Raw genomic sequence first — 113,911 nt, forward strand, 5'->3', positions numbered from 1 at the left:
CCGCGCTCGGCCGCACCGCCCGACGGCTGTGTTTGCTGCGCGGGCTGCGCGCCGGCGCCGCCGCTCTCGCGGTTCATGGTGCCCTGTGCGTTCGCCAGTCCGGTGCCGGCGACGAGTGCAAGCGCGGCAACAGAGATCATAAAGCGGTTCAACATTTAGATTCTCCTCACGTGTTTATTTGCGTCATTGCCCGCGCCAACAACGAAAGGAGATATCGGTTGTTCCGGAACATCGGCGGTTCCGCGGCATTTGTTTGTTGAACGCCGGATGAATGATTGTGCCGGATCGCGCCATTGTTTGGCGCAGCAAAAAGGCCGGCTTTTCAGCCGGCCTCGTTGCGTGCGTGAGTTGTGAAGCGCGTGATCAGCAGGTTGCCTTGCCGCAGCGGGCAACGCCGATCTTCTCCTTGAGGCCTTCGAGACCGATGGCGCCAATCACGATCTGCTTGCCGATCACGTAGCTCGGCGTGCCGTTCATGCCCATCGCCTCGGCGAGCTTGAAGTTCTCCTCGATGGTGGCGCGCACCTCGGGGCTGGCGAGATCCTTCTCGATTTTCGCGGTGTCGAGTCCGGCCTCCTTGGCCGCCTGCAGCGCGCGTGCCTTGTCGGCCGCGCCGCGGCCGCCGAGCAGCTTCTGGTGGAAGTCGAGATATTTCTTGCCGGTGGGATCCTGCATGCGCACGGCGACGGCGACCTGGGCGGCCTCGACGGAGCCCTGGCTCAGCACGGGAAACTCCTTCAGTACGACCTTCAGCTTCGGATCGCTCTTCATGAGATCGAGCATGTCGCCCATCGCGCGTTTGCAGTAGCCGCAATTGTAGTCGAAGAACTCGACGAAGGTGACGTCGCCCTCCTTGTTGCCGAGCACGACCTGGCGCGGCGAGTTGAAGATCGCGTCCGCGTTCTGCGCGATGCTGGCCTCGTGCTTCTGGGTTTCCGCCGCGGCCTGGCGCTTGCTGAGCTCGGTCATCGCCTCCTCGAGCACCTCGGGATGGGTGACGAGGTAGTTCTTGATGATCGCCTCGATGTCGGTGCGCTGGGCATCGGAGAAGCTGTCGGCCGACGCGGGCGCGGCTGCGCCGAACATGGCGAGCGCAAACAGCGCGGGAGCAAGCAGACGCAGCGAAGGCATAGGCAAATCCTCTTATCCAAAGCAGGTTTCGGAAAACGTCCCGGCGGGCTCAAGGCTCGGTGTCGTGACGTCGTGGTGTCTGGCGTCGTTCTGGCTAGTTGCGCGGCGGCTTGGCTGCCACGATGTCGTCGGCCTTGACCCATCCGGGCGTGCCGACGGCGAAACGGGTTTTCGCGCGCGTGGCGAGCTCGCGGGCGGTCTTGTTGTCGCCGCGCAAGTAGGCGGCCTGCGCCGACGCGAGATCCGCCTCGGCATAATCTCCCTTCCGGCCATAGGCCATCGCGAGCTGGGTATAGCCGAGCGGCGCCTCGGGCTCCCGCGCCACCGCGGCGCGGAGAATCCGAACGGCATCGTCGGTGTAGGCCTTATTATCGGTTCCAACCAGAGCCTGCCCAAGTAACATCTCGATGAGGGGCGAGTTGCTCGATAGCGCGACGGCCTTGCGCAGGGCAGGGATCGCCTCGGCCGGCTTGCCGCTCTCGAGCAGGGCCTGGCCGCGCACCTCGTAGAAGTACGGGTTGTTCGGCTGGACCTGGATCAGTGCGTCGATCTGGGCGAGCGCGCTGCGTAGATCGCCGTGCAGATAGGTGCTGATGGCGCGGGCATAGCGTGCCGGCAAGCTGTCGTTGGTCTGGGGATAGCGACGGTACACCGTCTCCGGCCGCTCCATGAAGGCGGAGATCTTGGCGCGCACCATATCGTGGCGGAGCTGGAGTGCGGGATCGTCCTTCTTGTCCCAATAGGGGCTGGAGCTGGCGAACTCCTGGAGCGAGGCGACGCGTTCGGCGGGCATCGGGTGCGACTGGAGATAGGGATCGGCGCCGCGCGCTGCGAACAGGCTCTCGCTGGTGAAGCGCTTGAACGTCTCGTACATGCCCTTCGGCGACTGCTGGGTCGCGGTCAGGAATTTCACGCCGGCGCGGTCGGCGTTCTCCTCCTGCTGGCGCTGATAGGACAACAGCGTGCGGCGGATCATCTCCTGCGGTCCGGCGATCGCGGCCGCGCCGGCATTGGCGAGGCCGTTGTTGCCGGCGTTGCCGCCGCGGGCGCTGCCTGCGGCGATCGCGCCGGCGCCGAGCAGCATCGCGATGATCATCTGGGTCTGGGCGCTGGCGAGCTGCTCGCGCAGCTTGGACAGATGGCCGCCGGCCAGATGCCCGGTCTCGTGCGCGAGCACGCCGATGATCTGGTTCGGCGTTTCCGATTGGAGGATCGCGCCGTAATTGACGAAGATGCGGCGGCCGTCCGCGACGAACGCGTTGAACGAGCCGTCGTTGATGATCACCATCTGGATGTTCTGCTTCTCCAGACCGGCGGCGCGCAGGATCGGGCGGGTATATTCGCGCAGCAACTGCTCGGTCTCGGTGTCGCGCAGGACCGGCGGGCCCTTCTGCTGTGCCTGCGCCGCCGGGAGCGGCAGCAAAGCGATCGCCGCGGCGGTGACGACGGCGGTGAGGGCGGAGGCCTTTTTGCGCAATGCGATCTGGAGCAACATCAAGCGGTCTTGGTCAAGCGGTCTTGGCAAGAGATCTTGGCAAGCAGTTTCGTGATTGGTTTTGGCGATTGGCGGCGGACCGGATACGCGATATGGCCTATGAGCCTTACCCCTTATGAGCCGTACAATGCGGCCAGTCTGGGGCGCAAGCGCCCCGTTTCCCGGACCGGACGGGCCGGTCCGCCAGCGAAATAGCAGAAATCGATGCACGATGCGACATTGAGGAACCGGTTGGGGCAGTGGCTCGAGCCCTCCCGCCGTAGCGATGTTCCCCCGTTCATGGTCATGGACGTGATGGCCGCGGCGGCCCGAATCGAGGCCGCCGGGGGCCATGTCATCCATATGGAGGTCGGCCAGCCCGCGGCCGGCGCGCCGAAGACCGCGATTGCGGCCGCTCACGCGGCGCTCGAGGCGGGACGGATCGATTATACCTCCGCGCTCGGCATCCCCAGCCTGCGCGAGCGCATCGCGCGGCACTATCGCGATGCCCATGGCTGTGACGTCAGCGCCGAGCGGATCGTGGTGACGACGGGCTCCTCGGGCGGCTTCATCCTCGCCTTCCTGTCGATGTTCGAGCCTGGCGACCGCGTCGCCGTGACGGTGCCGGGCTATCCGCCGTACCGCCACATCCTCACCGCGCTCGGCTGCGAGCCGGTGCTGATCGAGACCACGAACGAGACGCGTCACGCGCTCACCGGCGAGGCGCTGCTTGCCGCCCATCGCAAGGCGCCGCTGAAGGGTGTGCTGGTCGGCAGCCCCGCCAATCCGACGGGAACGATGATGTCCCGCGAGGCGCTGTCCGGCCTGATCGCGGCGGCCGAAGACGCCAAGATCCGCTTCATCTCGGACGAGATCTATCACGGGCTCGACTATGCGTTTCCGGCGGTGACGGCGGCGGCGCTGTCGGACCACGCACTCGTGATCAACTCGTTCTCGAAGTATTTTTGCATGACGGGCTGGCGCGTCGGCTGGATGGTCGTGCCGGAGATCCTGGTGCGGCCGATCGAGCGGCTGCAGCAGAACCTGTCGATTTCGGTGCCGTCGCTGTCGCAGATCGCGGCCGAGGCCGCCTTCGACGGCGCGGCCGAAATGGAGGAGATCAAGCACGGCTATCAGGAAAACCGGCGCATCCTGATCGAGGGATTGCCCAAGGCCGGCCTCACCAGGTTCCTGCCGGCCGACGGCGCCTTCTATCTCTATGCCGATGTCTCGGACTTCACCTCCGACAGTTTCGAGTTCGCCAAGCAGATGCTGGAACAGGCCCATGTCGCGGCAACGCCGGGCCTCGATTTCGATCCCATCCATGGCCGCTCGTTCATCCGGTTCTCTTATGCGCGTTCGGCGGCGGAGATGCGGGAGGCAGTTGACCGGATCGCTCACTGGCTTAAATAGCCGCCAGTTTTCGCCCACCTCCGGAGTTCATCTTGACTGACCGATCCGTCCCGTCCGCTGCTGCACCGCATTCTCCTCTCGCCGCATTGATGTGGCCAACCCGGCCGGGTGAAACCGTGGGTGCACTGCGCGCCTTCGTACTGGTCGCACTCGGCACGGCGCTGCTGGCGCTGTCGGCCAAGGTGAACCTGCCGCTGCCTTACGTGCCCATGACATTGCAGACGCTGGTGGTGCTGATGATCGGTGCCGCCTATGGCTGGCGCCTTGGCAGCGCAACCATGATCGCCTACCTCGCCGAGGGCGCGCTAGGCCTGCCGGTATTCGCAGGTCCCGTGGGTGGAATTGCGCCGCTGGTCGGCCCGACCGCCGGCTATCTGTTCGGCTTCATCGCTGCGGCCTTCGTGACCGGCTGGCTCGCCGAGCGCGGCTGGGATCGCAGCGTGGTGCTGCTGTTTGCCGCGATGGCCGTCGGCCATATCGTCATTCTGGCCGCCGGGTTCGGCTGGCTGGCCTTTGGCCTCGGCCTTGGCGCGTCCAAGGCCTGGCAGGTCGGCCTGGCGCCGTTCATCGCGGCCTCGCTGGTCAAGAACGCGCTGGGCGCGACGCTGATGCCGGCGGCTCGCCGGATTGTCGATCGCCGCGGGTAAAGCGCGCAAGTACGAGCAGTTCCAATTGACAGGGCCGGCCAAGTTGATCTTGGCTGGCCCGGCGTTTCGAGGGGGAGTGAAACAATGACAACGACAACGATGGCGGGGACGCCGGTCGCGCCGGCCGCTGCCAAGCCGTGGTACAAGGTTCTTTACGTCCAAGTGCTGATCGCCATCGTGCTCGGCGCCATCGTCGGCTGGCTCTGGCCGACGGTTGCCACCAACGACTGGATCAAGGCGCTCGGCGACGGCTTCATCAAGCTGATCAAGATGGTGATCGCCCCGATCATCTTCTGCACCGTTGTCTCGGGCATCGCCCACATCCAGGACGCCAAGAAGGTCGGACGCATCGGCGTCAAGGCGCTGGTCTATTTCGAGGTCGTCTCGACCTTCGCCCTGGTGATCGGACTCATTATCGGCAACCTGGTGAGGCCGGGCGCGGGCTTCGGCAATGCGGCGGCAAACGAGGCGGCCGTTGCGACCTACGCCAAGCAGGCAGCCGGCCAGAAGTCCGTCGACTTCGTGCTGCACATCATTCCGGACACCGTGGTCGGCGCCTTTGCCCAAGGCGAGATCCTCCAGGTGCTGCTGTTCTCGGTGCTGTTCGGCTTCGCGATCATGAGCCTCGGTGAGCGCGGCCACACGATCCGCTCGTTCATCGACGATGCCGCGCACGCGGTGTTCGGCGTCATCTCCATCGTGATGCGCGCGGCGCCGATCGGTGCGTTCGGCGCGATGGCCTACACCATCGGCAAGTTCGGCACCGGTGCGATCCTCAATTTGATCGGGCTGATCGCGACCTTCTACGTCACGGCCGCGCTGTTCGTGTTCGTCGTGCTCGGCATCATCGCGCGCCTGGCCGGCTTCTCGATCTTCAAGTTCCTGGCCTACATCAAGGACGAGCTCCTGATCGTGCTCGGCACCTCGTCGTCGGAAAGCGCGCTGCCATCCTTGATGGAGAAGCTGGAACGGCTCGGCTGCTCCAAGTCGGTGGTCGGCCTCGTGGTGCCCACGGGCTACTCGTTCAATCTGGACGGTACCAACATCTACATGACGCTGGCGACGCTGTTCATCGCGCAGGCACTCGGTTTCGATCTCTCCTTCGGTCAGCAGCTCACGATCCTGGTCGTGGCGATGCTGACGTCGAAGGGCGCCTCCGGCATCACCGGCGCGGGCTTCATCACGCTGGCCGCGACGCTTGCCGTGGTCGACCCGCGCCTCGTGCCGGGCATGGCGATCGTGCTCGGCATCGACAAGTTCATGAGCGAATGCCGCGCGCTGACCAATCTCTGCGGCAACGGCGTGGCCTGCGTGATCGTCGCCTGGTGGGAGGGTGAGCTCGACCGCGACAAGCTCAACGCGGGGCTGAGCCGGCAGATCGATCCGACCGACATGGAAACGGCGATCACGACGGACTGATCCGCAGGCTGCCGACGGCGGCGCTGAGCGCCGTCAGGCCTGGAAATAATAGGGCTGGTCGAGATCCTCGATCAGCCCTTTTTCTTGCGGCGCCCAGCCGAGCAGGGCGCGCGTCTTCGCGCTCGAGGCCGGAACGTCGATGGCGGCAAATCGCGCGAACCAGCCGAAATGCTGCTCGGCTTCATCAGTGGATTTCGAGACCACGGGCACGCCGAGCCGTTTGCCGATCACCTCCGCGATCACCTTGAACGGCACGCCGTCCTCGGCGATCGCGTGATAGCGGCGAGCGGATGCACCGTGCTCCAGCGCGAGCCGATAGACGCGTGCGGCGTCGACGCGATGGGCGGCTGGCCAACGGTTCATGCCGTCGCCGATATAGGCTGCGACTCCTTTCTCGCGGGCGATCGCGATCAGGTGCGGCACAAAACCGTGATCACCCTCGCCATGGGTCGTGGGCGGCAACCGCACGATGCCGGCGCGGACGCCGCGTTCCCTGAGATCCTCGGCGGTCGCTTCCGAGACGCGCGGAAAGTGGCGGGCCGCCGCATCGTCCTCGGTCGCGAGCCGCCCGGGCGCAAGCAATGCCACGCCCGACGTGACGATGAGCGGACGCTCGGAGCCCTTCAGCGCCTCGCCGAGCGCGAGGATCGCGCGGCGGTCGAGCTCGCAATTGTCTGCGAATTTCGAGAAGTCGTGGTTGAAGGCGAGGTGGAGCACGCCATCGGAGGCGGCCGCACCGCTGCGCAGGGAGGTGTGGTCCTCCAGCGAGCCGCGATGGACCTCGGCTCCCAATGCGGTGACGGCGGCCGCTCCTTCATCCGTCCGGGCAAGACCGGTGACGCTGTGGCCGGCGGCGATCAGGTCCCGAACGACGGCGGAGCCGACGAAGCCGGTGGCGCCAGTGACGAATACACGCATGAGCAGTCTCCAGGGATCGGAAGAGGGTTGGTGGAGAGGACCATCTACGCTAGGATTATCCGGGTAAAGTAGTGACCTTATCGGGGTATAATAGCTAACAGGATGAGCGAAACCGCTTCGGCCGAAAACCTGCTCGGGGCCTATCTGAAGGATCGCCGCACTCGGCTGGATGCGGCCGCGTTCGGCCTCAGCGGCAGCCGCAGGCGCACGCCCGGGCTGCGGCGTGAGGAGGTGGCGCAGCGCGCCAATATCAGTCCGACCTGGTACACTTGGCTGGAGCAGGGTCGGGGCGGGGCCCCATCGGCCGACGTGCTCGACCGCATCTCCCGCGCCCTGATGCTGACTGATGTCGAGCGCGAGCATCTGTTCCTGATCGGCCTCGGCCGCCCGCCCGAGGTGCGCTACCAGGCGAGCGAAGGCGTCTCACCGCGGCTGCAGCGCGTGCTGGATGCACTCGCATTCAGCCCGGCGCTGGTGCGGACCGCGACCTGGGATGTCGTCGCCTGGAATCGCGCCGCGACCGCCGTGCTGACGGACTATGGCGCGATCCCGCCGGGACAGCGCAATATCCTGCGCTTCATCTTCTGCGATCCGCGCGTGCGTGCCGCGCAGTACGATTGGGACAGTGTGGCCCGCTTCGTGGTGGCGGCGTTTCGGGCGGACGCCGCCCGCGCGGGCGCGGTCTCGCATGTCGCCGATTTCGTCGACGAGCTCTGCCGCACCAGTCCCGAGTTCGCGGCGCTCTGGCGCGACAACGACGTGCGCCATCATGGCGATGGCACCAAGCGGCTGCGGCATCCCGTTCACGGCACCATGTCGTTCGAATATTCGAGCTTCAATGTCGAGGGCCGCTCCGATCTCAGCATGATCGTCTACAATCCGGCGACGCCTGAGGATGCCGACCGCATCAGGACGCTGCTGGCCGAGCGCGCCGACTGATGGAATTGCCGCCTCGCGCGTTGCATCTGGCCGCTGCCGCGCATCTCAGTCGCGCTCGCCCTGCGCGCCGCGACGCCGGCAGCTAGAACCGCTCCGGCCGGTACGGCGTCGGATCGATTGCCGGCGTCTCGCCGCTCATCATCTCGGCGAGCAGGCGCCCGGTCGCAGGGCCCAGCGTAAAGCCCTGGTGGCCGTGGCCGAAATTCATCCAGAGGCCGGGGTGAAGCGGGGCGCGGCCGAGCACCGGCAGCATGTCGGGCGTGCAGGGGCGGGTGCCGAACCACGGATCGGGCTCGACGCGTTTGCCGAGGTCGATCAGCTCCCGCGCAGAGGCTTCGGCGCTGGCGAGCTGCACCGGCGTTGCAAGCGCGTCGGGGCTCGTGAGCTCCGCGCCCGTGGTGATGCGGATGCCCTTGGCCATCGGCCCCATGGCGTAGCCACCGGCCTTGTCGATCAGCGGCAGGTCGAGCGAAGCGCCGCCGCTGTAGTGCATGTGGTAGCCGCGCTTGCGCACCAGCGGAATGCGATAGCCGAATTTGTACAACAGATCGGGCGACCACGGCCCGAGTGTCACGACGGCCGTCGCGGCATCGATGCGTCCCTGATCGGTATTGACCGACCAGCCGGCTGCAGTCTGCTGCAGCGACTGCGCATCACCGAGCACGATCCTGCCGCCGAGACGCTCGAACAGCTCGGCATAGGCTGTGACCAGCGCGCCGGGATCGGACACGGTCCAGGTGTCGAGCCAATGGATCGCGCCCGGAAGATCGTCGCGCAGGACCGGCTCGGCCTTGGCGAGCTCGCTGCCCGAGAGCACACGAAAGTTCACGCCGAACTCGTGCTGGTCTTCTTCGGCTGCCTTGATCGAGAGATCCAATGCAGCGGCGTCGCGATACAGCGCCCGGTAGCCGGCGCGGCGAATGAGATTGTCGGCGTGGGCCTCGCGAATGAGAATGTCGTGCTCTGCCGTCGCATAGGCGATCAGCCTGGCCCAGGCGTCGATCGCCTCACGATGCCGCTTCGGCGCCGAATGCCACCAGTAGCGGAGCAGGGGCTCGATATGGAGATGCAGCGACGACAGGCTGTAGCGCACGTCGTTGGTGCGGCCGGTCGCGATCTTCAGGAGCGAGGCGAGGTCGCGCGGCATCGGATAGGGGCGGACGGCTTCCGCCTGGATCATCCCGGCATTGCCGTAGCTGGTCTCGCGGCCCGGCTCCCTGCGGTCGACGAGCGTGACGGTCCAGCCGCGCTGCCGCAGGTGCAGCGCCGCGCTCACGCCGATCATGCCGCCGCCGAGAACGATCGCGCTTTGCATGGGCAGAATGCTCCTGTCAGGCCGGTTGTGGTACGAGCTTCGGCTGCGTGCTGATGGTTGCCGCGACCACGACCGACAACGCCGTCATCGCCACCAGGAAGCCGAAGGCGGCATCGAACGATCCGGTTCCGGTCACGATGAAGCCGATCGCGACGGGGGCGACGAAGCCCGCGCTCTGGCCGCCGAGATTGACCATGCCGACGCCCGATCCGATCTGGTCGTCGCGGAGCAGTTTGGTCGGAAGCGCAATCACCGAGGCCAGCACGAAGGATTTGAAGAAGTAGACCAGCGACTGGAACGCGATCAGCATCGTGATCGTCTCCGACTTGTACATGGCGTAGAGGAAGATGCCGGTCAATGCGGAGCTGCCGATCAGCAGGTATTTTTCGCGCTCGGAGAAGAACGTCGTCATCACCCAGCCGCCCATCGCGGTCGCGATCGTCGCCATCACGAACGGGATCGGCGCCAGGACGCCGACGGTCTTGAGGTCGAGCCCGCGCTGTTGGAGCAGGTAGAGCGGCATCCAGGAATCCAGGCCCTTGTTGACGCAGCTGAGACCAAACCACACCACCATCAACTGCCACAGCAACGGCTTCTTCATGAGCTCGCGCATCGGCGCGCGGCTTTCGGCCTTCACTGGCGCGCCTGCATCAGCCTTGCCCGGGCGTCCCAGATAGGGGACGAAGACGAAATAAACTACCGCGAAGACGATGCCCGCGATGCCGATGGCGTTGAAGGCATGGCGCCAGCCGAGCCAGAGGATCAGCGGCGCCATGATCAGCGGCGCGACCATGCTGCCGGCGTAGTTGGACGACAGCAGCAGTCCCGACATCTTCGGCCGGCTATCCTTCTTGAACACTTCCGCGACGGCGCGGATGCTCGCCGGCGGAAAGCCGCCCTCGGCGATGCCGAAGATGAAGCGGATCGCGATCAGCGAGGTCAGCGACCAGGCAAGGCTCGTGAACGCCGTGAACAGCGACCACATCACGATGGTGACGATCACCACATATTTCGAGCCGAAGCGGTCGGAGAGCCATCCGCCCGGCACCTGCATCGCGGCATAACCGAGGAAGAATGCGCTGATGACGATGCCGAGATCGGCGGCCTGCAGATTGAAGTCCTTGCCGATCTGCGCCAGCGCCAGCGAGATCGCCGCGCGGTCGATGTAGGAGATGCAGTAGGCGATGTAGAGCAGGACGAAGGCAATGACGCTGGTTTTCCTCGGCAGTTCCGTCATGCTCGTCTCCGTTGCGCCGGCGGTGCATCCAGGGCTGGTGTCGGGTTATTCCCAGGTGAGGAAACCGGGCGCGGCCGACAGCGGCGGCGCTGCGGCGAGCCGCGCCAGGTCGGGCACCGGCCGGCACAATTGCGCATCGCCCGCGAACGCGGCCTCGATGCTCGCGGCGACCGAAAGCACGATGGCGTCGCCGCCGCGCGGGCCGACGATCTGGAGACCGAACGGCAGGCCGGCTTCATCGAGGCCGAGCGGAATGCTGATCGCGGGGTGGCCGGGAAGCGTCACGGCGTAAGCGAGCGCGAGCCAGTGGAAATAGGATTTGGTCGGCACGCCGTCGATCTCGGCGGGATAGAGCTCCGACCAGGGGCGCGGGCTCAGCGTAATGGTCGGACTGATCAGCACATCGCAAGTTTCAAAGAAGGTCTGGTAGGCGCGATAGATCCGCGTCTGCGTCGTGGCGGCGCGCCCATGATCCTCGAGCGTGTAGCTCAGGCCTTCCTCGACATTGGCGCGGACATTCGGGCCGAGCATCTCGGGGCGCTCTTTGTAGTTCTTGCCGTGCATCGCCAGAAACAGGCCGGCGCGCAGAACCGCGAACGCGTCGTCGGCGCCGGAGCAATCCGGCGTCGCCTCGCGGCAGTCGGCGAACAGCGGCGCAAGCCTCGCCACACGATCGCGGAATACGCGACGGATGGCCTGCTCGGTCGGGGCGAAGCCAAAGTCCTCCGTGAAGGCGAGGCGCAGCTTGCCAAGGTCCGCGGGACGCGGTGCGGCCCAGCGTTCGGCGCGACTGCGCACCGGCTCGCCGGGCAGCGTATAGGCCAGGGGATCGCGGACATCGTCGCTCGCCATCACCGACAGCATCAGCGCGGTGTCGGCGACATTGCGCGCCATCGGTCCGTCGGTCGACAGGTTCGACCAGCCGAAGGCGCGCTTCTCGCTGGCCACGAGACCGTAGGACGGGCGCATGCCGACGATGCCGGAGAAGCCGGCCGGATTGCGCAAGGAGCCGCCGGTGTCCGAGCCCGAGGCGAGCGGCGCCATGCCACAGGCGAGCGCCACCGCCGAGCCACCGGAGGAGCCGGCTGCCGAGCGCATGGGATCGAAGGGATTGCCGGTTGCGCCGAACACCGGATTGCGGGTGTTGCCGCCGGCCGCCCATTCCGGCGTGTTGGTCTTGCCGAAGATGATGGCGCCGGCTGCGCGCAGCCGCGCGACCGAGCCCTGGTCGGCGACCGGTACATTGTCGCGCAACAGGGGGCTGCCATAGGTGGAGCGCAGCCCGGCAGTGTCCTGGGTGTCCTTGATCAGCACCGGAAGGCCGTGCAGTGCGCCGCGATCCTCGCCGCGCAGGATGGCGGCTTCGGCCTTTTTCGCGGCGGTACGTGCGCCCGGCTCGTCCAGCGTCACGACGGCATTCACGGCAGGATTGATGGTGGCGATGCGCGACAGGCAGGCCTCCAGCAGCTCGACGGGCGAGATCGCCCGCGCGGCCAGCAGGCGGCGCAGCTCAACGGCGCTGGAATCGCAAAGTCCGGACAATGCCAATCCCCTTTCAAATTATGAAAACAATTTAGCATATCGGAAAGTGAAGGCGACGCACCAATAATCGTCAAAGCGGGGCATTTCGTGCCAAAATGCTGGCGCTGCTGCCCAACGGGTCGTCAAATGGGCCCCTCAAGGGGCGTCTTGGCCGAAAAGATTAGACGGATAGGCCAACAATATTTCCATCGCCGTGGTAGGATTGCTGCATGAGCGAGATAACGACGCCCGAAGGTGCCAATTCCCAGCTCGGCCAATGCCTCAAGGCGGCCCGTCAGGCTCGTGGCCTGACGCTCAAGCAGGTCGCGGAGCGCACCGGCATGGCGCTGTCGACCCTGTCCAAGGTCGAGAACGGCCTGATGTCGCTGACCTACGACAAGCTGCTCCAGCTCACCTCCGGCCTGAAGATGGAGATCGCCGAGCTGTTCAATCCAGCCGTCGCGGCGCCTGTGCAGGGCCGGCCGGTCACCGCGCGGCGGAGCATCAGCCGGGCCGGGCAGGGGCAGGTGATCACCACGAAATTCTACACCTACACCTATCAATGCACCGATCTGATCGGCAAACGCATGGTGCCGATCGTGGCCGAGGTTCGCGCGCGCTCGCTGGAGGAGTTCGGCCCGCTGTTGCGCCATGGCGGCGAGGAGTATTTCCTGGTGACGAGCGGACGCGTCGCCGTCCACACCGAGTTTTACGCGCCTGAGATCCTCGGTGAGGGCGACGGCATCTATCTCGACAGCACCATGGGCCACGCCTACCTCAACGCCGGCGAGGCAGCTTCCGCAAAAGGCGTTTGCCTCTGCACCAGCGAGGCGCCCGATCTCTACGACCAGCTCCGCCAGATCGCCTCGCGCGATGTGGCGCCGCTCGGTAATGACGAGCTGCCCCCATAGCGGATTGGCTAGCGGTGCAACGAAAAACGCCCGGCTTGGCCGGGCGTTTTTTATTCTATGTCCGACTTTATTCGCCGCCGCCGAAACGGCGGGACCACCAGCCGGCGCGGCGTGGGGCGGCCGGCGTTTCGCTTGCCGCTTCCGGTGCGGGCGCAGGTGCCGGCGCGGGCGGCGCGACCGGCTCGCTCGCCTGCGCAACAGGCGCTGCGGGCTCGCTTGGGCTGCTCGACAGGAAGCTCACCTTTTCCCGGACGGTGGAGCGCCGCCGCGCGGCCTTCTCGTCAGCGGGCTCTTCTTCCGCCGTTACGACAGCAGGAGCTGGCTCCGGCTGAGCCGGCACCTCGGCCTGCACTTCGGCACGCGGCTCAGGCGGCGCGATTTGCGGCTCGGCGGTGTGCTCGGCCTGCGCGATCGAAGGCGCAGCCTCGCCGCCAAAGCCGTCGAAATCGGCCACCGCTTCGGTAGCTTCCGATGGTGATTGGGTGCCGAGCTCGTCGCCGATGGAGCCGGCAAGACCTTCCTCGCTGCCCCCACGCCGACGGCGTCCGCCTCTGCGACCACGCCGGCGTCGGCGCTCACCGCCGCCCTGCTGCTCGCCACGGGCTGCCTGTTCCTCGCCTTCCTCGCCGTCCTGCTCGGACTCGGCGTCTTCTTCGGACTCGCCAGCGACCATTGCCGGCTCGGGAAGCGTGGGCGCGCTATCCTCGCGCAACTCGCCGTCGCGCTGGCCACCGCGGCCGCGCCGACGACGGCGGCGCTTGCGGCGCTGACCGTCCTGCTCGGGGGCCGCCTCGCCGGCAGCCTGCTCTTCAGTGAGACCTTCGGTCTCCTCGGACTCGATCTCGGATTCCAGCTCCGGATCGAACTCCTCGTCGTCATAGGCCTCTTCAACCACCGGGGGCGGGCTTGCCGCGGCCTGCGCCGCGAGCAGCGCCTTGGCGGCTTCGAGCGTATGCACCTGCTCGCCGCGATCGATGAGGTAGGCCTGCGGTCCGCTGACGCTCGGGTCGGCGATGACCGCCAGGGTGACCTTGAAGCCGTTTTCGAGGTCGCGCAGATGGCCGCGCTTGTGGTTCAGCACGTAGAGCGCGACGTCGGTGCGGGTACGGACCACGAGATTGTGGGTCGCGCCCTTCATCAGGATCTCTTCGAGGCCGCGCAGCAGCTGGAGCGCAACCGAGGACACCGAGCGGACATGGCCGGTGCCGCCGCAATGCGGGCAGGGATCGGTCGAGGATTCCAGCACGCTGGCACGAATGCGCTGGCGCGACATCTCGAGCAGGCCGAAATGCGAGATGCGTCCGACCTGGATGCGTGCGCGGTCCTGCCTGAGGCAATCGGACAGCTTGCGCTCGACCGCCCGGTTGTTGCGCTTCTCGTCCATGTCGATGAAGTCGATGACGATCAGGCCGGCGAGGTCGCGCAGGCGGAGCTGGCGGGCGACCTCTTCGGCCGCTTCCAGATTGGTCTTGAGCGCGGTGTCCTCGATATGGTGCTCGCGCGTCGATCGCCCGGAGTTGACGTCGATCGAGACCAGCGCCTCGGTCTGGTTGATCACGATGTAGCCGCCGGAGCGCAGCTGCACGGTCGGCGAGAACATCGCGTCCAACTGGCTTTCGACGCCCATGCGCGAGAATAGCGGCTGGCCGTCGCGATACTGCTTCACCGCGCTGACGTTGGCGGGCATCAGCATCTTCATGAAGTCGCGCGCTTCGCGGTAGCCGGATTCGCCGGCAACCGAGATCTCGTCGATCTCCTTGTTGTAGAGGTCGCGCAGCGAGCGCTTGATCAGCGAGCCTTCCTCATAGACGAGGGTCGGGGCCTGCGACTTCAGCGTCAGGTCGCGCACCGTCTCCCACATCCGGATCAGGTATTCGAAGTCGCGCTTGATCTCGGGCTTGGTGCGGGCGGCGCCGGCTGTGCGCAGGATGATGCCCATGCCCTCGGGCACGTCGAGATCCTGCACCACTTCCTTCAGACGCGAGCGGTCCTGGGCGCTGGTGATCTTGCGGCTGATGCCGCCGCCGCGCGCGGTGTTCGGCATCAGCACGGCGTAGCGGCCGGCGAGCGACAGATAGGTCGTCAGCGCCGCGCCCTTGTTGCCGCGCTCTTCCTTGACGACCTGCACCAGCATCACCTGGCGGCGCTTGATGACTTCCTGGATCTTGTACTGGCGGCGCGGACGGAAGGTGCGCTCCGGCACTTCCTCCATCACGTCGTCGCCGCCGACGGATTCGACGACTTCCTCTTCGGCTTCCTCGCCGTCGTCATCCTCGTCGTCGTCGTCCTCGGCCGCCGCGTCAGCGTCGTGATGCGGAGCTTCGGTGCTTTCGCCGGCAGCGTACACGGCATCAGCCGGTTCAGCGGCGGCGGTTACGGCTTCGGCCAGAGCCTCTGCGTGCGCTTCGGAGGTCGCCTCCTGCGGTTCGGCAACGGCCTCGGTCGCGACCACCGGTTCGGCGCCAAAGGCCGCGACAGGCGCGGGCGTCTCGTCGGCATGATCGTGGTCGTGATGATCGTGCCCGCCGTCATGACCATGGTCGTCATGATCGTGAGCGTGATCGGGATGATGGTCGTCGTGCGCGTGTTCATGGTGATCATGATCGTGGTGATCATGTTCGTGGTGATCATGGGCATCGTGCTCGCCGTGATGCTCCGCGTCGGCGTGCAGATGCTCGCCCTCTTGCGGAGCGCCCTCGGCGTGCTCAGGCAGGATCTGGCCCTCGACCGGCTGCGCCGCGGGATCGGCGCCGGCGTCGAGGCCTTCGACGATGTCGCTGCGGACGCGTTCGCCGTGACCGCGGCGGCGGGCGTTGCGGTGACGCGAGCGGCGGCGGCCGTGCGAGCGGTTCTCGCTCTCTTCCTCGGCTTCGCGATGGGCCTGTTCCTCGGCCTCGATCAGCGCCTGCCGGTCGGCAACCGGGATCTGGTAGTAGTCGGGATGGATTTCGCTGAAGGCGAGGAAGCCGTGGCGGTTGCCGCCATATTCGACGAACGCGGCCTGGAGCGAGGGTTCGACCCTGGTGACCTTGGCGAGGTAGATATTCCCGCGCAGTTGCTTGCGTTGCGCGGTCTCGAAATCAAACTCTTCGACGCGATTGCCGCGGACCACGACGACCCGGGTCTCCTCCGGGTGGGTGGCATCGATCAACATCTTGTTGGGCATGTCTTAACTCTTGACGGCGGCGGGCGCGATTCACCGTGGGCGCGTATCGCGCCGCCGGGAGACGCGACGGTCCACCTGATTCGGGGGTGAGGGGAAGGCCGAAACGCCGTCTCTCGCGCCTTGCCGGACCGGAAGCCTCAGGGCCGTGGCGGCGCGCGGGATTATCACTCCGCAGCGTCGCGAATGGTCCTTCAGAATTCGTCGGCACAGTCTGGCGCATCAAGCGTCGGCCCGTATGAAACATTGGGCGGCGGGGCCGCCCCTCAATCAGTTGCTGCTGGCCAGGCATGGCGCGAGCGCGCTCGCCTTGGGGATCACGAACCGCTCCCTTGGGATCAAGGGACCGGGTAATGGGTTACGTCGCTGTCCGAACCGTCCCGGAAAAGTGGTGCCCGGGAACCGTCCGCCGCCGGGGCTTGGCCCGCTCCACCTCGCTGCCGCGCACCGCGCTGGTCTTAGAGGAGAACGGAAAACGCTGGAATTCCCAAACCTTGAGAGTTCCGGCGCTGCACCGGGAGGCTGAATGCGACACAACCGAAAATATCGGCCGTCAGCATTCCGTACATACGAGGAATGGGCCATCCGTGCAAGGGAGCGTCGCACGGCGGTCACAGTCAGCGAGTTTCGCGCGCCTGTCATTAAGGATCGATTAACCCTGTGGTTCTATTGCGTTAAACAAGCTGCTCGGAGGCACGAAATCGGTGGCGAGCCGCGCAAAACAAAGAGTCCTGCTGGGATGGGTGCTTCTGTGCGCCGCGGCATTGCCATATGCTGATTCCTCCCGCCTGAGCGCCGCGGAAAGCCAGCCGCAACCCTCTGTTGCGGTAGCGAATTTTCCAATCGCCTCGGCCGCCCGGCTGGCTGGCGACGGCAAGCAGACCCGCTTCATCCTCGACATCGACCGGACCGTCAGCTTCCGCGCCGTCACGCTCGCCGACCCGTACCGGGTGGTGGTGGACGTGCCCCAGGTCAATTTTCAGCTGCCCGCGGGGACCGGGTCCGGCGGGCGGGGACTGGTCAAGGCCTTCCGCTACGGGCTCGTCATGCCCGGCGGCTCGCGAATCGTGTTCGACCTGACGGGGCCGGCCAAGATCGCCAATTCCTACGTATTGGAGGCGGCCAACGGCCAGCCGGCCCGGCTCGTGCTCGAGCTAGAGGAGGTCGACCGCGCCGCCTTCGTGCAATCGCTCGCCCCGGAAAACCGCCCCGAGCTGCGGCCCGCGATCGCCGATGCGCCGCCCGCCACGGTCCCCGCGACGGCGGGCCCGGAAACGGCGCAGCAGAAGGCCGATGGCCGGCCGATCGTGGTGATCGATCCCGGCCATGGCGGCATCGACAACGGCACGCAGTCGAGCGGCGAGAGCGAGAAGAACCTGGTGCTGGCCTTTGGCCTGGCGCTGCGCGACCGGCTGGAAAAGGCCGGCAAATACCGTGTCGTGATGACGCGCAACGACGACACGTTCATCCCGCTCAATGACCGGGTCAAAGTCGCCCGCAACATCAAGGCGGCGCTGTTCGTCTCGATTCATGCCGATGCGCTGCCGCGCGCCGAGGGGGATGCCCAGGGCGCCACCATCTATACGCTGTCCGACAAGGCGTCCGACGCCGAGGCCCAGCGTCTGGCGGACGCGGAAAACCGCGCGGACGCGATCGCCGGCTTCAATCTCGCGGAGGAGCCCACCGACGTCGCGGACATCCTGATCGATCTGACGCAGCGGGAAACCCGCACGTTTTCAAACCGTTTTGCGCATGTGCTGATGGGCGAAATGAAGTCGACTGTGCGGATGCACAAGCATCCGCTGAAATCGGCCGGTTTCCGGGTGCTGAAGGCACCCGACGTGCCGTCGGTGCTGGTCGAGATCGGTTATGTCTCCAATAAGGGCGATCTCGAGCATCTGGTCTCCGAGGGATGGCGATCCCGTGCCGTGGGCGCGATGGCGCAAGCCATCGACGGGTTCCTGGCCAAGCGGCTGGCGACCGCCGGATCGTCGAATTGACGACCGGGGGGCGTCGAATTGAGAGAATTGACAAAGGGTTTTTCCGTCCCGCCGCAAAAGCCCTAGTTTGGCCACAGCGGGCGATTTATAAAAACGCCGCAGGGGGTTCCGGAATCGGCGAGAATCCCGTTCGGCGAGCGTCTTAGGTCCGGCCCTGACGTAATTGAGTAGGCCGGTGAATGCGCGACGTGAGGTTGGCGCCTGTTTTTGAGCGCCAAGGGGCTGATACTGGGCTGATCCAGAGTTTGAACGGATAAACAGATAATGCGCTTGCTGGTGCGGTTCATGGGCTTCCTGTTCGCCGCGGGAACGGTGGTGTTCCTTGTCGGTGTCGGGGCCGTGGCAGGCCTGATCTGGCATTTCTCCAAGGACTTGCCGGACTACTCTCAGCTTCAGGATTACGAGCCGCCGGTGATGACGCGTGTGCACGCGGTCGACGGGTCGCTGCTCGGCGAGTACGCCAAGGAGCGACGGCTGTATCTGCCGATCCAGGCCGTGCCCAAGCTCGTGATCAACGCGTTCCTCGCGGCCGAGGACAAGAATTTCTATGAGCACGGCGGCATCGACTACACCGGCATGGCGCGCGCAGGTCTGGTCTATATCCAGAACTACGGCTCCAACCGGCGTCCGCAGGGCGCCTCCACCATCACCCAGCAGGTCGCCAAGAACTTCCTTCTGACCAACGAGGTCTCCTTCGCCCGCAAGATCAAGGAAGCCTTGCTGGCGATGCGGATCGAGAAGACCTACTCGAAGGACAAGATCCTCGAGCTGTATCTGAACGAGATCTATCTGGGCCTCGGTGCCTACGGCATCGCGGCCGCCTCGCTGGTCTATTTCGACAAGTCGGTGAACGAGCTGACGGTGGCGGAGGCCTCCTATCTGGCCGCGCTGCCGAAGATGCCGGCGACCCTGCATCCGGTGCGTAACCGCGACCGCGCCATCGAGCGCCGCAACTATGTGATCGACCGCCTCCAGGAGAACGGCTGGATCAAGCAGGCCGACGCCGACAAGGCGCGCAAGGAGCCGCTGGCCGTCACCAACCGGTCCAACGGCGCCCACACCTTCGCCGGCGAATATTTCGCCGAGGAAGTCCGCCGCGACATCTTCGAGCGCTACGGCGAGAAGAAGCTTTACGAGGGCGGTCTGTCTGTCCGCACCACGCTCGATCCGAAGATCCAGGTGATGGCGCGCAAGACCATGGTCGCCGGCCTCGTCAACTATGACGAGCAGCAGGGCTATCGCGGCGCCATGAGCAAGCTCGATATTTCGGGCGATTGGGGCGTGAAGCTCGCCGAGATCAAGTCGCTCTCCGACATCTCGCCGTGGCGCATGGCGGTGGTGCTGGAGACCAGCGACCAGTCGGCGCGCATCGGATTCCAGCCGAGCCGCGAGCTCGGCGGCGCCGTCAGCAAGCAGCGCGAAACCGGCCTGATCACGCTCGACGGCATCAAATGGGCAAGGGCGGCGACCGGCCCTGCGAAGGGCAGGGCGGCAACGGCGGTGTCGCAGGTGCTCCAGCCCGGCGACGTGATCTACGCCGATCCGCTCTACAAGGACGGCAACCCGGTCGAGGGACAGTACCGGCTGCGCCAGATCCCCGAAGTGTCGGGCGCGATGGTGGTGATGGACCCCTGGACCGGCCGCGTGCTCGCGATGGTCGGCGGCTTCTCGTTCGACCAGAGCCAGTTCAACCGCGCCACCCAGGCCTACCGGCAGCCGGGCTCGTCGTTCAAGCCGATCGTCTATTCGGCCGCGCTGGACAACGGCTATACGCCCTCGACCGTGGTGCTCGACGCGCCGATCGAAATCGACCAGGGCCAGGGCGCCGGCGTATGGCGGCCGGAAAACTTCTCCTCGGGCAAGTTCCAGGGGCCGGTGACGCTGCGCAACGCGCTGCGGCAGTCGCTCAACACCGTGACGGTGCGCCTCGCGCAGGACATCGGCATGCCGCTGATCGGCGAATATGCCCGCCGCTTCGGCGTCTATGACGAGCTGCCGAACTATCTCTCCTACGCGCTCGGCGCCGGCGAGACGACAGCGATGCGCATGGTCACGGCGTACTCGATGCTCGCCAATGGCGGTCGCCGAGTGAAGCCGACGCTGATCGACCGTATCCAGGATCGCTACGGCCGCACCATCTTCAAGCACGACCAGCGCGAATGTCGCGGCTGCGACGCGCCGGGCGGCTGGAAGAACCAGAACGAGCCGCAGCTGATCGACCGCCGCGAGCAGGTGCTGGATTCCATGACCGCCTACCAGATCACCGAGCTGATGGAGGGCGTCGTCCAGGCCGGTACCGCGACCGTGGTCAAGGAGGTCGGCAAGCCGATCGCCGGCAAGACCGGTACGACCAACGAGGCCAAGGACGCCTGGTTCGTCGGCTTCTCGCCCGACGTCGCCGTCGCCATCTATATGGGCTACGACAAGCCGCGTGCGCTCGGCAAAGGCAACGCTGCGACCGGCGGCCATCTGGCTGCTCCCATCGCGCGCGATTTCCTCAAGCTCGCGCTCGCCGACAAGCCGGCGGTGCCGTTCAAGGTGCCGGCCGGCATCAAGCTCGTGCGCGTCGTCGCCAAGACCGGCATGCGCGCCGGCCCGGGTGAGACCGGCGGCACCATCCTCGAAGCCTTCAAGCCGGGCACGGCGCCGCCGGACAATTATTCGGTCATCGGCGTTGCCGACGCCGACGGACGCGGCGGCGTGCCGGCGTCGCAGCAGCAGCAGCCGGATTCCGGCTTCTTCATGCGGCCGGGCACCGGCGGGCTGTACTAAGGCTTAGGACAAGGCAGACGTTTGTCGCGGCGGCGGTTGCGCTTTGCAGCCGTCGCCGCTACATCCCGATCTTGAATTGCACGCGGAACCAATTCCGCGAGACACGAGAACGACATGCGCGCCGAAATCGAACGGTTGGTAGAAGAGATCAAGCAGTCAGTCGGGCTGCTGAGGAGGCATCTTTGACGTCGAGAAATCGACGGCGCGCCTCGCTGAGCTGAACAAGCTCGCAGAAGATCCCAACCTCTGGAACGATCCCCAGAAGGCCCAGAAGCTGATGCAGGAGCGGACCTCGCTGGAGGATTCGCTGTCGGGCATCGGCAAGGTCGAGCAGGAGCTCGAAGACGACATCGGCATGATCGAGCTCGGCGAAGCCGAGGGCGATGACGGCGTCGTCGCCGAAGCCGAAGCTGCGCTGAAGGCTCTGAAGAAGGAAGTCGCGCGGCGCGAGCTCGAGGCGCTGCTGTCGGGCGAAGCCGACCGCTTCGATTCCTATCTCGAGGTCCACGCCGGCGCCGGCGGCACCGAAAGCCAGGACTGGGCGCAGATGCTGCTGCGCATGTACACGCGCTGGGCGGAGACGCACGGCTTCAAGGTCGAGTATCTCGAAGAGTCCGAGGGCGAAGAAGCCGGCATCAAGTCGGCGACGATCCAGGTCTCGGGCCACAATGCCTATGGCTGGCTGAAGACCGAGGCGGGCGTGCATCGTCTGGTGCGCATCTCGCCGTTCGATTCCAACGCGCGGCGGCACACGTCGTTCTCCAGCGTGCAGGTGTTCCCGGTCATCGACGACAGCATCAAGATCGACATCAAGGAATCCGACGTCCGCGTCGATACCATGCGGTCGGGCGGCGCCGGCGGCCAGCACGTCAACAAGACCGAATCCGCGGTGCGCCTGACGCATATCCCGACCGGTGTCGCGGTGGTCTGCCAGGCCGGCCGCTCGCAGCACAAGAACCGGGCGCAGGCCTGGGACATGCTGCGCGCGCGGTTGTACGAAATGGAGTTGAAGAAGCGCGAGGAGAAGGCCGCCGCCGACCAGGCCGCCAAGACCGATATCGGCTGGGGCCACCAGATCCGCTCCTACGTGCTGCAGCCCTATCAGATGGTGAAGGATCTGCGCACGGGCGTGCAGACCTCCGACACCTCGGGCGTGCTCAACGGCGAACTCGACGACTTCATGGCCGCGACGCTGGCGCAGCGCGCCTTCGGAACCACCGGCGCTGACATCGAGGATGTGGACTAGCCATGCCCCGCGTCGCCTTCATCGGGCTTGGACGGATGGGCCATGGCATGGCCGGCCGCTATCTCGATGCCGGCTTCACGGTGACGCTGTGGAATCGCAGCAAGACAAAAGCGGAAGACCTGATCGCGCGCGGCGCGCATTGGGCGACCTCGCCTGAGGATGCCGCGATCGATGCCGATGCGGTCGTGACCATGGTCGCCGACGACGAGGCCTCGCGCGCGGTCTGGCTGGGGCCGAAGGGCGCGGCCAAGACGGCGAAGGCCGGCACCATCGCGATCGAATGCTCCACCGTCTCCTATGACCACGCGCGCGAGATGGGCCGCGAACTCAACGCGCGCGGGCTGATCTACATCGATTGTCCCGTGACGGGATTGCCGGATGCCGCGGCCGCCGGAAAGCTGACCTTGCTGGTCGGGGCTGATGCCGCCGACCTCGAACGCGCGCGGCCCTATCTCGAACCGATCGGCTCGACCATCCGCCATTTCGGCGCGGTCGGCTCCGGCACGGTCTACAAGCTCATCAACAATCTGATGGGCGCGATCCAGATTGCCGGACTCGCCGAAGGGCTCGCGATCGCCGAGCAGGCCGGGCTCGACATGACCCTGGTGCTGGAATCGATTCAGGCCGGCGTTGCTGCGAGCCCGCAGGTCCAGCGTCATTCCAAGCGCATGGTCGCCCGCGACTTCAGCGGCGCGACCTTCACCTCGGCGCTGCGGCACAAGGATGCCGCCTACGCCGTGAAGCTCGCCGAGAGCCTGCTCGCCGACAAGCCGCTGGTGGCGCGCGCGGCGGTCGAATCCTATGCGCGGGCGAAAGCTGCGATGCCTGATGACGACGAAGGCAAGATGATCGAGCTGGTGTCGCGGCCGAAGAAGCCGTCTTAGCCGGCCGCATCAATATGGGGCAGCCTCGTTCAGAACGCGGTCTCGGCATTGCCCTCGTCATCGCCGCTGCGATTGCCTGGAGCACCGCGCCGTTCTTCACCCGGCTGCTGCCGTTCGATCCCTGGACCATTCTGTTCTGGCGCGGTGTGTTCGCAGGCAGTCTGATCAGCGTGTTTCTCGTCGCGATGCAGGGCCGCGCCGCCCTGTGGCAATTGGTCGTGCCGGGGAGGGGCAGCCTGCTCGTCGCGTCACTGTCTGCGCTCGGCATGATCTCGTTCATTCCCGCTCTTCAGATGACCAACGTCATGAACGTCGCGGTGCTGATCGCAACCCAGCCCTTCGTCGCCGCCGCGCTGGCATGGCTTTGGCTCGGCGAAGCCGCGACGTGGCGCACGCTGATTGCGAGCCTGATTGCCTTCGCCGGAGTCGTCATCACGGTCGGCGGCGTGCAGGCCGGTGCCGATCTCGGTGGTCTTGCACTGAGTTGCCTCATGGTGCTCGCAATCTCCTCCATGACAGTTGTGATCCGACGTCATCGCCAGACATCGATGGTGGCGGCGGCAGCATTGTCGAATTTCATGGGCAGTCTTGTCAGCCTCCCGTTCGCCCATGACATCGCCCACGTCGGCGGCAACAACCTCGCAATCCTCGCAATGTTCGGCTGCCTTCAGGTCGCGCTCGGCCTGACGTTCTACATGCTCGGCTCGCGCCTGCTGCCGTCGGGGCAGGCCTCCCTGATCGCGACGCTGGAAACGCCGCTGATGCCGTTCTGGATCTGGGTGGCTTTCCGGGAGGTGCCCGCCGTGCATGCGCTCATTGGCGGCGCCCTGGTGATCGGGGCGGTGGTTGCCGATATCGCGGGGGATGCACGCAAACGCCGATCCTCCTGAGCGGCGTCTACTCGGAAATCGGGTGGCAAAGCGCGTCGCGCCATACTAGGCGGAGGTCAACTGCCGATGTGAGACGCCATGCCCCCGAACGACAACCGGATCGATGCGCGAGACTGGTCGCTGCTCGCCGTGCTCTCGATCCTCTGGGGCGGCTCGTTCTTCTTCAACGGCGCGGGCTTGCGGGAATTGCCGCCGCTCACCCTGGTGTTCCTGCGCGTCGCGCTGGGTGCGGCCGTTCTTTTGCCGCTGCTCCATGTTCAAGGCATCAGCTTTCCCAAGGGCACGTTGGGCTGGAAGCCGTTCTTCGTGATCGGGCTGCTCAACAACGTCATCCCGTTCTCGCTGATCGTGATCGGCCAGACCATCATTCCCAGCGGGCTGGCCTCCATCCTGAATGCCACCACGCCGCTGTTCACGGTGACCGTCATGGCGATGGCGGGCGAGGAAGCCCTGCAGATGCGGCGGGTCGCCGGCGTGGTTCTGGGCGTCGTCGGCGTGGTCATCCTGCGCGGATGGGGCATCGAGACGCGGCCGGGGCAGGGGTTCGGCATTCTGCTCTGCCTCGGTGGCGCGTGCAGCTATGGCTTTGCGGCGCTGGCGGCGCGGCGGTTGTTGAAGGACTCAGCTCCGCTGGGAACGGCGACTTTTCAACTGATGGCGTCCACGGTGATGATGGCGGTCGTCGCCGCCGTCATGGAACAGCCATGGCATCTGCCGGCGCCGGGCCTTACAACCTGGCTCGCGGTGCTTGGACTTGCCGGCTTGTCGACGGCGCTCGCCTACATCGTCTTCTTTCAGATCCTGCGCCGCTCGGGCGCGACCAATGTCATGCTGGTGACGCTGCTCATTCCCGTCACCGCCATTCTGCTAGGATGGCTGGTGCTGGGCGAGCCGATCTCCATGCGCGAGATCGCGGGCGCCATCGTCATTGGCAGCGCGTTGCTCGTGATCGACGGGCGCGCTCTAAGGATGTTGCAGCGCGTCGCGTAAGTTCCTGCTCTACCGTTTCACCTCGCGGAAAATCGCGGCGCTTGCCAGCGGCAAGCCACCTTGCGACACTCTCCGCAAAACAAGACTACAAAATACAGGGGAGAGAACGATGCCGGGTCGTCGCAAGAGCCTTGCTGCCCTCGCCATGCTTGCTGCCGGAGTGCTGGCCACGACACCGGCCTCGGCGCAGAAGAAATACGACCCCGGCGCCAGCGACACCGACATCAAGATCGGCAACATCATGCCCTATAGCGGGCCGGCGTCCTCCTATGGCGTGATCGGCAAGACCGAGGCCGCGTTCTTCAGGATGATCAACGACCAGGGCGGCATCAACGGCCGCAAGATCAACTTCATCAGCTATGACGACGCCTATTCGCCGCCGAAGGCGATCGAGCAGGCGCGCAAGCTGGTCGAGAGCGACGAGGTTTTGTTGATCTTCCAGCCGCTCGGCACACCCTCGAACTCCGCGATCATGAAATATATGAACGCCAAGAAGGTGCCGCAGCTCTTCGTCGCGTCCGGCGGCACCAAGTTCGGCGATCCCAGGAACTTTCCCTGGACGATGGGCTTCCAGCCGAATTACCAGAGCGAGGGCCGGATCTACGCCAAATAGATCCGCGATAACTTTCCGAACGGCAAGATCGCGGTGTTCTGGCAGAACGACGACGCCGACAAGGACCAGTTCAAGGGTCTGAAGGACGGGCTCGGCGACAAGGCCGGCATGATCATCGCCGACAAGTCCTATGAGGTCAGCGATCCCTCGATCGACTCGCAGATCGTCGCGCTGCATGATTCCGGCGCGGATATCTTCTTCTCGTGGGCGGCGCCGAAAGGGTCGGCGCAGGCGATCCGCAAGGTCGGCGAGCTCGGCTGGAAGCCAAAATTCTTCCTGGCCAACACCGCGACCTCGGTTGCCTCAGTGCTCAAGCCCGCCGGGCTCGACTATTCCAAGGATATCATCTCGACCGTCTATCTGAAGGACCCGACCGATCCGACCTGGGACAAGGACCCGGCGGTGGTGAAGTGGCGCGAATTCATGGACAAATATTATCCCGATGGCGACAAGGCCAACTCCAACAACATCTACGGCTACGTGCAGGCCGAGGCGATGGCGCAGGTCCTGAAGCAGTGCGGCGACAATCTCACCCGCGAGAACGTCATGAAGCAGGCCGCGAACCTGAAGGATTTCCACACCGACCTGATGCTGCTGGGCATCATGGTCAACACCTCGCCCGATGATTTCCCGATCGAGCAGATGCAGTTGATGCGCTTCAACGGGCAGGCCTGGGAGCTGTTCGGCGACGTCATCACCGGCGAAGTCGGCCACGAGCGCAGCCCATAGTCACGGCCGGCTGCGGGCCTGAACCTTTAGGACCATGCCCCCGGCCACGCCGACGCCCAGCACATACATCCATCCCTCGTGGAAATCGAACAGATGCGAGTTCAATAGCGAGCTCGCGATGTTCTGCGCGACGACCGCAAGGCCGATCCAGGCGGCAAGCCCTTCGCCCAGGAACAGGCGAAGCTGCGCGATCCACATCGCGTAGAGCAGGACGACGCCCAAGAGGCCCCATTGCACCGCGACGTTGAGGGTCTGGTTGTGCGGATTGCTGACGATCTCCGCGTCGAGGCTGCTCTCGCCCGTGGCGGCGCGTTCGAACTGACGCTTGATCGCGCCGGTGCCATGGCCGATCAGAGGGGCTTCGGTAAAGGCATGAAGTGACTTGCGCCAATAGGTCAGCCGCTGGGCGGTCGAGGCGCGGCTGATGTCCTCATGGCCGTGGCGATATTCGACGGCGATGTCGGTAATGCGCTGGCGCAGATAGGACGAGGTCGTCCAGGCGAGCGCGCTCGCGGCGACCGCGCCCGCGAGCAGGACCAGCGCTGCCCGCCGGCTCAGATGCTTCCAGGCGAACAGGGCCAGCAGCACCGGGATGTAGAGCAGCGCCGTGCGGGCCGAGGCCACGAACACCATGTTGGTCGCGAACAGCAGGATCAATGCGAGGCAGGCGGTCGCCGCGATCGCGCGCCCGCTGCGCCAGAACGTGAGCGCGGGCAGTGCAAGTGCCAAGGCGCAGAGCGTGAATTCCTGGCTCTGGTCGATGTAGTTCTTGACGGGAACGCCTGCCGACGCCGTCGCGGCGATCTTCCAGGCCGGATTGAGCAGCGCGACCCAGGAGAATGCCGCCAGCAGCGCGCAGGAGGCGAGAAAAGCAAGGCAAACCTGGAAGCCGCGCTCGGACCGGCTGAAATGGTAGAGCAGCGGCGGAATCAGCACGAGCTTTGCGACCGGCTTGATCGCATGCAGCCGGGCGGGCCAGGCGCCGTCCGACCACAGCACGCCGAGGAGTGCGAGCAGCAGGAGTGCGAACGGCAGGGCAAACGGCGGCCGGGTGAGCTCGCGCGCATAGTCGTGCCAGTTGACGGTCGGGGTGACCGCCAGCAGCCACAGCCCGACGAAGATCGAAGGTGCAGTTGTGGACCACGGCAGCGATGCCGCGATCAGGATGACGAGCACATCTGCCGCCCGGAGCAGCGCGGCCGAGTTGCGCCAGCTCTGCCATCCTTTCTGGCCGCCTTGCCGATCGGCAGGCCCGGACCACGCAGCGGATTCGGCCGTCATCCGTACGATGCGAGCGGTGTGGCGACGAGGCTTTCCGTGCGCATCTCGCGCCCGAGGAAATCGCGGGCCTGGGTCTCATAGCCAAAGCGTTCGGCAAGCTCGTGGCGCCTCGCGCGGATCTTGCCGCGCCACTCCTCCTGCCGCGTCAGCACGCGGGTGACGGAGGCGGCGATCGAGTCGGTCGAGAACGGGTCGAAATAATCGGCGAGCTCGCCCGCGACTTCGCGGAACACTGCGATATCCGAGCACAGCACCGGCGTGTTCGCGGCCAGCGCCTCGATGATCGGCACGCCAAAGCCTTCGGCAAGGCTCGGCATGATCAGGCCATGCGCCTCCGCGATCAGGGCGGCCTTCTCGTGCTCGTCGACATAGCCGGCGAAGCGGACGTTCGGCGGGAGGTTGCGCATCCGGCTGATCTCGCCGGCATAGCCGATCACGACGAGATCGGCCTGGGGCACACCACGGAAGGCACGGATGACGGCGGCGACGTTCTTGCGCGGCTCGTTCGAGACGATGACGACGAAGCTCGGCCGCCCCGGACGCCCCGACGGGGCTGGGAGGTGCAGGACATCCGGGGCGTCGAACCGGGTGCGGGGATACACGACCCGCGCCGGTAGGTGCGCAAATTGCGGCAACAGTTCCCTGAACCGCATCATGCTGTAGTTCGAAACGAAGGCGAGCTCGTCGGCCTGGCGCAGGCTGGTGCGGATTCGCGCCAGGAACTGCCGCGTGGCGATGTCGCTGAGCTTGAGATCGGTGAGCGGCAACAGGTCGTGGACGACGCAGATCACCTTGGCGTCCGGCCTGCGCTTGATCGTCACGCGGGTCGGGGTGTCCACGACGATCACGTCGTAGTCGCGCGCATCTATCCGCGGCGGCGGCAGCAGGAAGAAGGCCGAGGAATCCTGATAGTTGAAGAATCCGGGCTCGAGCTGAAAGTCGCCGAACAGTTCGAGGTGGCTCAGATCCGGCGGAATGTATTCGAGCGCGGCGGGCCGGTTCTCGATCAGTCGCGCGTTCAGGCTGCGCAGGCCGATCGCGCGCAGGAGGCAGAGCATATTGTCCCGCGACAGCAACATGCCGCCCCTTTGGCGGAGCCAGTCGAATTTGCGGCGCGTGCCGCTGAGCGTCACCGGCCCGCTCACGTTGATCTCGTCAAGGAAGCGATAAAGCGCCAGCAGCTCGATGTTGCGCGCCTGCGCCGCGAACAGCTTTGTGCGTCGCTCGCGCCGGCACAGTTTGCGGTAGCGCTTCGAGGTCTCGACCAACAGCGTGAGTTCGTGGCCCTCCGAGGCGAGCGAACGCACCAACTCCCGGGTGAAATGGAAGATGCCGCGCTTGTGGTTTGGTTGTCCGAGCGACTCGGAGACGACCAGGATGTTCTGTTTCATGCGCGTTTCTCGCGGAGCTCGAAAGAGTGCGTTGCCGGCGGCTCGACCGTGACGGTCGAGGCGATGCGGCCGTGATCGAGGTTGATGATGCTGGTGCAGGTGCGGCGCAGCAGCGGCTGGTCGTGCGAGGCGATGATTACGATCGCCGCCTGCGACACCATGTGCAGCAGCCGCTCCTGTGCTTTCTCCGCAAAGTGCTCGTCGACCACGCTGAGCCATTCGTCGAGCAGCAGGATGTCGGCCGGAAAGGCCGTCGCGGTCGCAAACAACACCCGCATCAGCATTCCCGAGGAGAACATCCGCAGCGGCAGCCGCTGCATGCGCGCCTCGAGCTCGGTGAAAGCCCAGATATCGTCGATCACGGCGCGGGTCGGCTTGCGGCCGCTGATCCGCAGCAGCAGCGCGATGTTGTCCTCGGCCACGAAATCCAGGTTGACCCCGGCGTTGAGGCCGAGCAGGGGCACGACGTTGCCCTGGAGCGAGACGCTGCCGCTGCTCGGCGGATAGACGCCGGCGATCAGTCGCAGGAGCGTCGACTTGCCGGAGCCGTTGGGACCGGCAAGCCCGATGCGGCTGCCTGCTTCGGCCTTGATCGTGACATTGTCGACGGCGCGGATGATCCGCATCTCGCCCGGCTCGCGGATGATGTGCCCGAGCAGCCGCCGCTTCAGTGAGAAGTCGTAGGCGCCGTAGAGCGGATAGTCGAGACTGACGTTGCGAAGGTTGATCGAGACCATGCGTCAGATCCAGAATGCGGCTTTGCGCAGGTGGACCAGCGTCAGCACGCTCGCAAAGACCAGGAGCGCCAGCGCGACGAGGACGTAGACGATGCTGACCGGATCGACAGCGCCGCCCGCCAGCGGCTCGCGCCACACCGCGAACAGATGCGTCAGCGGATTGAGCCGCATCACCGTCGAGCGGTGGTTGATCATGTCCGACGACCAGATCACGGGCGAAGCGAGAAAGGCGAGCATCAGGGTGGATTCGATGATCGGCTTGAGGTCGCGATAGCGCGTCGCCATGGCGCCGAGAACGAGGCTCAGGGCGAAGGTGCAGGCCACGAACAGCATCAGACCGGGCAGTGCCGCCAGCGCGTGAGAGAGGTCGTGGGACGAGAGGAGGAGCCACAGCACCAGCGGAACACAGGCGTTGTGGAGTGCGAACAGCGCCTGGCGGAAGGTGCATTGCAGGAGGAAGATGACGGGCGGCAGCGCGCGGTCGCGGATCAGGCTCGCGGAGTTCTGGAGCGCCGTAGTCGCATCGAGTACCACGCCGTTAAGGAAGGTCCAGGCCGTCATCGACAGCGCCAGCATCGGCAGGCGTGTCATCATGTTGCCATTCGACATCTGGCCGATCACCGAGCCGAGCACGGCGACCACGATCGCCATCTGCAGTGACATCCAGAACGGGCCGAGCAGCGAGCGGACGTAGCGGTGCCGCATGTCGGACCAGGCCAGCGCCGCCGCGATCCGGACCGTGTCCAGCCAGCCGGTCGCTTGCGGCGGCTCGGAGATTGCCGATCGCTCCTCGCTCGGGGCGGCGACAGCGTCGCGGTAGACAGTCTCCATGCGCTGCTTGAAGGCCGTGGCCGAATAGCGGGTGAGGGCGCGCGTGCGCGCCGCAAGTCCCATGCTGCGGCGGCGCTCGGGGTTGCGGATCAGGGTGTCGATCGCCTCACCCAGTTTCTCGGCATCGCCGGGCGGAACGGTGATCGCCTCCATGCCGTGGCGGGCGACGTGCGGCACCGCCGTGTCGAGCGCCGTGTTCACGACCGGCCGGCCGGCGGCCATGGCCTCGAGCTGGACAAGGCCGAAGGTCTCGGCATTGGTCACCGACGGCATCACGAAGACGTCGGCCAGGCACATCAGCTTGATGCGTTCGCAATCGTCCACCGAGCCGAGCAGGCGGACGCGGTCACCGAGGCCGAGCTCCTGGATCAGTTGCTCGAGCCGCGGCCGTTCGACACCTTCACCGATGATCCAGGTCTCGAAATTGTGCGCCGCCGCGGCGCGGATCAGCACGTCGAAGCCCTTGTAGGGCACCAGCCGGCCGCAGGCGAGCACAAGCCGGCCGCGATCATTGACATGGTGCGGCTCGATCTTCGGCCAGTCGTAACCCGTGATGTCGATGCCGAACGGCACGACATGGCATTTGTCCTCGAATTCGCGCAGCAGCGGCGTGTTGTCGACCAGCACGTGGTCCGAGACGATGATCGCCTTGGCGCGACGCAGCGTTCGCCGCATCAGGGGTTCGATGAACCAGCGCAGGCCGGCATGGGTGACGATGTCGGCGTGCCAATGCACCACCAGCGGCCGCTTGGCGCCAAATCCGAAGGCGAAGACGAGGTCGGCGAGCGGGAAGGGGGCGTGAAGCGCGAGCAGGTCGTGCTCGGCGATCTTGCGCCATAGCCGCCAGGGATAGGTGGGAGCCGCGGGCAGCGACAGCACGTTGCCGAACGAGCGGACGCGCTCGACCGGAATGTCGTTGACGACGATCTCGCGCCGCTCGGCCGATTGCGAACAGACCAGCACGGCGGAGGCGAAAGCGTCCTTCAGGCTGGCGCAGATGTCGCGGATCACCGTGAGCGTGCCGCCGAACAGGTCGGGATAGTAGATCTTGAAGATGTGCAGCACCGACGGACGGCGCGGGGACTCGCTGATGTGATGCATGGCAGCGGTCAGCCTGCGAGTAGCGCGGCAACGAACGGTGCGGCCAGCACCGAGATGAAGATGACGCCGCGCAGAAGCGCCGGCAGCATCGGTTCGATGACGCCGCGCCCCCGATCGGGGGCCGGCATAGCACGCAGCGAAATGAAATTGCGGACCAAGCGGTCAGCCATGGGTGTGAGTCCCTTTACGTCGCGCCCTCAGTGGCGTCTCGTATATGTGGGAAAATTTACCACGTCAATTGGAGAGTGGAAAAAAGTGGGATTGTATCCCACGTGATGCATCGGTACAATTCAGACATGAATGCCAAGTCCGGGTCCAAGGCGGCTGACAAGTCGAGCGCGCCACAGCCGAATGCTGCGGGGAAGCTGCACGCTCCGCTGGCGCGGCTGCTGCGCCCGCTCGTGCGGCTGTGCATCCGCAGCGGCATGACCTTTCCGGCGCTGGCGCAATTGCTTCGCGAGCTTTTCGTCAACGTCGCCGAGCACGATTTCGCGCTGGAAGGAAAAGAGCAGACCGACAGCCGCGTCAGCCTGCTCACCGGCATTCACCGCAAGGAGGTGGCGCGGCTGCGCGGCGCCGGCACGCCCGTGCACGAGGCGCCGGCGGCCGTGTCGCTGACGAGCGCCGTGATCGCGCGCTGGCTCGCCGCGCCGGAGTTCACCGACGCGAAAGGCGAGCCGCTCGCGCTGCCGCGTACGGCCGAGGGCGATGCGCCGTCGTTCGAGCAGCTCGTCGCCTCCGTCACCAAGGACGTGCGCCCGCGTGCGGTGCTCGACGAATGGGTCGACCGCAAGCTCGTCACCATCAACGAGGCTGACGAGATCGAGCTGGTCGAGGCCGCCTTCGTTCCGAGCGGCGAGGACGACAGCAAATGGCACTATCTCGGCCGCAACCTGCACGACCACATCGCGGCCGCCGCGCAGAACGTCTCAGGCGCCGCGCCGCGCTTCCTCGAACGCGCAGTGCACTACAACAACATCTCGCCGAAGCTGGCGCGGCGCCTCGAGGCGCGCTCGCGCGAACTCGCCATGGACGCGCTGAAGACCGCCAACCGCGAAGCCAACCGCGCGCTCGCCAAGGACAAGGGCGGCGACGCCCGCTGGAATTTCGGCATCTACATCTATTGCGAGGACGCCGACGAAGAGGGCGAGGCCAAGGAAAACGCTAAGGAAAGCGCCAAGGATAGCGGCAAAGAAGGCGGTTCTTCATGAGCCGGGCGCCGCTCATCTCCCGCCGTCTGCTGCTGACGGGATTCTGGCTCGCCGGCACGGCCATTGCCCACGCGCAGGTCAGGCGCGGCACCGATCAGGGCATCGGCGGCACCGGGATCACGCGAGGCGATGATCACGGCATCGGCGGCACCGGCATCGTCGGCGTGATCCAGCGCTTCGGCAGTATCTACGTCAATGGCGAGCGCATCACCTATGCGAGCGACGTTCCGGTCCGAATCGACGGCGAGGCGGCCAGCGCCAATTCGCTGCGCATCGGCCAGCTTGCGCGCGTGGTCGCGACCCGTCGGGCCGACGGCACGCTGGTCACGCGCAGCATCGCGATCGCGAGCGAGGTCTCGGGTCCGATCGAACAGGTGAAGGGCAACGAGCTGACGGTGCTCGGTCAGAAGATCGTCACCAGCGGCAAGGAGAGCAAGCTCCATGCGGGCGCGCAGGTCGCGGTCTACGGCTTGCGCCGTACCGACGGCGTCATCGTCGCAAGCCTGGTCGAGCCGCGACGCGATGCGGCTGCGCGCGTCACGGGCCTGGTCGAGCGCGGCCCTCATGGTCTGCATATCGGCGGGCTGAGGCTGAACGGTGTCGATCCCTTGCTCGTCGGCCACCGCGTCCAGATCGAAGGCAGCGCAAACCAGGGCGCGATGCAGGCCGCGCGCACCCGTATCGATGATTTTTCGGATCTCGTCGGCGCAAGCCGCCTGTCGATCGAGGCCTATGTGCAGCGGATGGGCGCAAACCTCCAGCTCGGCTCCGGGCTCGTCGCCCGTGACGGCTCGCGTTTCGGGCCCGCGGCCGGCGAAGCCCGCATGGTGGTCAACGGCGCGTTCGATCGCGCGCGCGGCCTTCAGGTCGACTCCGCACAGGCTGTCGGCCAATTCCCGAGATCGCCGCCGCAGGGGCCGGGTGGTGCCGGCAATCCCAACCGGTCGCCCGGCGGCTCTATCATGCATCCGGATCGCGGCGCCGTGACTCCGGGCGGCGGCCAGCCCGGCGCCCCCGGTGCGCCTGCGCCGGGATCGAGCCCCGGTCCGGCGCCCGGCTCTGCACCGACAGGACCGAGCGGTCCGTCAGGCCCCGGCGGTCTTGGCTCGCCCACTGGTCCCATGGGCCCCGGCGGGTCCATGGGACCTGGCGGTGGAACGGGTGGTGGCGGTTTTGGTGGTCCCGGAGGCGGGATGGGCGGTGGCCGGCGCTAAAGGAACCCAGGTGGAGCGCATGGTGCGGCGAGCCGTGCTTCATCATAGGGCGGCGCGCGGCTCGCCGTTCGTTCCGAGTCCGGCCGCATCGAGTTTCACCGCGTCGTCGCCCGTCGCCGCGGAATGGTCGGCCGCAAGCAGAATGTAGAACGCCGGCACCACGAACAGGGTGAACAACGTTCCAATCGAAAGTCCCGAGGCGATGACCAGCCCCATGTTGAAGCGTGAGGCTGCGCCCGCACCGGTAGCGGTGATCAATGGCATCACGCCGATCACCATGGCCGCTGTCGTCATCAGGATCGGGCGCAGCCGGATCGCGGTTGCTTCGATGACCGCATCGCGCTTGGAGCGGCCGGCATGCTGCAGCTCGTTGGCGAACTCGACGATGAGAATGCCGTGCTTGCTGATCAGCCCCATCAGCGTCACGAGGCCGACCTCGGTGTAGATATTGAGGCTCGCGCCCTTGATTCCCAGCATGATGAAGATCAGCGCGCCCGCGATCGACATCGGTACCGAGACCAGGATGATCAGGGGATCACGGAAACTCTCGAACTGCGCCGACAGCGCCAGGAAGATGATGATCAGGGCAAACCCGAAGGTGGCGGCGAATCCGGATGATTCCTGGATGAACTGCCGTGACTGACCGCCATAGTCGATGGTGTAGCCCTTGGGCAGGGTCCGGTCCGCGATCTCCTTCAGCGTCGCGAGCGCTTCGCCGGTGATCACACCGGGCATGGCCACGCCGGAAATGGTGGCGGCATTGACCTGCTGGAAATGGTTCAACGATTGCGGAACGGTGGTCGTCTTGAGCGACGCCACCGTCGACAGCGGAACAGACGTGCCGTCCGAGGTCTTGATGTAGTAGTTCAGCACCTGATCGGCGTTCAGTCGCTGGCGCTGCTCGACCTGGGGAATGACCTTGTAGGAGCGGCCGTCCAGGCCGAAATAGTTGACATACCCGCCGCCCAGCATGTTGCCGAGCGCACCGCCGACGTCACTGAGCTTCAACCCGAGCTGAGCGGTCTTTTCGCGATCGATCAGCACCGTGGTTTGCGGCTGGTCCACCTTCAGGTCGTTGTCGAGGAAGATGAACTTGCCGCTCTTCAGGGCCTCGGCGGTGAACGCTTTCGCGACGCCGTCGAGCCGGTCGAACGGGTCCGTGGTCTGGATCACGAACTGGATCGGAAGGCCGCTCGCCCCGGGCAGCGGCGGCAGCTGGAACGCCACGATCTTGGCGCCGGCAACCCCCGCCATCTCCTGCTGAAGCACCGGCTGCAGTTCCGCCGCAGTCTTGTCGCGTTTGTCCCAGGGTTTCAGGACCCATCCCGCGATCGAGCTGCCGGTGAGATCGAGCTGAAACACGCCCGCCGTTTCGGCATAGGCGGAAATGCGCCGGTAGACCTCGGCGGAATACAGCAGCTTCTGCTGAAGTGTTGCGTTCGGTGCCAGCGTTGACTGCATCAGGATCGCGCCCTGGTCCTCCTCCGGCGCTAACTCGTTCTTTGAGTTCGAATAAAGCCAGTAGATGCTGCTCAAGACCAGGGCAGCGAATACGACCGTGACCGGAATTGTTGTCAGGCTGCCGGCAAGTAGGCGCCGATATCGATGCTGCAACGTCTCCATGCGTGCATCGATGAAGCCGACGATGCGGTCGTTGAGCGTCGGCTTGCCGGTGTTCGCCGGCTTCAGGATGAAGGCGCAGCACATCGGCGTCAGCGTCAACGCAATGACGGCCGACACGGCAACGGCACCGGCAAGGGTGAAGGCGAACTCGGTGAACAGCGCACCGGTCAAGCCGCCCTGGAAGCCGATCGGCACGTAGACCGCGATCAGCACGATGGTCATGGCCACGATCGGACCCGCAAGCTCGCGCGCGGCCATGATCGCCGCCTGCAACGGCTTCGTACCCTCGGCCAGATGCCGGTTGACGTTCTCGACGACGATGATGGCGTCGTCGACCACGAGGCCGATCGCGAGCACCAGCGCCAGCAGCGTCAGGAGGTTGATCGAGAAGCCTAGCGCCAGCAGCATCGTGAAGGTGCCGACCAGCGACAGCGGTATGGCGATCACCGGAATCAGCACCGAACGCCACGATCCGAGAAACAGGAAGACGACCACGGTGACGATCAGAAGCGCTTCGAGCAGGGTATGGATCACCTCGTCGATCGAGCTGTTCACGAAATCGGTGGAGTCGTAGATGATCTCGGAGTTCAGCCCCTCCGGCTGCTGCGCCTTGATGTCGGGATAGACGGCACGGACGCCTTTGATGACGTCGAGAAGGTTGGCGTTTGGCGCCACCTGGATGCCGATATAGACCGCGCGCTTGCCGTTGAAGCCGACCGACGAGTCGTAATCCTCGGAGCCCAGCGTAACGTTCGCCACGTCGGACAGCTTGACGTTGGAAGCGCCGGCCTGCTTGACGACGAGGTCGCGAAACTCCTGCAACGACTTCAGGTTGGTCGCGGCCGTCAAATTGACCTGCACCATCTGGCCCTTGGTGGTGCCGAGCCCGGCGATGTAGTCGTTGCTGGACAGCGCGGTCGATACGTCGGATGCGGTCAGCCCGTAGGCGGCAAGCTTGATCGGATCGAGCCAGGCGCGCAGCGCGAAGGTCTTGTTGCCGAGCAGCTCCGCGGTCTGCACGCCGGATACGGCCTGCAGCTTGGGCTGCACCACGCGGATCAGGTAGTCGGTGATCTGGTTCGGCGCCAGCACGTCGCTGCTGAAGCCGAGATACATGGCGTCGATGGTCTGGCCGACCTTGACCGTCAGCACCGGCTGCTGGACGCCGCTCGGCAGCTGATTGAGCACCGAGTTCACCTTGGTGTTGATCTCGGTCAGCGCCTTGCCGGAGTCGAAGTTCAGCCGCAGGTTGACGGTGATGGTGGAGGTGCTGGGCTGGCTGGTCGACGTCATGTAGTCGATGCCATTGGCCTGGGCGATGGCGTTTTCCAGCGGCGTGGTGATGAACCCGGCAACGACCGCCGGATCGGCGCCGTAGTACGTCGTCGTCACGGTGACGATCGCGTTCTGGGTTCGCGGATATTGCAGGATCGGCAGCGAGGTCATCGACTTCAGACCCAGCACCAGGATCATCAGGCTGACGACGATCGCAAGCACCGGCCGGCGAATGAAGATGTCGGTAAAGGACACGTTCTCGTTCCTCACTGATCGGCAGGTGCCGGATTGGGATCGTTCGCCAGGGGAATGGAGTTGTCGACTTTCAGCAGGGTGCCGTTGCGCAGCTTGACCTGGCCCGCGGTGACGACGGTTGCGCCCTGATCGAGACCCGAGATCACCGCCACCTGATCGCCACGGGTGGCGCCGGTCTTGATGAAGGTCTGGCGGGCTATCAAACCCTGCTTGTCCGGTGCGTCGCTCTTGACGGCGAGGAATACCGACTCTCCATAGGTGTTGTAGACGATGGCGGTCTGCGGCAGCGTGAGATAGCTCGTGGGGTGTCCGACACGGACATCGATCCGCGCGAACATGCCGGGCAGGAGCTTGCGATCCGTATTGTCGAAAATCGCGCGGACCTGAACGTTGCGGCTGGCCTGATCGACCTTGGAATTGAACGCCTGCACCACGCCCTTGAAGCTGCGGTCCGGAAAGGCGTCGATGCGAGCGGTGACCTCCTGTCCGACTTTGACCTGGTCGAGTGCCTGTTGCGGCAGCGTGAAGTCGACAAAGAGCCGGTCGAGCGCCTGTAGCGTGACGATGGTGGTGCCCGCGGTCAGATACTGGCCAACATCGACCTGACGCACGCCGAGACGCCCGGCAAAAGGTGCCTTCAGCGTCTTTTGGTCCATGAGCGCCTGCTGCTGGGCGACCAGCGCCAGCGCGTTGCGCTCGTTCACGACATCGCTGTCGACCGTCGCCTGGCTGACCGCATTGATCTTCAGCTGACCCTGGTCGCGCCGCAACGTGATGGCGTAGCCGTCGGCGGTGGCCTGCAACGACTGCAGCTTGGCGACGTCGTCCTGCTTGCGCAGGTCGAGCAACACGTCACCGGCGCCGACATCCTTGCCGGATTCGAAATGAATGCCGTCCACGATGCCTGACTGTTGCAGCGACAGATCGGCGCCGTTCACCGCGCGAAACGTGCCGATGGCGGTCAATGCGGATTGCCAGTCGCTGAGCTGCGCGGCGGTCGTCGACACCGTCTGCGGGGGATCGGCGAGCGCGGCCATGGCCTGTTTGATCATGCCGGCGCGGAAGCTGACGAACCAGGCGAGGGCGGCGAACACCGCACCGACGACACACAACATGATAATCATGCGCTTCAACATGGCTTCGGGCTTTCGCATCAGTTGGCGGGCGGGGTCGGCTGAGCCGGCAGGGCCCCCGCGGGGGTGAATATCGCGGCAACGCCCGCGGGCTTTACTTCGGAGGCGGGGGACTCATCGACGCGATTCCACCAGCCGCCGCCGAGTGCCTGGTACAGCGAGACGGTGTCGGCATAGCGCGAGGCCTGCGCCTTCACGCGGTTGATGCGCGCGGTCAGCAGCGTCTGTTCGGCGTTGATGACGGAGATGAACGTGGTGGAGCCGGCCTTGAACTGGGCCTGCGACATCTTCAGGCTCTCCGCGGCGGTCTTCTCCGCCTCGATCTGGGCCTTCAGCAGATCAGCATCCGACTGGATGGCGCGGAGCGCGTCGGCGACATTCTGGAACGCGGTGATCACGGTCGAGCGATATTGCGCGCCTTTCTGCTCCAGTGCAGCGACCTTGGACTCCTTGGTGTGGAACAGCGAGCCGGCATCGAAGATCGGGCCGGTGACACTTGCCGCCACGCTCCAGGCCGCCGATTGCGGGCCGTAGAGTCCCGACAGCGCCAGCGCAGAGCTGCCGCCCGAAGCTGACAGCGTCACGTTCGGCAGCATGTTGGCCGTGGCAACACCGACATTCGCGCTGGCCTGATGCATCTGGCTTTCGGCAGCTCGGATGTCCGGACGCTGCCGCACCAGCAGCGACGGTACGCTGACCGGCAGATCGCGCGGCAGGCGCAGGTTTGCCAGCGGCACGGCCTCGCCTCTGTCCTGGCTCGGCAGTCTGCCGAGATACGCCATCAGCTGGTTGCGATTTTGCGCGCGCGACTTTTGCAGCGGCGGCAGCGTCGCAAGCGTCTGCGCCAGCTGGGCCTTCTGAGTCAGGACATCGCTGTTGGCGACGGCGCCGAGGGCAAACTGCTGTTCGAGCAACGCGACCAGCTGACGCTGACCGTCGATCTGTTCCTGGGTCACGCGAATCTGCGCCGCGTAGGACGCATCGCTGATCGCGGTCGTCACGACGTTTGCCGTCAATGAGAGATAGGTCGCCTCGAGCTGGAAGCGCTCATAGTCCGCATTGGCGAGATCCGCCTCGATCCCGCGCGCTTTGCCACCGAAGATGTCCGGCGTGAACGAAACCGGGACCGAGGTCTTGTAGAGGGTGTACAGCGATGACGGTCCGGTCTGCCCGGACTGTGCCAGCGGCACTTGGCTGCGCGTCGCACTGCCTTCCCCGGTGATCGACGGCATCAGGGCGCTGGTGTCTGCCGCCGCAACTTCGCGAGCCTGGCGCAGCGCCGCTTGCGCCGCGGCAAGGTCCGGATGGTTGTCGATTGCTTCCCGGACGAAGGCTTCGATCTGCCGTGAGCGAAACACCTGCCACCAGACCGCCGGCACGTCCGCGCCGTTCACGATCCGCTGTGCCGTTCCGCCAGGCCCGTCTGCGCCCTTGGTCGCGGAGAATCCGCCCGCAGTGTAGCCGCTGACCGGCGGGGCGTCCGGCGCCTCGAAATTCGGGCCGACGGCACAGCCGGCGAGCGCGATCGCGGCTTGGGCTAACGGTATTATGGCGCCTCTACGGAGGAATGTTCTGAACGGCATCCAAGGCTCATATCGAAACTGAACCGTTCAGTACTTGACCGAGCAAGCAGGTGTTGTCAATGGTACTGAACTGTTTAGTTTTGTTGTGTACCGTAAAGAAGTTTTGCTACCTGTGTCGTGCTCAGGGCGTCTCTTTAGTTCTTTCAAGCTGTTGAGACGCAGCCATTGTGCGCGTTGACGCCTACGACACCGATTCGCGAGCCGACGGAGAGTCACCCTTGATCGAAACGATCGCCCATCCTGTTCACGAGAAGGAGAGCGCACCAGCGGGCCGCAAGATGGACATCGTCATCCGAGCGGCGTGGCAGCTTTTTCTCGAGCAGGGCTTTTCCGCAACCAGTATGGACGCCATCGCGAAAGCCGCCGGCGTGTCGAAGGCCACGCTCTACGCGTATTTCCCGAGCAAGGAGGCTTTGTTCGCCTCGCTGATCGTGGCGGAGTGCGAGAGCCTGCAACGCGATTTGCCGGTGCCCAAACTGTCCGCCGGACTGTCTGAGGCGCTGCGGGATTTCGCCAGGCAATACCTCCACACCTTCATCCATCGAAAGGACGTTGCCTTCGTCCGCATCATCGCCAACGAGAGCGGTCGGTTTCCCGTGCTCGCCCGGCTCTTCTATGAAAGCGGACCCGAGGCGACGATTCGGCGGCTCGCTCAATTCCTCGAAGAAGCCAGGGCTGCGAAGGTCTTGGAGTTTGACGATCCGATGGAAGCCGCCAATCAATTCCTGAGCCTGGTCCGCGGCGAACTACCGCTGCTGATTGTACTGGGCCTCAGCGATCTCACGGAGGAGGCGATCGAGCAGGAGATCGAAGCAGGACTCAAATTCTTCCTGAAGGCGTGTCAGCCTCGCGCCTGAAGCGCTCACGAATGTTCAATGAGGGCAGGGGCGCGTTCTAGCCCGCACTGAGACGCACGCCCGCGCGCAGGAACTTCTGCGGGTCGACCGCTTCGCCGTCGATGCGGGTTTCGTAGTGCAGATGTGGACCGGTGGAACGGCCGGTCGAGCCGACGAGACCGACGACCTGGCCGATCTTCACGATCTCGCCGACCTTGACGTTGATCTCGGAGAGATGGCCGTAGCGGGTCGCAAGTCCGTTGCCGTGGTCGACCTCGATCATGCGGCCATAGCCCCCGGACCAGCCGGCCGAGACCACCTTGCCGTTGGCGGTGACGCGGACCGGATCGCCCGTGGCGGCACGGAAGTCGAGGCCGGTATGCATCGCAGGCCGACCCAGGAATGGATCGCTGCGCACGCCGAATCCGGAGGTGAACTCGACCTCGCCGATGACGGGCTTGCGATAGGGCACCAGTGCCAGCGTGCGATTGAGGCGATCCATCTCGGCGCGGGTGACGTTGATGCGATTGAGCTGCTTCTCGAACGGCCCGGCATTGGCCGTCAGCTTGACGGGCACGAACGGCCCACCCATCGCGGTCCGCGGCACGGCGGCTTCGAGACTGGCGAGGTTCAGGCCGAGATCGCTGACCACGCCGCGCATCCGGCGCATGCGCGAATCCATGCCGTCCTCGACGGCGCTGAGCGCCGCCATCTGACGACGCTCGACCTGATCGAGCGAGGTGGTGAGGCGGACCAGGACATTGTCGAAACCCTGGTTCTTGGCGAACTGATTGGCCTGTGGGGCCATGACCGCCGGCGCGCGCGACTCGAGCCGCGCTTCGCGATCCGGCGGCGCCACGAAGATCACGGTGTCGCTGATCGGCGACGGCTTTGGCGTGCCCTGCGTTGTGCTCTGGCCGGCGTCGCCACGCTGCGGGGTCGAACGGGGAATCGAGCCTGTCACGTCAGGCATGGCCCCGAGCGCCGTGGCCCGGGACTCCAGCGCCGTCTGGCGCTTCATGATCTGGTCGAGCTTCTGGTCGAACTGTTCCTGGTCGAGCAGCTGCCGGCTGGTGGTGCGATCGACCTTGGCGCGCAGCTCGGCGATGCGGTCCTCATAGGCGTACTGCATCTCAGCCTGGCGGGCGATCAGCCGGGTCAGGACATCGTCGCGAAAGGCAAAGTAGGTGGCAGTCGCGGCCGACCAGAGTCCGAGCAGCACGACCGTGCCGACCACGATCCAGAACACCACGGGCCCGAAGCGCACCTGCTTGCCGGCATGGACGATGGTGTAAGCGTCGTCGGTCGCGGGCAGGGGAATCGCAATTGCCGCTGCTGCGGCGGCCGGACGGCGATGGAGGGCCCGTCCGTGGTCGTGAGGATGATGTTGGGGGTACTGCGAGTATTGGGCAGAACTTTTCGACATCGGCACTCCCGCGCCGGTCGGATGAGTCCGTACGGCCTAATTGCCGCAGCAATCTGGGCCGGTCATGGTTAATTTTCCGGAAACGGGAGCAGTCGTATTTAAAGGTCTGGTTAAGGACTTGTTGCCGCTTCCAGCACCTGGTCGGCATGGCCGTCGACCCGGACGTTACGCCAGATCCTGGCCACCTTGCCGTCGCTTCCGATCAGCACCGTGGTGCGAAGAATCCCGAGGAAGCTCTTGCCATACATGGATTTTTCGCCCCAGGCGCCATACGCCTCCAGCATCTCGTGCTTCTCGTCCGAGATCAGTGGAATGCCGAGGCTGTGCTTGTCGCGGAATTTCTCCTGGGCCTTTAACGAATCCGCGGAAATACCGATCACGGCCGTCCCGGCCGCGGCGAAGGCGTCGGCCAGGCGCGTGAAGTCGATGGCCTCCCTGGTGCAGCCGGGCGTATCGGCGCGGGGGTAGAAGAACAGGACGAGCTTCCGGCCGGCATAATCCGACAGCGTGACCGCGCCGCCGCCGTCGCGGGGCAGGCGGAAGGCTGGGGCCTTCTGCCCCTCGGCCAGGACCTGCCTGGCCGCAGACGCAGGGGCCGATCTGGAGGAATTTAACTGTTTCGATGCGGCGCCATGCGATGCTGCTTTTGCTATGCTCCCGGTTGATTTGCTCGCCGGTGTCCGCTGTGTTTTCGCGGACTTTGTTTGAGTCGCTGCCCGGGTTTTCGAGGCCTTCTTTTTTGCCGCTGTCGTGCCGGAGGGCGTTTTGGACGATTTCTTTTGGGATTTCTTGGACATACGCCTTCCTTTCGACGCTTTCGGCGGGTCAACCAAAGCGGTATTGCAGCTCTCGTCCGGTGTACCGGACTCGCGCCCTCGGCTGGGCAAGTCTGACGACGCCGGAGTATGGTTACAAGGAATTCCACGCACCACCCCACTGCTCGTTGAACGCGCTCCCGGGGCGAAATGACGAACAGCAGGAATATTCGAGGTATGGCGGCAACGCCGGCGCAGGGGCGTTCGCTCCCGGTCGACGGCTGCGGTCCCGGCGGCGCTCAATCCCACGATGGGCGCCTGTATCGAGAGGCAATGGCAAGGAATAAGTCGCCCCAGGATTACAATCGGGATTTCGATCGGCGCGGCGGTCATTCGGAGCCGCAGGAATGGGACGATGCCGACTGGGACCCGGATCAGGAAGCGGCGGCGGGCTATCGTGCGCGCCGGCTGTTGTCGCGTTCCAATTCGGGCTTCCATCGCTTCGGTGACGGGTTTGGGGCGGTGCGCCGCTGGCTGGCGGCCGATCGCTGGCTGAAGCGGCTGGCTATCGTCGTCGGCGCCCTGGCCGTCATCTTCGTCGGGTGTTTCGGCGCGCTGTGGTGGCGGCTCGGGACCGGTCCGATCAATCTCGACATCGCAACGCCCTGGCTTGCAGCGGCGATCGAGGACAACATCGGCCACGGCAACACCGTGGAGGTCGGCGGCACGCAGATCGAGCGGGCCGGGCGGATTCGTATCGCCGTGCGCATCCGCGACATCGTCGTTCGCGACCACGACCATGCCATCGTCGCCACCGCGCCGAAGGCCGAGGTCAAGCTGTCGGGTGCGGGTCTGCTGATGGGGCACCTGCGCGCCGAAAGCCTCAATCTCGTCGACGCCGAGCTTGCGATCCGCATCGCGCCCGACGGGACCGTCACGGTGTCGGCCGGTGATACCGCAAAACCGCTGGCAACCGGCGTGGCCTCCAAGAAGGATGCCGGCCTGCCGCCGACATTCCCGCGCAACGGTGTCCCGCCGCCGCCGTTCGCGACCGCGCCTGCAAGCCCCGACGCATCCCAGGCGGCACCTCAGGCGACTGCGCAGAGCGGCATTCTCCAGGGCCTCGACTGGCTCGACAGCCTGAGCATGACCGGCCTCGACGGCCAGAACCTCAACGAGATCGGTCTGAAGAACGGCAATCTGATCGTCGACGATCAGCAGCGCGGCAGCAAATGGACGTTCGAGAACATCACGCTCAGCCTGCGCCGGCCGAGCCGCGGCGGCGTCGCGCTCAGCCTCGGCGAGGAGGGCGCGCGTCCATGGTCGCTGCGTGCCACGATCGGTCCCGCCGAGAACGGCGTGCGCTCGGTCGACATCCGCGCCGACAAGGTTTCCACCGCCAACATCCTGCTGGCGCTACGGGTCAAGGATCTCACCTATACCGCCGACCTGCCGCTGACCGGCGAGCTCAAGGGCGAGCTCGGCCGCGACGGCGTGCCGACCTTCTTCCGCGGCAAGATCACGGTCGGCGCGGGCAACATCATCGACACCGACACGCCCGATTATCCGATGGCGATCGACTCGGCCGAGATCAATGTCGAGTGGGACTCCAATCGGCGCGTGCTGGTCGCACCGTTCAAGATTCTCTCGGGTGCGAACCGCCTGACGCTGCTGGCGCATCTGGAGCCGCCCAACGGCAGCATCAACGACTGGCAGCTCGGCTTCAGCGGCGGCTCGATCCTCCTGGGCGGCATCGACAACGAGCCGCCGCTCGTCTTCAACCGCATTGCGATCGGTCTTCGCTTCGATACCGACCACAAGCGCCTCCTGCTGACGCAGGCCGATATCAGCAATGGCGAGATCGGCGTCGCCGGCACCGGCGCCATCGACTATTCCGGCGAGCCGCGGCTCACGCTGGGCTTTGCGGGAACGCCGATGTCGGCTTCCGCGCTCAAGCGGATGTGGCCGACGCTCGTCGTTCCGGAATTGCGCGAATGGGTGATCGAGCGGATCGAGCGCGGCACGCTCCAGCGCATCGAGATCGGCGTCAATTCGCCGACCAGGAACCTTCCACGGAAGGGCCCGCCCATTCCCGACGACGGCCTCTCGGTCAACATCGTGGCGAGCGGCGTCGCGGTCCGCCCGGTGGACGGCATGCCTGTCGTGCACGATGCCGATTTGAAGGCGCGCGTGACCGGGCGCACCGCCACCGTGAGCATCGGGCAGGGCATTGCCGACACGCCCGCCGGCCGCAAGGTCACGATCTCCGACTTCGTCTTCGAGGTGCCGGACATGGCACCCAAACCCTCGCCCTCGCGCACCAGGTTTCGCGTCGACGGACCCGTGCCTGCGGCGGCCGAAATGCTCGCCAATGACCGGCTGAGCGATCTGTCGGCGACCGTCGTCGATCCCAACACCAGCAAGGGAACGTTCTCGGCGAACATCCAGCTCGGCTTGCCGGTCAGGGGCGAGCTGACCAAGGCCGACACCACCTACGCCGTCACCGCCGATCTCAACGGCTTTGCCGCCGACAAGCTGGTGATGAACCAGAAGCTGGAGGCCAACAATCTGAAGATCGTCGCGAGCAACCAGGGCTACCAGGTCAAGGGCGACGTCAAGATCAACGGGCAGGCGGCCTCGCTCGACTATCGCAAGCAGGCCGAGGGCGATGCCGACGTCCGCCTGCAGGCGACGCTGGACGATGCGAGCCGCGCGCGTCTCGGCTTCGATCTCAGCCCGGCCGTCAGTGGCTCGTTGCCGATCAAGCTCTCGGGCAAGATCGCGGGCGGCGCGGACCAGACCACCAAGCTCGGCGTCGAGGCCGACTTGACCTCGGTCAAGCTCGACAACATCCTGCCTGGCTGGGTCAAGCTGCCGGGCAAGTCGGGCAAGGCCAGCTTCAAGGTGGTGCCGACCGCGCAATCGACGCGCTTCGAGGACATCGTCATCGAAGGCGGCGGCGCCTCGATCAAGGGCTCGCTCGAGGTCGACCCGAACGGCGACCTCATGAACGCGAACTTCCCGATCTACGCGCCATCCGACGGCGACAAGGCGTCGTTGAAGGTCGAGCGCAGCCAGGACGGCGTGGTGCGCGGCACGATGCGCGGCGACGTGTTCGACGGCCGCGGTTTCCTGAAGTCGGCGATCTCAGGCAATTCCAAGGACGATGCCAAGAGCAAGATGAAGAACGTCGATTTCGACATCGACGTGAAGCTCGGCGCCGTCGCCGGATTCAACGGCGAGGCGATGCGCAGCGTCGATGCCAAGATGTCGCGGCGCAGCGGCGCCGTCAAAGCCTTCACGCTGAGCGGCAAGATCGGCCGCGATACGCCGGTGGCGGCCGATCTGCGCGGCGGCCGCGCCCAGGGTGCCCGCGAGGTGATCTATCTCCAGACCAACGATGCCGGCGCGCTGCTGCGCTTCACCGACACCACCAACAAGGTCTTCGGCGGCCAGATGGTGGTGGCGATGGAGCCGCCGACGTCAGAGCCTACGACCAGGGAAGGCCTGATCAATGTGCGCGACTTCACGGTCAAGGGAATGGATCAGCTCGATCGCGTGGCGGCGGGCGGTCCCAATGGCGCGCAGAGCGGCGTGTCCTTCACGGCGCTGCGAGCGGAGTTCACCCGGCAGAACGGCGCGCTCACGATCCGCGACGGCGTCGTCAAGGGACCGATGATCGGCGGCACCATCGAAGGCTCGATCGACTATCCCGGCAACCAGGTCTGCATGAGCGGCACCTTCGTGCCGATGTACGGCGTCAACAACATCTTCGGCCAGATCCCGTTGTTCGGCATCTTCCTCGGCGGCGGCAACAACGAGGGATTGATTGGCGTGACCTATGAGGTCGTCGGCACACCGGCCGCGCCCGTGATGCGCGTCAATCCAATCTCGGCGATGGCGCCCGGCCTGTTCCGCAAGATATTCGAATTCAACACCGGCAAGCAGAACACGCCGTTCGACGAGCAGTTGCCGTCGGCACAATCCGGCGACAGCCCGACGGGGTCAGCAAGACCGCTGTCGAGCGGTTGCAGCCTCGCGCGGCGCTAGCGACAAGCTTGAATAGCTCGTTATGCCCGGGACAAGCCCGGCCATGACGAATGCGGAGGTTTAGGCGTCCGGAAACTTACGCCGCGCGCACGCCTGCCAGGAAGGTGCCGACTTCGCCCGAGAGCTGCTCGGCCTGCTTGGAGAGGCTGCTGGCCGCCGCGAGCACCATGCCGGCGGCGTTGCCGGTCTCGTTCGCCGCGGTGCTGACGCCGCCGATATTGGTGGTGACCTCCTTGGTCGCCTCCGCGGTCTGCGAGACGCTGCGCGCGATCTCGGCGGTGGCGGCGCCTTGCTCCTCGATGGCCGCGCCGATCGAGGTGGCGATCCGGCTGACTTCCTCGATGGTGGCGGTGATGCCGCCGATGGCGTCCACGGCCTCCTTGGTCGCGCCCTGGATCTGGGCGATCTTGTCGCCGATCTCGCGGGTGGCCTCGGCGGTCTGGCTTGCGAGCGACTTCACCTCGGAGGCGACGACGGCAAAGCCGCGGCCGGCTTCACCGGCGCGCGCGGCCTCGATGGTGGCGTTGAGCGCGAGCAGATTGGTCTGCGCCGCGATGCTGGAGATCAGCTCGGCGACATGCTCGATCTGCTGAGCACCGTCCGAGAGTGCGCGGACGATGGTGTCGGTGCGGCGGGCGTTGTCCACGGCGCGGCCGGTGACCTCGGCCGATTGCGCGACCTGGCGGCTGATCTCGGTGATCGAGGAGGAGAGCTCCTCGGCGGCGGCCGCGACGGTCTGGACGCGCTGGCTGGCTTCGGTGGCGGCCGAGCCGACCAATGCGGCGCGGCGGTTGGTGCCTTCGGCGGTGGACGACATCGACTTGGCGGTGGTCTCGAGTTCACCGGAGCCCGAGGCCATCAGGCCGACGAGCTGGCCGACGGACGCATCGAAGCGGTCGGCGAGTGCGATCAGGGCGTCGCGCTTCTCCTGCTCGCTGCGGGTCTTGGCGGCGACCTGCTCGGCCTCGAGGTTGCGCGCCGTGAGCGCGGTCTGCCGGAGCACTTCGAGCGTCTCGGCCATGCGGCCGATCTCGTCGCCGCGGCCGGTCTCCTCGACCGGCTTGTCGATGGCGCCTTCGGAAATCGCCTGCATGCGGTTCTTCTGGCGGTCGAGCGCGCCGAGCACGTCGCGGGCGATCAGCCAGGACAGCGTCGCCATCAGCAGCATCAGGCCGACGCCGATGACGGCGAGCTCCAGCGTCAGCGCGCGCACGTCGGCATCGATATCGTCGACATAGAGGCCGTAGCTGATGGTCACGTTCCAGGGCGCGAACTTGCGCGCGAACACGGTCTTGCGGACCGGCTCGGTCTGGCCGGGGCGGGGATAGAGATAGGAGGTCACGCCGCCCGGCGCGGCCTGGTCGGCAGCCTTGAGGATGGCGTCGGCGATCAGCACGCCATTGGAGTCCTTGGCGCCCGTGATCTTGCCTTCGAGCTGCTGATTGGCGCCGTTCACCATCAGGGACGTGTCCTGATTGTAGACCACCGGATAGCCCTGGCCGCTATTGAAGCTCATGCGACGGCCGCGCTGGTGGAACAGGGCCTTGGCCTCGGCCTGCGTCAGCTTGCCGGCGGTCACCTCGTCCTGGAGCGATTGCGCGTAGTTGTAGAGGAGCTCCACCGCGGTCCGCATCTGCTGGACGCGGTCCTCCATCATGCGGCTCTTGCTGAGAACGGTCGATACCCCGATGATGGCCGTGACAGTGAGCGCCGCGAGGCAGACCATGCTGGCCAGCTTGGTGCGGATCTTCAGATGACTCAGCAGCTTCATCGCAGCCTCTACGGAATGGTTATTATTGCTCGCATCGGTAGCATGAAGTTCTTACCAATCATGAATGGAGGCATGCGGCGGCCTGCCGCGCGGAACGGCATTCGCAGGCTTGTGCGCAACCGTGCAGGCAAACCGCCACGCGCCGGGAGGCACCGGTTCATGCGCTGGAAAAAATCGATCTTGGACTTTGGTGGCTACAGAGCCTGGCAGGACCTGCAATGAATCGATTCGTTCATCGCATCATCATGTCCGTGCTGCTCGTCGCGGCCCTCGTTCTCATCTGGAACGTGCTGGGAGCGCGCTAGGACGGCACCGGCAGATCTGCGGGTGCCGTCCTGCTTGCGGATTGATCCGCGGGCGCGTCAGCGCCGGGCGTAGGCCTCGCCGGATGCGTCGCTCTCCTTGCCCATGACGGCATCGACGCTGATCGAGCCGCCCCCGGCTGCCGAGAGATAGAGGCAGGCGAAGCAGAACAGGATCGCGGCGGTACCGCCATTGAGCAGTGGCAGGAACACCGGCGAGCCGGTCTTGAGCATGTGGCCCATGAAGTAGGCGAAGGCCATTTCGCCCGACAGGATGAACGCCGTGATCCGCGTGAACAGGCCGAGCATCAGGGCCGCGCCGAGCACCAGCTCAAGCGCGCCGGCCGCGTAGATCAGCGGCGGAATGTCGGCGAAGTAGGGAAGCGCCGGAAACTTGAACAGTTTTGCGACGCCGTACTGGAACAGCAGCAGTCCGGTGACGAAACGAAACAGGCTCAGCAGAGCCGGTTGATAGCGAGAGAGATAGTTGAAGTTCATGATTTGCGCCCTTCCATCCACAATTCCCAAGCGACTTGAATCGCATTCGGTTCCACCCTGCAAGCTGTAGGCGCGGAATCCGCGCTGACTTTTTCGTCATGTCGGACAAAACGCCGTAAAGCGCGGCGAGTTCGGATTATTCGCGGGTGGCCATGTCGCGCGAGCCCGTAATTTCCCGGTGGCGCGGAGGGGTGCAGGTTACCTCGGACATACCTACCGCCGCAAGGCGGGGACAACCAGGAATGGAATCATCCCGAGCACCACACTCGCAAGTGCGAAGGCGAGCAACGCGTTGTAGCCGTGGGTCGCGTCGTGGATCAGGCCACCGCTCCAGGAGCCGAACGCCGAGCCCAGCCCGCTGCCGATCGAAATGGTGCCGTAGATCGTGCCGACCCGCTTGCCCTGAAAGATCCGCATCGCGGTCGCGCTGATCAGCGGGCCGCGCGAGCCCATCATGCTGCCGAAGCAGACGACGAATCCGCTGAGCACCAGGATGTTGGGGACGTATTGCAGCAGCCAGAGCAGGGCGATGCCGAGGATCGAGATCGCGTAGCTCAACAGCACGGAAGGCCTGCGCCCGATCAGGCCGTCGAGCGCGGAGACCCCCAACATGCCGAACACAAGCACGACGCCGGAGAAGCCCCAGGCCGTCGCGGCCTGGAGCGGCGGGAAGCCTGCGTCGATCAGATAGGCCACGATCTGCGCGGCGATCGCGTACATGCCGACGGCGGTGAAGAAGAAGGTCGAGAACAGCGCCCAGAAGGCGTGATGGCGCATCGCGCCGAGAAGCGTCCAGCCGTTGTCGATGAAGTCAGGATCGGTCCTCTTCACCACATGCGGCGAGCCCGTGGCGAACAGCCGCCACGGCAGCAGCAGCAGCGGCACCAGCAGGCCCAATGCTGCAAAGCCGAACAGCTGGTAGGTGCCGCGCCAGCCGAGATGGTCGATCAGCAGTTGCGAGGCCGGCAGTAGCGCCAGCACGCCGCCGCCCATGGCCGAATACACCACCGACATCGCGGTCGGGAGGCGCGGCCCGAACCAGCGACCGAGCAGGATCGAGTTCGGCACGATGCCGATGAAGGCGACGCCGATGCCGACACAGAGGCCGATCGAGAGCTGGAACTGCCACAGGTGCTGTGCGTGCGCCGCAACCAGGAATGCCGCGCCGAGCAGCGATAGCCCGAGCGCATAGACGATGCGCGGTCCGGAATGATCGAACAGCCGTCCGACGAAGGGGGCGGTGAGGCCGCTGGCGAGCCATGTGAGCGAATAGACCGAGACGATCTGTGCGCGGTCCCAGCCAAAGCTTTCCGAGATCGGCTTCAGGAATACCGTAAAACTGTCGCCGAGCCCACGGCCCAGCACGGCCAACGTGAAGCAGAGTGCGAGCACGGTGAGTGCGACGCGCACGGCGCCTTCCGGCGTCGCCGCGACGCCATCCTTGCGCGATTCCCTGGGCGTCTTCTGATCCATTGCCGGTCAGGGAGCGCGCTTCGGCGCGCCCTGACAAGCAGCGAAAAGCTCATACGCCTATGCAGGCTTGATGAGGATGTGCTTCTTCTTGCCGAACGACAGCTTGATCACGCCCTCAGGCGTCAGATGGGCCGCCGAGAGCGCCATCTTGTCGTCGGTGACGGGTTCGTCGTTGACGCGCAGGCCGCCGCCCTTGATCTGGCGCCGCGCCTCACCGTTGGAGGCAACGAGGCCCGCCTTGACGAAGGCGTTGAGCACGCCGAAGCCGGCGTCGAGCTCGCCGCGCGGAATTTCCACCGTTGGCAGACTTTCGGCGAGCGCGCCTTCCTCGAAGGTGCGGCGCGCGGTTTCAGCCGCCTCATTCGCTGCGTCACGGCCGTGCAAGAGCGCGGTCGCCTCGGTGGCGAGCACCTTCTTGGCCTCGTTGATCTCCGAGCCGCCGAGCGCCTCGAGCTTGCCGATCTCGCTCATCGGCAGCGTCGTGAACAGCTTCAGGAATTTGCCGACGTCGGCGTCCTCGGTGTTGCGCCAGTACTGCCAGAAGTCGTACGGCGAGAACTGGTCGGCGTTGAGCCACACCGCGCCTTGCGCGGTCTTGCCCATCTTGGCGCCGGAGGCCGTCGTCAGCAGCGGCGTCGTCAGCGCGAACAACTGGTGCGTGCCCATGCGGCGGCCGAGGTCGACGCCCATGATGATGTTGCCCCACTGGTCCGAGCCGCCCATCTGCAATTTGCAGCCGGTGCGCTTGGCGAGCTCGACGAAGTCGTAGGCCTGGCAGACCATGTAGTTGAACTCGATGAAGCTCATCTCCTGCTCGCGCTCGAGGCGCAGCCGGACGGAGTCCATGGTCAGCATGCGGTTGACCGAAAAGTGCCGGCCGACGTCGCGCAGCATCTCGATCCAGTTCAGCTTGGTCAGCCACTCCGCATTGTCGAGCATGATGGCGTCGCTCTTGCCGTCGCCGTAACGCAGCACCTTTGCGAACACGCCGCGGATCGATTCCTTGTTGGCCTCGATCTCGGCGACGGTGCGCATCGCACGCGTCTCGTCCTTGCCGGAGGGATCGCCGACCATGGTGGTGCCGCCGCCCATCAGGGTGATCGGCTTGTTGCCGGACTGCTGGAGCCAGTGCAGCATCATCATGGTCAGGTAGTTGCCGATATGCAGCGAGCGGGCGGTGCAATCGTAGCCGACATAGGCGGTGGCCTCGCCCTTGGCGGCGAGCGCGTCCAGCCCCTCGAAATCGGAGCATTGATGGATGAATCCACGTTCCTGCAGGATATTGAGGAAATCCGATTTAAATGCAGTCATCTGTCGGCGTGCCTGACAATTCTTGGTTTACTGTTTCGGGAGCAATTTAACGGTCTTCCGTGGGAACTCGATGGCTGCCCGCCACTTGGCGCTGTGGCATTATAAGATGTGTCCCTCTGGCACAAGATCGGCATGCCAGAGGGGGGTATTGAGGACGCTGATCCATGATGTTGACGGCACTCGGTTTGATGAGCGGCACCTCGCTGGACGGGGTCGATGTCGCGCTGATCGAAACCGACGGAAAGCAAGTGAAGGCGTTCGGTCCGTCCGGCTACCGGCCCTACAGCCCGGTCGAGCGCAACCTGCTGCGCCAGGCGCTGAGCGAGGCCGTGCACCTGACGCGGCGCGATGCCCGGCCGGGGATACTGGCCGAGGCCGAACGCGCAGTGACGCAGGCGCATGCCGAAGCCGTCGCCGCCTTCGTGGCCCAGAACCGGATGAGGCCGGAGGACATCGACATCGTCGGCTTTCACGGCCAGACCGTGCTGCATCGGCCCGAGAAGCGGCTGACGGTGCAGATCGGCGACGCGCCGGCGCTGGCCAGGGCGATCCATATCCCCGTGATGCACGACTTCCGCGCCGCCGACGTCGAGGCCGGCGGGCAGGGCGCGCCCTTCGTGCCGGTCTACCACCGGGCGCTGGCGCAATCGCTCGAGCGCGAAGGGCCGATCGTCGTGGTCAATATCGGCGGCGTCTCGAACATCACCTATATCGACGGCAACGACACGTTGATCGCCTGCGATACCGGGCCCGGCAACGCGCTGCTCGACGATTTCATGTACCGCACCATGAACCAGGCGTTCGACACGGAGGGCAAGTTCGCCGCGCTCGGCAAGGCGGATGAGGCCTGGATCGCGCGGGCGCTGGAATTACCGTTCTTCGCGCTGCCGCCGCCAAAATCGCTCGACCGTAACGATTTTGCCGCGCTGAAACTTGGCGACGTGCCGCCGGCCGACGGCGCCGCGACGCTGACAGCTTTCACCGCGGCCGCCATCGCCCGCATCATTCCGCTGCTGCCGCGGCGGCCGCGAAGCTGGATCGTCTGCGGCGGCGGCGCCCGCAACCTCACCATGCTGCGGATGTTGCGGGAGCGGGTGGGGTCGGCCACCGTCGAGGCCGCCGAGGCCCTCGGATGGGCCTCCGACGCCATCGAGGCCCAAGCGTTCGGCTTCCTCGCCGCGCGTGGGCTGAAGGGCCTGCCGCTGTCCTATCCGGCTACCACGGGCGTGCCGATGCCGATGACGGGCGGGGTGATCGCGCGGCCCTGAGGTCCAGGCCTTAAAAACAAGGTCGGTTAATGCAAGTGCATGTATCTTGACGGATAGATGCAAATGCATCTATTGTGGGTGCAGTTGCATCCAACCGCCGGGATTGGCCATGACCGCTTCGCTCAAACTGATCAGCCACAAGCTTTGCCCCTATGTGCAGCGCGCGGTGATCGCGCTCAAAGAGAAGGGCGTGCCGTTCGAGCGCGTCGACATCGATCTCGCCAACAAGCCCGACTGGTTTCTCAAACTGTCGCCGCTCGGCAAGGTGCCGGTGCTGGTGGTGACGACCGACAAGGGCGAGGTCGCGCTGTTCGAGAGCAACGTGATCTGCGAATACATCGAGGAGACGCAAGCGGGCGCGAAGCTGCATCCGGCGGATGCGCTGAGCCGTGCCGAGCACCGCGCCTGGATGGAGTTCGGTTCGGCGATCCTCGGCGATCTCTGGGGGCTGGAGACGACGACCGATCCCGCGACGTTCGAGAGCAAGCGTCAGGCGCTTGCCGCGAAGTTCGCACGGGTTGAGGCTGCGCTCGGCACAGGTCCGTTCTTCGCCGGCGCGCAGTTCAGCCTGGTCGATGCGGTGTTCGCCCCGATCTTCCGCTATTTCGACGTGTTCGACGACCTGACCGAGCTCGGCATCTTCAGGGATGTGCCGAAGGTGCGGGCGTGGCGGACTGAGCTTACGAAGCGTCCGAGCGTGCGGAGCGCGGTCGGAGCGGACTATCCGCAATTGCTCCGCGCCTTCCTCGTGCGCCACGACGCGCACCTGCTCAAGCTCGCGGCCTGAGCCCGCACCGATGTCACCATCATTGGCCTGGCTCATGCTGGTGATCGCCGGCGTGCTCGATGTCGGCTGGGCGATCTCGATGAAATATGCGGAAGGCTACACGCGGCCGGGCTGGAGCATCGCGTCGCTCGCGCTGCTCGCGGCCTTCGTGTTCCTGCTCGGACGCGCGCTGAAGGTGCTCGAGGTCGGCGTCGCCTATTCGGTCTGGACCGGCATTGGTGCTGCCGGCACCTTCGTCATGGGCGTGGTGCTGTTCGGCGAGACCCTGAGTGCAATGAAGATCGCCGGTATCGTGCTGGTGCTGACAGGGATCGCCGCGCTGAAGCTGGCCTAGAGCTCCGCGGCCATCCTCGCCAGCGTCGCGATCGTATTCATGTTACGCGCGGTGCCGGTTTTCGCGGCGGGGATGACGAGCTTCGATGTCCCCATGCCGTCGCCATAGTGGACGTAGATCTCGCGGCAGCCGAGGCGCAGCTCCTCGTTCTTCTGGCCGCGAATCCCGGACAGCGCATCCGCGGGCGGAGCCTTGTCGAGGAAGATCGCAACCGTGCGGTTGGGCGCGGCTTTCGGAAAGGGATTGTCGGTCGCGACTTGCGCCATTTCGGCGGCGCTGCGCACAAGCACGCCAACCGGCGCACCGGCGTAGGCATGGAGGCGCTGTTCGAGTGCGCTCTTGATCGCAGCTTCTGATTTGCGGCTGGTGAAGACGACGTTGCCGCTGGCGATATAGGTGCGCACGGCGGCAAAGCCGAGATCCTCACACATCGCCTTGAGCTCGCTCATCGCCAGCTTGCCGGTGCCGCCGACATTCACGGCACGCAGCAAGGCGACGAACGAGCCCATTTGGGGCCTCAGCGCACGTTCGCCAGACGCATGTCCAGATAGGCCGTGATGGTTTCCATCAGCGGCTCGAGCTTGGCGTCGAAGAAGTGGTTGGCGCCGGGGATGACCTGCTGGTCGATCACGATGCCCTTCTGCGTCTTCAGCTTCTCGACCAGCGTGTTGACGTCCTTGGGCGGCACCACCGCGTCCTTCTCGCCATGCACGATCAGGCCCGAGGACGGGCAGGGCGCGAGGAAGGAGAAGTCATAGAGGTTGGCGGGCGGCGCGATCGAGATGAAGCCCTCGACCTCGGGACGGCGCATCAGGAGCTGCATGCCGATCCAGGCGCCGAAGGAGAAGCCGGCGACCCAGCAGGCACGCGCTTCGGGGTTGATGGTCTGCGCCCAGTCGAGCGCTGCCGCCGCATCCGACAATTCGCCGGTGCCATGGTCGAACGAGCCCTGGCTGCGGCCGACGCCGCGGAAATTGAAGCGCAGCACCGAAAAGCCGCGGTGCGCGAAAGCGTAGTAGCACTGGTACACGATCTGATGGTTCATCGTGCCGTGAAACTGCGGATGCGGATGCAGGATCATCGCGATCGGCGCGTTCTTCTGCTTGGCCGGGTGGTAGCGGCCTTCGAGACGGCCGGCGGGGCCGGCGAAAATAACTTCAGGCATCGATGATCTCTTGGTTGATTCCGTGGAGAAGCGGTCCTTGGCAATCAACCGATTGTGGCCTCATCGACAGTGATGCCGACGAAAGCGCGAATGGAAGGAAGCGGTGGCGCCCTCGGATGATGCGCGAGCGGCGCGCGGTGAACTGACGCGCGCGTTCTAACATGAGGCGTGGGTCAAAAAGCAAGCATCTTCGACATATCGCAATGGGCTCAAGAGCTTAACCTGTCGTCCGCATGTCACGCCAACAGCGGCCGAGATCGAACAAGGTGATGACGAGGAGCGCCATTGCGCCGACAACCAATTGGAATCACGATTGTTTATCGGCTGTCGGGCGCCTCCGGAGGCGATTCACGCAAGGCGGTGCGGTCTCCGAGCGAGGCGACCGCGGGCCGGTAGCGGCGGCTGCCTCCCAGCGTCTGCCCGGTGTCGAAGGTGAGCTCGAAATCCCCTGACGGCTTGAACTCCACGCCACGCACCCGGTCGAGATTGGCGAGCCTTGTCCGGTGAACGCGCACGATGGCGAAGCGGGCGAGGTCGCTTTCGGTCGCGGCGAGCGTGCCGCGGATCAGGCGCTGGGTGCCGTCGGCGAGGCTGTATTCGATGTAATTGCCGGCGGAGGCGACCCACAGGATGTCGCGCGGTGCGACGCGAATACGGCTGGCGCCGTCCCGGAGCCAGATCAAACCGGGGGGCGGCTGCTCCAGTGGAGCGGCAGGCATAAACATCGCCGCGCGCGCGGCCTTCCTCAGCTCTCGTCGGCTTTCGATCAGCCAGAGTGTTGCTCCGAGCAGCGAAGCGGTCACGGCATCCTTGCGGAACTCGTACAGGATCACCGCGAGCGAGAAATGGAAGTCGTAGGCGCTTCCCGCGAGCCCGAGCGCGAGCTTCCGGACCCAGACCATTCCGGTGATGTGGAGGGCCGAGAAGCCGAGCAGGGCGACCGCAGCGATTCCGATGCGTATCGCCAGCCCCCGTGGCTGGCGCATGCGCCGGACGGCCAGCACCAGGATCGGCAGCAGCAGCAGGATGACGATGATGCTCGACAGTTCCCAGAACAGTCGCCGGCCAATGTCATAGCTGTCGCCGCGCCAGGCGGCGTCCTGCGCGCCGGAGAGTGCATTGACGATTCCGATGGCGAACGCGACGGCCGCGATCGCACCGAAAATCGTCCAATCGCCGCCGCTGATCCCGCCGCGCCAACCGCTTGTCCCGGGCGCCGACGCCTCGTCCCCGCGCGCCCGGTCCTGATCCCAAACCGTCTCGACGCGCTTCGTTTCGGGGGCATTTTGGCCGTCAGCCATGGCCCGAAAACCGCGTTTGTCGTCCCGTGAAGGAGCAGAACACCATGTCAACACCGCAGCAAATTTCGATCTCGGAACGGCGCATCGATCTGGATTGGGTGCGGATTTTAGCCTTCGGGCTGTTGATCTTCTACCACGTCGGCATGCTCTACGTGTCGTGGGGATTTCACATCAAGAGCCTGCATCGGCTGACCTGGCTCGAGCCCGTAATGCTATTCCTCAATCCCTGGCGGCTGTCGTTGCTGTTCCTGGTCTCCGGGGTCGCCAGCCGCTTCATGCTGGGAAAGTACCGGCTCGCCGCCTTCGCCCGCGCGCGGTCGGCGCGGCTCTTGATCCCGCTGATCTTCGGCGTGCTCGTGATCGTGCCGCCGCAATCCTACCTCCAGATCGTCGAGAGCCTCGGCTATCCAGAAGGCTTCGTCGATTTTTACATCCGGCACTACCTCGCGTTCAGCTCGCAATTCTGTCCGAACCCCTGCATCGTACAGCCGACCTGGAACCATCTCTGGTTCGTGGTCTATCTCTGGATCTACACCATGGTCTTGGTCGGCGTGCTGGCGTTGTGGCCGGCAGCCGCGGATTGGATCGGCGAGAGGGTGGCGGCCGCGCTCGCCGGACCATGGCTGCTGTTGCTGCCGTGCCTGCTGTTTGCAGCTTGGCGGCTGTTTCTCTCGCCAATCTTCCCGTCGACCCATGCGCTGTTCGGCGACTGGTACAATCACGCAGACTATGCGACCGCGTTTCTGATCGGCTTCCTGCTCGCGCGCGAGAACAGCATCTGGCGCGACATCGAGCGGCAACGGTGGGTGGCGCTGACGCTTGCAGCCGCCTGCTTCGCCGCCTCCGCCCTCGTTTATGCCGGCTTGTTCCCGCGGTCGCCGATGCTGAGCTGGTTCGCCGGCTCGGTCTATGGCTGCTACCAATGGCTGGCGATGGCGGCGGTGCTCGGCTTTGCCCGACGCCATTTGACGGCCGACAGCCCCGTGCGCCGCTATCTGACCGATGCGATCTTTCCCTATTACATCGTACATCAGACCGCGATTATCGTGATTGCGCACGCGCTGCGGGACAGCGGGCTGTCAGCCGGAAGCGAGGCCGTGATCGTGATTGCCGGTACCGCGCTCACGTGTTTGGTCAGCTACGAGATCGCGCGCCGGATCGCCTGGCTACGGCCGCTGTTCGGATTGCGAATGGAGTCCCGTTCCGCGGCGGGGATTGCGCGGCAACAGCCGGCCTGATCTGCGACGGCTCGCGATTGGCGCGATGATAAAAGGTGCTAAGAGGGCGCCATGCCAAGCCGCGTCTATCTCGACTGGAATGCGACCACGCCGCTGCGCCCCGAGGCGCGGGCGGCGATGGTCGCTGCCTTCGACCTGATCGGCAATCCGTCCTCGGTTCATGCCGAGGGGCGACAGGCGCGGCGGCTGGTCGAGGAGGCTCGCGTCACGCTTGCCGCGGCGGTGGGGGCGTTGCCGCGGAACGTCGTCTTCACCTCCGCTGGAACCGAGGCCAATGCGCTGGCGCTGTCGCCCGGTCTGCGGGGGCCATCCGGCGGCCCGGTCGAGCGGCTTCTGGTCTCCGCCGTTGAGCATGCCTCGGTGCTGGCGGGTGGCCGGTTCCCGGCGGACAAGGTCGGTCATATCAACGTGACCCGCGCCGGCGTGGTCGATCTCGACCACCTCAGGGCGCTGCTGAAGGACGGCCCGCCGGCGCTGGTCTCGATCATGGCGGCCAACAACGAGACCGGCGCGCTCCAGCCGGTTGCGGAAGCCGCCCGGATCGTTCACGAGGCCGGGGGCCTCCTGCATGTCGACGCGATCCAGGCGCTGGGCAAAATTCCGTTCAATATTAATGCGGTAGGTGCGGACCTTGCGACGTTTTCTGCACACAAGATCGGCGGTCCCAAGGGCATCGGGGCGCTGGTCGAGGCCGAAGGGCTCGCTGGCCTGGAGCCGGTGCTGCGCGGCGGCGGGCAGGAGCTGAACCGGCGCGCGGGAACCGAGAATGTCGCGGGCATTGCCGGCTTCGGCGCGGCCGTGAAGACTGCGCTTCAGGCTTTTCCGGAGGATGCAAAGCGGATGGCAAGCCTCAGAGATCGCTTGGAAAATGGCATCCGGGCGATTGCTGGAGCGACGATCTTCTCTGACGACACCGAGCGGTTACCAAATACCATTCTGTTCACCGCCCACGGCCTGAAGGCCGAAACCGCGGTGATCGGCTTCGACCTCGAAGGCATCGCTGTTTCCTCCGGCTCCGCCTGTTCCTCGGGCAAGGTCCAGCCGTCCCACGTGCTGTCCGCCATGGGATTCGATCCAGCCGTGGCCCAGGGAGCGGTGCGCCTCAGTCTGGGCTGGTCTACAGAACCGGACGACATCAATAGGGCGTTAGAGGCTTGGCGAAAGCTCGGTAATACCCTACTTAGAGACTAAGCGACGAAACACGGCTTGAATGGTTCTAAGCGCGTGCTTTCGGCCAGAAAACATCGTAATACTCGTTCGAGTTTGATCCACCGCGGTCCTTGAAACCGCGAGCGGAGGATAGAATGCCAGCCGTGCAAGAGACGGTCGAGCGCGTGAAGCGCATCGACGTCGATCAGTATCGTTATGGGTTTGAGACCCTGATCGAGTCCGACAAGGCCCCCAAGGGGTTGTCGGAAGAGACCGTCAAGTTCATCTCCGAAAAGAAGAACGAACCCGCCTGGATGCTCCGGTGGCGGCTCGAGGCCTATCGGCGCTGGCTGACCATGACCGAGCCGACCTGGGCGCGCGTCGACTATCCCAAGATCGATTTCCAGGACCTCTATTACTATTCGGCGCCGAAGCCGAAGAAGTCGATCACCTCGCTCGACGAGATCGATCCGGAGATCCTGAAGACCTACGAGAAGCTCGGCATTCCCCTGCGGGAAGTCGCCATGCTCGAAGGCGTCGAGCCGAAGGTGGGCGAGGAAGACCCGGCCCGGCGCAAGATCGCGGTCGATGCGGTGTTCGATTCGGTCTCGGTCGCCACCACCTTCAAGGCGGAGCTGAAGAAGGCCGGCGTGATCTTCATGCCGATCTCGGAGGCGATCCGCGAGCATCCCGAGCTGGTGCAAAAGTATCTCGGCTCGGTGGTTCCGACCTCAGACAATTTCTACGCGACGCTGAACTCGGCGGTGTTCTCCGACGGCTCGTTCGTCTACGTGCCGCCGGGCGTGCGCTGCCCGATGGAGCTGTCGACCTATTTCCGCATCAACGAGCGCAACACCGGCCAGTTCGAGCGCACGCTGATCATCGCCGACAAGGGCTCCTACGTCTCCTATCTCGAGGGCTGCACCGCGCCGCAGCGCGACGAGAACCAGCTGCATGCCGCCGTGGTCGAGCTCGTCGCGCACGATGACGCCGAGATCAAATATTCGACGGTGCAGAACTGGTATCCCGGCAATTCGGAAGGCAAGGGCGGCATCTACAATTTCGTCACCAAGCGTGGCGACTGCCGCGGCGACCGCTCCAAGATCTCCTGGACCCAGGTCGAGACCGGCTCCGCCATCACCTGGAAATATCCGAGCTGCATCCTGCGCGGCGACAATTCCAGCGGCGAATTCTACTCGATCGCGATCTCGAACGGCTTCCAGCAGGTCGATTCGGGCACCAAGATGATCCATCTCGGCAAGAACACATCGAGCCGCATCATCTCCAAGGGCATCGCGGCGGGCAAATCGCAGAACACCTATCGCGGCCTCGTGACCGCGCACCGGAAAGCCACCGGCGCGCGCAACTTCACGGCCTGCGATTCGCTGCTGATCGGCGACAAATGCGGCGCGCACACCGTGCCGTATATCGAGGCGAAGAACTCCTCGGCGACGTTCGAGCACGAGGCCACGACCTCGAAGATCTCCGAGGACGTGCTGTTCTACTGCATCCAGCGCGGCCTTTCGCAAGAGGAAGCCGTCGGCCTCGTCGTCAACGGCTTCGTCAAGGACGTGCTCCAGCAGCTCCCGATGGAGTTCGCGGTGGAAGCGCAGAAGCTGATCTCGATCTCGCTGGAAGGGTCGGTCGGTTAACACCGACCCTCGCGGTGCGCTTCGGCGCTCCATGCATCATTTGAATAGACTGGACACCAAAATGGCTTTGCTTGAAGTGAAAGACCTGCAGGTTCGCGTCGAGGAGCGTGAGATCCTCCACGGGCTGACGCTGACCGTGAACGAAGGCGAGGTGCACGCGATCATGGGGCCGAACGGCTCCGGCAAGTCGACGCTCTCCCACGTCATCGCCGGCAAGCCCGGTTATGAAGTCACCGGCGGCCAGATCCTGTTCAAGGGCGAGGACCTCCTGGAGATGGCCCCGGACGAGCGCGCCGCGAAGGGCGTGTTCCTGGCGTTCCAGTATCCGGTGGAAATCCCCGGCGTCGCCACCATGACCTTCCTGCGCACCGCGCTGAACGCGCAGCGCAAGGCGCGCGGCGAGAGCGAATATTCGACCCCGGACTTCCTGAAGAAGGTCCGCGAAGTCTCGAAGTCGCTGAACATCCCGCAGGACATGCTCAAGCGCGGCGTCAATGTCGGCTTCTCCGGCGGCGAGAAGAAGCGCAACGAGGTGCTTCAGATGGCGCTGTTCGAGCCGAGCCTGTGCATTCTCGACGAGATGGATTCCGGCCTCGACATCGACGCGCTGCGGATTGCGGCCGACGGCGTCAACGCGCTGCGCGCGCCCAAGCGCGCGATGGTCGTCATCACCCATTATCAGCGGCTGCTGAACTACATCGTGCCTGATTTCGTGCACGTGATGTCGAAGGGCCGCGTCGTGAAGAGCGGCGGCAAGGAGCTGGCGCTGGAGCTGGAAGATTCCGGCTACGCCCAGTTCGAGGACGCGTAAGGATTGTTGGAGATGAACGTTGCTGTGGCAAAGACCGGAAACGGCCGCGCGGTGAGCGATCTCTTCGCCAGCGCCGAAGGCCGCCTGCCTGGTTCGCCGGCGGTCGTAGCAGTGCGCCGCGAGGCGTTCGAGACCTATGAGCGTCTCGGCCTGCCGCACCGCCGGATCGAGGAATGGAAATACACCGACCTGCGCGCGCTGGTCGGCGAGGTGTTGCCGCTTGCGGCTGCGCCCGATGCGGCCGCGCTGAAACGCGCTGCGGACGCCGTGAAGGCGCACGCGATCGAAGGCGCGCGCAAGCTGGTGCTGGTCGATGGCGTGTTCGCGGCCGACCTTTCCGACGTCAAGGCGCTTGCCTCCGAGGTAGGCTTCAAGACGCTCCGGGAGACGCTGGAGAAGGATGCCGCTCTCCTGAAGACGGCGTCCACCGACGCCGTGATCGCGCTGAACGCAGCGCTGGCGACCGACGGCGTCGTGCTGTCGATTGCCGATGGCGCGCAGCTGTCCGCGCCGATCCAGATCATTCATATCGCGACTGCGGCTTCCGCTTCGGCCTTCACCCGCTCGCAGGTCGCGGTCGGGAATGGCGCGCGCGCCACCATCATCGAAAGCTTCGTTGCGGCCGGTGCAAAGGCCTACCAGGTCAGCGACGCCGTGATCGTGACGATCGGCGACAACGCCGACGTCGCGCATATCCGCCTGATGGACGACGCGCCTGACGCGGTGAACATCACCTCGCAATTCGTCACCGTCGGCGCCAACACCAAGGTCAATTTCTTCAACATGACCAGCGGCGCCGCCGTCAGCCGCCTCCAGGGCTTCATCACGCTGGCGGGCGAGGGCAGCGATCTCGCGATCAATGGCGTGAACCTGTTGCAGAAGACCGAGCATGGCGACACCACGCTGGTGGTGGACCATGCCGTGCCGAATTGCGTCAGCCGCGAGATCTTCCGCGCCGTGATCGACGACCGCGCCCATTCGGTGTTCCAGGGCCGCATCATCGTCCGTCCCGACGCGCAGAAGACCGACGGCAAGATGATGACGCGGGCGCTGCTGCTCTCGGACGAAGCCGAGGCCGACAACAAGCCCGAGCTCGAGATCTTTGCCGACGACGTCTCCTGCGGCCACGGCGCCACCGCCGGCGCGCTGGACGACAGCCTGCTGTTCTATCTGAAGGCGCGCGGCCTGCCTGAGAAGCAGGCCCAGGCGCTGCTGATCCAGGCCTTCGTGGGCGAGGCGATCGAGCAGATCGCCGATGACGGCTTGCGCGAGCACGTGATCGGCATTGCCGAGCGCTGGCTGGAGCGGCGGTCATGAGCACGCATCCGGCAGTCAGGAACGGCTCCTACGACGTCGCCCGCGTCCGCCAGGATTTCCCGGCGCTGGCCATGCAGGTCTACGGCAAACCGCTGGTCTATCTCGACAACGCCGCCTCCGCGCAGAAGCCGCAAGTCGTGCTCGACCGCATGACGCAGGCCTATACGAGCGAATACGCCAACGTGCATCGCGGCCTGCATTACCTCGCCAACGCCGCGACCGAAGCCTATGAGGGCGGCCGCACCAAGGTCGCGCAGTTCATCAACGCCGGCCGCACCGAAGAGGTGATCTTCACCCGCAACGCGACGGAGGCCATCAACCTGGTCGCCTCGTCCTGGGGCGGGCCGAACATCAATGAGGGCGACGAGATCGTCATCTCGATCATGGAGCACCACTCCAACATCGTGCCCTGGCATTTCCTCAGGGAAAGACAGGGCGCGGTGATCAAATGGTCGCCGGTCGACGACGAGGGCAATTTCCTCATCGAGGAGTTCGAGAAGCTCCTGACGGCGAAGACCAAGCTGGTTGCGATCACGCAGATGTCGAACGCGCTCGGTACCATCGTCCCGATCAAGGACGTCGTGAAGATCGCCCGCGCCCGCGGCATCCCCGTGCTGGTCGACGGCAGCCAGGGCGCGGTGCATATGCCCGTCGATGTCCAGGATCTCGGCTGCGACTTCTACGTCTTCACCGGCCACAAGGTCTACGGCCCGACCGGCATCGGCGTGCTCTGGGCCAAGTACGACCATCTCGTCGCGATGCGCCCCTATAACGGCGGCGGCGAGATGATCCGCGAGGTCTCGCGCGATGTCGTCACCTACGGCGATCCCCCGCACAAGTTCGAGGCCGGCACACCCGCGATCGTCGAGGCCGTCGGCCTTGGCGCCGCGATCGACTACGTCAATTCGATCGGCAAGGAGCGCATCGCCGCGCACGAGCACGATCTCGTCACCTACGCCCAGGAGAAGCTGCGCGAGATCAACTCGCTGCGGCTGATCGGCACCGCCCGCGGCAAGGGCCCGGTGATCTCCTTCGAGCTCAAGGGCGCGCATGCCCACGACGTCGCCACCGTGATCGACCGCCAGGGCATCGCGGTGCGCGCCGGCACCCATTGCGTGATGCCGCTTTTAGAGCGGTTCAACGTGACGGCTACATGCCGGGCCTCGTTCGGCATGTATAATACGCGGGAAGAAGTCGATCATCTGGCACAGGCGCTTTTGAAGGCGCGGGATTTGTTCGCATGAGTGACACGGCCGAAATCAAAGCCAATCCGATGGAAACCCGGTCGGCGCTGCCGCCGGAGGAAACCGAGCGGCTGACCACCGAGATCATCGCGGGCCTCAAGACCGTGTTCGATCCGGAGATTCCGGCCGACATCTACGAGCTCGGCCTGATCTACAAGGTCGAGATCAAGGACGACCGCTCCGTCGACGTTCAGATGACGCTGACGACGCCGAACTGCCCCGCTGCCGGCGAGTTGCCGACCATGGTCGAAAATGCGGTCGCCAGCGTCCCCGGCGTCGGCGTGGTCGACGTCAAGGTCGTCTGGGAGCCGCCCTGGACGCCCGAACGCATGAGCGACGAGGCCCGCCTCGTGCTCAACATGTGGTGACGCGTACGTTCTGCTTTTCATTCCTGGCATTGAATTTGCTCCGCAACGGACCACATCACTGACATGACACAGGCAACACCAGCATCCTCCACTCCGAAGCCGCGGCGGCCGCGCCCGCAGGTGATGCGGCTGACGGATGCCGCCGCCCAGCGCATCAGCGAGCTGACCCAGCGCGCCGATTCCGAGATCGTCGGCCTGCGCGTCGGTGTGAAGAACGGCGGCTGCGCCGGTCAGTCCTACACCGTCGAGTACGCCCATGATGTCCGCCCGACCGACGAGGTCGTCGAGGACAAGGGCGTCAAGATCCTGGTCGATCCCAAGGCCGTCCTGTTCCTGCTCGGCACCGAGATGGACTACAAGGCCGACAAGATGCAGGCCCAGTTCGTCTTCAACAACCCCAACCAGGTCTCCGCCTGCGGCTGCGGCGAATCGGTCGAGCTGCGGCCGGCCAAGATCGACGGGTAGGCCCGGCTCTCTCGTTTCACTCCGCCGTCGTCCTGGCGAAAGCCAGGACCCATACCGCGTGATCTCTCGATTGTGGGAAGTGCCGGTGCCGCGTAGCGTGACTTCGAGTCTTCGCTAAACTCCTCCCTGGGGTAATGGGTCCTGGCTCCCGTGCGCAATTGCGCACTAGGCCAGGACGACGATGAGGAGAGGGGGGCCATGGACCGCGAATTCCTGATCGACCTGTTCGCCGATTTCGGCCCCGTCACCATCCGCAAGATGTTCTCCGGCTACGGCATCTCCGCCGACGGCACCAACTTCGCGCTCGCCCTGCGCGCGGGTCTGTTCTTGCGTGCCGACGAAGTGACCATCCCGGACTTCGAGACAGAAGGCTCAAAGCCGTTCCAGTACTCGACCCGCGCCAAGACCGTGACGGTCAACTCCTACTGGGAGCTGCCCGCGCGCTTGTTCGACGATTCCCAGGAGCTTGCGCAATGGGCGAGGGCGGCGCTCGCCGCCGCCCAGCGCGCCAAGGTGAAGAAGCGACCCAAGGGCAAGAAGGCGTCGAAGAAGGTCGCGCCGAAGAAGCCCGTTGCGAGGAAGCGGCCAATCAAGAAAGCGGTTCGTGGGGTGGGCAAAGCGAAGCGTGCCCACCGTTGAGGTGCTGGTGCGGAGAGACATGGTAGGCACGGCGCTGCGCGCCTTTGCCCACCCCTACACGACTTCACTCCACCGCTTTGGTCAGGCCTACCCGCATATCCTTGGCCGTGAAGACGCAGGCGCCATCGGCAAGCATCCGGCCGTCGGCAATTCCGAGCACCAGCTTGCCGCGCCGGACCATGCGCATGGCGACCTCGTAGCGCACGCGTTGCGCGGTCGGTGTGATCTCGCCCGTACATTCCACCTCGCCGACGCCGATGGCGCGGCCTTTGCCCGGTGAGCCCGACCAGCCGAGCCAATAGCCGATCATCTGCCACATGGCGTCGAGCCCGAGAGAGGACGGCATCAGCGGATCGCCGCGAAAGTGGCAGTCGAAGAACCAATGGCCCGGTACAATGTCGAGCTCGCCGACGATATGGCCCTTGCCGAACTCGCCGCCGTCCAGGCTGATCTCGGAGATGCGGTCCATCATCAGCATCGGCGGTGCCGGCAATTGCGCATTGCCGGGACCGAAATAGCCGCCTTCGCTCGACCTCAGCAGCTCGTCCCTGGTGTAGGACGGTTGCGGCGTGTGGAAATCATGAGGGTTGGGCAAGACGACATGTCCTCGCGTCAGGCGCGTTGAGCCAGCGCGGAAGATGTCGCCCGTCAGGAAAGAATGTCAAGCGCGCGCGGTTCAGCGCGGTGCTTCCGTCACGCCACCCGGCTGTGCGTCTCCACCGCGAATTCCGGATCCGCTTCGCAGATCACGCGGTTGCGGCCGTTGCGCTTGGCGGCGTAGAGGCAGGCATCGGCGCGTTCGATCAGCGCGTCGGTGTCGTCGCCCGGCTTGAGCATGGAGACGCCGACGGAGATGGTGACGCGGCCGAGAATCTCGCCGGTGGACTTCTTCTTCAACTCCTTCGCCATCACGGCGCGGCGGATGTGGTCGGCGACCGTGAGGGCCTGGCGCAGCGCGGTGTTGGGCAGCAGGACGGCGAACTCCTCGCCGCCATAGCGCGCGGTGATGTCCTGGCCCTTGATGGTCTGCTTCATGGACAGACCGACCAGGCGCAGCACCTGGTCGCCGGTGAGATGGCCGTAGGAATCGTTGAACGACTTGAAGTGGTCGATGTCGAACAGCAGCAGCGACAGCGGCTCGCCTGATGCGAGCGCACTCTGAACGGCCATGCCGATCATGCGATCGAAATATTTGCGGTTGCCGAGGCCCGTGAGCGGGTCGGTCAGGCTCTCGGCACGGATCGCCTCCAGGCTCTGCTGGAGATTGCTGATCTCGTTCCTGGACAGCGTCAGCCGGTCTTCCAGCGCCTTGTTGGTCTCGCGCATCTCGCTGGTCGAGCGCACCAGCGTCTCGACGATCGCCTTGATCTGCTCGCGGCTCTTGGCCGACGACAGCCTTTCGGTCGCGTCCGACAGGCCGGCGTCGTAGGAGCCGGTCATGCCGAGCGCATCGCCGAGAACCTTCATCACGTCATCGATCTCGCCGATGACGCGCGCGCCGACCTTGTCGATGCGGTCGGTGGTCTTGATGTGGGAGAGATAGGTCTCGTAGATCTGCTCGAGATCGGCTTCGGTCAGCTTGCCGTGGCGGGCCAGCGTCTCGTTGATGATCTTGTTGAGCGGTGCGTTGTAGCCGGTCGCGTAGACGTACCAGATCTCGTAATTGCGGGGAATTGCTGTCTGCCGAAGCGATCGAATCTGACCGAGCGCCACCTCGGCGAACGCTATCGTGCGTTCGTGTTCGTCGAGCACCTTGACCACGGAACATACCCCACGGCGGCCAATGCATCGTCGACCGCAGCAATGCTTAAATTATGTTCGTAGGCTAACGGACGATCGTGAACGACCCGTAAATATACGTTCACGAATGCGTCTGAAAACGTGTGCGGCGCTCTGTCTCAACCAACCTGAAACGCGTCGCGCTTCAGGCGCCGGCGGGGGAGCGGACCGGGCGCAACAGAAACGCCGGAAGGTGGGAATGATCGCCCGGCTCGGTGTCGGCCTCGCGCTGGCGGCGCGGTTCGGGACGGCCGATCGACGGCACATGCGACGCATTGGCCTGCGGGCGCGAGCCGTGACGCGGCTCGGGTGATGGCCTGGCTTCGCGCGGAGGTCTCGGCTCGCGTGCGGGCCTCGCCTCGGGGGCGGGGCGTGCTTCGGCTGAAGGCCGCGCCTCGCGCGGCTCGTGGCTGCGCTCACGGTCGCGGCCGCGTTGCGGCTTGCCGCGTCCGCCGCGTGAACGTTCGCGGCCGCGCTGCTCGCGCGGACGGTCGGTCGCATCGCCGGCTTCTGCGTGGACTTCGTAGTCGCCTTCAGCGCGCGGAATGCTCTGGCCGATCAGCTTTTCGATCGCAACCATCGACTTCTGGTCGAGCGGCGTGACGATCGAGATCGCCGTACCGCTGCGGCCGGCGCGGCCGGTGCGGCCGACGCGATGGACGTAGTCGTCGGGATGGTGAGGGACGTCGAAATTGAAGACGTGGCTGACCTCGGGGATGTCGAGGCCGCGGGCGGCGACGTCGGAGGCGACCAGCAACGGCAGCTCACCCTTGCGGAACTGCTCGAGTGCGGCCATGCGGGCCGGCTGGTCCATGTCGCCGTGCAGCGCGCCGACGCTGAAGCCGTGCTTCTGGAGCGATTTGTGAACGATCGCGACTTCGCGCTTGCGATTGCAGAAGATGATCGCGTTCTTGAGATCCTTCGCCTCGCGCAGCAGGCGGCGGAGCAGTTCGCGCTTTTCATGCGCCTCGCGCCCGGCCGGGACCTGGGACTGCGTGACGGTGACGGCGGTGGTGGCGGGCTTGGAGACTTCGACCTTCTGCGGGTTGTGCAGGAAGGTCTCGGTGATGCGCCGGATTTCCGGCGGCATGGTCGCGGTGAAGAACAGGGTCTGCCGCGTGAACGGGACGAGCTTGCAGATGCGCTCGATGTCGGGAATGAAGCCCATGTCCAGCATGCGGTCGGCTTCGTCGATGACGAGCAGTTCCACGCCGGTGAGCAGCAGGCCGCCGCGCTCGGTGTGGTCGAGCAGGCGGCCCGGGGTTGCGATCAGCACGTCGACACCGCGCGTCAGCTTGGCATCCTGGTCGCCGAACGAGACGCCGCCGATCAGCAGGGCGACGTTGAGCTTCTGGCCGGCGCCGTAGCGATCAAAATTCTCTTTGACCTGTGCCGCGAGCTCGCGGGTTGGCTCCAGGATCAGGGTGCGCGGCATGCGCGCCCGGGCTCTGCCCTTTTCGAGGATGGTGAGCATCGGCAGCACGAAGGCCGCGGTCTTGCCGGTGCCGGTCTGGGCGATGCCGAGGACGTCCTTGCGTGCGAGGACGTGAGGGATCGCCTGTTCCTGAATGGGGGTGGGGGTGGTGTAACCGGTGGCCGCCACTGCGGCGAGGACTTTTTCGGATAGTCCGAGATTTGAAAAGGACATTGAGCCTCTGGTCGAAACCGCCGTTCGGAATCGAGGGTAATAAGGCTGGTCGCGTTCCACCCCGAAACGGCGCGCTCTCTAGGAAGCTGGGGGTGCTGACTCACGCGAACAAAGCGCAAGGCTCAGGAATCGCTCTTCGATCCGAGCTGCGTCGCCCCGGAACATAGGCGGGAATTGGCCAAAGTCAATGGAGCAGGCGCGGGAAGGCCCTAAAAACCCTGAGGTTTTACCCAAATAGCGGGCCCGGCTGGGGTTTTTCGCCTCGGCCATTGGCCGGGCGGAGGCGGCGCCTAATGCCCCTCTGGGACCCGGGCCCGGAAGTCGCCGGGGGCCATGCCATAGGCGGCGTTGAAGACCCGGTAATAGGTCGCCAGGCTCTCGAAGCCGCAGGAGGTCGCGATGTCGGCGATCAACCGCTCCGGCGCCTCGCGCAGCAGGCGGCGGCTTCTCTTCAGGCGCTCGTTGGTCACGGTCTGCGAGAAGCTTTTCTCCGCGGCTTCGAACAGCATGTGCAGGTGACGCACGGAAACGCCGAGCAGGTCGGCCACCATCGACGGCGCCAGGTCCGGGTTTTGCAGGTGGCGCGCGATCAGGCGCCGCGCCTGCGAGAGACGGGCGGTCCGCAGCGCAGCCTGTCCGAGCCGGCTGCCGGGGCGCACGATGCCGCGCTCGATCAGCGCCAGATGGGCCAGCGCTTGAACCAAGGAGGTCTGGACAAGGGAGGTCGCATCGGCAGCACTGTCATCGCCAGCGGCGGCCTCGCCGAGATCGGCAAAGCAGGCCGCGAGCAGGGGCGCCAGCGCATGGTCATTGAAGGTCTTCGGCGTGAGTTCGCGGATGCGCCTGTCCTGCGCCGGGATGCGGCTCACCGGGATCTTCAGGATGCGCAGGTGGAAGCCCCCGGCGCCGAGTGGCGCGGTGCGATAGGGCAGGTCGGTATGGCTGGTGGCGAAGCTGCCATTGGCGATCGCGAAGTCGGATCCGCGCATGCCGCCGAACCAGCCGCCGCTGCCGAGCTGCTGATAGACGCAGATGCTGTCGCCGGGTGTGTAGGCGATGTCCGAGGTGCTGCGCTCGACCGTGTAGTGCGAGGCCTTCAGCTCGACGAGACCGCCAGCGCCGAGCTGGCGCAGTGAGAATTCGCCGAAGAAGTCCGCGCGCCGTTCGCGCTCGAGCTCGGCGGTGACGCCGAACAGGCCCTTGGCGCGCACCTCGCGCCAATAGTCGAAGCGCTCCTGCGGCTCGACCTCGTCAGTGCACCAGCGATACACGATAGCCCCTCGTCCGCGAACGGAATTGCGCCTAAGAGAAAGCAGATTCCAGCTGTTCTTGCCATAGGCCCAGACGATGGAACCGGTGGCTGTGCCGGTTGAACCGCCGCTATGGCTGGACCGACTATGACAACAACGGCCGAAGGTCGACAATGGACTGTACGAGGGGCGCCGGCGGTAAGCCGTCCTGCAACGGGAATTTTTCGATGACGCGTCGGCTTTTCAGAATTCTGGTGACCCTTGGCCTCGCGGCGAGCCTTGGCGGCTTCGCGCTTCCTGCTTGTGCCGAGAAGCGCGTCGCGCTCGTCGTCGGCAACAACGACTACAGGAACGTCCCGAAACTGCTCAAGGCGGTCAACGACGCCCGCACCATGGGCGACACGCTGAAGCAGCTCGGCTTCTCGGTGATGGTCGCGGAGAACCAGAGCCGGCAGCAATTCTCCGAGACGCTGCTCGCGTTCGACCGGGCGATCGAGCCCGGCGACACCGCCTTCTTTTTCTATGCCGGCCACGGTTTCGAGATCGCGGGCCAGAACTACCTGCTGCCGACCGACGTGCCGGCGGCGACGGAAGGGCAGGAAGAGCTGGTGCGCGACGCCTCCATCCTGGCGGACCGCATCGTCGAGCGCCTTCAAAACAAGAAGGCGCGGACCTCGATCCTGGTGTTCGACGCTTGCCGCAACAATCCGTTCGAGCGCAAAGGGACCCGCGCGGTCGCCGGCGGCGGCGGGCTCGCGCCGATGATGCAGCTGCCCGAAGGCGTGTTCTCCGTGTTCTCGGCCGGTCCCCGCCAGACCGCGCTCGATCGCCTCTCCAACGACGACGCCGATCCCAATTCGGTGTTCACGCGCACCTTCGCCAAGGAGCTGCTGCAACCCGGCGAGAACCTCGTGCAGGTGGCGCAGCGCACCCGCCGTCTCGTCAGCGAGATGGCCGACACCGTCAAGCACAGGCAGGTGCCGGTCTATTTCGACCAGATGGTCGACGACGTCTTCTTGAGCGGTATCGCGAAAGACGCGGCTGCGCGGCCGGCCGATCCGCCGGCGCAGAAGCTTGCGGCGCTGCCGCCGGTGTCGGTGCCGCGCGTGCAGAAGGAGGAAACCACCAACGCGCCGATCGCGAGCTTCTCGCGCCACAATGGCGGCTGGAGCGTGGTGTTCTCCTTCGCCGATCCGACGCTCGGCATTTCCTGGCGCATGGCCGGCAATGGCGATTTCCGCGAGACCGGATTCATCGACACGCTCGATCCGCGCACGCGCAAGCGGATGCCGAACCCGTCGATCGAATTGCCGCCGGATGCACAGGCCGGCACCATCGAGGTCCGCTATGTCGATCAGTCGGGCGACATGCAGGGCCCGTTCCCGATCAGGTTCGATCCCGAGGCCGCGCTGATCCGCGACCAGCGCAAGATCCTCGACATGACCGCGACGAGCTGGCTGTCATTCCGCGAGTTCAACGGGCTGCTCGTCTACTACACGCACCTTGTGTCCTACCGCTGCGCCATCCGCGAGGTGCGCATCGGCATCGACACCGCGGTACCCAACCAGGTGCTGAAGATGCCGGGGTGTGACATGCGCGACCCCAGCGCGATCACCGCCGGCATGCCGCTCTACATGAAGCTCGCTCCGGCCACGCAGTTCGTCTCGGTGGAGCTGACCTATCGCGACGGCAGCGTATCGGAGATCAAGAGTTTTCGCGCGGCGAACCGCAGCAACAACTGAGGTGTCGCGCAGGCGGCGTCCAACGCCGCTACGCGCGGCGCTTCCTGATGCGGCGCTTGATGGACTCGACGGCTTCGATCAAGGGGGGAGCGAGCGAGAAGAGCGCGCCCATCGCGATCGAAATGATGACGTGGCGAAGCAGGAGCTTCTCCGGCTCCTCGAACGGATAGCCGTTCTGGTCGATGGGCACCGGCGCAAGCGTGCCGGTCTGCCGCCGATGCGACTTCCGCGGCGGGATCATGATCACGACGAAAAGCACGTTGATCAGGATCCAGACGCCGAGCAGTATGAGGATAGTCCGCACCGCAATTTCCTGAAAGAAATCGAAATTCGTTGCAACGCTAACGGGCATTCACAGCTGCGGCAAATTAAACTTGCTTGCTGCACCGCACAGAAAACTTAAGTCGTAAATGAGGGGCGGCCTTGAACCCGAGTTCCTCCGTAAAAGTCCGGTGTTGCATCGTCGGCGGCGGACCCGCCGGCATGATGCTCGGCTATCTCCTGGGGCGCGCGGGCATCGACGTCGTGGTGCTGGAGAAGCATGCGGATTTCTTTCGCGACTTTCGCGGCGACACCGTGCATCCATCGACGCTCCAGGTGATGGATGAGCTCGGCCTGATCGACGGTTTCCTGAAGCTGCCGCACCAGCGCTTGCAGAAGATGGACGGCCTGTTCGGCGGTACGCCGGTGCGCATCGCCGATCTGAGCCGGCTGAACACGAAGTACCCGTTCATCGCCTTCATGCCGCAATGGGACTTCCTGAACTTCCTGCGCGAGGCCGGCAAGCGCTTCGCCTCGCTCAGGGTGATGATGAACACGGAAGCCGTCGACCTGATCCGCCGCGGTGAGACGTTCGCCGGCGTGCGGGCAAAGACGCCGGAGGGACCGATCGACATCGAGGCGGATCTCACCATCGCCTGCGACGGCCGGCATTCGACGGTGCGCGAGCGCGCCGGTCTCGAGGTCGTGGAAATCGGCGCACCGATGGACGTGCTGTGGTTTCGCGCCGGCCGCAAGGCGGACGAGACGGAAAGTGTGTTCGCTCGCGTCGAGCCCGGCAAGATGATGATCACCTTCGACCGCGGCGACTATTGGCAATGCGCCTACGTCATCGCCAAGGGGCAGCACGATGCGGTGAAGGCGAGGGGATTGCAGGCGCTGCTCGACGACGTCGTGCGCATGGCGCCGATCCTCCGAAGCGGCATTGCCGACGTGAAGAGCTTCGACGACATCAAGCTGCTCACCGTCGCGATCAACCGCCTGGCGCGCTGGACGCGGCCGGGCCTGCTTCTCATCGGCGACGCCGCGCATGCGATGTCGCCGGTCGGCGGCGTCGGCGTCAATCTCGCCGTGCAGGATGCGGTCGCGACCGCCAACCTGCTCGCGGACAAGCTTCAGCACGGCTGCCCGTCCGAGGATGAGCTCGACGCCGTGCGCCGCCGGCGCGAGTTCCCGGTGAAGATGACGCAAGCCATGCAGGTGATCGTGCAGAACAACATCATCAGCGGCGCCCTGCAGGGCGGCGACCGGCCGTTGAAGGTGCCGCTGATCGTGCGCCTGATCACCGCGCTGCCATGGCTCCAGGGCATCCCGGCGCGCCTGATCGCGCTCGGCGTGCGGCCCGAGCACGTTCAGTCCAAGGCCGCGCCGGCATCGTAGCGCTGTAATCGGGTAGGGATAATTTCGCGTTAAATCGCGCGCGGCGCGTTGCGGGCGTGCAACAGCGCAGACGGATTCAAGCACCGCAACCTGCCAATCCGGCGTCTTAACTTTGTTGATTCAAATTTGAGTAAGACCTGCATGTGAGCGTGCGCCCATCAAAGGACACGGGGTGTACCATGCGTAAAAAATTGATTGCCGCCTTCGCCTGCACGACCGCGCTGGTTTCGACCGGCGCTGCCGCCGCCGATCTCGGTGCGCGCTACACGAAGGCGCCCGCCTATGTCGAGCCGCTGTTCAACTGGACCGGTTTCTATGTCGGCGGCCACATCGGTGGCGCCTGGACCAACGAGCAGTTCATCAACAACGGGACGGGCGCGGCGTTCGGCGATTTGCTCCCGGGAGAGGGTTATCGTCAGCGCGGCTCCGGCATCATGGGCGGCGCCCAGATCGGCTACAACTGGCAGGCCAACAACTATGTGTTCGGCATGGAAGGCACCATCTCCGGCCTCGACAATAAGGGCACCGTCGTGAACACCGCGTTCGCCCCGGCGAACGACGTGTTCTCCTGGCGTGCCAATGTGCTGACGACGGTCGTCGGTCGCGCGGGCTTTGCCGTGCAGAACAACCTCTTCTACATCAAGGGCGGCTACGCGGGCGTCAACAATCGGCTCTCGGTCACCGACCCCGTTGTGACGGCTACAGGCGGCCAGACTCACTGGGCCAATGGCTGGACCGTCGGCGCCGGCTGGGAATACGGCGTCACCCGCAACTGGATCGTCGGCCTCGAGTACAACTACGCGGCCTTCGGCAGCCAGACCTATCAGCTCGGCGGCCTCGCGGGCAACTACACCTTCGATGCCAAGCCGCGCGACATCCAGTGGGCCGTCGTGCGCGCGAGCTACAAGTTCGACGCGCCGGCCATCGCGCGCTACTGAGCAACGAACGACCAAGCAGCAAAAAAGACGATCACTGACAAATTCAAAGCCCCGGCATTGCCGGGGCTCTTTTTTTCGTGCAGCGAGCGTGCGTCTTAGGCCATCACCGAGAACCCGCCGTCAACGGGGATCGCGGTGCCCGTGACGAAGTTCGAGGCGGGTGAGGCGAGGAACACCGCGATGCCGGCGAAGTCGTCGATCTCGCCCCAGCGCCCCGCAGGCGTCCGCGCCAGCACGCGCTCGTGCAGGCCCGACACCTGCTGCCGCGCGCCGCGGGTGAGGTCGGTGTCGATCCAGCCCGGCAGGATGGCGTTGACCTGGATGTTGTCGGGCGCCCAGGCATTGGCGCAGGCGCGCGTGTATTGCACGATGCCGCCCTTGCTCGCCGCGTAAGCCGTCGCGAAGCTGGCGCCGAAGATCGACATCATCGAGCCGATGTTGATCACCTTGCCGTTGCCGGACGCCTTCAGCGCCGGATAGGCCAGCTTCGAGCACACGAAGGCGCTGGTGAGGTTGGTATCGATCACCTTGTTCCACTCGTCGAGCTCGAGCTCGTGCGGCGGCTTGCGGATGCTCATGCCGGCATTGTTGATGAGGATGTCGATGCGGCCGAACTCCTTGACGACGCGGTCGATCATGGCTGCGACCGCCGCCTGGTCGGTCACGTCGGTGGTGACGGCGATTGCCTTCACGCCGCGCTGTCTGAGATCGGCAACGGCGGTGGCCGACTTGGTTTCGTTGCGCCCGACCACGGCGATATTGGCGCCGGCATCGGCGAGCCCGTGCGCGAGGCCGAGCCCGATGCCGCCATTGCCTCCTGTGACGATCGCGACCTTGCCGCGGAGATCGAACCGGCTGGATGTCATGCTTTCACTTCCTGGTTTCTTCTATTGGTTGCTTTGCCAGATCAGGACCAGCCCGAACCCGGCCATGGCAGCACCATAGCCGGCCCATTGCAGCTGGTTGACCATGAAGCTCGATCGCGGCCAGGGAACGGTGCCCGTGCCCTGTCCGATCCAGAGCAGCCCGACGGCGAGGACAAACAGGCCTGCGATCAGCAGAAATCTGCGCATGCATTCCTCCCCGTTGGTCTGGTTCCGCCGCGGCCTAAGGCATGAACGACTGCCGCGGCCACGAAAACTTGGGCGCACAGTAACCGTAGCTGCGGTTCGGATACAACGGCGGCGCTCGCACAAGCGTCCGGCGTAAGCGGGAGCCACGGCGATGCGCGCTGCTCGGGGTAGGGCGATCACCAATACGGACCGGGCGGAGATCGAAGTCAGCTCGCCTGCGCCTGCAAGTCGCTGAAGGCGGTCGTCGGCCGCCGGCATTCCCGCAACGAAAAAGCCCCGGACGATGCCGGGGCTTTGACGTCTGAACTTGCGTTCGGATCAGTACTTGGCGACGACCGGGCCGGTCCAGTTGAAGCGGTAGACCAGCGAGGTCGAAACCGTCTGGTTCCAGCTGTTGGCGCGGATGCTGTTGACCAGCGGAACGTTGCCGGCGTCGAGCAGCTCGGTCTGGGTCTTGGCATTGTAGAAGGCCGAGCGATATTCGGTCTTCATGAACCAGCCGGGCGAGGTGATGCCGAAGATATTCAGGCTGTTCTCGACGCCGCCACCGATGAACCAGCCGTTGCGGTTGTAGCTGGCGAGATGAGCGCCGACGGGCACGCCCGCGAGGTCCGTGAAGTTGGTCTGGCCGAAGTGAGCGCCTGAGTAACCGCCATTGACGTAGGAGAGAACGTTCGGGGCGACCAGCCAGCCGAGGCGAACGCCCGCGGCCCAGGAGTCTTCCAGCTTCTGGTTGCCGGTGATGCCGAAGATCGGATCCTGAATGGTGGCGCGGATGCTGCCGAACTGACCGTCGGCGAACACACCGGCGACCCAAGTGCCGCTGAACTGCCAGTCGTAGCCGAGACCGACGGTGCCGAACCAGCCCGAGCCACCCTGGCGTTGGGTGATCGTCAGCGGGGTGCCCGTGACAGTATCAACCACGCTCTGGTCAGCGTTCGACAGGCCACCGCCGCCACCGCCGAAGATGTAGAAGCCGGTCCAGTTGGCAACCGGAGCCGCCATCGGAGCCTTCACGTAGGGACGCGCCGCGAGATCAGCCGCCGAGGCCGAACCGGTCATCGCCGCAACCGCGGTCAGAGCCAGCAAAATCTTCTTCATGATAAAATCCCCAACCTTGGTCTGTAGCAGGCGCGAGCGCACTGAAGTTCGTGTCATCTGATGCCCGGACTATAGACGCTTTCCGCCGAAATGCTGTTGCGTGGCAGGCACAGTCGCCGGAAAACGCCCGCCGGCCGGCCCCGGGGAGGATGACGTTAGACTTACAAAAAGAGATGTAATTTCAGTGCGTTATGTGGATTTTCGAATTCCTGGCCCGGGTAAGATTTCGTTAGCAAACTCAGCCTTGTCCGAAGCGGAGGTAGTCCTGCCTCGGCCTTGGTGCCGGTGAGTCGCGGGCCGAGTCGCGGGCCGGTGCGCGGCGTGGAGCGGCGGCGTCCGGCATGAAGTGCCGGGACGAGGGCGGTATCGTCTCCACAAATGAAAAAGCCCCGGACTTGAGCCGGGGCTTTTCGACGGGACCGCGCGAGGTCAGACGTCGAGCAGATCCTCGTTCGCGAATTCGGCCTTGTCCGAAATGAAGGCAAACCGCGCCTCGGCTTTGGTGCCCATCAGACGTTCCACCGAATCGGCGGTGGTGTCGCGATCATCCGCCAGCAGGACCACCTTCAGCATGGTCCGCTTGGCCGGATCCATGGTGGTCTCCTTGAGCTGCGCCGGCATCATTTCGCCGAGGCCTTTGAAGCGGTTCACCTCGACCTTGGCGTTGGCGTTGAACTCGCTCTTGATCAGCGCCTCCTTGTGCGCGTCATCGCGGGCGTAGACCGACTTCGAGCCGTGGGTGAGCTTGTAGAGCGGCGGCACCGCGAGGAAGAGGTGGCCCTCGTCGATCAGCCGCGGCATCTGCCGGTAGAAGAAGGTGATCAGCAGCGAGGCGATATGGGCGCCGTCGACGTCGGCGTCGGTCATGATGATGATGCGCTGATAGCGCAGATCCTCTTCGCGATATTGCGCGAGCGTGCCGCAGCCGATCGCCTGCACGAGGTCGGAAAGCTGGGCGTTCGCCGTCAGCTTGTCCTTGCCGGCAGAAGCGACGTTGAGGATCTTGCCGCGCAGCGGCAGCACGGCCTGGGTCTTGCGGTCGCGTGCCTGCTTGGCGCTGCCGCCGGCCGAGTCGCCCTCGACGATGAACAGTTCGGAACCTTCGGTGCCGGCGTCGCTGCAGTCGGCGAGCTTGCCGGGCAGGCGCAGCTTCTTGCCCGCGGTTTTCCGCGCGGTCTCCTTCTCCTGGCGGCGGCGCAGGCGCTCCTCGGCGCGGTCGATCACGAAGTCGAGCAGCTTGTTGGCCTGGTTCGGATTGCCCGACAGCCAATGGTCGAACGGATCCTTCATTGCCTGCTCGACGATGCGTTGCGCTTCGGCGGTAGCGAGCCGATCCTTGGTCTGGCCCTGGAATTCAGGCTCGCGCACGAACACCGAGAGCATCACCGCCGCACCCACCATCACGTCTTCCGACGTGATGGACGAGGCGCGCTTGCCCTGGCCGACGCGCTCGGCGTGATCCTTCAGGCCGCGCAGCAGCGCGCTCCGCAGGCCGGATTCATGCGTGCCGCCATCGGGCGTCGGCACCGTGTTGGTGTAGGACGAGAGGAAGCCGTCGGCATCCGCGGTCCAGGCGACCGCCCATTCGCAGGCGCCATGCGCGCCGTTGCGGCCCGACTTGCCGGAGAAGATGTCGGGATGCACCAGCGTGTCGGCGTGGATCGCGGCGGCGAGATAATCCTTCAGGCCGCCGGGGAAGTGGAAAGTCGCTTCCGCCGGCACGTCGTCGATGCCCTTGAGCAGTTCGGGCGCGCAGTTCCAGCGGATCTCGACGCCGCCGAACAGATAGGCCTTTGAACGCGTCATCTTGAACAGGCGCTGCGGCTTGAACGCGGCCTTGGCGCCGAAGATGTCGGTATCGGGCTTGAAGCGCACGCGCGTGCCGCGGCGGTTGTTGATCTTGCCGAGATCCTCGAGCTTGCCCTTGGGGTGCCCGCGCTCGAACGTCATGCGGTAGAGTTTCTGGCTGCGCGCGACCTCGACCTCGAGAAGGGAGGAGAGGGCGTTCACGACGGAGATGCCGACGCCGTGCAGGCCGCCCGAGGTCTCGTAGACCTTGCTGTCGAACTTGCCGCCCGAATGCAGTGTGCACATGATGACTTCGAGCGCCGACTTCTTCGGAAACTTCGGGTGCGGATCGATCGGGATGCCGCGGCCGTTGTCGGTGACGGTGAGAAAGCCGTCCGCGCTGAGCTCGACGCCGATGAAGGTCGCGTGCCCGGCGAGCGCCTCGTCCATCGAGTTGTCGATGACTTCGGCGAACAGGTGATGCAGCGCCTTCTCGTCAGTTCCGCCGATATACATGCCGGGTCGGCGCCGCACCGGTTCCAGGCCTTCGAGCACCTCGATGTCGGCCGCGGTGTAGTCGGCTTCCGCGCCGCCCGCGCGTGGCGACGCCTTGGCGGCGGCGCGGGGCTTCGGCTCGTTGCCGCCGAAAAAGTCGTCTTTTGCTTTTGGTTTCAACTGCTTGGACATGAATTTTGATGTGTTTTGAGGGCCGCGCGGGCGGCGAATCGGTTCGGGCGACTATGACACGGCTGGCCTGGAAAGGTCACCGCAGGGCCGGCGGGGGCTGGGGTTGGGAGCTAATCCCGGCGATTTTACGCCGCGGGCCGCTCTGTTCCCGGCAATTTGACGGTGAGGTCGACGCTCAGCCGGGTTTTGTGACTTGATGTCACACAAGTCCCTGGCTTACCAGTCTTTTTCACTGAGCAGGACCTTGAGACGGGGCGGGAAGGCTATTCTGGCATGGAGCAGTTTGCGCACGCACTGGCCGACTTCGTGCGTGCTCACGAGGCTTGGGCGGCTCCGATCGTGTTCCTGCTGGCGTTCGGGGAGTCGCTCGCCTTCATCTCGCTGCTCATTCCGGCCTGGGGCGCACTGGTGGCGATCGGCGCGCTGATCGGGGTCAGCGGCATCAGCTTCTATCCGGTGTGGATTGCCGGCGGCCTCGGCGCGGCGCTCGGCGACTGGGTCTCCTACTGGTTCGGCTATCGCTACAAGGAGCATGTCGCGCAGATGTGGCCGCTCTCGCGCTATCCGGAACTTCTGCCCAGGGGTGAGGCCTTCGTGCGGAGCTGGGGCGTGCCCAGCATCTTCATCGGCCGGTTCTTCGGCCCCTTGCGCGCGTCCGTGCCGCTTGCTGCCGGCATTTTCGAGATGCCCTATTGGAGCTTCCAGGCCGCCAATTTCGTCTCGGCGCTGGTCTGGTCGGCGGCGCTGCTGCTGTTCGGCGACGTGATCGCGAAGATCATGGAATGGATCTGGCGCGTGATCTGACGCCTGAACCTTGACGGGAACCGGATCTGGCCCTATAGCCCCGCGCCATGATCAACGCCGCGACCATCCTGTTCGCCCGTCGCCGCCGCCGCTCTTTAGCGGTTTGGGCGGTCGATCGCGTTTGAGATCATCGTCTTTGCCGCTGGACCCGATCCGCGGCATTCTTTCTCCTGTCAGCGCGATCTGATCCGGCGGCCCCCCAAGGAGGCCCAGCAGGAGACCACGATGTACACCCCACCTTTTTTCAAGCAGGACCGCGCCGCGAGCCTGAAATTCGCTGAGGAGCGCGGCTTCGGCACGATGTGCGCCTTCGACGGCCACAGGCCGGTCGCCTCGCCGCTGCCGTTCTACCTGACCTATGCCGCCGACGGCACGCCGCAGGCCGCCTTTCATGTCGCCCGTCACAATCCGCTGCTAAAGCTTGCGGACGGCGCGACCTCCTGGCTGCTCGTGGTCAACGGCCCCGATGCCTATGTATCGCCGGACTGGTACGTCTCGCCGGACCAGGTGCCGACATGGCTCTACCAGTCGGTGCATCTGACCGGGTCGGTGCGGCTGCTGTCGGATGACGAGCTGTCGGTGCAGATCGATACGCTCAGCGACAAGTTCGAGAGCTGGCTCTTGCCGAAGAAGCCGTGGACGTCGGGCAAGATGACGGCGGGCCGGCTCGAGGCAATGAAGAAGGGGATCGTGGGCCTGATCATGACGGTTGAAGAGGTCGAAGGCAGCTTCAAGCTCAACCAGCACAAATCGGACGCCGACTATACGGCGATCGCCAACGCGCTCGGTGCGCAACCCGCCGCCGACGCGAGGGAGATCGCGCAACTGATGCAGGACGTGAGGCCGGAAGCCTTCGCGGCCGAAACCAACAAGCTCGAAAGGAGCGTGCCATGAGCCTTACTGATACCAAACAGGCCCCGAAGGCGGGCGCTGCGACCAAGCCCGCCACCGTCTTCGTCGACGGCGGCTCCGGCACCACCGGGCTCGGCATCAACGAGCGGCTGAAGCTCCAGAGCGATGTCGCGGTGAAGACGATCGCCGACGACAAGCGCAAGGATCCCGCGGTGAAGAAGGCGCTGATGGAGGAGGTCGATCTCGTCATCCTCTGCCTGCCCGACGAGGCCGCCAAGGAGACGGTTGCGCTCATCGACAGCATGGGGCCGTCGGGCCCGAAGGTGCTGGACGCCTCGACCGCCTACCGGGTTGCGCCCGACTGGGCCTACGGCTTTCCGGAACTGACGCCGGATCAGCCCGCCAAGATCAAGGCCGCGAAGAAGGTCTCCAATCCCGGCTGCTATCCGACCGGCGCGATCGCGCTCTTGCGGCCGATCGTCGATGCCGGGCTGTTGCCATCAGACTATCCCGTCACGGTGAACGCGGTGAGCGGCTATTCCGGCGGCGGCAAGTCGATGATCGCGAGCTTCGAAGACGGCAGCGCGCCGTCCTTCGAGCTCTACGGCCTCGGCTTCGAGCACAAGCATCTGCCGGAGATGCAGCTCTATTCGAACCTGACGCGGCGGCCGATCTTCATTCCCTCGGTCGGCAACTACCGGCAGGGCATGCTGGTCTCGGTGCCGCTCCAGCTCGACACGCTGCCGGGCAAGCCCAGCGGTGCCGATCTCCAGGCCGCGCTGGCGAAACGCTACGCCGGCTCGAAATACGTCTCGGTGATGCCGCTCCAGAACGAGGCGAGCAAGGGCGGCCGGCTCGAGCCGGAGGCGCTGAACGAGACCAACATGCTCGAGCTCTACGTCTTCGCCAGCGACAAATATCACCAGGCCGTGCTGGTCGCCCGGCTCGACAATCTCGGCAAGGGTGCCTCGGGCGCGGCCGTGCAGAACATGCGGCTGATGCTGGGCCTGCCGGAGGCGTAGCGGCAAGGCTCTCTCTCCACCGTCGCCGCGAGCGAAGCGAAGCAATCCAGAATCTTTCCGCGGCGACAGTCTGGATTGCTTCGCGCCTCGCCATGACGCCGGGAATGCTCGGCAGCAAGATACGCGGCTGCCGGGGCCCTTCGTGTCGGGCCAAAACTCAGCGCAAAATCACGTCCGCCGGAAACGGCCGAACAGGACGGCCGGCACAGACATTGTCACGCGCCACCACCGCGTCGTGGTGAGACTTTTCGATTTCACCGAGCGAGCGGCTGGAGATGTCGCACGCCTCCTGATGGTCTTGCGCGTAGCCGTGCAGGGAACTCCAGGCGAGCGATGCGCGGATGTAAGCGTTACAGCGGTCCGGCATCAATCCACGGTTCATCGGCTTGGTGGCTTCGATGGCTTCGCTGCGCAGGCGCATCAGTTCGGAGCATTGCGCCTGCACCTCGCCGCCAAATCCGGCGAGCGCGATCATCGCGATGGCTGAAAGAAGGGTCCGCATCCGGAATCCTCGCTTCGGCTGCCTCAGCCCGCGTGACAATATCGCAGATCGCAGGGGCCTGCGCCTGCTTTTCGGATGCTCAAAGCACCTTGAAGATCGCCAGCGCCAGCACGGCCTGCGCGAGGAAGCCGACGGTGAAGGCGAGGGTGCGGAACACCGGGATTCCCATCGCGTAGACGATCAGATGTGCGACGCGCGACCAGAAATAGACCGCGCAAGCGAGCACGGTCCATTTCGACGAATAGTCGATCGCGTTCAGGATCAGCACCAGCGGTGCGAAGATCACGAGATTTTCCACGGCGTTGTCATGCGCGAACATGAGTCGCGTCGCCCAGGGCGATTGCGGCTTGTCGCTGCGGGAGGGGTTTGCCATGGCGCCCGACAGCCCGCGAACCTGGCAGCGGTCGAGGATGTAGGGGACCCACAGGATGCCAGTGAAAATCACCGTCAGTGTCAGCCAGAACAATTCACGCGTCATAACCCGGTCCCCTCATTCATCACTGTGCTGAAGGCGAGCTTATACAAGCGCAGGAGATTCCGCTATGCGCGAACCCTGACATAGCTGCCGGGTGCATCCTCGATCGGGGGGAGCGCCTCGCTGCCGACTGCGCGCGCCGGGACCTCCTCGGGGTCGAGCTCGCCGAGCCATTGCCGCCAGTCGGGCCACCACGAGCCCTTGTGCTCGACCGCGCCCTTCATCCACTCGGCGACGTTGACGTCCTTGATGTTGTCGTTGGTCCAGTACTGGTACTTGTTCGAGGCGGGCGGGTTGACGACACCGGCGATGTGGCCCGAGCCGGACAGCACGTATTTCACCGGGCCGCCGAAGAATTGCGAGCCGTACAGCACCGACTCGGCCGGCGCGATGTGGTCCTCGCGGGTGGCGAGGTTGTAGACGGGCACCTTGACCTTGGAGAGATCGAGCAGCGTGTTGTCGAGCACCATCGTGCCCGTGGACAGCCGGTTCTCCAGATAGCAATTGCGCAGGTAGTAGGAATGGTTCGACGCGGTCATGCGCGTCGCATCCGAATTCCAGTGCAACAGGTCGAACGCGCTCGGCTGCTGGCCCTTCAGGTAATTGCTGACGACGTAGGACCAGATCAAATCGTTGGAGCGCAACATGTTGAAGGCCATCGCCATCTTCGAGCCTTCGAGCACGCCGGCGGTCTTCATGTCGTGCTCGAGCGATGCGATCTGATCCTCATCGACGAACACGAGGAGATCGCCGGCATGGGTGAAGTCCACCTGTGCCGCGAAGAACGTCGCCGAGCTCACGCGCTGGCGGCGCTTCTCGGCGAGCCAGGCCAGCGTGGTCGCGAGCATCGTGCCGCCGACGCAATAGCCGGCGGTGTGCACCTTCATCTCGCCGGTGACCTTCTCGATCACGTCCATCGCGGTGAGCGGGCCTTCCTTCATGTAGTCTTCCCAGCTCTTGTTACCGAGCCGCTTGTCGGGATTGACCCATGAGATCACGAACACGGTGATGCCCTGGTCGACGCACCACTTGATGTAGGATTTCTCCGGCTTGAGATCGAGAATGTAGAACTTGTTGATCCAGGGCGGCACGATCAGGAGCGGGGTGCGCAGCACGTTCTCCGTGGTCGGAGAATACTGGATGAGCTGCATCATCTCGTTCTGGTAGATCACCTTGCCCGGCGTCGTCGCCATGTTGACGCCGACGACGAGATTGTCCGGGTTGGACTGGCGGATCTTCAGCATGCCCTTGCCGGCCGCGATGTCCTCGGCCAGCATCTTCAGGCCGCGCGCCAGATTCTCGCCGCTGCTCGCCACCGTCTCGCGCAGCACTTCCGGATTAGTCAGCACGAAGTTCGAGGGCGACAGCGCGTTGGTGACCTGCTGGACGTAGAACTCGGCCTTGCGGCGGGTCTGCGGGTCGAGCCCCTCGGCGTCACGCACCAGCTCCTGCGCCCATTTGGTCGTGAGCAGATAGAGCTGCATCACAAAATCGAAGAACTGGTTCGACTTCCATTCCGGATCGGCGAAACGCTTGTCGCGCGGCGAGGGTGCAATCGCGGGCGGGGCGTCCTGGCCGGCCATGCGGCGCGCCGCCGCGCCCCAGAGGTCGAGATAGTCCTTGGCGAGCTTGGTCTGGAGATCGGACGAGCGCGAGGTGTCCGACAGCCAGTATTCGGCGACCGATGTGAAGGCCTTGACGACTTCGGCAAGCTCGGCCGGCGGACGGTCCTGCACCTCGCCGCTCTCGCGCGGCTTGAGGAAGGCGGCCAGCGCCTTGCCGCCGCTCTCCATCGCCCGCGCGACATTCATCGCGAAGGCTTCCGCATCGAACTTCGTCTCGGGTTTGGGCGTGTCGGTCGTGGCCATACTCATGGGCAGAACAGTAACGATTCATTCCGTATTCGTCACCGCGAAGCTCGCATGTTTGACGTTAAACACTCTCGAAGATGTGTTGCACTGCGACAAATTTTCTTGGTTCCGTCACAATCGAGCCGCACCGCTCGGTTTGGTAGTGCCGGGGTGTTTTCTCGCTCGGACCATTTGGGCAGCAATGGTTTGAGCTTGGGCGTGGTCTTGGGTAAGGTTGCCCGGGGCCGTGCTTTGGGACGAGTAGGGGATTTTCCCAAGTGTTGGCGTTGAGGGACCTGCAAAAGTCGCTGCTGATCTGCGGCGCGCTGCTGAGCGTGGCGTTCGCGCTGGGCGGCTGCTCGAGTCAGCTCGCGGATATGACGCCTGCGGATGCGCAGGCGCATTCCAGGGAGCCCGGCACCTATTTGCCGGTGCATGATCTGCCGCCGGAGCGCGATCAGGCGGTCATCCCGCCGGACCAGCGCGCCAAGATCGAGGCCGAGCTTGCCGCCGCGCGCGACCGCCAGGCGGTCGCCGCCAAGGATGCCAAATGAGGCGGTGCAAGGTAATCGCTGGCGCGACCGCCTTGGCGTGCTAAAAAGACCTCAGTTCAGCCGAGAGTCAGGGCGAACGACTTCAGCCCCCGTCGTCGGAAGTTGCTCTAAACGTTTGATTTTGAGCAATTTTTGCGAAGGGGGCGAGCGCGTCTCCGAACGGCCGTTCTAGCCTGTCGATTCTGTCCTGACCGGGTGCCCGGAGCCCAGAGAGCCATGGAAGAGTTTTACCGCATCCGCCGCCTTCCGCCTTACGTGTTCGAGCAGGTCAACCGGGCCAAGGCGGCCGCGCGGAACGCCGGCGCCGACATCATCGACCTCGGCATGGGCAATCCGGACCTGCCGGCTCCGCCGCACGTGCTGGAGAAGCTCAAGGAGACGCTCGGCAAGCCGCGCACCGACCGCTACTCGGCCTCCCGAGGCATCCCCGGCCTGCGCCGGGCCCAGGCCGGCTACTACGCCCGCCGCTTCGGCGTGAAGCTCAATCCCGACACCCAGGTGGTGGCGACGCTGGGCTCGAAGGAGGGCTTCGCCAACGTGGCGCAGGCGATCACCGCGCCGGGCGACGTCATCCTGTGCCCCAACCCGAGCTACCCGATTCACGCCTTCGGCTTCCTGATGGCGGGCGGCGTGATCCGCTCGGTACCCTCCGAGCCGACGCCGCAGTTCTTCGAGGCGGTGGAACGGGCGATCGTGCATTCGATCCCCAAGCCCCTGGCGCTCGTCGTCTGCTATCCCTCGAACCCGACCGCCTATGTCGCGAGCCTCGACTTCTACAAGGACCTTGTGGCCTTCGCGAAGAAGCACGAGATCCTGATCCTGTCCGATCTCGCCTATGCCGAGGTCTATTTCGACGAGAACAACCCGCCGCCCTCGGTGCTCCAGGTGCCGGGCGCGATGGACGTCACCGTCGAGTTCACCTCGATGTCGAAGACCTATTCGATGGCCGGCTGGCGCATGGGCTTTGCGGTCGGCAATGAGCGCGTGATCGCGGCGCTCGCCCGCGTCAAATCCTATCTCGATTACGGCGCCTTCACGCCGGTTCAGGTCGCCGCGACCGCGGCGCTGAACGGCCCCGACGATTGCATCAAGGAGATGCGCGACACCTACCGCAAGCGCCGCGATGCGCTGGTGGAGTCGTTCGGCCGCGCCGGCTGGGAGATTCCGCCGCCGGAGGCCTCGATGTTCGCCTGGGTGCCGCTGCCGGAAGCGTTCCGCAGCGTCGGCAGCATGCAGTTCGCGACCCTGATGGTGGAGAAATCCGGCGTCGCGGTGTCGCCCGGCGTCGGCTTCGGCGAGCATGGTGAAGGATATGTCCGCATCGCCATGGTGGAAAACGAGCAACGGATCAGGCAAGCCGCGCGCGGCGTGCGCCGCTTCCTTGAAAGCGGCATCGAAACGTTGCACAACGTCGTTCCGCTCGCCAATCGGCGCTAATTCTCTTCGACAGGTTTTCGATAAGCATCATGGTCGCACCCCTGAAAGTGGGCATAGCGGGGCTCGGCACCGTGGGTGCCGAAGTTGTCCGTTTGATTGAAACGCAGGGACGCGTGCTCGCGGGCCGCAGCGGCCGCGGCATCCGCGTCGTCGCCGTCACCGCGCGCTCGAAGGCCAAGAAGCGCGCTGTCGACCTGCGCGGCGTCGAATGGGTGAAGGATCCGATGGCGCTCGCCACCCATCCGGAGGTCGATTGCTTCGTCGAGCTGATGGGCGGCGCCGGCGATCCCGCGCTCTCCGCGGTCGAGGCTGCGCTCAATGCCGGCAAGTCCGTCGTCACCGCCAACAAGGCGCTGCTGGCCAAGCATGGCCTCAAGCTCGCCAAGGCCGCCGAAAAGCACGGCGGCGCGCTGAATTTCGAGGCAGCGGTCGGCGCCGCGATTCCCGTCATCAAGACGCTGCGCGAGGGCTTGGCGGGAACCGGCATCAACCGCGTCTACGGCATCCTCAACGGCACCTGCAATTACATCCTGACGCGGATGGAGCAGGAGGGCCTGTCGTTTGCCGAATGCCTCAAGGACGCGCAGCGGCTGGGCTATGCCGAGGCCAATCCGTCCTTCGACGTTGACGGCCACGACACCGCGCAAAAACTCGCCATTCTCGCCAGCCTCGCTTTCGGCACGAAAGTTGCTCAAAGCGCGGTGTATGTCGAAGGTATCTCCTCCATCGCGCCGGAAGATCTGCGCGCGGCCGCCGATCTCGGCTACCGCGTCAAGCTGCTCGGCGTTGCCGTTCGCACCGCCAAGGGCATCGAGCAGCGCGTGCACCCGACCATGGTTCCAAAATCCTCCTCGATTGCGCAGGTGATGGGTGTCACCAATGCGGTCACGATCGATGGCGAGGGCATTCCGCCGATCACGCTGGTCGGCCCCGGTGCAGGCGGTGCCGCGACCGCATCCGCCGTTGTCGCCGACATCGCCGACGTCGCGCGCGGCATCCGCGCCAATCCGTTCGGCCGGCCGATCTCGCATTTGCGCGACACCAAAAAGGCGCCGATGGAGCGCCACGAGGGCGGCTACTACATCCGCCTTTTGGCGCGCGATTTCCCGGGCACTGCGGCGGCAATCGCGACCCGGCTGGCAGAACAGAAGATTTCGATCGAGTCGATCGTGCAGCGTCATCCCAATGGCGGCGCTCCGGCGGCAAACGGCAAGGCGGTCCCCGTGCCCGTCATCCTGATCACCTATGCGACGCACGAGGACGCGGTGCGCCGCGCGCTCGCCGCCGTGCAGCGCGACAAGGTGATCAGCGGACGGCCGCAGGTGATCCGGATCGAGAAGAACTAGAGCATGCTCCAGACCCGGTGAGCCGCGCCCGCGCAAAAGTGTGAAGCGGTCTTCCGGAAAGAGCAGGCTCAAGCAATGACACGGTTCGAACGAACTGTGGGTGTTACGAGTTGATGCGGGCGGAGATTTCCGTCCAGAACCGTTTCGAAGGAGTTAGCCGATGTCGACCCATATTTCAGTCCCGCCGCACGCGTTGCTCGAGCGCATCCTCACGCTGGAGATCGTGCGGGTGACCGAGCGGGCGGCGGTGTCTTCGGCGCGGCTGCGCGGCCACGGCAACGAGAAGGCGGCCGACCAGGCCGCCGTGGACGCGATGCGGCGCGAGCTCAACAAGCTGCCGATCGAGGGCACCATCGTGATCGGCGAGGGCGAGCGCGACGAGGCGCCGATGCTGTTCATCGGCGAGAAGGTTGGCATGAATGCCGGCCCGCAGGTGGACATCGCGGTCGACCCGCTCGAAGGCACCACGCTGTGCGCCAAGAACATGCCGGGCTCGATCGCCACCATGGCGATGGCCGACGGCGGCACGCTGCTGCACGCTCCCGACGTCTACATGCAGAAGCTTGCGATCGGACCGGGCTACGACAAGGGCATCGTCGATCTCGATGCGAGCCCGGCTGACAACGTCCGCCGCCTCGCCAAGGCCAAGGGTGTCCAACCGGACGGCATCACCGTTCTCGTGCTCGACCGCCCGCGCCATGCCAGCATCATCGAGAGCGTGCGCTCGACCGGCGCGGCGGTGCGCCTCATCACCGACGGCGACGTCGCCGGCGTGATCCATTGCGCCGATCCCGACAACACCGGCGTCGACATGTATCTCGGCACCGGCGGTGCGCCGGAAGGCGTGCTCGCGGCCGTGGCGCTGCGCTGCATCGGCGGCCAGATGCAGTGCCGCCTCATCCTCGATTCCGACGAGAAGCGCGAGCGCGCCGCCAAGATGGGCGTCAACGATCCCAAGATGATCTACGGCATCGAGGACATGGCGCGCGGCGACTGCCTGTTCGCCGCCACCGGCGTCACCACGGGCTCGCTGCTGTCGGGCGTCAAGTTCCGCAAGGACGGCGTGATCGAGACCGAGACGGTGGTGATGCGCTCCGTCACCGGCACCGTGCGCTACATCAAGGCCGAGCACCGCGAGCTGGCGAAGTTCCACCTGGACTGACGTTGGCCGTCATTCCGGGGCGAACGGGACCGCGCGAAGCGCGGCCCGGAGAACCCGGAATCTCGCGCCGACAACCTCTGGATTCCGGGTTCGCGCTCCGCGCGCCCCGGAATGACAAAGACAAAAGCAAAAAGAGGAAGCGCCCATGTCCGATCTCTCCGCCGTCAAAGCCCTGGTCTTCGACGTGTTCGGCACCGTCGTCGACTGGCGCACCAGCCTGATCACCGACTTCATGTGGTGGAGCAGGCAGCGCGGCATCAGCGCCGACTGGACCGCCCTGGTGGACGGCTGGCGCGGCATGTACATGGCCTCGATGGACGACGTGCGCAAACATCCCGAGCGCGGCTATGTCATGCTCGACGATCTACACCGCCGCTCGCTGGAAAAGCTGGTCGCGCAATTCTCGATCAAGGGCCTCACCGAAGCCGATCTCGATTACCTCACCAAGGGCTGGCATCGCCTGCATCCCTGGCCCGACAGCGTCGCCGGCCTGACGCGGCTGAAGTCGAAATTCGTCATCTCGCCGCTGTCGAACGGCAACGTCGCGCTGCTCACCAACATGGCGAAGTTCGCCGGCCTGCCGTGGGACCTCGTCATGTCGGCCGAGCTGTTCGAGCACTACAAGCCCGATCCCGAGACCTATCTCGGCGCCGCGCGCCTGCTCGGCCTCAAGCCGGGCGAGGTGATGATGGTCGCCGCCCACAACGGCGATCTCGCCGCCGCGCAGAACAACGGCCTGAAGACCGCGTTCGTGGCGCGGCCGACGGAGTACGGGCCGTTGCAGAAGGTCGACTTCGAAGCCACCGGCAACTGGGACATCGTCGCCAAGGATTTCGGCGGGATCGCCGACAGGCTCGGCTGCTGACATCTTGCGCCGAAGCGCCTTGGCCCGCGCACTACTTCGCGATCGGCGTTGTCAACTCGGTATCGGCGGTGTCCACCACGAAGACGGCCAGCAGCTTCGCCGGCTCGGTGTCGCTGGCGTTGGTGCTGACGGCATGGCGATCGCCGGGCTTCTCGGAGAAGTTCTCTCCCTTGTGAAAGACCTTGGCGGGCTCGTCATTGACCTGGCTGCGTATCGCCCCTTCCAGCACCGTGGCATAGATGAACGCGGAGCGTGCGTGGGTGTGGGCCGGTGAGGAGCCTCCGGGACCATACTCGACCAGCACGCCCTTCATGCTCTTGCCGGGAGCATTCGGCAGGACCTGGTCAAACACGACAGTCACCTTGGCCGACTTCGCAGCCGGCTGCGTCTCGGCTGCCTGGGCCGCCAGGACGAATGCGGCGTAAGCCGCCGTTGCGATCAGCAATCTGCGCATGGGATTTCCTTCATTGCCGTGGTTGCAGCGACCTTGGGATCGCGGATCCTCAAGCCGTCGCGAGCCATTTTGCGAGCGGCGTCTTCCCGAGCCGCGCCTCGCCGAGCGGGACCAGCGAGGTGTCCTCGATGGGGGCGCCGTAATATCCTGCCTTGGCGTCTCCCACCACCGGGCGGCTGTCGCCCGATGCTTTCAGGCGGCGCGCGACGAACTCGTTGAAGGGAGCTTTTTCCGGTCCCGCGATATCGATCGTGCCGTTGAGCGGCCGTCCCGTCGCGACCTCCGCGAGGGAAGCAACCACGTCGTCGGATGCGATCGGCTGAAACGACGCCGATGGCACGACGATCTTGCCGTCAATCGCTCCCGCTTCGCCGATGGCCCCGAGGAATTCAAAAAACTGCGTGGCGCGAACGATCGAGTAGGGGACCGGAGATGCCTTGACGATGGTCTCCTGCGCGAGCTTGGCACGAAAATAGGCGATGTCGGGCGAGCGATCGGTTCCCACGATCGACAGCGCGACATGATGCTTGACGGCTGCTGCGGCCTCGGTCGCGGCGAGGTTCTGGCTCGAACGCTGGAAGAATTCCAGCACGGCGGCGGGCTCCCAGGACGGCGCGTTGGCGACGTCGACCACGACATCCGCGCCTGCCAGCGCGGCAGCGAGGCCTTCCCCGGTCACGGCGTTCACGCCTGTTTTTGGAGAGGCCGCTATGACCTCGTGGCCTTGCTGCTTGAGTTTCGACACGAGCTTGGATCCAATCAATCCGCTGCCGCCGATCACGACGATCTTCATGGCATGTCTCCTGAGCATTTTGCGAGCGTGAGCGGCGTCAGGCCAAAGGGGCGTCACGAGCTCTCGTCGACGAAAGTGATGCGAGGGGACTCTTATCCGAGCAGTGAGGCGAGCTCTTGCCTGGAACGGGCCTGCCTTGCCGAAAAATGCTCCAGAAGTGTCGTTGCGACGCGACAGGAACCGGTCAGGGATCATTCACCTCTGTCGGTCAGATCAAGCGAACGGCCCGGGCCACACATGCGCGACCCGGGCTTGGTATCACCGGCTACAACGTCATCTGCATCGGTTCGGGATAGTAGTGGAACCCGTCACCCGCCTTGGCGACGTGGCCGTAGCCGGGCCAGGCGAAGTGATAGGACATCACGGGCGTCTTGTTGGCCGCGAGCATGGTGAGCAGCTTGACGCGCGACTCGGCTGCCTGCTTCGGGTCGGTGTCGTAGGAGAATTCCATCCGCGGCCGCTCCAGCAGCAGCACGGAATGGTGCGAGAGGTCGCCGAGGAAGGCGAAGGACTTGCCGGCCGAGGAGACCATGAAGATGGTGTGGCCGACGGTGTGGCCGGGCGCGGAGATGGCCTGCACGCCGGGCAGGAATTCCTGGCCGTCCCTGAAGAACACGATGCGGTCGCGGACCGGCAGCAGGTTCTTGCGGGCGTGCACGACGAAGTCCTTTGCCGGGCTCCCCATCTTGCCTTCATCGGTCCAGAAGTCGAAATCGGTCTGGGAGATGTAGATCTGCGCGTTCGGAAACAGCGGCTTGTTGTTGGCATCCACGATGCCGCCGATGTGATCGATATGCGCGTGCGAGCAGACCACGGCATCGATGTCCTCCGGCTTGATACCGGCCTCCATCATGCTCTTCTGCTGCCGGCCGGTGGTGGGGCCGAACATCTTGGAGCTGCCCATGCCGGTGTCGAACAGGATGAGCTTGTCGCCGGTGTTCACGATCGGCGAGTTCTGCTCGAGCACGACATTGTCCGGCGACAGGAAATTGTCGGCGAGCATCTTCTTCACCTCTTCCTTGGAAACGCCGGTGAAGGTGCCGGAGGGATCGCCGAGCGGCAGCGGTCCGTCGGAGACGACGGTCACTTCGGCGTCGCCGAGAATGAAGCGGTGCCAATAGGGAGTCTGGGTGCCGAGCTTGGGAGCGCGTGCCATCGCACTGCTGCCGAGCATTGCGCTGGCGCCAAGGCCGGCGCCGAGTGCGAGCAGGGATCGACGTGAGACATCGAGTGTCATTCGTTTCCTCCATTCTTCTTTTGAGCTGCGCGATTGTCTCGCGCGTTGTGTTCGGCCTGAGGCCAGCGGTGGAATGCTGCGCCGGTTCAGACAAGCTAGCAAGTGGAATTGATTTGCGGGTCAGCGCGGCTTGTCAAAGTGCGCGATGCAATTCCGGCGCGCGACAAAAGACACCGGTTGCCGACGTTGCTTTCGTCAGCACGATCCAGCCACGCGGTGCCGCAATGCAATCAATGATTGTGTCGCGATTGTGTCTCCTGACCGCCCGACGCGGCAGGACTGCAAGAATCTTTTCGCGTCACGACGGCACGCGTCCGCATAGGCCGTGTTCGCCATCGGGCTTCACTCGGCTACTCCCCGGCCTAGCCATGGGCAACGCCGAAAGCGCAGGGAATAGGCCGGGCGTGATCTCACGCGATCCGCAGCGCGAGGTCGCTTGCTTCCGTTTCGGCAAAGCCGGCCTGCAGGACCTCTTCGCGCTTGTGGCGGAGATGCGCACGCAGGATGTGGGAGAGGCCGGCGCCGTCGCGCCGCTGCAGCGCGTTCAGGATCGCCTCGTGCTCCTTCACGGCGAACGCCCAGCGCTGCGGCGTCATCGGCGTGACGTAGCGCGCGCGGCGGATGCGCGCCGTCACGGAGGCGTAGAGCCCGGTCAGTGCGGGATTTCCGGCTGCGGCGACGATGGCTTCGTGGATGGCGCGGTTGCCGCGGTAGTACTGGATCAGGTCGCCCTCGCGATAATGCCGAACCATGTCCGTGTGCGCAGCGGCGATCTCGTCGATCTCGGCGTCGCTGATCCGCTCGCAGGCGAGCTCGCCGGCAAGCGCTTCGAGCCCCTGGCAGACTTCGAACAGGTCGCGCATGTCCTTGTCGGTCAGCTTCGCCGCGCGCGAGCCGCGATGAGGCAGGAGCTGCACGAGACCTTCGGCGGCGAGCACCTTGAGCGCTTCCCGCAGCGGCGTGCGCGAGATCTGGAGCCGGTCGCACAGCTCGCGCTCGGGAATCCGCGCGCCCGGCGGGATTTCGCCGTCGAGCAGGATGGCGCGGATGCGGCCGACGACCTCCTCATGAAGCATGGCAGGCGGCTCCAATTTGAATGCAAAAACGCAGTAATCGGTCGAAATATGCAAGTTCCAGCTTGCTAATCGCAGATTCTGCATTCAAAAATGTAAAAAACAAGAGGGCATGAGGAAATGGACCACGCTGCGGAGGCGGACGACCTCGTTTTTGAACGTCAGGACGGCATCGGGCGGATCACCTTCAACCGTCCGCAGGCGCGCAATGCCTTCACCTTCGCCATGTACGAACGGCTCGCGGCGATCTGCGAAGAGGCCGACCGCGATCATTCCCTCAAGGTGCTGGTGCTGCGCGGGGCCGGCGACAAGGCCTTCGCCTCCGGCACCGACATCAACCAGTTCCGCGAGTTCAAGACGCCGCAGGACGCGATCGACTACGAGAACCGCATCGACCGCGTGCTCACCACGCTCGAGCAGTGCCGGGTCCCGACCATCGCCGCGATTAACGGGTTCTGCACCGGCGGCGGGGCGGGCATCGCCGCGGCCTGCGACCTGCGCATCGGCACGAACAGCGCCAAAATCGGATTTCCGATCGCCCGGACGCTCGGCAACTGCCTGTCGATGTCCAATGTCAGCCGTCTCACCGCGCTCATCGGCGCTGCGCGCGTCAAGGATCTGATCTTCACCGCGCGCCTCATTGACGCCGCTGAAGCCGCCAGCGTCGGGCTGCTCGGCGAGGTCGTCGAGGATATCGCGGCCCTGGACAGGCGTGCCGACGAGGTCGCTCGCCTGCTGGCCAGCCACGCGCCGCTGACGCTGACCGCGACCAAGCAGGCGGTGGCGCGCCTGCAAAGGCGGCTGACCCGGGACGAGGGGGAAGACCTCATCCTGATGTGCTACACGAGCCAGGATTTTCGCGAAGGGCTCGATGCTTTCCTCAACAAGCGCGCGCCGCAATGGCGCGGCCAATAGGACGGGCCGATGCAAAGCGATCGATCGCAATCCACCTCTCGCCGTTCGGGACCGCTTGCCGGCCTCAAGGTCATCGATCTCACCCATGTCATGGCGGGGCCGACCTGCACCTTGATGCTCGCCGACATGGGCGCGGACGTCATCAAGATCGAGAAATGGCCGAACGGCGACGACACCCGCCATTCGGTGCCGCCCAAGATCGGCGATGAGGCGGCCTCCTTCCTGATGATGAACCGCAACAAGCGCGGCATCGTGCTGGACCTCAAGACCGATGGCGGCAAGAAGGTGCTGCGGCGGCTGATCGCGGACGCCGACGTGCTGGTCGAGAATTTCGCGCCGGGCGCCATGGAGCGCCTCGGCTTCGGCTATGAAGACCTGCACAAGCAGTATCCATCGCTGATCTACTGCTCGCTGTCCGGCTTCGGCCGCACCGGCCCCTACAAGCACCGCCGCGGTTTTGACCTCGTCGCGCAGGCGATGAGCGGCATCATGAGCTTTACCGGCGAACGCCCGGATGGTCCGCCCGTCAAATGCGGCCCGCCGCTGTCCGACATCACCGCCGGCCTGCTCGCGAGCATGGGTATCCTTGCCGCCTATACGCATCGGCTCAAGACTGGCGAAGGGCAGTGGGTCGAGACCTCGCTTTACGAGGCGGCCCTGGTGCAGACCTACTGGCAGTCCACGATCGCGCTGGCCGCGGGCACCGCGCCGCGCGCGATGGGCTCGGCGCATCCGCTCAACGCGCCGTACCAGGCCTTCGAGGCCTCGGACGGCTGGCTGGTGGTCGGCGGCGCCAACAAGAAGCATTGGCTGTTGATGCTGGAGGCGCTCGGTGCCAGCGAGCTCGCCTCCGATCCGCGCTTCGTCACGGGGGCCGACCGCATGGCGCATCTGAAGGAGCTCGAGGCCGTCCTGAGCGAGCGCTTCCGCACCCGGTCGCGGGTGCATTGGCTTGCGGCACTCGATGAGAAGGGCGTGCCGTGCGGCCCCGTGCACGACATGCTGGAGGCGCTCAGCGATCCGCAGACGCTGGCGCGCGAGATGGTCGTCGAGGTCGAGCATTCCACGCTCGGTCCCGTGAAGACGATCGGGCTTCCGGTCAAGTTTTCGGAGACCCCAGGCAAAGTGCTCTCGGGCGCCCCGGTCTACGGTGAGCATACCCGCGAGGTGCTGGCCGAACATGGGTTCGACCAGAAGCAGATCGAAGCGCTCGAGCAAGAAGGCGCAATCGTTTCAGCCGCAGACAGACGCGAGGAACGCGTCGCCTGACCGGTTCGATACAACAAATAAAACAGAACATAAGAACTGGAGGAAATCATGGGTCGGACGTCAACACTTCTGCTTTCCGCAGCCGCGACCGTGCTCGCCGGCACGGTCCCGGCGTTTGCGGCCTGGCAACCGCAAAAGCCGATCGAGTTCGTGGCCACCGCCGGACCGGGCGGCGGCACCGACAATCTCGCCCGTGCGGTGCAGAACATCGTCACCAAGTACAAGCTGACGGAGCAGCCCATCGTCGTCGTCAACAAGGGCGGCGGCAGCGGCGCCGAAGGTTATGTCTACGGCAAGGCGTCCGCAGGCGATCCCTACAAGGTGATCTTCGGAACGTCGAACGCCTGGCAGCAGCCGCTCGTCTCCAAGGTCGCCTTCAACTACACCGATCTCACCCCGATCGCGGCGATGGCGCAGGACGAGTTCCTGCTGTGGGTCAAGCAGGATGCGCCCTACAAGACGGCGGGGGACTATCTGAAGGCGGCCGCATCGGGCGAATTCAAGATGGGCGGCGCGCAGTCGAAGGACACCGACGAGGTGCTGACCCGCATGATCGAGAAGGCCGGCAAGGTCAAGCTGACCTACATCCCCTTCAAGAGCGGCGCCGAGACCGCCGTGCAGCTCGCCGGCGGACACCTCGACTCCCACGTCAACAATCCCAGCGAGAGCCTCGGGCAATGGCGTGGCGGCACGCAGCGACCGCTTTGCGTTTTCAGCCCGAAACGGCTGCCGCAGGGTCCCAAGGTCACCGCGACTGAAGGCTGGAGCGACGTTCCGACCTGCGCCGAGCAGGGGCTCGACATCAAGCAATATGAGCAGCCGCGGACGGTGTGGCTGCCCGGCAAGGTCACGCCGGATCAGGCCGCGTTCTATGTCGACCTCATGAAGAAGGTGCAGGCGACGCCGGAATGGAAGGACTACATCGAGAAGACCTCCCAGGTCGACACGTTCCTGACCGGCGCCGAGCTCGACAAGTTCATCAAGGAGGACCTTGAGCACGTCAAGCAGGTTGCGGGCGAGCAGGGCTGGCTGGTCAAGTGAGGCGACCATCGTGCCACAATCTCCACTGTCGTCCCGGCGAACGGCGGGACCCACACCGCGTGATCTATCGTGGAGCGTTGGTGGTGGTACCGACTTGGCTTCCAGGCCTCGTCAAACTTCTCCCTGGGGTTATGGGTCCTGGCTTTCGCCGGGACGACACTTGATGGCTTGGAAGACGCGTGCGTCATTCACTGGCCGTGGCACGCCGCTCGAACGGAGCTCTCGATGATCTCACGCCGCGCGCTTGAGCTTGCGACCGCTATCCTCACCGGCAGCTTTGGTGTGGCCGTCGTCGTCTCCAGCCTCGACAACGGCATCGGCTGGTCGAGCGCGGGCGTGGATGCCGGCACGTTCCCGTTCCTGACCGGAATCATCATCGTGCTCGGAAGCCTCTACAATCTGGTGAGAGGTCTTCTGCCGGCGACGACGCTCGCAAGCGTTCCCATCGCGATCACACCGCTCGAGCTGCGCCGGCTTGCCGGCCTGTTCGTGCCGGCCGCGATCTTCGTTGCCGCGATCCCGCTGGTCGGGATGTACATCGCCTCAAGCCTGTACGTCTTCGCCGTGCTGGCGATCCCGAGGCACCAATCCGTGCCACGCGCGCTGGCGATGGCGGCGGCAACGGCGCTCGCGCTCTACGTCGTGTTCGAGCGCATGTTCCAGGTCAGCCTGCCGCATGGCGCGCTCGCCGCCGCGTTCGGCATCTGACGGAGAGGCCGATGGACAATCTTGGGGAACTCCTGCACGGCTTCACCATCGCGATCACCGTGCCGCATCTGCTGCTGATGGCGGTCGGCGTGCTGCTCGGCATTCTCGTCGGCGTGCTGCCGGGGCTGGGCGCGCCGAACGGGGTGTCGCTGCTCTTGCCGCTGACCTTCGGCATGCAGCCGGTGTCGGCGATCATCCTGCTCTCCAGCATGTACTGGGGCGCGCTGTTCGGCGGCTCGGTGACCTCGATCCTGTTCAACATTCCCGGCGAGCCGTCCTCTGTCGCAACCACCTTCGACGGCTATCCGATGGCGCGCGACGGCCGGCCGACGACGGCACTCGCGACCGCCTTCGGGTCGGCTGCGTTCGGCGCGCTGGTCGGTGTCATCCTGATCACCTTCCTCGCATCCTGGGTGGCGCAGGTCGCGCTCGCCTTCGGGCCAGCGGAATATTTTGCGGTCTATTTCCTGGCCTTTGCAAGTTTCGTCGGCATGGGCGGGGCGGCCCCGATCAAGACCGTCGTGGCGCTCGCGATCGGCTTTGCGATCGCCGCCATCGGCATCGACACCGTCTCGGGCAGCGTCCGGCTGACCATGGGCATCGACGAGCTGGTCAAAGGGGTGAACTTCGTCGTCGCGGTGATGGGTCTGTTCGGCATCGGCGAACTGCTGGTTGCCGTCGAGGAGGAATTCCATGCCCGCGCCGTCTCCTCGAAGATCGATTGGCGCGAGGTGTTTCGCGCAGTCGGCCGCCTGCCGCGGCATAGCGTTGCGCTGCTGCGGAGCGCCGCGATCGGGTGCTGGATGGGGATCACGCCGGGCGGCCCGACCGCCGCATCCTTCATGAGCTACGGCATCGCCCGCCGCTTCTCGCGCCGCGGCCGATATTTCGGCACCGGCGAGGTCGAAGGCATCATCTCGCCGGAGACGGCCGATCATGCCGCGGGCACCAGCGCGCTGCTGCCGATGCTCTCGCTCGGCATTCCAGGCTCGGCGACCGCGGCCGTCATGATGGGCGGGCTCATGATCTGGGGCCTCAATCCAGGGCCGATGCTGTTCGTCGACCAGAAGGATTTTGTCTGGGGCCTGATCGCCTCGATGTATGTCGGCAACATCGTCGCGGTTGCGCTGGTGCTGCTGACCGTTCCGGTCTTCGCCGCCTTGATGCGAATCCCGTTCGTGGTCATCGCGCCCCTGATCGTGATCATCTGCGTCGTCGGCGCCTATTCGGTGTCGAACTCCTATCTCGACGTGGTGATGATGCTCGGCTTCGGAATCGTCGGCTATCTCTTCAAGAAGCTGTTCTATCCGCTGGCGCCGCTGGTGCTCGCGATCGTCATCGGCGACAAGGCCGAGGATGCGTTCCGGCAGTCGATGCTGATGTCGAAGGGATCGCTCGGGATCTTCTTTGCGAACAAGCTGGTGACGTGCCTGATCGTGGCCGGCATCGCGCTGCTGCTGCTTCCGCTCGCGTTGCAGCTCGCGCGTTTGCTGCGCAAGCCCACGCCATCCGACAGGAATGAGACGACAGCTCAGGAGAAGGTGATCATATGACCGCAAAGCCGCTCATTGCACTGGCGATGGGAGATCCCGCCGGCATCAGCCCGGAGCTGACGGCGAAGCTCGTGGTGGAGGGCGACATCCGCGCGAGCTGCCGGCTCGTGGTGATCGGCGACCGCCGCATCTTCGACGAGGGCGCGCACGTTGCGGGCGTCAAGCCGGACCTGACCATGGTGGAGCAGGGGGCCGACCTTCGATCGGCGCAGGGCGACGCGCTGTTTGTCGATCTTCGCCACCTCGATCCCAGGGACGTCGAGCCGAAGACCGCGACGCTTGCCGGCGGAAAATTCGCGCTGACCAATTACCGGCACGCGCTCGAACTCGGCCGCGACGGCCGCGTCGATGCGGTCTGCTTCACCCCCTTCAATAAGCAGGCGATGCGCCTTGCCCGCGCCGAGTATGACGACGAGATCGCGTTTTCCGCGGAGGTGGTCGGCCTCAAGACGCCGGCCAGCGAGTTCAACGTGCTGGACCGGCTCTGGAACGCGCGGGTCACGTCCCACATCCCGCTTAGGGATGTGGCTGCAAAGCTGTCCAGCGAACGCATCCACCGCGCGCTGAAACTGACCGATGCTTGCATGCGCAACGCCGGCTTCGCGCGCCCGCGCATCGCGGTTGCGGGTCTCAATCCTCACGCCGGCGACGGCGGCAATTTCGGCCGCGAGGAGATCGACATGATTGAGCCGGTGGTCGCGGCCGGCCAGCGCGAGGGCATCGCGGCGGAGGGGCCGTTCCCGGCCGACACCGTGTTCCTGCGCGCCAAGGGCGGCGCCTTCGATGCGGTGCTGACGATGTATCATGACCAGGGTCAGATCGCGATGAAGCTGATGGGCTTCGATCGCGGCGTGACCTTGCTCGGCGGCTTTCCATTCCCGATCTGCACGCCCGCGCACGGCACCGCCTACGACATCGCAGGCCAGGGCATCGCATCGATCGGCGCCAGCCGCGCCGCGCTGCTGCTCGCGGCGGAGATGGCCGGGCGCCGTGCTGGGTGATCGACCACGGGCACTAGCTCGTCGGCTGCGCCAGTCGCCCTCGGGAAAAACTAGAAACTTCCGTGGTCGCTCCGAGTTGCCAATTCGGTGAATGTCTCCATCCCGGAGCTGGCACATGGGCGATCGCGGGTCGCGAAGGACGATGATGAGCGCCCGGTCGGTCGATCGCGCCCGGGTATTCTGCATCGTTCTGATCCTTGTTCTGGCGGCAGCACCCGCGTTCGCGGCCGAGATCAGCCCGGCCGTCATCGAGTCCGCCGAGCCATCGAAGAAGACTCTCTCGAACGAAAAGCCGACTCCGGCGGGCGTGCGGTTGCAAGTGCTTCTGGACAGGGCGCATTTCTCGCCCGGCGAGATCGACGGCAGGTTCGGGGAGAATGCGAAGAAGGCGCTACGCGCCTATGCGGAAGCCCGGCAGTTGCCGGGCTCGGAGGCTCCGACGGAGGAGGTTTGGAAGGCGCTGCGGGCGGACGAGCGGCCGGTCACGCTGACCTACACAATCACCGAGCGGGACGTGGCGGGTCCTTTCCTGAACAAGCTGCCGTCGAAGATGGAGGACATGAAGGACATCCCGAAGCTCGGCTTCACCAGTCCGCGCGAAGCCCTGGCCGAGAAATTTCACATGAGCGAGCAGCTCCTGGCGGCGCTCAATCCCGGGCGTCGTTTTGATCGCGCCGGCGACACCATCGTCGTGGTGGACACTGCCAGTGCGGGGGAGGGTGCGCCTGCGAAGGCAGACAGGGTCGAGGTCGACAAGGTCAGGCAGACCGTCAAACTGTTCGACAAGTCGAATGCGCTGATCGGATTTTATCCGGCGACTGTGGGAAGCGAGGACAAGCCGTCGCCCTCAGGCACGCTCAAGGTCACCGAAGTCAGCAAGAATCCGCTCTATCGCTACAATCCCGCCTATCACTTCAAGGGCGTCCGTTCGCGCAAGCCCTTTACCATCAAGCCAGGTCCGAACAATCCGGTTGGAACGGTGTGGATCAACTTGTCCGCCGAAGGCTACGGCATTCACGGCACGCCTTCGCCGGACAAGATTTCCAAAGCGGAATCTCACGGCTGCGTGCGTCTCACCAATTGGGACGCCGAACGCGTCGCTGCGAGCGTCGCGAAAGGCACGCCGGTCGCCTTTGTGGAGGGCGCCAAGTGAGGGGCGCTCACACGGCGGTCGTCGGCCCAAGGCAACGAGCGCGTTTTCGGATTTCGGAATAGTCGCATAATGCCACTGTTTTGCCCGACGCGTCAAAACAGCTTGAGCTGCAGGAAAAACACCAATGAAAACAACGCCCGGCTACTGTGTATGGGGTTGTTTTGCGATTTTTTATCGAGCGGACGGATCCTGGCCTCAGGCTCCGCAGATGATCACGCCATACCAGCCGAGGCCGCGATAGGTCTCGTAGCCGGGTGTCGCATGGAACGCGATCATCGTGCCCGAGCGGTCGTGATAGAAGCCGGAGCGCTGGCCGTTCAGCGACAGCGAGATGCGCTCGCTCAAAATGCCATGGCCGTCGGAGGCCGCGATCACGCGGAAATTGGAGTCGACCAGCAGCACGCGCGCCTTGTCGCTGTCGCCGACGCGCACGCCCTGGACGATGGCGCGGGCCTGCGGCTCCCAGTCGAAATGGATGGCGAGCACGCCGATCGGCGAGCCGTTGGCCTGGCCGCCGGCGCGGACGCTGGCGCAATAGGTCGCGACCTGCGCGTTGCCGAGCAGCGGCTGGTTCTCGACGTCGCCGGCGACATAGTCGTCGCCGGAGCGCAAGGTCCGCGCCTCGCGAAACCATTTGGTGTGGGCGATGTTCTGGCCGACGACGCGAAAGCGGTCGGCGCGGCCATTGGCGATGACGTTGCCGTCGAGGTCGCAGAGCCAGAGGTCGAGATAGACGGTGTAGGCGCCGAGGATGACGCCGAGGCGCTGCGAGGTGTAGGTGACTGCCGCCGGAGCAGGCGAGGCCGCGCAATCGACCACGGCGGAGTCGGTGGCCCACCAGCGCACGTCGCAGGTGCGCTCATAGAGGTTGCGGTCGATCAGTTCGACCGCATTGAGCGACAGGTCGACCATGCGCTCGCCGCGCGAGCGCTGGCTCATGCGGTCGATCGAGGCGACGAGATCCCCGGTGCGTTTCGTCAATTGGGTTTCGAGCTCGCGCGCGATGGTCTCGACCTGTTGGCCGACGCCGCGCACCTCCTGCGCCACCACTGCGAAGCCCGCGCCTTGCGCGCCGGCGCGCGAGCTCTCGATCAGCGCGTTCAGCGCCAGCATCTTCATCTGGTTGGTGATCTGCTGGATCGCCTTGGTCTTGTCGACCGCGATCTGGTTGACCTCCGCGGTGAGGCGGTTGATCAGCGCGGAAATGTCGGAATCATCTTCAGCGGGTTCGGCGGCAATCGGCTTGGCTTTCAGACCCAGCGCAGCAGACATCGGGGAGTTCCCTTGGCAATGAGGCCTGATCTGCAATGAACCCGGAACAATCGCTTACAGATCGAATACGATTCTTTTTCGAGGATTCCGCCTAACGCCTGCTTAATTTGCTGTTCGGTGGAATGCCCAAATGATAGTCACTCCGGCCCGTCGGCTGGCCATCCACCGCTTTGTGCAGCCCGGCCGTTGCAAATCGCCGGGGTTTCCTGGCCAATCCCCTTAAGCCAGTGACCGGGCGCCTCGCGTGTTCGCCCGAACCTCGAGTTCCCAACAGATTGCCGCTCGTCATGACGCCGCCCGCCACCGCCTTGCCCGTCGAAGCGCCCCAGGCGTTCCTGGGGGTGACGCGCTCGCTCACCGACAAGCTCTGGCGCGACCGGCTGGACGCCCGCGGGGCGGCCCAGGCGCTCGCCATTGTGCAGCGGCACCAGTTGCCGGAACTGCTGGCGCGGGTTCTGGCGGGGCGCGGGGTCGATATCGACGCGGTGCCGGACTTCCTGGACCCGACCATCCGCAAGCTCATGCCGGACCCCTTCACGGTGACGGAGATGGAGGCCGCCGCAAAGCGCATCGCCGATGCCGCGGCGAAGGGCGAGAAGGTCGCGATCTTCGGCGACTACGATGTGGATGGCGCGACGTCGGCGGCGCTGCTGGCCTGGCACCTGCGCCATTGCGGGCTCGATCCGCTGATCCACATTCCCGACCGGATCTTCGAGGGCTACGGGCCCAATACCGAAGCCGTGCGCGGGCTGGCCGCGAAGGGCGCCACGCTGCTCGTCACCGTCGATTGCGGCACCACGAGCATCGAGCCGCTGGCTGAGGCCAAGCGCCTCGGCATGTCCGTGGTCGTGATCGATCACCACCAGGCCGGGACGGAGCTGCCGCTGGTCGACGCACTGGTCAATCCGAACCGGCTCGACGATCTCTCGGGCCTTGGCCATCTCGCCGCGGTCGGTCTCGTGCTGGTGACGCTGGTCGCGGTCAATCGCGAATTGCGCCAACGCGGCTTCTGGAATGCGGAGATGCCCGAGCCCGATCTGCTCGGCATGCTGCATCACGTCGCGCTCGGCACGGTCGCCGATGTCGCGCCATTGATCGGACTCAACCGCGCCTTCGTCGCCAAGGGGCTGATCGCGATGCGGCGGCGCGATCATGTCGGCCACACCGCGCTGATGGACGTGGCGCGGCTCAACGGCCCGCCGGAGGCCTGGCATCTCGGCTTCATGCTGGGGCCGCGGGTCAATGCCGGCGGCCGGATCGGCCGCGCCGATCTCGGCGTGCGGCTCTTGCTCGAAGGCGACAGCGTCGAAGCCGCGCGGATCGCGGCTGAACTCGATCGCCTCAACACCGAACGCCGTGTCATCGAGCAGGCCGCGGAAGCGCAAGCCGAGGCCGAGGCGCTGGCCTCGATCGGACTGGAGGACAAGCTCGGCGTCATCGTCACGGCGTCCGAAGGCTGGCACCCCGGCGTGGTTGGCCTCGTCGCTTCCCGTCTGAAGGAGAAGTTTTCGCGGCCCGCCTTTGCGATTGCACTCGAGCCCGGCGGCATCGGCACCGGCTCGGGCCGCTCGATCGCCGGCGTCGACATCGGCAAGGCGGTGCGGCAGGCGGTCTCCGACGGCATCCTGCTCAAAGGCGGCGGCCATGCGATGGCCGCGGGCGTGACGCTGCGCAAGGAGAAGCTCGCCGAATTCCGCGCCTATCTTGAAAATGCGCTGGCGCGCGACGTCGCGGAGGCGCGCCACGTCAACGAGCTCTATATCGACGGCGCCGTCTCTGCGCGCGCAGTGACGACGGAGCTTGCGGCGACGCTCAACCGCGCAGGGCCCTTTGGCAGCGGCAATCCGGAAGCCGTGCTGGCGCTGCCGGCGCATCAGCTCGTCTATGCCGATGAGGTCGGCCAGGCGCATCTGCGTTTGCGCTTCAAGTCCGGCGATGGCGCCATCGTCAACGGGATCGCCTTCCGTTCGGTCGGACAAAAACTCGGCAACGCGTTGGTCGCCAATCGCGGTCAGCAATTGCATGTCGCGGGATCGTTGTCGGTCGACCGCTATCAGGGCGCCGAGCGTGTGCAGTTCCGCGTCATCGACGTCGCGCTACCGGACCAGGGGCCATCCGTGATTAAGTAGCGGCCTCAAACAACAAGAAAAGGGAGTGAACATGGCAGGGCAGGTTGAGGGCAAGGTCGCGCTGGTGACGGGCGGCGCCTCCGGCATCGGCGAGGCGATCGTCGAGCTGTTCGCGCGCGAGGGCGCCACCGTCATCGCAACCGACGTCGACGAGTTGCGCGGCCCCGAGCTCGCCAAGCGCATCACAAAGGCCGGCGGCAAGGCGATCTTCCTGGAGCAGGACGTCAGCAGCGAGGAACGCTGGATCGAGATCGTCGCCGAGATCGCCAAGCGCTACGGCCAGCTCGACATCATGGTCTCCAATGCCGGCATCGGCATTGCCGTGCCCTCGATCGTCGACATGACGCTCGGTGACTGGCGCAAGCAGAACGCGATCAACCTCGACGGCGTGTTTCTCTCGGTCAAGCATTGCCTGCCTTTGATGCGCAAGACCGGCGGCGGCTCGATCGTCATGATGTCCTCGCTCGCGGGCCTGCGTGGTGCGCCCGGGCTGTCGGCCTATTCGCTGACCAAAGGCGGCGTGCGGCTGTTTGCGAAATCGATCGCGATGGAGTGCGCGGCCGTGGGTGATGGCATTCGCGTCAATTCCGTTCATCCCGGCATCATCGACACCCCGATCTGGGGCAAGATCCCGACGGGGGCGACCGGCAACCAGGGCAATGCGCCGATCGATCCGGAAGAACGGGCCCGGGTCGTCACGCCGCTTGCCCGTGCCGGGCAGGCCGCGGAGATTGCCTCCGGCGTGCTGTATCTGGCGTCAGATGCCTCGCGTTACGTTACCGGCAGCGAGCTCGTGATCGACGGCGGTATGAACGCCGGCGGCGTGCCGCGGCGGCAATAAGCCGCCGCGCGGGCTGCGAAGGGCAGGGTGGCGCCCGCGGGGGCTGACGCGCAGGCGTCGGCCCTGTACAAGGCGGGCAGCTCTCGACCGACAAAGGTGTCCTTCGCCATGGCGCACAGCCTTCACTCCTCGTCATCCACGCCGGCGCCATTCCGCTCGAACCGGCCGGACCTCGCCACCGACGCGATCCGCACCGCGCGCGAGGATCTCGCCGCCTGCTTCCGCATGGCCGCGCGCAACGGTTTTGAGGAGGGCATCTGCAACCACTTCTCGGCCGTGGTGCCGGGCCACGACGACCTGTTCCTCGTCAACCCCTACGGCTACGCCTTCCGCGAGCTGACCGCGTCAAAGCTCTTGATATGCGACTTCCACGGCAACGTGCTCGACGGCGAGGGCGTACCCGAGGCGACGGCGTTCTACATCCACGCCGAGATGCACAAGCGCCTGCCGCGCGCCAAGGTCGCGTTCCACACCCACATGCCCTACGCCACCGCGCTGTCGATGACCGAGGGCGATCCCCTGATCTGGGCCGGCCAGACCGCGCTGAAATTCTACGGCCGCACCGCGGTCGACCGCGACTACAACGGCCTTGCGCTCGACAACCGCGAAGGCGCGCGGATCGCATCCGCCGTCGGCGATGCCGACATCGTCTTCATGAAGCATCACGGCGTGATGGTGCTGGCGCCGACCATCGCGGAAGCCTGGGACGATCTCTACTACCTCGAGCGCGCCGCCGAGGTGCAGGTGCTGGCGATGTCGACGGGGCGCAAGGTGTTGCCCGTCGATCCCGCGATTGCGGCCGAGACCTACAAGCAGATGCGCGAGGGCGATTCCGAATCCGCGCGGTTACACCTGGCTGCGATCCGTAGACAGCTTGATGCCGAGGAGCCGCAGTACAGGCACTGAGGCAGGGGGCGCGTCACCCACAGTGTCATTCCGGGGCGCGCCACTTGGCGCGAGCCCGGAATCCATTTTTCTGCGTCGCTTGCTGCACGATGGATTCCGGGTTCGCGCTTCGCGCGCCCCGGAATGACCAGCTCCTACGACCCCTGCCGCAGCCGCGCCAGCACCTTCAGCCCGCCATAGCCGTCCGCCGGCGTGATCCCCGCGCGTTGCTGGAAATCCTTGATCGCCTTCATGGTGTCGTTGCCGACGCGGCCGTCGGTGCCGCCGGTGTCGAACCCGGCCTTGGTCAGCCGCGTCTGCATCTCCTGCACTTCGGCCAGCGTCAGCGCGCGCTCGGAGCCGGGGAAGGGCTGGATGAAAGGCGGTGCGCCGAGGCAGCGGTCGCCGAGATGGCAGATCGCCAGCGCATAGTTCATCGAGGGATTGTAGCTCTTCACCGAGTAGAAATTGGGCCCCAGCAAGAAGGTCGGTCCGCCTGCGACCGGCGTCCAGATCTGTGCGGTCGCGGAGGCTTGCGGAAACGGCTGGCCGTCGGCGCGGGTGACGCCGGCGGCCTGCCATGCCGCATAGGTGCGGCCGCCGCTCATGTCGCCGGATGCGCGCACCTCGTAGCCCCAATGCTCGCCGCGGCGCCACTTGCCGCGATTGACGAGGTACTTTGCCGTCGAGCCCAGCGCGTCGTCGGGCTTGCCGAATGGCGACACCTTGCCGTCGCCGTCATAGTCGATGCCGACATTGAGCCAGACTTCGGGCATCCATTGCGAATGCCCCATCGCACCGGCCCAGGAGCCCTTCATCTCCTCCGGCGTGCTCCAGCCCTTGTCGACGATGCGCAGCGCGTTGATCAGCTCGGTCTCCCAATAGGCCTTGCGGCGCGGCTCGTTCCAGGCGAGCGCGGCGAGCGAGGGAAACACCGGCGTCATGTGGTTCTGCTGCACCAGCGGATCGCCATAAGCGGACTCGACGCCCCACAGCGCCAGCAGCGTGCCGCGCTCGACGCCGAAGTCGCGCTCGATGCGCGCGAGCAGGGCCTCGTTGTTCTTCAGCGCGATCTTGCCGTTGATGATGCGCCAGTCGGAGACGCGGCGGTTGATGTATTGCCAGACCTGCTCGTGGAATTCGGGCTGGTTGCGCATCTGCTTGAACACGCTCATGTCGGGCTCGACCCGCGCCATTGCTCGCTGCCAGGTCGCGGCCGAAATGCCTTTCGCCATTGCGCGTGCGCGAAAAGACTCGCGCCATTCGTCGAAGCCTGGCGGCGTGGCGAGGGCGTAGGTGGGTGACGCGGCGAAGGCTGCCGCGCCGAGCGCGGATTTCAGCAAGGTGCGGCGGGTGGGCGAGGAATCAGCTTGTTTCATGGACACATTGTAGCGGGAAACAAGGCTCCTGTGAGCCGGTTCCTGGAACGTAGGGAACAGGCGCCCCGCCGCACGTTCCCCGATTTTTCGGTCAGCCGCTTTACGGTCGGTTCGCTCTTGTCATGCAGAATGCGCGCATGCGGGAGCTGTTCGACATCATCCGTGCCAATCCCTGGCCGTTCGGCGCAGGGCTGTTCGTCGTGATCCTGATGATCATTGCGGAAAACTTTGGCCGAGGCATTCAGGGCGATGGCGCCGTCGGCGACTTGTCGGATGCCGATGGCGGCGACGGAGGCTTCGGCGACCAGGGCTAGTCCCGGCGCGGTCTAGTCGTCCTGCAAATCGGCCGCGATTCCGGCGAGCCAGCGCCGGACCGTTGTTTCCGCCTTGCTATCCAGATTCCGGGCGATGCGCTTCTCCAGCGCGATTACCCGATCCCGGCAAGCCTTGAGCAGCGTCGCGCCGCGCGGCGTCAGCGTCCATTGCTGGATGCGGCCGTGGACGGGATGAGGCGTCATCGCAATCGCGCCGTCGCGTTCGAGGTTGCGGATGATGACGCCGACCGTCTGCGGCGTCAGGAAGGTGAGGCGGGCGACGTCGGCGCCCGACAGGCCTGGATAGGCGTTCAGCATTGTCAGCACGGCAAATTGCGGCGAGGTCACGCCGAGATCGGCGAGCGTCCGTTCCATCGTCAGGCGGACCGCGGCATGGGCCTGGCGCAGCAGATAGCCGAGATAGCCTTGCTCGCCGCGTTTGCCTTCCCCCGGGGCGGGCACGCGGACCGCACTCCCGTCGGAAGCGGCGGAGGCCTTCCGCGGGCTTTTCGATCTTGTGAAGTCAGCGGCCTTGCGCGGCATATAAGAGCTCTTATACAGTATAAGTACTCTTACAATAACATGAGGTGCACGGCAATGTCACACGCCCGCAGCGAATATGAGGATTTCAAGCGGATCGCGCCCGATGCGTATGATCTGGTGCTGGCGCTGGGCCAGGCTGCGGCCAAGGCCGGCCTCGACAAGCAGCTTCTCGAGCTGGTCAAGTTGCGCGCCTCGCAGATCAACGGCTGCGCCTTCTGCGTGCAGCATCATATCCTGCTCTCGGAGCGCATCGGCGTGCCCGTGGACAAGCTCAATCTGGTCGCGGTCTGGCGCGAGGCACCGATCTACTCGGCGCGCGAGCGTGCGGCATTGGCCTGGACCGAAGCCCTGACCTTCCTGCCCGACGGCGTCAGCGACGAGGTCTACGCGGAAGTGACCAGCGAATTCTCCGAGTCCGAGCTGATGTACCTGACCTCGGCGGTCGCCTCGATCAACGTCTGGAACCGGTTTGGCGCGGCCTATCGCTGGACGCCGGCGAAGCGGCCGGTCGCAACGAATGCCGCCGCATCCTGATTGCCATCAGGGAAAAAGGGGAGGTTGTCATGACAGCAATGAGTCTGGCCACCACGCAACGCCCGGTGCCGTCGCGTTCAATGGCGCTGGCCGTTGTCGGCGGGCTCGCCTGCGCACTCGCGATCGGCAAGGCGCTGCCGCTGACGATGGAGACCGTATCCGGCGCGCTCGCGCCGCTCTGCGCGACAGCCGCGGAGAGTTCGCCGCTCGACAAGGTCGAGCCGATCGGCTCCTATGCATTGCCGAATGTGCCGGGCAAGCGCGTGACCATCGTGCGCGTTTTCTACGGCCCCGGCGGATTTACGCGGCCGCATCGCCACGCGGGCTCGGTGACCGCCTACGTCACCAAGGGCGAGATCCGCTCCCAGCTCGGTGGCGGCCCGGTCGAGACGTTTGGCGTCGGCCAGTCCTTCTTCGAGCCGCCCGGCGCGACGCATCTGGTGTCGGCGAATGCCAGCGCCACGCAGCCGGCGGAATTGATCGCGGTGTTCGTGGCGGACGAGGGCGCGCAGCTAACGACGTTTCTGGACTAGTTCGTAGCCCTGGCGAGCGAAGCGACACCCGGGAACAGTTGTCGTGAACATCCCGGATGTCGCTTCGCGCATCCCGACTATACGATCGGCGTGCTCCGCGATCTCGTCAGCCACCATACGACGCCGGATCGGGATTGTCGGACGGGTGCTCGAACGACTTCTTCATCGACACCGGCATCGGCACGTGGAAGTTCAGGCCGCGCGGCGGCACCGGCTCCATGAACCATTTGTTGTAGATCTTCTCGATCTCCGGGCTCTTGTAGAGTTTTGCCGTGGCACGATCGACCACGGCCTTGAACTGTGCGTCGTCCTTGCGCAGCATGATGCCGTAGGGCTCCGGATCGGAGAAGGCGCCGGAGCTGATGGCGTAGAGCGACGGATCCTTCGCTGAGGCGATCATGGCCGCGAGCTGGATGTCGTCCATGACGAAGGCCTCGGCCCGGTCAGTCTCGACCATCAGGAACGCCTCGGGGACGTCCTTTGCATTCATGACGTTGATCCCGAGCGCGCGCGCGGCGTTGGCCTTGTTGAGCTGGGTGATGTTGGTGGTGCCCGCGACCGAGACGACGGCCTTGCCCTTGAGGTCATCGACCTGATCGAGCTTCGAAGCCTTCTTCGACACGAAGCGGCTCGCCGTGAGGAAATGCGTGTTGGTGAACCACACCTGCTTCTGGCGGTCGGCGTTATTGGTCGTCGAGCCGCATTCGAGGTCGATGGTGCCGTTCGCCATCAGTGGAATGCGGTTGGACGAGGTGACGAGGTTCTCGTTGACCGCGAGCTTGTCCAGCTTCAACTCGGCCTTGATCTCCTCGACGATCTTCATGCAGATGTCGATGGCGTAGCCGACGGTCTTCTGCTTCTCGTCGATATAGCTGAAGGGCACTGCACTGTCGCGCACCCCGAGCGTGATCGCGCCGGTCTCCTTGATCTTCTTCAGCGTACCGGTCAATTCCTGCGCATGAGCCGGCACGGCGAATGCGACGGCCACGATGACCGCCGTGGTCAGACAACGCATGTGCTTCCCTTTCTCCAGTTTGCTTGCCGGAAGCCAAGCAATTCTGGGGCCAGAGAAGGCCGGGTCGTTCGGGGAGGTCGGGACGCCGATCCGCTTAAGCCTCGTGCGCCGAAAGGGGCGTCATGAGATCGTCATCGAGGCGCGCCGCGCGGTGAGGCGCGAGTTGCCTCAATTCTCCTCGCTGCTCGAGCCCTCGCGCTGATCCGGCTTGATCACGTCCTCAGGCAGCGCATGTGCCACAGGCTGCGGGCCGCCCGCGATCTCCGGGCCGACCTCGCGGCCGCGGGCACGGATCAGCCGCTCATAGGCGGAGACCAGCGTGACGTAGGGGCTGACCCAGATCCAGCCGTCGCGGGTGAACACCTGGACGTCGAAATGCAGATGCATCGACGTGCCGGCGGGATGGTCGAGATAGTTCGAGACCACGCCGATCTTCTCGCCTTCGGTCACGATGCGGCCGTTGAGCACGCCGTCGGCGTTCATCACCTGCGGGTTCATGTGCATGTAGCGGAAGCGCATGTGCTCGGTGCGGCTGTTGATCTCGAGCGTCGCGGCCTGGTCCTTGGATGCGCGGATCACGATGGCGTCGCGCACGGCGACGACGGCGCGCTGCTTGGGATCGCAGGGGGCGCGACCTTCGCCGGGCGGCGGGCACTCGGCGGCGCGGATGTCCTCGCCCTGGTGGCCGTAACCGCCGCCGCATTGCCCGACTTCGAAGCTGCGGGACTCGCAGAAATTGTCGCGCCAGGGGTAGGCCGTCGGACTCTCGTTCTTGTCGCGCCTGCCGTAGGATTGCGAGCGCACGAAGGCGGGCGCCTTCTCCAGCGGGAAGCGGATCTGCGCATAGGCCATCACGTCCGGATGGCCGCTCTTGTTGCGGTAGCCGGTGTTCGGGATGATGTCGCCGCTCGGCCGGTAGCTGAAATCGGCCGAGCGCCCTGAAGGACGATCGATGATGTCGGAGGCAACGTCCATCAGCGGCCGCATGCGCTGGCCGCCGGCGACGCGCAGCGCCTTCAGGAAGCGTTCGGCAACCGGATAGGCCTCCTTGCAGGCAAGCCGCCGCGGTTTTGCGACACTGTCCAGGCACTGGATGGAGACGACATAGGCGACGCCGAACCGAGTGAAGGCGTAGCGCACATAGCCTTCGCGGATGAACCTGCGCAGGTCCGGATAATGGGCTGCAAGCGGCTTGACCGGCTCACCCTTGCCGCCGGCGGGATCGGCGATGTCATAGAGCAGCGCAGAGCCCGTGATCTGCACCTCGACGGGTCTTGCGAAGACACGCGTCGGCATGCCGTCACCGGCGCCGGGTTCGAGCGAGAAGCTCGCGCTATATCCGGCGGGGCCGGCGTCGAACATATCGACGGGGTTGAAATCAGCCTGATAGCGCGACAGCGACAGGCTCGGCGGCGCGCCGTTGCGCTGGGCCTCGCGATAGGCGCCGGCGTCGAACGGCAGCAGCACGGGCACGGAGCTGCGGGCAATGCCGGTGAAGAATTGGGAGGAGATTGCGTTGAGCTGCACCAGCGCCGGCATCGCGCGCGGATCGTAGCGCGGCACGGAACGGCGAGGCACGAAGATGAAATCGTCCGCGGCCCGGGGGTGGCTGTTGATCTCGGTGCGGAGCTGGTCGAGCGCTGCGCGCCAATCGACGCGCAGGGCCGTGAGCGAGGGGCTGCGGAATTCGTCCGCAGCGAGCGGAGTGGCGGTGAGGAGCGACAGCGACGCCAAAAGAAGCGAGACGAAGCGGAAACTCTTCCTATCCACTGTCTCGCCCCCCGGCGGCACCTGTTCCGATCCTCGATCCCTGGCTTAGTCCTTGGCGCGCTCGGAGTAGGAGCCGTCTTCGGTCATCACCACGATGCGGGTGCCGACGGCGATGTGCGGCGGCACGGTGGTGCGGATGCCGTTGGAAAGCACCGCGGGCTTGTAGGAAGACGAGGCGGTCTGGCCCTTGGTCACCGGCTCGGTCTCCACCACTTCCAGCGTCACGCGCTGCGGCAGCGCGAGCGAGACCACGTTGACGTCGTGGGTCGACAGCTTGACGGTCATGTCTGGCTGAAGATAGGCGGCCGCGTCGCCGACCACGTCCTTGGAGACCTGGACCTGGTCGTAGGTCTCAGGGTTCATGAAGTGGTAGCCGTCACCGTCTTCATAGAGGAAGGTGAAGTTGCGCTCTTCGATCGTCGCCTTTTCGACCTGGTCGGTGGTCTTGTAGCGCTCGGAGATCTTTACCCCGTCCGAGATTCGGCGCATTTCGATCTGGCTGACCGGGGTGCCCTTGCCGGGATGGATGTTCTCGGCGCTCACGACGACATAGAGCTTGCCGTCTTGCTCGATCACGTTGCCCTTGCGAATAGAACTGGCGATGACTCTCAAAGCTGTATTTCCTGCTTGCTTGGCCCGGCTCCGGCCAGGACGTGGTCAAATTGATGGGGGACTTGGGGCCTCAAATCAGACCTCGGCGCCCGTTTCGGGCCGCAACATACTGATTTTGCCGTTGGATGCCAGCACTTTGCTGATGGCTGGGGTGGTCGGTTAATGGCTGGGGACAAGCCGATTTCGCCGTTCTGGTCGCCCGAGCGCCACCTCGACCGGCGGCCGTTCCTCCAGGCGAGGGGAGCCGTGACCGGGGCTTTACGGGGCTTTTTCGCCGAGCAGGGCTTCATGGAGGTCGAAACCTCCGTTCTTCAGGTCTCCCCGGGCAATGAGACCCATCTGCACG

101 protein-coding genes and 1 pseudogene (2 of these 102 only partly in view) are annotated in these 113,911 nt (G+C 65.3%); 55 read left to right on the plus strand and 47 right to left on the minus strand.

Features of this window, described 5'->3' with window-relative positions; genetic code table 11:
• The 3 genes from WN73_RS37930 to WN73_RS37940 form a co-directional block, all read right to left on the minus strand.
• On the minus strand, positions 1-155 hold the start of the coding sequence (locus tag WN73_RS37930; protein ID WP_271557287.1) for a DUF1236 domain-containing protein. It extends 691 nt beyond the left edge of the window; only the first 155 of its 846 coding nucleotides appear in the window; its start codon is at positions 153-155; its stop codon lies beyond the left edge, outside the window.
• Positions 156-363: 208 nt separating this feature from the next.
• On the minus strand, positions 364-1,131 hold the full coding sequence (locus WN73_RS37935; protein ID WP_011087067.1) for a DsbA family protein: 768 nt from the start codon (positions 1,129-1,131) through the stop codon (positions 364-366).
• 94 nt (positions 1,132-1,225) lie between these two features.
• Positions 1,226-2,626 carry a M48 family metalloprotease gene (locus tag WN73_RS37940; protein WP_011087068.1) on the minus strand — a complete coding sequence of 467 codons (1,401 nt, stop codon included), beginning with the start codon at positions 2,624-2,626 and terminating at the stop codon, positions 1,226-1,228.
• Positions 2,627-2,830: 204 nt separating this feature from the next.
• On the opposite strand from WN73_RS37940, the gene WN73_RS37945 reads away from it, so the two are divergent.
• From WN73_RS37945 to WN73_RS37955, 3 genes are all read left to right on the plus strand, one after another.
• Positions 2,831-4,018 carry a pyridoxal phosphate-dependent aminotransferase gene (locus tag WN73_RS37945; RefSeq protein WP_028171231.1) on the plus strand — a complete coding sequence of 396 codons (1,188 nt, stop codon included), beginning with the start codon at positions 2,831-2,833 and terminating at the stop codon, positions 4,016-4,018.
• A gap of 89 nt (positions 4,019-4,107) precedes the next feature.
• Positions 4,108-4,665, plus strand: coding sequence for a biotin transporter BioY (locus WN73_RS37950; protein WP_011087070.1), 558 nt, complete (start codon positions 4,108-4,110; stop codon positions 4,663-4,665).
• A gap of 84 nt (positions 4,666-4,749) precedes the next feature.
• On the plus strand, positions 4,750-6,084 hold the full coding sequence (locus WN73_RS37955) for a dicarboxylate/amino acid:cation symporter (protein ID WP_011087071.1): 1,335 nt from the start codon (positions 4,750-4,752) through the stop codon (positions 6,082-6,084).
• Positions 6,085-6,117: 33 nt separating this feature from the next.
• Here WN73_RS37955 and WN73_RS37960 read toward each other — a convergent pair whose 3' ends face one another.
• Entirely contained in the window at positions 6,118-7,002 is an 885-nt protein-coding gene (locus tag WN73_RS37960) for an SDR family oxidoreductase (RefSeq protein WP_271557290.1), read from the minus strand.
• A gap of 102 nt (positions 7,003-7,104) precedes the next feature.
• On the opposite strand from WN73_RS37960, the gene WN73_RS37965 reads away from it, so the two are divergent.
• Positions 7,105-7,941, plus strand: a complete 837-nt coding sequence (locus WN73_RS37965; RefSeq protein ID WP_271557292.1) for a helix-turn-helix transcriptional regulator — start codon at positions 7,105-7,107, stop codon at positions 7,939-7,941.
• Between the two features lie 82 nt (positions 7,942-8,023).
• Here the strand turns inward: WN73_RS37965 and WN73_RS37970 are convergent, their stop codons facing one another.
• From WN73_RS37970 to WN73_RS37980, 3 genes are read right to left on the minus strand one after another with little or no spacing between them, the layout of a single operon-like run.
• The gene (locus tag WN73_RS37970) at positions 8,024-9,256 is read right to left on the minus strand and encodes an NAD(P)/FAD-dependent oxidoreductase (RefSeq protein WP_271557294.1); all 1,233 of its coding nucleotides are present in this window, start codon (positions 9,254-9,256) and stop codon (positions 8,024-8,026) included.
• A 16-nt stretch (positions 9,257-9,272) separates the two neighbouring features.
• Positions 9,273-10,493, minus strand: coding sequence for an MFS transporter (locus WN73_RS37975; RefSeq protein ID WP_271557296.1), 1,221 nt, complete (start codon positions 10,491-10,493; stop codon positions 9,273-9,275).
• Positions 10,494-10,538: 45 nt separating this feature from the next.
• Positions 10,539-12,035, minus strand: coding sequence for an amidase (locus WN73_RS37980; protein ID WP_271557298.1), 1,497 nt, complete (start codon positions 12,033-12,035; stop codon positions 10,539-10,541).
• A 209-nt stretch (positions 12,036-12,244) separates the two neighbouring features.
• Here WN73_RS37980 and WN73_RS37985 point away from each other — a divergent pair, with 209 nt between their 5' ends.
• Entirely contained in the window at positions 12,245-12,925 is a 681-nt protein-coding gene (locus WN73_RS37985; RefSeq protein ID WP_028171236.1) for a helix-turn-helix domain-containing protein, read from the plus strand.
• Between the two features lie 67 nt (positions 12,926-12,992).
• Here the strand turns inward: WN73_RS37985 and WN73_RS37990 are convergent, their stop codons facing one another.
• Positions 12,993-15,272 (minus strand): Rne/Rng family ribonuclease, encoded by a 2,280-nt coding sequence (locus WN73_RS37990; protein ID WP_271557299.1) that lies wholly within the window; start codon positions 15,270-15,272, stop codon positions 12,993-12,995.
• Here WN73_RS37990 and WN73_RS37995 point away from each other — a divergent pair.
• From WN73_RS37995 to WN73_RS38030, 8 genes and pseudogenes are all read left to right on the plus strand, one after another.
• Positions 15,237-16,181: a hypothetical protein gene (locus WN73_RS37995; RefSeq protein ID WP_271557301.1), complete on the plus strand. Its 945-nt coding sequence runs from the start codon at positions 15,237-15,239 to the stop codon at positions 16,179-16,181. The two genes, WN73_RS37990 and WN73_RS37995, sit on opposite strands and share 36 nt — an antisense overlap.
• A gap of 611 nt (positions 16,182-16,792) precedes the next feature.
• Positions 16,793-18,088, plus strand: coding sequence for an N-acetylmuramoyl-L-alanine amidase (locus WN73_RS38000; protein ID WP_271557303.1), 1,296 nt, complete (start codon positions 16,793-16,795; stop codon positions 18,086-18,088).
• 264 nt (positions 18,089-18,352) lie between these two features.
• The gene (locus WN73_RS38005) at positions 18,353-20,860 is read left to right on the plus strand and encodes a penicillin-binding protein 1A (protein WP_161535066.1); all 2,508 of its coding nucleotides are present in this window, start codon (positions 18,353-18,355) and stop codon (positions 20,858-20,860) included.
• Between the two features lie 114 nt (positions 20,861-20,974).
• Positions 20,975-22,106, plus strand: a protein-coding gene (gene prfB, locus WN73_RS38010; RefSeq protein ID WP_122975474.1) for a peptide chain release factor 2 whose coding sequence is annotated in 2 segments (ribosomal slippage) — positions 20,975-21,043 and positions 21,045-22,106 — 1,131 coding nt in all. Because the reading frame shifts where the segments join, the coding sequence is not laid out codon by codon here.
• 2 nt (positions 22,107-22,108) lie between these two features.
• Positions 22,109-22,990, plus strand: coding sequence for an NAD(P)-dependent oxidoreductase (locus WN73_RS38015; protein WP_011087082.1), 882 nt, complete (start codon positions 22,109-22,111; stop codon positions 22,988-22,990).
• A gap of 14 nt (positions 22,991-23,004) precedes the next feature.
• Positions 23,005-23,880 carry a DMT family transporter gene (locus tag WN73_RS38020; RefSeq protein WP_271557307.1) on the plus strand — a complete coding sequence of 292 codons (876 nt, stop codon included), beginning with the start codon at positions 23,005-23,007 and terminating at the stop codon, positions 23,878-23,880.
• Between the two features lie 78 nt (positions 23,881-23,958).
• Complete coding sequence (locus tag WN73_RS38025) at positions 23,959-24,870, plus strand: DMT family transporter (protein ID WP_271557309.1); 912 nt, start codon at positions 23,959-23,961, stop codon at positions 24,868-24,870.
• A gap of 109 nt (positions 24,871-24,979) precedes the next feature.
• Positions 24,980-26,212 (plus strand): annotated as a pseudogene (locus tag WN73_RS38030) (ABC transporter substrate-binding protein).
• On the opposite strand, the gene WN73_RS38035 reads toward WN73_RS38030, so the two are convergent.
• The 5 genes from WN73_RS38035 to WN73_RS38055 are packed head-to-tail and all read right to left on the minus strand — an operon-like array spanning position 26,213 to position 31,723.
• A complete protein-coding gene (locus WN73_RS38035) occupies positions 26,213-27,493 on the minus strand; it encodes an O-antigen ligase family protein (RefSeq protein WP_271557311.1) in 1,281 nt (426 codons plus the stop codon).
• A complete protein-coding gene (locus tag WN73_RS38040; protein ID WP_271557313.1) occupies positions 27,490-28,884 on the minus strand; it encodes a glycosyltransferase family 4 protein in 1,395 nt (464 codons plus the stop codon). Before WN73_RS38040 ends, WN73_RS38035 begins: the two co-directional genes overlap by 4 nt.
• The gene (locus WN73_RS38045; protein ID WP_271557314.1) at positions 28,881-29,621 is read right to left on the minus strand and encodes an ABC transporter ATP-binding protein; all 741 of its coding nucleotides are present in this window, start codon (positions 29,619-29,621) and stop codon (positions 28,881-28,883) included. Before WN73_RS38045 ends, WN73_RS38040 begins: the two co-directional genes overlap by 4 nt.
• A 3-nt stretch (positions 29,622-29,624) precedes the next feature.
• Positions 29,625-31,553 (minus strand): glycosyltransferase, encoded by a 1,929-nt coding sequence (locus WN73_RS38050; protein ID WP_271557316.1) that lies wholly within the window; start codon positions 31,551-31,553, stop codon positions 29,625-29,627.
• Between the two features lie 8 nt (positions 31,554-31,561).
• On the minus strand, positions 31,562-31,723 hold the full coding sequence (locus WN73_RS38055) for a hypothetical protein (RefSeq protein WP_165448155.1): 162 nt from the start codon (positions 31,721-31,723) through the stop codon (positions 31,562-31,564).
• 126 nt (positions 31,724-31,849) lie between these two features.
• Between WN73_RS38055 and WN73_RS38060 the strand changes: the two genes are divergently transcribed.
• Both WN73_RS38060 and WN73_RS38065 read left to right on the plus strand, forming a co-directional pair.
• Positions 31,850-32,764, plus strand: coding sequence for a DUF6502 family protein (locus WN73_RS38060; protein ID WP_271557317.1), 915 nt, complete (start codon positions 31,850-31,852; stop codon positions 32,762-32,764).
• Entirely contained in the window at positions 32,761-33,978 is a 1,218-nt protein-coding gene (locus WN73_RS38065) for a DUF5666 domain-containing protein (RefSeq protein WP_271557319.1), read from the plus strand. Before WN73_RS38060 ends, WN73_RS38065 begins: the two co-directional genes overlap by 4 nt.
• Positions 33,979-34,020: 42 nt before the next feature.
• Here the strand turns inward: WN73_RS38065 and WN73_RS38070 are convergent, their stop codons facing one another.
• The 3 genes from WN73_RS38070 to WN73_RS38080 are packed head-to-tail and all read right to left on the minus strand — an operon-like array spanning position 34,021 to position 39,847.
• The gene (locus tag WN73_RS38070; protein WP_039185124.1) at positions 34,021-37,131 is read right to left on the minus strand and encodes an efflux RND transporter permease subunit; all 3,111 of its coding nucleotides are present in this window, start codon (positions 37,129-37,131) and stop codon (positions 34,021-34,023) included.
• Positions 37,132-37,142: 11 nt separating this feature from the next.
• Positions 37,143-38,267: an efflux RND transporter periplasmic adaptor subunit gene (locus WN73_RS38075; protein ID WP_028171251.1), complete on the minus strand. Its 1,125-nt coding sequence runs from the start codon at positions 38,265-38,267 to the stop codon at positions 37,143-37,145.
• A 17-nt stretch (positions 38,268-38,284) separates the two neighbouring features.
• Positions 38,285-39,847, minus strand: coding sequence for an efflux transporter outer membrane subunit (locus WN73_RS38080; RefSeq protein WP_011087094.1), 1,563 nt, complete (start codon positions 39,845-39,847; stop codon positions 38,285-38,287).
• Positions 39,848-40,065: 218 nt separating this feature from the next.
• Between WN73_RS38080 and WN73_RS38085 the strand changes: the two genes are divergently transcribed.
• Positions 40,066-40,704, plus strand: a complete 639-nt coding sequence (locus WN73_RS38085) for a TetR/AcrR family transcriptional regulator (RefSeq protein ID WP_271557322.1) — start codon at positions 40,066-40,068, stop codon at positions 40,702-40,704.
• A gap of 37 nt (positions 40,705-40,741) precedes the next feature.
• Here WN73_RS38085 and WN73_RS38090 read toward each other — a convergent pair whose 3' ends face one another.
• Complete coding sequence (locus WN73_RS38090; protein ID WP_271557323.1) at positions 40,742-42,109, minus strand: M23 family metallopeptidase; 1,368 nt, start codon at positions 42,107-42,109, stop codon at positions 40,742-40,744.
• A 110-nt stretch (positions 42,110-42,219) separates the two neighbouring features.
• The gene (locus tag WN73_RS38095; RefSeq protein ID WP_271557923.1) at positions 42,220-42,906 is read right to left on the minus strand and encodes a peroxiredoxin; all 687 of its coding nucleotides are present in this window, start codon (positions 42,904-42,906) and stop codon (positions 42,220-42,222) included.
• Positions 42,907-43,101: 195 nt separating this feature from the next.
• On the opposite strand from WN73_RS38095, the gene WN73_RS38100 reads away from it, so the two are divergent.
• Positions 43,102-46,914, plus strand: coding sequence for a YhdP family protein (locus WN73_RS38100; protein ID WP_271557325.1), 3,813 nt, complete (start codon positions 43,102-43,104; stop codon positions 46,912-46,914).
• A 76-nt stretch (positions 46,915-46,990) separates the two neighbouring features.
• Here the strand turns inward: WN73_RS38100 and WN73_RS38105 are convergent, their stop codons facing one another.
• Positions 46,991-48,685, minus strand: a complete 1,695-nt coding sequence (locus WN73_RS38105) for a methyl-accepting chemotaxis protein (RefSeq protein WP_271557326.1) — start codon at positions 48,683-48,685, stop codon at positions 46,991-46,993.
• Between WN73_RS38105 and WN73_RS38110 the strand changes: the two genes are divergently transcribed.
• Positions 48,668-48,907, plus strand: coding sequence for a hypothetical protein (locus WN73_RS38110; RefSeq protein WP_133415017.1), 240 nt, complete (start codon positions 48,668-48,670; stop codon positions 48,905-48,907). The two genes, WN73_RS38105 and WN73_RS38110, sit on opposite strands and share 18 nt — an antisense overlap.
• A 140-nt stretch (positions 48,908-49,047) precedes the next feature.
• On the opposite strand, the gene WN73_RS38115 is transcribed toward WN73_RS38110, so the two are convergent.
• From WN73_RS38115 to tyrS, 3 genes are all read right to left on the minus strand, one after another.
• Positions 49,048-49,485 (minus strand): DoxX family protein, encoded by a 438-nt coding sequence (locus tag WN73_RS38115; RefSeq protein WP_271557328.1) that lies wholly within the window; start codon positions 49,483-49,485, stop codon positions 49,048-49,050.
• A 213-nt stretch (positions 49,486-49,698) separates the two neighbouring features.
• Positions 49,699-50,958: an MFS transporter gene (locus WN73_RS38120; RefSeq protein WP_271557329.1), complete on the minus strand. Its 1,260-nt coding sequence runs from the start codon at positions 50,956-50,958 to the stop codon at positions 49,699-49,701.
• Between the two features lie 57 nt (positions 50,959-51,015).
• Positions 51,016-52,269 carry a tyrosine--tRNA ligase gene (gene tyrS / locus WN73_RS38125; RefSeq protein ID WP_271557331.1) on the minus strand — a complete coding sequence of 418 codons (1,254 nt, stop codon included), beginning with the start codon at positions 52,267-52,269 and terminating at the stop codon, positions 51,016-51,018.
• 164 nt (positions 52,270-52,433) lie between these two features.
• Here tyrS and WN73_RS38130 point away from each other — a divergent pair, with 164 nt between their 5' ends.
• The 3 genes from WN73_RS38130 (at position 52,434) to WN73_RS38140 (ending at position 54,658) form a co-directional block, all read left to right on the plus strand.
• The gene (locus tag WN73_RS38130) at positions 52,434-53,537 is read left to right on the plus strand and encodes an anhydro-N-acetylmuramic acid kinase (RefSeq protein ID WP_060911847.1); all 1,104 of its coding nucleotides are present in this window, start codon (positions 52,434-52,436) and stop codon (positions 53,535-53,537) included.
• 109 nt (positions 53,538-53,646) lie between these two features.
• Positions 53,647-54,324 carry a glutathione S-transferase family protein gene (locus WN73_RS38135; protein WP_161535047.1) on the plus strand — a complete coding sequence of 226 codons (678 nt, stop codon included), beginning with the start codon at positions 53,647-53,649 and terminating at the stop codon, positions 54,322-54,324.
• Between the two features lie 10 nt (positions 54,325-54,334).
• On the plus strand, positions 54,335-54,658 hold the full coding sequence (locus tag WN73_RS38140; RefSeq protein WP_011087106.1) for a DMT family transporter: 324 nt from the start codon (positions 54,335-54,337) through the stop codon (positions 54,656-54,658).
• Here the strand turns inward: WN73_RS38140 and WN73_RS38145 are convergent.
• The 3 genes from WN73_RS38145 to WN73_RS38155 form a co-directional block, all read right to left on the minus strand.
• Positions 54,655-55,167 carry a DUF1697 domain-containing protein gene (locus WN73_RS38145; RefSeq protein ID WP_271557339.1) on the minus strand — a complete coding sequence of 171 codons (513 nt, stop codon included), beginning with the start codon at positions 55,165-55,167 and terminating at the stop codon, positions 54,655-54,657. The genes WN73_RS38140 and WN73_RS38145 overlap by 4 nt on opposite strands.
• A gap of 8 nt (positions 55,168-55,175) precedes the next feature.
• A complete protein-coding gene (locus WN73_RS38150) occupies positions 55,176-55,823 on the minus strand; it encodes an alpha/beta hydrolase (RefSeq protein WP_008143006.1) in 648 nt (215 codons plus the stop codon).
• 317 nt (positions 55,824-56,140) lie between these two features.
• Positions 56,141-57,124, minus strand: a complete 984-nt coding sequence (locus WN73_RS38155) for a LytTR family DNA-binding domain-containing protein (RefSeq protein ID WP_271557344.1) — start codon at positions 57,122-57,124, stop codon at positions 56,141-56,143.
• 44 nt (positions 57,125-57,168) lie between these two features.
• Between WN73_RS38155 and WN73_RS38160 the strand changes: the two genes are divergently transcribed.
• The 9 genes from WN73_RS38160 (at position 57,169) to WN73_RS38200 (ending at position 66,007) form a co-directional block, all read left to right on the plus strand.
• Positions 57,169-58,362 carry an acyltransferase family protein gene (locus tag WN73_RS38160; protein ID WP_271557346.1) on the plus strand — a complete coding sequence of 398 codons (1,194 nt, stop codon included), beginning with the start codon at positions 57,169-57,171 and terminating at the stop codon, positions 58,360-58,362.
• A 51-nt stretch (positions 58,363-58,413) separates the two neighbouring features.
• Positions 58,414-59,553, plus strand: a complete 1,140-nt coding sequence (locus WN73_RS38165; protein WP_271557348.1) for a cysteine desulfurase family protein — start codon at positions 58,414-58,416, stop codon at positions 59,551-59,553.
• 113 nt (positions 59,554-59,666) lie between these two features.
• Entirely contained in the window at positions 59,667-61,163 is a 1,497-nt protein-coding gene (gene sufB, locus WN73_RS38170; protein WP_271557350.1) for a Fe-S cluster assembly protein SufB, read from the plus strand.
• A 61-nt stretch (positions 61,164-61,224) separates the two neighbouring features.
• A complete protein-coding gene (sufC, locus tag WN73_RS38175; protein WP_028171266.1) occupies positions 61,225-61,974 on the plus strand; it encodes a Fe-S cluster assembly ATPase SufC in 750 nt (249 codons plus the stop codon).
• A gap of 12 nt (positions 61,975-61,986) precedes the next feature.
• Complete coding sequence (gene sufD / locus WN73_RS38180) at positions 61,987-63,291, plus strand: Fe-S cluster assembly protein SufD (protein WP_271557355.1); 1,305 nt, start codon at positions 61,987-61,989, stop codon at positions 63,289-63,291.
• Entirely contained in the window at positions 63,288-64,535 is a 1,248-nt protein-coding gene (locus WN73_RS38185) for a cysteine desulfurase (protein ID WP_271557357.1), read from the plus strand. Before sufD ends, WN73_RS38185 begins: the two co-directional genes overlap by 4 nt.
• Positions 64,532-64,903, plus strand: a complete 372-nt coding sequence (locus tag WN73_RS38190) for an SUF system Fe-S cluster assembly protein (protein WP_011087115.1) — start codon at positions 64,532-64,534, stop codon at positions 64,901-64,903. The genes WN73_RS38185 and WN73_RS38190 overlap by 4 nt, the downstream gene beginning before the upstream one ends.
• Positions 64,904-65,026: 123 nt before the next feature.
• Positions 65,027-65,368, plus strand: coding sequence for a HesB/IscA family protein (locus WN73_RS38195; RefSeq protein WP_014495548.1), 342 nt, complete (start codon positions 65,027-65,029; stop codon positions 65,366-65,368).
• Between the two features lie 198 nt (positions 65,369-65,566).
• Positions 65,567-66,007 (plus strand): TfoX/Sxy family protein, encoded by a 441-nt coding sequence (locus tag WN73_RS38200; RefSeq protein WP_271557359.1) that lies wholly within the window; start codon positions 65,567-65,569, stop codon positions 66,005-66,007.
• Between the two features lie 64 nt (positions 66,008-66,071).
• On the opposite strand, the gene fabA is transcribed toward WN73_RS38200, so the two are convergent.
• The 4 genes from fabA to WN73_RS38220 form a co-directional block, all read right to left on the minus strand.
• Positions 66,072-66,602 (minus strand): bifunctional 3-hydroxydecanoyl-ACP dehydratase/trans-2-decenoyl-ACP isomerase, encoded by a 531-nt coding sequence (gene fabA / locus WN73_RS38205; RefSeq protein WP_271557361.1) that lies wholly within the window; start codon positions 66,600-66,602, stop codon positions 66,072-66,074.
• Positions 66,603-66,700: 98 nt separating this feature from the next.
• Positions 66,701-67,768: a GGDEF domain-containing protein gene (locus WN73_RS38210; protein ID WP_271557363.1), complete on the minus strand. Its 1,068-nt coding sequence runs from the start codon at positions 67,766-67,768 to the stop codon at positions 66,701-66,703.
• Positions 67,769-67,931: 163 nt separating this feature from the next.
• A complete protein-coding gene (locus WN73_RS38215; protein ID WP_038967106.1) occupies positions 67,932-69,434 on the minus strand; it encodes a DEAD/DEAH box helicase in 1,503 nt (500 codons plus the stop codon).
• Between the two features lie 290 nt (positions 69,435-69,724).
• Positions 69,725-70,705, minus strand: a complete 981-nt coding sequence (locus tag WN73_RS38220) for a helix-turn-helix domain-containing protein (RefSeq protein WP_271557366.1) — start codon at positions 70,703-70,705, stop codon at positions 69,725-69,727.
• A gap of 206 nt (positions 70,706-70,911) precedes the next feature.
• Between WN73_RS38220 and WN73_RS38225 the strand changes: the two genes are divergently transcribed.
• The gene (locus WN73_RS38225; RefSeq protein ID WP_271557368.1) at positions 70,912-72,426 is read left to right on the plus strand and encodes a caspase family protein; all 1,515 of its coding nucleotides are present in this window, start codon (positions 70,912-70,914) and stop codon (positions 72,424-72,426) included.
• A gap of 28 nt (positions 72,427-72,454) precedes the next feature.
• Here the strand turns inward: WN73_RS38225 and WN73_RS38230 are convergent, their stop codons facing one another.
• Positions 72,455-72,730, minus strand: coding sequence for a hypothetical protein (locus tag WN73_RS38230; RefSeq protein WP_028171274.1), 276 nt, complete (start codon positions 72,728-72,730; stop codon positions 72,455-72,457).
• A gap of 119 nt (positions 72,731-72,849) precedes the next feature.
• Here WN73_RS38230 and WN73_RS38235 point away from each other — a divergent pair, with 119 nt between their 5' ends.
• Complete coding sequence (locus tag WN73_RS38235) at positions 72,850-74,085, plus strand: FAD-dependent oxidoreductase (RefSeq protein ID WP_074076985.1); 1,236 nt, start codon at positions 72,850-72,852, stop codon at positions 74,083-74,085.
• A 179-nt stretch (positions 74,086-74,264) separates the two neighbouring features.
• The gene (locus WN73_RS38240) at positions 74,265-75,023 is read left to right on the plus strand and encodes an outer membrane protein (RefSeq protein ID WP_271557372.1); all 759 of its coding nucleotides are present in this window, start codon (positions 74,265-74,267) and stop codon (positions 75,021-75,023) included.
• Positions 75,024-75,118: 95 nt separating this feature from the next.
• On the opposite strand, the gene WN73_RS38245 is transcribed toward WN73_RS38240, so the two are convergent.
• The 4 genes from WN73_RS38245 to parE all read right to left on the minus strand — a co-directional run bounded on the left by WN73_RS38245 (position 75,119) and on the right by parE (position 79,672).
• The gene (locus WN73_RS38245) at positions 75,119-75,889 is read right to left on the minus strand and encodes an SDR family NAD(P)-dependent oxidoreductase (protein ID WP_060911855.1); all 771 of its coding nucleotides are present in this window, start codon (positions 75,887-75,889) and stop codon (positions 75,119-75,121) included.
• A gap of 21 nt (positions 75,890-75,910) precedes the next feature.
• Positions 75,911-76,096 carry a hypothetical protein gene (locus WN73_RS38250; protein ID WP_027542625.1) on the minus strand — a complete coding sequence of 62 codons (186 nt, stop codon included), beginning with the start codon at positions 76,094-76,096 and terminating at the stop codon, positions 75,911-75,913.
• 318 nt (positions 76,097-76,414) lie between these two features.
• Positions 76,415-77,197 (minus strand): outer membrane protein, encoded by a 783-nt coding sequence (locus WN73_RS38255; RefSeq protein WP_038967111.1) that lies wholly within the window; start codon positions 77,195-77,197, stop codon positions 76,415-76,417.
• 429 nt (positions 77,198-77,626) lie between these two features.
• Complete coding sequence (gene parE / locus WN73_RS38260) at positions 77,627-79,672, minus strand: DNA topoisomerase IV subunit B (RefSeq protein WP_011087127.1); 2,046 nt, start codon at positions 79,670-79,672, stop codon at positions 77,627-77,629.
• 273 nt (positions 79,673-79,945) lie between these two features.
• On the opposite strand from parE, the gene WN73_RS38265 reads away from it, so the two are divergent.
• The 3 genes from WN73_RS38265 to argC all read left to right on the plus strand — a co-directional run bounded on the left by WN73_RS38265 (position 79,946) and on the right by argC (position 82,350).
• Positions 79,946-80,476, plus strand: coding sequence for a DedA family protein (locus tag WN73_RS38265; protein ID WP_011087128.1), 531 nt, complete (start codon positions 79,946-79,948; stop codon positions 80,474-80,476).
• A gap of 225 nt (positions 80,477-80,701) precedes the next feature.
• Positions 80,702-81,370, plus strand: a complete 669-nt coding sequence (locus tag WN73_RS38270) for an FMN-binding negative transcriptional regulator (protein ID WP_271557377.1) — start codon at positions 80,702-80,704, stop codon at positions 81,368-81,370.
• The gene (argC, locus tag WN73_RS38275; RefSeq protein WP_271557379.1) at positions 81,367-82,350 is read left to right on the plus strand and encodes an N-acetyl-gamma-glutamyl-phosphate reductase; all 984 of its coding nucleotides are present in this window, start codon (positions 81,367-81,369) and stop codon (positions 82,348-82,350) included. Before WN73_RS38270 ends, argC begins: the two co-directional genes overlap by 4 nt.
• 157 nt (positions 82,351-82,507) lie before the next feature.
• Here argC and WN73_RS38280 read toward each other — a convergent pair whose 3' ends face one another.
• The 3 genes from WN73_RS38280 to WN73_RS38290 all read right to left on the minus strand — a co-directional run bounded on the left by WN73_RS38280 (position 82,508) and on the right by WN73_RS38290 (position 85,201).
• Entirely contained in the window at positions 82,508-82,852 is a 345-nt protein-coding gene (locus WN73_RS38280; RefSeq protein ID WP_271557382.1) for a hypothetical protein, read from the minus strand.
• Positions 82,853-82,931: 79 nt separating this feature from the next.
• Positions 82,932-83,330, minus strand: coding sequence for an MAPEG family protein (locus tag WN73_RS38285; RefSeq protein WP_011087131.1), 399 nt, complete (start codon positions 83,328-83,330; stop codon positions 82,932-82,934).
• A gap of 62 nt (positions 83,331-83,392) precedes the next feature.
• A complete protein-coding gene (locus WN73_RS38290; protein ID WP_271557383.1) occupies positions 83,393-85,201 on the minus strand; it encodes a PHA/PHB synthase family protein in 1,809 nt (602 codons plus the stop codon).
• Positions 85,202-85,455: 254 nt separating this feature from the next.
• Between WN73_RS38290 and WN73_RS38295 the strand changes: the two genes are divergently transcribed.
• From WN73_RS38295 to WN73_RS38315, 5 genes are all read left to right on the plus strand, one after another.
• Positions 85,456-85,731: a hypothetical protein gene (locus WN73_RS38295; protein WP_028171283.1), complete on the plus strand. Its 276-nt coding sequence runs from the start codon at positions 85,456-85,458 to the stop codon at positions 85,729-85,731.
• 216 nt (positions 85,732-85,947) lie between these two features.
• A complete protein-coding gene (locus tag WN73_RS38300) occupies positions 85,948-87,168 on the plus strand; it encodes an LL-diaminopimelate aminotransferase (RefSeq protein WP_028171284.1) in 1,221 nt (406 codons plus the stop codon).
• 29 nt (positions 87,169-87,197) lie between these two features.
• A complete protein-coding gene (locus WN73_RS38305) occupies positions 87,198-88,514 on the plus strand; it encodes a homoserine dehydrogenase (protein WP_271557385.1) in 1,317 nt (438 codons plus the stop codon).
• A gap of 160 nt (positions 88,515-88,674) precedes the next feature.
• Positions 88,675-89,676, plus strand: coding sequence for a class II fructose-bisphosphatase (gene glpX, locus WN73_RS38310; protein ID WP_027542637.1), 1,002 nt, complete (start codon positions 88,675-88,677; stop codon positions 89,674-89,676).
• A gap of 145 nt (positions 89,677-89,821) precedes the next feature.
• The gene (locus WN73_RS38315) at positions 89,822-90,541 is read left to right on the plus strand and encodes a haloacid dehalogenase type II (protein ID WP_028171285.1); all 720 of its coding nucleotides are present in this window, start codon (positions 89,822-89,824) and stop codon (positions 90,539-90,541) included.
• 31 nt (positions 90,542-90,572) lie between these two features.
• On the opposite strand, the gene WN73_RS38320 is transcribed toward WN73_RS38315, so the two are convergent.
• The 4 genes from WN73_RS38320 to WN73_RS38335 form a co-directional block, all read right to left on the minus strand.
• Positions 90,573-90,995: a cupin domain-containing protein gene (locus WN73_RS38320; RefSeq protein ID WP_011087137.1), complete on the minus strand. Its 423-nt coding sequence runs from the start codon at positions 90,993-90,995 to the stop codon at positions 90,573-90,575.
• Positions 90,996-91,044: 49 nt separating this feature from the next.
• Positions 91,045-91,788 carry an SDR family oxidoreductase gene (locus WN73_RS38325; protein ID WP_271557388.1) on the minus strand — a complete coding sequence of 248 codons (744 nt, stop codon included), beginning with the start codon at positions 91,786-91,788 and terminating at the stop codon, positions 91,045-91,047.
• A gap of 265 nt (positions 91,789-92,053) precedes the next feature.
• Positions 92,054-93,025 (minus strand): MBL fold metallo-hydrolase, encoded by a 972-nt coding sequence (locus WN73_RS38330; protein WP_011087139.1) that lies wholly within the window; start codon positions 93,023-93,025, stop codon positions 92,054-92,056.
• A gap of 410 nt (positions 93,026-93,435) precedes the next feature.
• Positions 93,436-94,101 carry a GntR family transcriptional regulator gene (locus WN73_RS38335; RefSeq protein WP_161535028.1) on the minus strand — a complete coding sequence of 222 codons (666 nt, stop codon included), beginning with the start codon at positions 94,099-94,101 and terminating at the stop codon, positions 93,436-93,438.
• 117 nt (positions 94,102-94,218) lie between these two features.
• On the opposite strand from WN73_RS38335, the gene WN73_RS38340 reads away from it, so the two are divergent.
• The 7 genes from WN73_RS38340 to WN73_RS38370 all read left to right on the plus strand — a co-directional run bounded on the left by WN73_RS38340 (position 94,219) and on the right by WN73_RS38370 (position 101,738).
• Positions 94,219-95,013 (plus strand): enoyl-CoA hydratase/isomerase family protein, encoded by a 795-nt coding sequence (locus WN73_RS38340; RefSeq protein ID WP_060911862.1) that lies wholly within the window; start codon positions 94,219-94,221, stop codon positions 95,011-95,013.
• A gap of 9 nt (positions 95,014-95,022) precedes the next feature.
• Positions 95,023-96,282: a CaiB/BaiF CoA transferase family protein gene (locus tag WN73_RS38345; protein WP_271557393.1), complete on the plus strand. Its 1,260-nt coding sequence runs from the start codon at positions 95,023-95,025 to the stop codon at positions 96,280-96,282.
• 48 nt (positions 96,283-96,330) lie between these two features.
• A complete protein-coding gene (locus WN73_RS38350; RefSeq protein WP_271557394.1) occupies positions 96,331-97,323 on the plus strand; it encodes a Bug family tripartite tricarboxylate transporter substrate binding protein in 993 nt (330 codons plus the stop codon).
• A gap of 225 nt (positions 97,324-97,548) precedes the next feature.
• Positions 97,549-98,031, plus strand: a complete 483-nt coding sequence (locus WN73_RS38355) for a tripartite tricarboxylate transporter TctB family protein (protein WP_028171291.1) — start codon at positions 97,549-97,551, stop codon at positions 98,029-98,031.
• A gap of 11 nt (positions 98,032-98,042) precedes the next feature.
• A complete protein-coding gene (locus tag WN73_RS38360) occupies positions 98,043-99,584 on the plus strand; it encodes a tripartite tricarboxylate transporter permease (RefSeq protein ID WP_271557398.1) in 1,542 nt (513 codons plus the stop codon).
• Complete coding sequence (locus WN73_RS38365; protein WP_271557400.1) at positions 99,581-100,585, plus strand: 4-hydroxythreonine-4-phosphate dehydrogenase PdxA; 1,005 nt, start codon at positions 99,581-99,583, stop codon at positions 100,583-100,585. The genes WN73_RS38360 and WN73_RS38365 overlap by 4 nt, the downstream gene beginning before the upstream one ends.
• 142 nt (positions 100,586-100,727) lie before the next feature.
• Positions 100,728-101,738, plus strand: coding sequence for a L,D-transpeptidase family protein (locus tag WN73_RS38370; RefSeq protein WP_271557402.1), 1,011 nt, complete (start codon positions 100,728-100,730; stop codon positions 101,736-101,738).
• A 195-nt stretch (positions 101,739-101,933) separates the two neighbouring features.
• Here the strand turns inward: WN73_RS38370 and WN73_RS38375 are convergent, their stop codons facing one another.
• Entirely contained in the window at positions 101,934-103,010 is a 1,077-nt protein-coding gene (locus tag WN73_RS38375) for a methyl-accepting chemotaxis protein (protein ID WP_271557404.1), read from the minus strand.
• A 287-nt stretch (positions 103,011-103,297) separates the two neighbouring features.
• On the opposite strand from WN73_RS38375, the gene recJ reads away from it, so the two are divergent.
• The 3 genes from recJ (at position 103,298) to WN73_RS38390 (ending at position 106,886) form a co-directional block, all read left to right on the plus strand.
• Positions 103,298-105,139 (plus strand): single-stranded-DNA-specific exonuclease RecJ, encoded by a 1,842-nt coding sequence (gene recJ / locus WN73_RS38380; protein ID WP_271557406.1) that lies wholly within the window; start codon positions 103,298-103,300, stop codon positions 105,137-105,139.
• Positions 105,140-105,170: 31 nt separating this feature from the next.
• The gene (locus WN73_RS38385) at positions 105,171-105,980 is read left to right on the plus strand and encodes an SDR family NAD(P)-dependent oxidoreductase (protein ID WP_271557408.1); all 810 of its coding nucleotides are present in this window, start codon (positions 105,171-105,173) and stop codon (positions 105,978-105,980) included.
• 108 nt (positions 105,981-106,088) lie between these two features.
• Positions 106,089-106,886 (plus strand): aldolase, encoded by a 798-nt coding sequence (locus WN73_RS38390; protein ID WP_271557410.1) that lies wholly within the window; start codon positions 106,089-106,091, stop codon positions 106,884-106,886.
• Between the two features lie 134 nt (positions 106,887-107,020).
• On the opposite strand, the gene WN73_RS38395 is transcribed toward WN73_RS38390, so the two are convergent.
• Positions 107,021-108,244, minus strand: coding sequence for a lytic murein transglycosylase (locus WN73_RS38395; RefSeq protein WP_271557412.1), 1,224 nt, complete (start codon positions 108,242-108,244; stop codon positions 107,021-107,023).
• Positions 108,245-108,381: 137 nt separating this feature from the next.
• On the opposite strand from WN73_RS38395, the gene WN73_RS38400 reads away from it, so the two are divergent.
• A complete protein-coding gene (locus tag WN73_RS38400) occupies positions 108,382-108,558 on the plus strand; it encodes a hypothetical protein (protein WP_166466011.1) in 177 nt (58 codons plus the stop codon).
• A gap of 12 nt (positions 108,559-108,570) precedes the next feature.
• Here the strand turns inward: WN73_RS38400 and WN73_RS38405 are convergent, their stop codons facing one another.
• Positions 108,571-109,101 carry a MarR family winged helix-turn-helix transcriptional regulator gene (locus tag WN73_RS38405; RefSeq protein ID WP_161535019.1) on the minus strand — a complete coding sequence of 177 codons (531 nt, stop codon included), beginning with the start codon at positions 109,099-109,101 and terminating at the stop codon, positions 108,571-108,573.
• A gap of 54 nt (positions 109,102-109,155) precedes the next feature.
• Here WN73_RS38405 and WN73_RS38410 point away from each other — a divergent pair, with 54 nt between their 5' ends.
• Entirely contained in the window at positions 109,156-109,635 is a 480-nt protein-coding gene (locus tag WN73_RS38410; RefSeq protein ID WP_028171301.1) for a carboxymuconolactone decarboxylase family protein, read from the plus strand.
• 29 nt (positions 109,636-109,664) lie between these two features.
• Positions 109,665-110,168, plus strand: coding sequence for a cupin domain-containing protein (locus tag WN73_RS38415; RefSeq protein ID WP_028171302.1), 504 nt, complete (start codon positions 109,665-109,667; stop codon positions 110,166-110,168).
• A gap of 106 nt (positions 110,169-110,274) precedes the next feature.
• Here WN73_RS38415 and WN73_RS38420 read toward each other — a convergent pair whose 3' ends face one another.
• The 3 genes from WN73_RS38420 to efp all read right to left on the minus strand — a co-directional run bounded on the left by WN73_RS38420 (position 110,275) and on the right by efp (position 113,565).
• On the minus strand, positions 110,275-111,183 hold the full coding sequence (locus WN73_RS38420) for an amino acid ABC transporter substrate-binding protein (RefSeq protein ID WP_011087156.1): 909 nt from the start codon (positions 111,181-111,183) through the stop codon (positions 110,275-110,277).
• 168 nt (positions 111,184-111,351) lie between these two features.
• Positions 111,352-112,974 carry a peptidoglycan DD-metalloendopeptidase family protein gene (locus WN73_RS38425; RefSeq protein ID WP_011087157.1) on the minus strand — a complete coding sequence of 541 codons (1,623 nt, stop codon included), beginning with the start codon at positions 112,972-112,974 and terminating at the stop codon, positions 111,352-111,354.
• A gap of 24 nt (positions 112,975-112,998) precedes the next feature.
• Entirely contained in the window at positions 112,999-113,565 is a 567-nt protein-coding gene (gene efp / locus WN73_RS38430; protein ID WP_011087158.1) for an elongation factor P, read from the minus strand.
• 162 nt (positions 113,566-113,727) lie between these two features.
• On the opposite strand from efp, the gene epmA reads away from it, so the two are divergent.
• Positions 113,728-113,911: the start of an EF-P lysine aminoacylase EpmA gene (epmA, locus tag WN73_RS38435; RefSeq protein ID WP_028171304.1), read on the plus strand. Its footprint extends 881 nt past the window's final position; 184 of the gene's 1,065 nt are visible here — the first part of the coding sequence; its start codon is at positions 113,728-113,730; its stop codon lies off the right edge, out of view.

It is taken from the genome of Bradyrhizobium sp. CCBAU 45394, assembly GCF_028128655.1.
Classification (GTDB): domain Bacteria; phylum Pseudomonadota; class Alphaproteobacteria; order Rhizobiales; family Xanthobacteraceae; genus Bradyrhizobium; species Bradyrhizobium diazoefficiens.

Excerpts from the sequence above, each read along its gene's own strand:
- WN73_RS37935 (WP_011087067.1), bottom strand. The coding sequence starts at position 1,131 with ATGCCTTCGCTGCGTCTGCTTGCTCCCGCGCTGTTTGCGCTCGCCATG.
- WN73_RS37940 (WP_011087068.1), bottom strand. The coding sequence starts at position 2,626 with ATGTTGCTCCAGATCGCATTGCGCAAAAAGGCCTCCGCCCTCACCGCC.
- WN73_RS37945 (WP_028171231.1), top strand. The coding sequence starts at position 2,831 with ATGCACGATGCGACATTGAGGAACCGGTTGGGGCAGTGGCTCGAGCCC.
- WN73_RS37950 (WP_011087070.1), top strand. The coding sequence starts at position 4,108 with ATGTGGCCAACCCGGCCGGGTGAAACCGTGGGTGCACTGCGCGCCTTC.
- WN73_RS37955 (WP_011087071.1), top strand. The coding sequence starts at position 4,750 with ATGACAACGACAACGATGGCGGGGACGCCGGTCGCGCCGGCCGCTGCC.
- WN73_RS37960 (WP_271557290.1), bottom strand. The coding sequence starts at position 7,002 with ATGCGTGTATTCGTCACTGGCGCCACCGGCTTCGTCGGCTCCGCCGTC.
- WN73_RS37965 (WP_271557292.1), top strand. The coding sequence starts at position 7,105 with ATGAGCGAAACCGCTTCGGCCGAAAACCTGCTCGGGGCCTATCTGAAG.
- WN73_RS37970 (WP_271557294.1), bottom strand. The coding sequence starts at position 9,256 with ATGCAAAGCGCGATCGTTCTCGGCGGCGGCATGATCGGCGTGAGCGCG.
- WN73_RS37975 (WP_271557296.1), bottom strand. The coding sequence starts at position 10,493 with ATGACGGAACTGCCGAGGAAAACCAGCGTCATTGCCTTCGTCCTGCTC.
- WN73_RS37985 (WP_028171236.1), top strand. The coding sequence starts at position 12,245 with ATGAGCGAGATAACGACGCCCGAAGGTGCCAATTCCCAGCTCGGCCAA.
- WN73_RS37995 (WP_271557301.1), top strand. The coding sequence starts at position 15,237 with ATGCGGAGCTTCGGTGCTTTCGCCGGCAGCGTACACGGCATCAGCCGG.
- WN73_RS38005 (WP_161535066.1), top strand. The coding sequence starts at position 18,353 with ATGCGCTTGCTGGTGCGGTTCATGGGCTTCCTGTTCGCCGCGGGAACG.
- WN73_RS38015 (WP_011087082.1), top strand. The coding sequence starts at position 22,109 with ATGCCCCGCGTCGCCTTCATCGGGCTTGGACGGATGGGCCATGGCATG.
- WN73_RS38020 (WP_271557307.1), top strand. The coding sequence starts at position 23,005 with ATGGGGCAGCCTCGTTCAGAACGCGGTCTCGGCATTGCCCTCGTCATC.
- WN73_RS38025 (WP_271557309.1), top strand. The coding sequence starts at position 23,959 with ATGCCCCCGAACGACAACCGGATCGATGCGCGAGACTGGTCGCTGCTC.
- WN73_RS38035 (WP_271557311.1), bottom strand. The coding sequence starts at position 27,493 with ATGACGGCCGAATCCGCTGCGTGGTCCGGGCCTGCCGATCGGCAAGGC.
- WN73_RS38040 (WP_271557313.1), bottom strand. The coding sequence starts at position 28,884 with ATGAAACAGAACATCCTGGTCGTCTCCGAGTCGCTCGGACAACCAAAC.
- WN73_RS38045 (WP_271557314.1), bottom strand. The coding sequence starts at position 29,621 with ATGGTCTCGATCAACCTTCGCAACGTCAGTCTCGACTATCCGCTCTAC.
- WN73_RS38050 (WP_271557316.1), bottom strand. The coding sequence starts at position 31,553 with ATGCATCACATCAGCGAGTCCCCGCGCCGTCCGTCGGTGCTGCACATC.
- WN73_RS38055 (WP_165448155.1), bottom strand. The coding sequence starts at position 31,723 with ATGGCTGACCGCTTGGTCCGCAATTTCATTTCGCTGCGTGCTATGCCG.
- WN73_RS38060 (WP_271557317.1), top strand. The coding sequence starts at position 31,850 with ATGAATGCCAAGTCCGGGTCCAAGGCGGCTGACAAGTCGAGCGCGCCA.
- WN73_RS38065 (WP_271557319.1), top strand. The coding sequence starts at position 32,761 with ATGAGCCGGGCGCCGCTCATCTCCCGCCGTCTGCTGCTGACGGGATTC.
- WN73_RS38075 (WP_028171251.1), bottom strand. The coding sequence starts at position 38,267 with ATGTTGAAGCGCATGATTATCATGTTGTGTGTCGTCGGTGCGGTGTTC.
- WN73_RS38080 (WP_011087094.1), bottom strand. The coding sequence starts at position 39,847 with ATGCCGTTCAGAACATTCCTCCGTAGAGGCGCCATAATACCGTTAGCC.
- WN73_RS38090 (WP_271557323.1), bottom strand. The coding sequence starts at position 42,109 with ATGTCGAAAAGTTCTGCCCAATACTCGCAGTACCCCCAACATCATCCT.
- WN73_RS38095 (WP_271557923.1), bottom strand. The coding sequence starts at position 42,906 with ATGTCCAAGAAATCCCAAAAGAAATCGTCCAAAACGCCCTCCGGCACG.
- WN73_RS38100 (WP_271557325.1), top strand. The coding sequence starts at position 43,102 with ATGGCGGCAACGCCGGCGCAGGGGCGTTCGCTCCCGGTCGACGGCTGC.
- WN73_RS38110 (WP_133415017.1), top strand. The coding sequence starts at position 48,668 with ATGACTCAGCAGCTTCATCGCAGCCTCTACGGAATGGTTATTATTGCT.
- WN73_RS38105 (WP_271557326.1), bottom strand. The coding sequence starts at position 48,685 with ATGAAGCTGCTGAGTCATCTGAAGATCCGCACCAAGCTGGCCAGCATG.
- WN73_RS38115 (WP_271557328.1), bottom strand. The coding sequence starts at position 49,485 with ATGAACTTCAACTATCTCTCTCGCTATCAACCGGCTCTGCTGAGCCTG.
- WN73_RS38120 (WP_271557329.1), bottom strand. The coding sequence starts at position 50,958 with ATGGATCAGAAGACGCCCAGGGAATCGCGCAAGGATGGCGTCGCGGCG.
- tyrS (WP_271557331.1), bottom strand. The coding sequence starts at position 52,269 with ATGACTGCATTTAAATCGGATTTCCTCAATATCCTGCAGGAACGTGGA.
- WN73_RS38130 (WP_060911847.1), top strand. The coding sequence starts at position 52,434 with ATGATGTTGACGGCACTCGGTTTGATGAGCGGCACCTCGCTGGACGGG.
- WN73_RS38135 (WP_161535047.1), top strand. The coding sequence starts at position 53,647 with ATGACCGCTTCGCTCAAACTGATCAGCCACAAGCTTTGCCCCTATGTG.
- WN73_RS38140 (WP_011087106.1), top strand. The coding sequence starts at position 54,335 with ATGTCACCATCATTGGCCTGGCTCATGCTGGTGATCGCCGGCGTGCTC.
- WN73_RS38145 (WP_271557339.1), bottom strand. The coding sequence starts at position 55,167 with ATGGGCTCGTTCGTCGCCTTGCTGCGTGCCGTGAATGTCGGCGGCACC.
- WN73_RS38150 (WP_008143006.1), bottom strand. The coding sequence starts at position 55,823 with ATGCCTGAAGTTATTTTCGCCGGCCCCGCCGGCCGTCTCGAAGGCCGC.
- WN73_RS38155 (WP_271557344.1), bottom strand. The coding sequence starts at position 57,124 with ATGGCTGACGGCCAAAATGCCCCCGAAACGAAGCGCGTCGAGACGGTT.
- WN73_RS38160 (WP_271557346.1), top strand. The coding sequence starts at position 57,169 with ATGTCAACACCGCAGCAAATTTCGATCTCGGAACGGCGCATCGATCTG.
- WN73_RS38165 (WP_271557348.1), top strand. The coding sequence starts at position 58,414 with ATGCCAAGCCGCGTCTATCTCGACTGGAATGCGACCACGCCGCTGCGC.
- sufB (WP_271557350.1), top strand. The coding sequence starts at position 59,667 with ATGCCAGCCGTGCAAGAGACGGTCGAGCGCGTGAAGCGCATCGACGTC.
- sufC (WP_028171266.1), top strand. The coding sequence starts at position 61,225 with ATGGCTTTGCTTGAAGTGAAAGACCTGCAGGTTCGCGTCGAGGAGCGT.
- sufD (WP_271557355.1), top strand. The coding sequence starts at position 61,987 with ATGAACGTTGCTGTGGCAAAGACCGGAAACGGCCGCGCGGTGAGCGAT.
- WN73_RS38185 (WP_271557357.1), top strand. The coding sequence starts at position 63,288 with ATGAGCACGCATCCGGCAGTCAGGAACGGCTCCTACGACGTCGCCCGC.
- WN73_RS38190 (WP_011087115.1), top strand. The coding sequence starts at position 64,532 with ATGAGTGACACGGCCGAAATCAAAGCCAATCCGATGGAAACCCGGTCG.
- WN73_RS38195 (WP_014495548.1), top strand. The coding sequence starts at position 65,027 with ATGCGGCTGACGGATGCCGCCGCCCAGCGCATCAGCGAGCTGACCCAG.
- WN73_RS38200 (WP_271557359.1), top strand. The coding sequence starts at position 65,567 with ATGGACCGCGAATTCCTGATCGACCTGTTCGCCGATTTCGGCCCCGTC.
- WN73_RS38215 (WP_038967106.1), bottom strand. The coding sequence starts at position 69,434 with ATGTCCTTTTCAAATCTCGGACTATCCGAAAAAGTCCTCGCCGCAGTG.
- WN73_RS38225 (WP_271557368.1), top strand. The coding sequence starts at position 70,912 with ATGACGCGTCGGCTTTTCAGAATTCTGGTGACCCTTGGCCTCGCGGCG.
- WN73_RS38240 (WP_271557372.1), top strand. The coding sequence starts at position 74,265 with ATGCGTAAAAAATTGATTGCCGCCTTCGCCTGCACGACCGCGCTGGTT.
- WN73_RS38245 (WP_060911855.1), bottom strand. The coding sequence starts at position 75,889 with ATGACATCCAGCCGGTTCGATCTCCGCGGCAAGGTCGCGATCGTCACA.
- WN73_RS38250 (WP_027542625.1), bottom strand. The coding sequence starts at position 76,096 with ATGCGCAGATTTCTGCTGATCGCAGGCCTGTTTGTCCTCGCCGTCGGG.
- WN73_RS38255 (WP_038967111.1), bottom strand. The coding sequence starts at position 77,197 with ATGAAGAAGATTTTGCTGGCTCTGACCGCGGTTGCGGCGATGACCGGT.
- parE (WP_011087127.1), bottom strand. The coding sequence starts at position 79,672 with ATGTCCAAGCAGTTGAAACCAAAAGCAAAAGACGACTTTTTCGGCGGC.
- WN73_RS38265 (WP_011087128.1), top strand. The coding sequence starts at position 79,946 with ATGGAGCAGTTTGCGCACGCACTGGCCGACTTCGTGCGTGCTCACGAG.
- WN73_RS38270 (WP_271557377.1), top strand. The coding sequence starts at position 80,702 with ATGTACACCCCACCTTTTTTCAAGCAGGACCGCGCCGCGAGCCTGAAA.
- argC (WP_271557379.1), top strand. The coding sequence starts at position 81,367 with ATGAGCCTTACTGATACCAAACAGGCCCCGAAGGCGGGCGCTGCGACC.
- WN73_RS38280 (WP_271557382.1), bottom strand. The coding sequence starts at position 82,852 with ATGCGGACCCTTCTTTCAGCCATCGCGATGATCGCGCTCGCCGGATTT.
- WN73_RS38285 (WP_011087131.1), bottom strand. The coding sequence starts at position 83,330 with ATGACGCGTGAATTGTTCTGGCTGACACTGACGGTGATTTTCACTGGC.
- WN73_RS38290 (WP_271557383.1), bottom strand. The coding sequence starts at position 85,201 with ATGAGTATGGCCACGACCGACACGCCCAAACCCGAGACGAAGTTCGAT.
- WN73_RS38300 (WP_028171284.1), top strand. The coding sequence starts at position 85,948 with ATGGAAGAGTTTTACCGCATCCGCCGCCTTCCGCCTTACGTGTTCGAG.
- WN73_RS38305 (WP_271557385.1), top strand. The coding sequence starts at position 87,198 with ATGGTCGCACCCCTGAAAGTGGGCATAGCGGGGCTCGGCACCGTGGGT.
- glpX (WP_027542637.1), top strand. The coding sequence starts at position 88,675 with ATGTCGACCCATATTTCAGTCCCGCCGCACGCGTTGCTCGAGCGCATC.
- WN73_RS38315 (WP_028171285.1), top strand. The coding sequence starts at position 89,822 with ATGTCCGATCTCTCCGCCGTCAAAGCCCTGGTCTTCGACGTGTTCGGC.
- WN73_RS38320 (WP_011087137.1), bottom strand. The coding sequence starts at position 90,995 with ATGCGCAGATTGCTGATCGCAACGGCGGCTTACGCCGCATTCGTCCTG.
- WN73_RS38325 (WP_271557388.1), bottom strand. The coding sequence starts at position 91,788 with ATGAAGATCGTCGTGATCGGCGGCAGCGGATTGATTGGATCCAAGCTC.
- WN73_RS38330 (WP_011087139.1), bottom strand. The coding sequence starts at position 93,025 with ATGACACTCGATGTCTCACGTCGATCCCTGCTCGCACTCGGCGCCGGC.
- WN73_RS38335 (WP_161535028.1), bottom strand. The coding sequence starts at position 94,101 with ATGCTTCATGAGGAGGTCGTCGGCCGCATCCGCGCCATCCTGCTCGAC.
- WN73_RS38340 (WP_060911862.1), top strand. The coding sequence starts at position 94,219 with ATGGACCACGCTGCGGAGGCGGACGACCTCGTTTTTGAACGTCAGGAC.
- WN73_RS38345 (WP_271557393.1), top strand. The coding sequence starts at position 95,023 with ATGCAAAGCGATCGATCGCAATCCACCTCTCGCCGTTCGGGACCGCTT.
- WN73_RS38350 (WP_271557394.1), top strand. The coding sequence starts at position 96,331 with ATGGGTCGGACGTCAACACTTCTGCTTTCCGCAGCCGCGACCGTGCTC.
- WN73_RS38355 (WP_028171291.1), top strand. The coding sequence starts at position 97,549 with ATGATCTCACGCCGCGCGCTTGAGCTTGCGACCGCTATCCTCACCGGC.
- WN73_RS38360 (WP_271557398.1), top strand. The coding sequence starts at position 98,043 with ATGGACAATCTTGGGGAACTCCTGCACGGCTTCACCATCGCGATCACC.
- WN73_RS38365 (WP_271557400.1), top strand. The coding sequence starts at position 99,581 with ATGACCGCAAAGCCGCTCATTGCACTGGCGATGGGAGATCCCGCCGGC.
- WN73_RS38370 (WP_271557402.1), top strand. The coding sequence starts at position 100,728 with ATGATGAGCGCCCGGTCGGTCGATCGCGCCCGGGTATTCTGCATCGTT.
- WN73_RS38375 (WP_271557404.1), bottom strand. The coding sequence starts at position 103,010 with ATGTCTGCTGCGCTGGGTCTGAAAGCCAAGCCGATTGCCGCCGAACCC.
- recJ (WP_271557406.1), top strand. The coding sequence starts at position 103,298 with ATGACGCCGCCCGCCACCGCCTTGCCCGTCGAAGCGCCCCAGGCGTTC.
- WN73_RS38385 (WP_271557408.1), top strand. The coding sequence starts at position 105,171 with ATGGCAGGGCAGGTTGAGGGCAAGGTCGCGCTGGTGACGGGCGGCGCC.
- WN73_RS38390 (WP_271557410.1), top strand. The coding sequence starts at position 106,089 with ATGGCGCACAGCCTTCACTCCTCGTCATCCACGCCGGCGCCATTCCGC.
- WN73_RS38395 (WP_271557412.1), bottom strand. The coding sequence starts at position 108,244 with ATGAAACAAGCTGATTCCTCGCCCACCCGCCGCACCTTGCTGAAATCC.
- WN73_RS38400 (WP_166466011.1), top strand. The coding sequence starts at position 108,382 with ATGCGGGAGCTGTTCGACATCATCCGTGCCAATCCCTGGCCGTTCGGC.
- WN73_RS38405 (WP_161535019.1), bottom strand. The coding sequence starts at position 109,101 with ATGCCGCGCAAGGCCGCTGACTTCACAAGATCGAAAAGCCCGCGGAAG.
- WN73_RS38410 (WP_028171301.1), top strand. The coding sequence starts at position 109,156 with ATGTCACACGCCCGCAGCGAATATGAGGATTTCAAGCGGATCGCGCCC.
- WN73_RS38415 (WP_028171302.1), top strand. The coding sequence starts at position 109,665 with ATGACAGCAATGAGTCTGGCCACCACGCAACGCCCGGTGCCGTCGCGT.
- WN73_RS38420 (WP_011087156.1), bottom strand. The coding sequence starts at position 111,183 with ATGCGTTGTCTGACCACGGCGGTCATCGTGGCCGTCGCATTCGCCGTG.